At 32.5% G+C, this 115,343-nt stretch carries 114 protein-coding genes, 1 tRNA gene and 2 pseudogenes (2 of these 117 cut by a window edge); 47 read left to right on the top strand and 70 right to left on the bottom strand.

The window, feature by feature from the left end; genetic code table 11:
- From glgB to ABDW27_RS01220, 4 genes are all read left to right on the top strand, one after another.
- Positions 1 to 1,464, top strand: the 3' portion of a protein-coding gene (gene glgB / locus ABDW27_RS01235; protein ID WP_343694242.1) for a 1,4-alpha-glucan branching protein GlgB. The gene continues 441 nt to the left of window position 1, outside the view; only the last 1,464 of its 1,905 coding nucleotides appear in the window; its start codon lies off the left edge, out of view; the stop codon is at positions 1,462 to 1,464.
- Between the two features lie 203 nt (positions 1,465 to 1,667).
- A complete protein-coding gene (locus ABDW27_RS01230; RefSeq protein ID WP_343694241.1) occupies positions 1,668 to 4,067 on the top strand; it encodes a glycoside hydrolase family 31 protein in 2,400 nt (799 codons plus the stop codon).
- An 86-nt stretch (positions 4,068 to 4,153) separates the two neighbouring features.
- The gene (locus ABDW27_RS01225; RefSeq protein WP_343694240.1) at positions 4,154 to 4,966 is read left to right on the top strand and encodes a M48 family metallopeptidase; all 813 of its coding nucleotides are present in this window, start codon (positions 4,154 to 4,156) and stop codon (positions 4,964 to 4,966) included.
- Between the two features lie 153 nt (positions 4,967 to 5,119).
- The gene (locus tag ABDW27_RS01220; RefSeq protein WP_343694239.1) at positions 5,120 to 6,445 is read left to right on the top strand and encodes an MFS transporter; all 1,326 of its coding nucleotides are present in this window, start codon (positions 5,120 to 5,122) and stop codon (positions 6,443 to 6,445) included.
- A 96-nt stretch (positions 6,446 to 6,541) separates the two neighbouring features.
- On the opposite strand, the gene ABDW27_RS01215 is transcribed toward ABDW27_RS01220, so the two are convergent.
- Genes ABDW27_RS01215 through ABDW27_RS01200 form a run of 4 tightly spaced genes read right to left on the bottom strand, consistent with a single transcriptional unit; the run spans position 6,542 to position 9,434 of the window.
- Complete coding sequence (locus ABDW27_RS01215; RefSeq protein ID WP_343694238.1) at positions 6,542 to 7,276, bottom strand: head GIN domain-containing protein; 735 nt, start codon at positions 7,274 to 7,276, stop codon at positions 6,542 to 6,544.
- 19 nt (positions 7,277 to 7,295) lie between these two features.
- Entirely contained in the window at positions 7,296 to 8,354 is a 1,059-nt protein-coding gene (locus tag ABDW27_RS01210; RefSeq protein WP_343694237.1) for a hypothetical protein, read from the bottom strand.
- On the bottom strand, positions 8,338 to 8,883 hold the full coding sequence (locus ABDW27_RS01205) for an anti-sigma factor (protein ID WP_343694236.1): 546 nt from the start codon (positions 8,881 to 8,883) through the stop codon (positions 8,338 to 8,340). Before ABDW27_RS01205 ends, ABDW27_RS01210 begins: the two co-directional genes overlap by 17 nt.
- Positions 8,880 to 9,434, bottom strand: a complete 555-nt coding sequence (locus ABDW27_RS01200) for an RNA polymerase sigma factor (protein WP_343694235.1) — start codon at positions 9,432 to 9,434, stop codon at positions 8,880 to 8,882. Before ABDW27_RS01200 ends, ABDW27_RS01205 begins: the two co-directional genes overlap by 4 nt.
- A gap of 264 nt (positions 9,435 to 9,698) precedes the next feature.
- Here ABDW27_RS01200 and lon point away from each other — a divergent pair, with 264 nt between their 5' ends.
- The 7 genes from lon (at position 9,699) to rpsA (ending at position 19,004) form a co-directional block, all read left to right on the top strand.
- Positions 9,699 to 12,152, top strand: a complete 2,454-nt coding sequence (gene lon / locus ABDW27_RS01195) for an endopeptidase La (protein ID WP_343694234.1) — start codon at positions 9,699 to 9,701, stop codon at positions 12,150 to 12,152.
- 185 nt (positions 12,153 to 12,337) lie between these two features.
- Positions 12,338 to 13,357, top strand: coding sequence for a type IX secretion system protein PorQ (gene porQ / locus ABDW27_RS01190; RefSeq protein ID WP_343694233.1), 1,020 nt, complete (start codon positions 12,338 to 12,340; stop codon positions 13,355 to 13,357).
- Positions 13,358 to 13,362: 5 nt separating this feature from the next.
- Positions 13,363 to 13,962 carry a murein L,D-transpeptidase catalytic domain-containing protein gene (locus tag ABDW27_RS01185; RefSeq protein ID WP_343694232.1) on the top strand — a complete coding sequence of 200 codons (600 nt, stop codon included), beginning with the start codon at positions 13,363 to 13,365 and terminating at the stop codon, positions 13,960 to 13,962.
- A gap of 80 nt (positions 13,963 to 14,042) precedes the next feature.
- Positions 14,043 to 14,642, top strand: a complete 600-nt coding sequence (locus tag ABDW27_RS01180; protein WP_343694231.1) for a murein L,D-transpeptidase catalytic domain-containing protein — start codon at positions 14,043 to 14,045, stop codon at positions 14,640 to 14,642.
- 34 nt (positions 14,643 to 14,676) lie between these two features.
- A complete protein-coding gene (cmk, locus tag ABDW27_RS01175; RefSeq protein WP_343694230.1) occupies positions 14,677 to 15,369 on the top strand; it encodes a (d)CMP kinase in 693 nt (230 codons plus the stop codon).
- Positions 15,370 to 15,438: 69 nt separating this feature from the next.
- Positions 15,439 to 16,815, top strand: a complete 1,377-nt coding sequence (locus tag ABDW27_RS01170; RefSeq protein ID WP_343694229.1) for a nucleoside permease — start codon at positions 15,439 to 15,441, stop codon at positions 16,813 to 16,815.
- Between the two features lie 413 nt (positions 16,816 to 17,228).
- Positions 17,229 to 19,004, top strand: coding sequence for a 30S ribosomal protein S1 (rpsA, locus tag ABDW27_RS01165; RefSeq protein ID WP_073417435.1), 1,776 nt, complete (start codon positions 17,229 to 17,231; stop codon positions 19,002 to 19,004).
- 125 nt (positions 19,005 to 19,129) lie between these two features.
- Here the strand turns inward: rpsA and ABDW27_RS01160 are convergent, their stop codons facing one another.
- Positions 19,130 to 19,651 (bottom strand): biopolymer transporter ExbD, encoded by a 522-nt coding sequence (locus tag ABDW27_RS01160; protein WP_343694228.1) that lies wholly within the window; start codon positions 19,649 to 19,651, stop codon positions 19,130 to 19,132.
- Positions 19,652 to 19,662: 11 nt separating this feature from the next.
- Positions 19,663 to 20,184 (bottom strand): biopolymer transporter ExbD, encoded by a 522-nt coding sequence (locus tag ABDW27_RS01155; protein WP_343694227.1) that lies wholly within the window; start codon positions 20,182 to 20,184, stop codon positions 19,663 to 19,665.
- 208 nt (positions 20,185 to 20,392) lie between these two features.
- On the opposite strand from ABDW27_RS01155, the gene ABDW27_RS01150 reads away from it, so the two are divergent.
- Entirely contained in the window at positions 20,393 to 20,938 is a 546-nt protein-coding gene (locus tag ABDW27_RS01150) for a fasciclin domain-containing protein (protein ID WP_343694226.1), read from the top strand.
- Positions 20,939 to 21,362: 424 nt separating this feature from the next.
- Here ABDW27_RS01150 and ABDW27_RS01145 read toward each other — a convergent pair whose 3' ends face one another.
- The 7 genes from ABDW27_RS01145 to ABDW27_RS01115 form a co-directional block, all read right to left on the bottom strand.
- The gene (locus tag ABDW27_RS01145) at positions 21,363 to 22,205 is read right to left on the bottom strand and encodes an EamA family transporter (protein ID WP_343694225.1); all 843 of its coding nucleotides are present in this window, start codon (positions 22,203 to 22,205) and stop codon (positions 21,363 to 21,365) included.
- A gap of 70 nt (positions 22,206 to 22,275) precedes the next feature.
- A complete protein-coding gene (locus ABDW27_RS01140) occupies positions 22,276 to 22,416 on the bottom strand; it encodes an SsrA-binding protein (protein ID WP_343694224.1) in 141 nt (46 codons plus the stop codon).
- A 159-nt stretch (positions 22,417 to 22,575) separates the two neighbouring features.
- Complete coding sequence (locus ABDW27_RS01135; protein ID WP_343694223.1) at positions 22,576 to 24,402, bottom strand: M56 family metallopeptidase; 1,827 nt, start codon at positions 24,400 to 24,402, stop codon at positions 22,576 to 22,578.
- Positions 24,403 to 24,421: 19 nt separating this feature from the next.
- Positions 24,422 to 24,790: a BlaI/MecI/CopY family transcriptional regulator gene (locus ABDW27_RS01130; RefSeq protein ID WP_343694222.1), complete on the bottom strand. Its 369-nt coding sequence runs from the start codon at positions 24,788 to 24,790 to the stop codon at positions 24,422 to 24,424.
- A gap of 25 nt (positions 24,791 to 24,815) precedes the next feature.
- Complete coding sequence (locus ABDW27_RS01125) at positions 24,816 to 26,471, bottom strand: M56 family metallopeptidase (RefSeq protein ID WP_343694221.1); 1,656 nt, start codon at positions 26,469 to 26,471, stop codon at positions 24,816 to 24,818.
- Positions 26,472 to 26,498: 27 nt separating this feature from the next.
- Positions 26,499 to 26,870 (bottom strand): BlaI/MecI/CopY family transcriptional regulator, encoded by a 372-nt coding sequence (locus ABDW27_RS01120; protein ID WP_343694220.1) that lies wholly within the window; start codon positions 26,868 to 26,870, stop codon positions 26,499 to 26,501.
- Between the two features lie 165 nt (positions 26,871 to 27,035).
- Positions 27,036 to 28,253 carry an MFS transporter gene (locus ABDW27_RS01115; protein ID WP_343694219.1) on the bottom strand — a complete coding sequence of 406 codons (1,218 nt, stop codon included), beginning with the start codon at positions 28,251 to 28,253 and terminating at the stop codon, positions 27,036 to 27,038.
- 97 nt (positions 28,254 to 28,350) lie between these two features.
- Here ABDW27_RS01115 and ABDW27_RS01110 point away from each other — a divergent pair, with 97 nt between their 5' ends.
- The 7 genes from ABDW27_RS01110 (at position 28,351) to ABDW27_RS01080 (ending at position 33,314) form a co-directional block, all read left to right on the top strand.
- On the top strand, positions 28,351 to 28,950 hold the full coding sequence (locus tag ABDW27_RS01110) for a DUF1684 domain-containing protein (RefSeq protein WP_343694218.1): 600 nt from the start codon (positions 28,351 to 28,353) through the stop codon (positions 28,948 to 28,950).
- Positions 28,950 to 29,606: a TatD family hydrolase gene (locus tag ABDW27_RS01105; RefSeq protein ID WP_343694217.1), complete on the top strand. Its 657-nt coding sequence runs from the start codon at positions 28,950 to 28,952 to the stop codon at positions 29,604 to 29,606. The genes ABDW27_RS01110 and ABDW27_RS01105 overlap by 1 nt, the downstream gene beginning before the upstream one ends.
- 158 nt (positions 29,607 to 29,764) lie before the next feature.
- On the top strand, positions 29,765 to 30,481 hold the full coding sequence (locus ABDW27_RS01100) for a tRNA threonylcarbamoyladenosine dehydratase (protein ID WP_343694216.1): 717 nt from the start codon (positions 29,765 to 29,767) through the stop codon (positions 30,479 to 30,481).
- Between the two features lie 182 nt (positions 30,482 to 30,663).
- Entirely contained in the window at positions 30,664 to 31,326 is a 663-nt protein-coding gene (locus ABDW27_RS01095; RefSeq protein WP_343694215.1) for an HAD family hydrolase, read from the top strand.
- 70 nt (positions 31,327 to 31,396) lie between these two features.
- Positions 31,397 to 32,239 carry a DUF2911 domain-containing protein gene (locus tag ABDW27_RS01090; protein ID WP_343694214.1) on the top strand — a complete coding sequence of 281 codons (843 nt, stop codon included), beginning with the start codon at positions 31,397 to 31,399 and terminating at the stop codon, positions 32,237 to 32,239.
- Between the two features lie 134 nt (positions 32,240 to 32,373).
- Positions 32,374 to 32,901 carry a TetR/AcrR family transcriptional regulator gene (locus ABDW27_RS01085; RefSeq protein WP_343694213.1) on the top strand — a complete coding sequence of 176 codons (528 nt, stop codon included), beginning with the start codon at positions 32,374 to 32,376 and terminating at the stop codon, positions 32,899 to 32,901.
- Positions 32,901 to 33,314 carry a nuclear transport factor 2 family protein gene (locus ABDW27_RS01080; RefSeq protein ID WP_343694212.1) on the top strand — a complete coding sequence of 138 codons (414 nt, stop codon included), beginning with the start codon at positions 32,901 to 32,903 and terminating at the stop codon, positions 33,312 to 33,314. The genes ABDW27_RS01085 and ABDW27_RS01080 overlap by 1 nt, the downstream gene beginning before the upstream one ends.
- A 4-nt stretch (positions 33,315 to 33,318) precedes the next feature.
- On the opposite strand, the gene ABDW27_RS01075 is transcribed toward ABDW27_RS01080, so the two are convergent.
- The 13 genes from ABDW27_RS01075 to ABDW27_RS01015 all read right to left on the bottom strand — a co-directional run bounded on the left by ABDW27_RS01075 (position 33,319) and on the right by ABDW27_RS01015 (position 48,293).
- Positions 33,319 to 33,948, bottom strand: coding sequence for an MCP four helix bundle domain-containing protein (locus ABDW27_RS01075; RefSeq protein ID WP_343694211.1), 630 nt, complete (start codon positions 33,946 to 33,948; stop codon positions 33,319 to 33,321).
- A 134-nt stretch (positions 33,949 to 34,082) separates the two neighbouring features.
- Complete coding sequence (locus ABDW27_RS01070) at positions 34,083 to 34,337, bottom strand: hypothetical protein (RefSeq protein WP_343694210.1); 255 nt, start codon at positions 34,335 to 34,337, stop codon at positions 34,083 to 34,085.
- Positions 34,338 to 34,573: 236 nt separating this feature from the next.
- Positions 34,574 to 36,304, bottom strand: coding sequence for a sodium:solute symporter (locus ABDW27_RS01065; RefSeq protein WP_343694209.1), 1,731 nt, complete (start codon positions 36,302 to 36,304; stop codon positions 34,574 to 34,576).
- A 122-nt stretch (positions 36,305 to 36,426) separates the two neighbouring features.
- A complete protein-coding gene (locus tag ABDW27_RS01060; RefSeq protein WP_343694208.1) occupies positions 36,427 to 38,958 on the bottom strand; it encodes a PIG-L family deacetylase in 2,532 nt (843 codons plus the stop codon).
- A 190-nt stretch (positions 38,959 to 39,148) separates the two neighbouring features.
- A complete protein-coding gene (locus ABDW27_RS01055) occupies positions 39,149 to 40,768 on the bottom strand; it encodes a hypothetical protein (RefSeq protein ID WP_343694207.1) in 1,620 nt (539 codons plus the stop codon).
- 209 nt (positions 40,769 to 40,977) lie between these two features.
- Entirely contained in the window at positions 40,978 to 41,487 is a 510-nt protein-coding gene (locus ABDW27_RS01050; protein ID WP_343694206.1) for a hypothetical protein, read from the bottom strand.
- Positions 41,488 to 41,676: 189 nt separating this feature from the next.
- A complete protein-coding gene (locus ABDW27_RS01045; RefSeq protein WP_343694205.1) occupies positions 41,677 to 43,509 on the bottom strand; it encodes a hypothetical protein in 1,833 nt (610 codons plus the stop codon).
- 86 nt (positions 43,510 to 43,595) lie between these two features.
- Entirely contained in the window at positions 43,596 to 44,699 is a 1,104-nt protein-coding gene (locus tag ABDW27_RS01040; protein ID WP_343694204.1) for an AI-2E family transporter, read from the bottom strand.
- Positions 44,700 to 44,813: 114 nt separating this feature from the next.
- Positions 44,814 to 45,344: a mechanosensitive ion channel domain-containing protein gene (locus tag ABDW27_RS01035; protein WP_343694203.1), complete on the bottom strand. Its 531-nt coding sequence runs from the start codon at positions 45,342 to 45,344 to the stop codon at positions 44,814 to 44,816.
- A gap of 10 nt (positions 45,345 to 45,354) precedes the next feature.
- Positions 45,355 to 45,939 (bottom strand): Maf-like protein, encoded by a 585-nt coding sequence (locus ABDW27_RS01030; RefSeq protein WP_343694202.1) that lies wholly within the window; start codon positions 45,937 to 45,939, stop codon positions 45,355 to 45,357.
- Complete coding sequence (locus tag ABDW27_RS01025) at positions 45,932 to 46,867, bottom strand: geranylgeranylglycerol-phosphate geranylgeranyltransferase (RefSeq protein WP_343694201.1); 936 nt, start codon at positions 46,865 to 46,867, stop codon at positions 45,932 to 45,934. Before ABDW27_RS01025 ends, ABDW27_RS01030 begins: the two co-directional genes overlap by 8 nt.
- Positions 46,868 to 47,020: 153 nt before the next feature.
- Positions 47,021 to 47,548 carry an HAD-IIIA family hydrolase gene (locus tag ABDW27_RS01020; protein ID WP_343694200.1) on the bottom strand — a complete coding sequence of 176 codons (528 nt, stop codon included), beginning with the start codon at positions 47,546 to 47,548 and terminating at the stop codon, positions 47,021 to 47,023.
- On the bottom strand, positions 47,532 to 48,293 hold the full coding sequence (locus ABDW27_RS01015) for a Rossmann-like and DUF2520 domain-containing protein (protein WP_343694199.1): 762 nt from the start codon (positions 48,291 to 48,293) through the stop codon (positions 47,532 to 47,534). The genes ABDW27_RS01020 and ABDW27_RS01015 overlap by 17 nt, the downstream gene beginning before the upstream one ends.
- A 284-nt stretch (positions 48,294 to 48,577) precedes the next feature.
- On the opposite strand from ABDW27_RS01015, the gene ccsA reads away from it, so the two are divergent.
- Entirely contained in the window at positions 48,578 to 51,865 is a 3,288-nt protein-coding gene (gene ccsA, locus ABDW27_RS01010) for a cytochrome c biogenesis protein CcsA (protein WP_343694198.1), read from the top strand.
- Positions 51,866 to 51,931: 66 nt separating this feature from the next.
- Here the strand turns inward: ccsA and ABDW27_RS01005 are convergent, their stop codons facing one another.
- The 4 genes from ABDW27_RS01005 to ABDW27_RS00990 form a co-directional block, all read right to left on the bottom strand.
- Positions 51,932 to 52,663: a DUF3667 domain-containing protein gene (locus ABDW27_RS01005; protein WP_343694197.1), complete on the bottom strand. Its 732-nt coding sequence runs from the start codon at positions 52,661 to 52,663 to the stop codon at positions 51,932 to 51,934.
- A gap of 9 nt (positions 52,664 to 52,672) precedes the next feature.
- Entirely contained in the window at positions 52,673 to 53,056 is a 384-nt protein-coding gene (locus ABDW27_RS01000; protein WP_343694196.1) for a DoxX family protein, read from the bottom strand.
- Between the two features lie 86 nt (positions 53,057 to 53,142).
- Positions 53,143 to 53,931: an anti-sigma factor gene (locus ABDW27_RS00995; RefSeq protein WP_343694195.1), complete on the bottom strand. Its 789-nt coding sequence runs from the start codon at positions 53,929 to 53,931 to the stop codon at positions 53,143 to 53,145.
- Positions 53,931 to 54,461, bottom strand: a complete 531-nt coding sequence (locus ABDW27_RS00990; RefSeq protein ID WP_343694194.1) for a sigma-70 family RNA polymerase sigma factor — start codon at positions 54,459 to 54,461, stop codon at positions 53,931 to 53,933. The genes ABDW27_RS00995 and ABDW27_RS00990 overlap by 1 nt, the downstream gene beginning before the upstream one ends.
- 277 nt (positions 54,462 to 54,738) lie before the next feature.
- Between ABDW27_RS00990 and ABDW27_RS00985 the strand changes: the two genes are divergently transcribed.
- Both ABDW27_RS00985 and ABDW27_RS00980 read left to right on the top strand, forming a co-directional pair.
- Positions 54,739 to 54,864, top strand: a complete 126-nt coding sequence (locus ABDW27_RS00985; protein WP_343694193.1) for a hypothetical protein — start codon at positions 54,739 to 54,741, stop codon at positions 54,862 to 54,864.
- Positions 54,865 to 55,227: 363 nt separating this feature from the next.
- The gene (locus tag ABDW27_RS00980) at positions 55,228 to 55,815 is read left to right on the top strand and encodes a glutathione peroxidase (RefSeq protein WP_343694192.1); all 588 of its coding nucleotides are present in this window, start codon (positions 55,228 to 55,230) and stop codon (positions 55,813 to 55,815) included.
- A gap of 144 nt (positions 55,816 to 55,959) precedes the next feature.
- Here the strand turns inward: ABDW27_RS00980 and ABDW27_RS00975 are convergent, their stop codons facing one another.
- Both ABDW27_RS00975 and ABDW27_RS00970 read right to left on the bottom strand, forming a co-directional pair.
- Positions 55,960 to 56,457 carry an N-acetyltransferase family protein gene (locus tag ABDW27_RS00975; RefSeq protein ID WP_343694191.1) on the bottom strand — a complete coding sequence of 166 codons (498 nt, stop codon included), beginning with the start codon at positions 56,455 to 56,457 and terminating at the stop codon, positions 55,960 to 55,962.
- Positions 56,458 to 56,479: 22 nt separating this feature from the next.
- Positions 56,480 to 57,658, bottom strand: a complete 1,179-nt coding sequence (locus ABDW27_RS00970) for a thioredoxin family protein (RefSeq protein ID WP_343694190.1) — start codon at positions 57,656 to 57,658, stop codon at positions 56,480 to 56,482.
- Positions 57,659 to 57,835: 177 nt separating this feature from the next.
- Between ABDW27_RS00970 and menD the strand changes: the two genes are divergently transcribed.
- The 8 genes from menD (at position 57,836) to ABDW27_RS00930 (ending at position 66,932) form a co-directional block, all read left to right on the top strand.
- Entirely contained in the window at positions 57,836 to 59,500 is a 1,665-nt protein-coding gene (gene menD, locus ABDW27_RS00965) for a 2-succinyl-5-enolpyruvyl-6-hydroxy-3-cyclohexene-1-carboxylic-acid synthase (protein WP_343694189.1), read from the top strand.
- A gap of 92 nt (positions 59,501 to 59,592) precedes the next feature.
- Positions 59,593 to 59,934 carry a DUF2853 family protein gene (locus ABDW27_RS00960; RefSeq protein WP_343694188.1) on the top strand — a complete coding sequence of 114 codons (342 nt, stop codon included), beginning with the start codon at positions 59,593 to 59,595 and terminating at the stop codon, positions 59,932 to 59,934.
- A 144-nt stretch (positions 59,935 to 60,078) separates the two neighbouring features.
- Positions 60,079 to 60,933, top strand: coding sequence for a S1-like domain-containing RNA-binding protein (locus ABDW27_RS00955; RefSeq protein WP_343694187.1), 855 nt, complete (start codon positions 60,079 to 60,081; stop codon positions 60,931 to 60,933).
- Positions 60,934 to 61,726: 793 nt separating this feature from the next.
- Positions 61,727 to 62,560: a 1,4-dihydroxy-2-naphthoyl-CoA synthase gene (locus ABDW27_RS00950; RefSeq protein ID WP_012024845.1), complete on the top strand. Its 834-nt coding sequence runs from the start codon at positions 61,727 to 61,729 to the stop codon at positions 62,558 to 62,560.
- A 163-nt stretch (positions 62,561 to 62,723) separates the two neighbouring features.
- Positions 62,724 to 63,686 carry a 1,4-dihydroxy-2-naphthoate octaprenyltransferase gene (gene menA, locus ABDW27_RS00945; protein WP_343694186.1) on the top strand — a complete coding sequence of 321 codons (963 nt, stop codon included), beginning with the start codon at positions 62,724 to 62,726 and terminating at the stop codon, positions 63,684 to 63,686.
- A gap of 28 nt (positions 63,687 to 63,714) precedes the next feature.
- Complete coding sequence (locus ABDW27_RS00940) at positions 63,715 to 64,392, top strand: metal-dependent hydrolase (RefSeq protein ID WP_343694185.1); 678 nt, start codon at positions 63,715 to 63,717, stop codon at positions 64,390 to 64,392.
- A gap of 171 nt (positions 64,393 to 64,563) precedes the next feature.
- Entirely contained in the window at positions 64,564 to 65,766 is a 1,203-nt protein-coding gene (locus ABDW27_RS00935; RefSeq protein ID WP_343694184.1) for a hypothetical protein, read from the top strand.
- 101 nt (positions 65,767 to 65,867) lie between these two features.
- Complete coding sequence (locus tag ABDW27_RS00930) at positions 65,868 to 66,932, top strand: o-succinylbenzoate synthase (RefSeq protein ID WP_343694183.1); 1,065 nt, start codon at positions 65,868 to 65,870, stop codon at positions 66,930 to 66,932.
- A gap of 159 nt (positions 66,933 to 67,091) precedes the next feature.
- Here the strand turns inward: ABDW27_RS00930 and ABDW27_RS00925 are convergent, their stop codons facing one another.
- Positions 67,092 to 67,646: a hypothetical protein gene (locus ABDW27_RS00925; protein ID WP_343694182.1), complete on the bottom strand. Its 555-nt coding sequence runs from the start codon at positions 67,644 to 67,646 to the stop codon at positions 67,092 to 67,094.
- Between the two features lie 17 nt (positions 67,647 to 67,663).
- A complete protein-coding gene (locus ABDW27_RS00920) occupies positions 67,664 to 68,566 on the bottom strand; it encodes an OmpA family protein (protein WP_343694181.1) in 903 nt (300 codons plus the stop codon).
- A 197-nt stretch (positions 68,567 to 68,763) separates the two neighbouring features.
- Here ABDW27_RS00920 and ABDW27_RS00915 point away from each other — a divergent pair, with 197 nt between their 5' ends.
- Positions 68,764 to 69,237, top strand: coding sequence for a CYTH domain-containing protein (locus ABDW27_RS00915; RefSeq protein WP_343694180.1), 474 nt, complete (start codon positions 68,764 to 68,766; stop codon positions 69,235 to 69,237).
- 2 nt (positions 69,238 to 69,239) lie between these two features.
- Positions 69,240 to 70,208, top strand: a complete 969-nt coding sequence (locus ABDW27_RS00910; protein WP_343695264.1) for a YpdA family putative bacillithiol disulfide reductase — start codon at positions 69,240 to 69,242, stop codon at positions 70,206 to 70,208.
- A 78-nt stretch (positions 70,209 to 70,286) separates the two neighbouring features.
- Here the strand turns inward: ABDW27_RS00910 and ABDW27_RS00905 are convergent, their stop codons facing one another.
- The gene (locus ABDW27_RS00905; protein ID WP_343694179.1) at positions 70,287 to 71,855 is read right to left on the bottom strand and encodes a YdiU family protein; all 1,569 of its coding nucleotides are present in this window, start codon (positions 71,853 to 71,855) and stop codon (positions 70,287 to 70,289) included.
- A gap of 129 nt (positions 71,856 to 71,984) precedes the next feature.
- Entirely contained in the window at positions 71,985 to 72,518 is a 534-nt protein-coding gene (gene msrA, locus ABDW27_RS00900) for a peptide-methionine (S)-S-oxide reductase MsrA (protein WP_343694178.1), read from the bottom strand.
- Positions 72,519 to 72,689: 171 nt separating this feature from the next.
- Between msrA and ABDW27_RS00895 the strand changes: the two genes are divergently transcribed.
- Entirely contained in the window at positions 72,690 to 74,177 is a 1,488-nt protein-coding gene (locus tag ABDW27_RS00895) for an aminotransferase class V-fold PLP-dependent enzyme (protein WP_343695263.1), read from the top strand.
- Between the two features lie 330 nt (positions 74,178 to 74,507).
- Here the strand turns inward: ABDW27_RS00895 and ABDW27_RS00890 are convergent, their stop codons facing one another.
- The 5 genes from ABDW27_RS00890 to ABDW27_RS00870 are packed head-to-tail and all read right to left on the bottom strand — an operon-like array spanning position 74,508 to position 77,401.
- Entirely contained in the window at positions 74,508 to 74,978 is a 471-nt protein-coding gene (locus ABDW27_RS00890; protein ID WP_343694177.1) for a nuclear transport factor 2 family protein, read from the bottom strand.
- A gap of 51 nt (positions 74,979 to 75,029) precedes the next feature.
- Positions 75,030 to 75,542, bottom strand: a complete 513-nt coding sequence (locus ABDW27_RS00885) for a hypothetical protein (protein WP_343694176.1) — start codon at positions 75,540 to 75,542, stop codon at positions 75,030 to 75,032.
- A 22-nt stretch (positions 75,543 to 75,564) separates the two neighbouring features.
- Positions 75,565 to 76,041, bottom strand: coding sequence for a hypothetical protein (locus tag ABDW27_RS00880; RefSeq protein WP_343695262.1), 477 nt, complete (start codon positions 76,039 to 76,041; stop codon positions 75,565 to 75,567).
- Positions 76,042 to 76,047: 6 nt separating this feature from the next.
- The gene (locus ABDW27_RS00875) at positions 76,048 to 76,725 is read right to left on the bottom strand and encodes a peptidoglycan DD-metalloendopeptidase family protein (protein WP_343694175.1); all 678 of its coding nucleotides are present in this window, start codon (positions 76,723 to 76,725) and stop codon (positions 76,048 to 76,050) included.
- Between the two features lie 10 nt (positions 76,726 to 76,735).
- The gene (locus ABDW27_RS00870) at positions 76,736 to 77,401 is read right to left on the bottom strand and encodes a fused MFS/spermidine synthase (RefSeq protein WP_343694174.1); all 666 of its coding nucleotides are present in this window, start codon (positions 77,399 to 77,401) and stop codon (positions 76,736 to 76,738) included.
- A 66-nt stretch (positions 77,402 to 77,467) separates the two neighbouring features.
- On the opposite strand from ABDW27_RS00870, the gene ABDW27_RS00865 reads away from it, so the two are divergent.
- Entirely contained in the window at positions 77,468 to 78,019 is a 552-nt protein-coding gene (locus ABDW27_RS00865; RefSeq protein WP_343694173.1) for a 1-acyl-sn-glycerol-3-phosphate acyltransferase, read from the top strand.
- An 83-nt stretch (positions 78,020 to 78,102) separates the two neighbouring features.
- Here the strand turns inward: ABDW27_RS00865 and ABDW27_RS00860 are convergent, their stop codons facing one another.
- On the bottom strand, positions 78,103 to 78,555 hold the full coding sequence (locus ABDW27_RS00860) for a helix-turn-helix transcriptional regulator (RefSeq protein ID WP_343694172.1): 453 nt from the start codon (positions 78,553 to 78,555) through the stop codon (positions 78,103 to 78,105).
- Positions 78,556 to 78,867: 312 nt separating this feature from the next.
- Between ABDW27_RS00860 and ABDW27_RS00855 the strand changes: the two genes are divergently transcribed.
- The 4 genes and pseudogenes from ABDW27_RS00855 to ABDW27_RS00840 all read left to right on the top strand — a co-directional run bounded on the left by ABDW27_RS00855 (position 78,868) and on the right by ABDW27_RS00840 (position 83,804).
- Positions 78,868 to 80,022 (top strand): M14 metallopeptidase family protein, encoded by a 1,155-nt coding sequence (locus ABDW27_RS00855; RefSeq protein WP_343694171.1) that lies wholly within the window; start codon positions 78,868 to 78,870, stop codon positions 80,020 to 80,022.
- A gap of 77 nt (positions 80,023 to 80,099) precedes the next feature.
- Positions 80,100 to 80,579, top strand: a complete 480-nt coding sequence (locus ABDW27_RS00850; protein ID WP_008468989.1) for a winged helix-turn-helix transcriptional regulator — start codon at positions 80,100 to 80,102, stop codon at positions 80,577 to 80,579.
- Positions 80,580 to 80,672: 93 nt separating this feature from the next.
- A pseudogene (locus ABDW27_RS00845) lies at positions 80,673 to 83,257 on the top strand (phosphoenolpyruvate carboxylase).
- A 31-nt stretch (positions 83,258 to 83,288) separates the two neighbouring features.
- Entirely contained in the window at positions 83,289 to 83,804 is a 516-nt protein-coding gene (locus ABDW27_RS00840; protein WP_343694170.1) for a DinB family protein, read from the top strand.
- A gap of 143 nt (positions 83,805 to 83,947) precedes the next feature.
- Here ABDW27_RS00840 and recQ read toward each other — a convergent pair.
- From recQ to aroB, 5 genes and pseudogenes are all read right to left on the bottom strand, one after another.
- A pseudogene (gene recQ, locus ABDW27_RS00835) lies at positions 83,948 to 86,253 on the bottom strand (DNA helicase RecQ).
- Positions 86,254 to 86,394: 141 nt separating this feature from the next.
- Positions 86,395 to 86,805: a DNA primase gene (locus ABDW27_RS00830; protein WP_343694169.1), complete on the bottom strand. Its 411-nt coding sequence runs from the start codon at positions 86,803 to 86,805 to the stop codon at positions 86,395 to 86,397.
- Between the two features lie 9 nt (positions 86,806 to 86,814).
- Positions 86,815 to 87,783 carry a deoxyhypusine synthase family protein gene (locus ABDW27_RS00825; RefSeq protein ID WP_343694168.1) on the bottom strand — a complete coding sequence of 323 codons (969 nt, stop codon included), beginning with the start codon at positions 87,781 to 87,783 and terminating at the stop codon, positions 86,815 to 86,817.
- Positions 87,784 to 87,891: 108 nt separating this feature from the next.
- Positions 87,892 to 89,295, bottom strand: a complete 1,404-nt coding sequence (locus tag ABDW27_RS00820; RefSeq protein ID WP_343694167.1) for an arginine decarboxylase — start codon at positions 89,293 to 89,295, stop codon at positions 87,892 to 87,894.
- Positions 89,296 to 89,594: 299 nt separating this feature from the next.
- Entirely contained in the window at positions 89,595 to 90,662 is a 1,068-nt protein-coding gene (gene aroB, locus ABDW27_RS00815) for a 3-dehydroquinate synthase (RefSeq protein WP_343694166.1), read from the bottom strand.
- Between the two features lie 280 nt (positions 90,663 to 90,942).
- Between aroB and ABDW27_RS00810 the strand changes: the two genes are divergently transcribed.
- On the top strand, positions 90,943 to 92,112 hold the full coding sequence (locus ABDW27_RS00810) for a proline dehydrogenase family protein (RefSeq protein WP_343694165.1): 1,170 nt from the start codon (positions 90,943 to 90,945) through the stop codon (positions 92,110 to 92,112).
- Between the two features lie 263 nt (positions 92,113 to 92,375).
- Here the strand turns inward: ABDW27_RS00810 and ABDW27_RS00805 are convergent, their stop codons facing one another.
- Positions 92,376 to 94,160, bottom strand: coding sequence for an ABC transporter transmembrane domain-containing protein (locus tag ABDW27_RS00805; RefSeq protein ID WP_343694164.1), 1,785 nt, complete (start codon positions 94,158 to 94,160; stop codon positions 92,376 to 92,378).
- Positions 94,161 to 94,416: 256 nt separating this feature from the next.
- Here ABDW27_RS00805 and ABDW27_RS00800 point away from each other — a divergent pair.
- Positions 94,417 to 94,491, top strand: a tRNA-Val gene (locus ABDW27_RS00800).
- Here the strand turns inward: ABDW27_RS00800 and ABDW27_RS00795 are convergent.
- The 3 genes from ABDW27_RS00795 to mobA form a co-directional block, all read right to left on the bottom strand.
- Entirely contained in the window at positions 94,482 to 96,005 is a 1,524-nt protein-coding gene (locus ABDW27_RS00795) for a recombinase family protein (RefSeq protein WP_179002097.1), read from the bottom strand. The genes ABDW27_RS00800 and ABDW27_RS00795 overlap by 10 nt on opposite strands.
- Positions 95,989 to 96,144 carry a hypothetical protein gene (locus ABDW27_RS00790; RefSeq protein ID WP_179002095.1) on the bottom strand — a complete coding sequence of 52 codons (156 nt, stop codon included), beginning with the start codon at positions 96,142 to 96,144 and terminating at the stop codon, positions 95,989 to 95,991. The genes ABDW27_RS00795 and ABDW27_RS00790 overlap by 17 nt, the downstream gene beginning before the upstream one ends.
- Before the next feature lie 152 nt (positions 96,145 to 96,296).
- Positions 96,297 to 96,728 carry a conjugal transfer protein MobA gene (gene mobA, locus ABDW27_RS00785; protein WP_343694163.1) on the bottom strand — a complete coding sequence of 144 codons (432 nt, stop codon included), beginning with the start codon at positions 96,726 to 96,728 and terminating at the stop codon, positions 96,297 to 96,299.
- A 213-nt stretch (positions 96,729 to 96,941) separates the two neighbouring features.
- On the opposite strand from mobA, the gene ABDW27_RS00780 reads away from it, so the two are divergent.
- Complete coding sequence (locus tag ABDW27_RS00780) at positions 96,942 to 97,631, top strand: nucleotidyl transferase AbiEii/AbiGii toxin family protein (RefSeq protein ID WP_179002091.1); 690 nt, start codon at positions 96,942 to 96,944, stop codon at positions 97,629 to 97,631.
- Positions 97,632 to 97,677: 46 nt separating this feature from the next.
- Positions 97,678 to 97,989, top strand: coding sequence for a hypothetical protein (locus ABDW27_RS00775; protein ID WP_179002089.1), 312 nt, complete (start codon positions 97,678 to 97,680; stop codon positions 97,987 to 97,989).
- 1,382 nt (positions 97,990 to 99,371) lie between these two features.
- Here the strand turns inward: ABDW27_RS00775 and merA are convergent.
- From merA to ABDW27_RS00725, 10 genes are all read right to left on the bottom strand, one after another.
- Positions 99,372 to 101,111, bottom strand: coding sequence for a mercury(II) reductase (gene merA, locus ABDW27_RS00770; protein WP_343694162.1), 1,740 nt, complete (start codon positions 101,109 to 101,111; stop codon positions 99,372 to 99,374).
- A gap of 79 nt (positions 101,112 to 101,190) precedes the next feature.
- Positions 101,191 to 101,898 carry a hypothetical protein gene (locus ABDW27_RS00765; protein WP_343694161.1) on the bottom strand — a complete coding sequence of 236 codons (708 nt, stop codon included), beginning with the start codon at positions 101,896 to 101,898 and terminating at the stop codon, positions 101,191 to 101,193.
- 196 nt (positions 101,899 to 102,094) lie between these two features.
- Entirely contained in the window at positions 102,095 to 102,889 is a 795-nt protein-coding gene (locus ABDW27_RS00760; protein ID WP_343694160.1) for a hypothetical protein, read from the bottom strand.
- Between the two features lie 121 nt (positions 102,890 to 103,010).
- Complete coding sequence (locus tag ABDW27_RS00755; RefSeq protein WP_179002083.1) at positions 103,011 to 103,364, bottom strand: heavy-metal-associated domain-containing protein; 354 nt, start codon at positions 103,362 to 103,364, stop codon at positions 103,011 to 103,013.
- An 86-nt stretch (positions 103,365 to 103,450) separates the two neighbouring features.
- A complete protein-coding gene (locus ABDW27_RS00750; protein ID WP_179002081.1) occupies positions 103,451 to 103,612 on the bottom strand; it encodes a hypothetical protein in 162 nt (53 codons plus the stop codon).
- An 80-nt stretch (positions 103,613 to 103,692) separates the two neighbouring features.
- Positions 103,693 to 104,304, bottom strand: a complete 612-nt coding sequence (merTP, locus tag ABDW27_RS00745) for a mercuric transport protein MerTP (RefSeq protein WP_343694159.1) — start codon at positions 104,302 to 104,304, stop codon at positions 103,693 to 103,695.
- Complete coding sequence (locus tag ABDW27_RS00740; RefSeq protein WP_179002076.1) at positions 104,301 to 104,681, bottom strand: metalloregulator ArsR/SmtB family transcription factor; 381 nt, start codon at positions 104,679 to 104,681, stop codon at positions 104,301 to 104,303. Before ABDW27_RS00740 ends, merTP begins: the two co-directional genes overlap by 4 nt.
- Positions 104,682 to 105,052: 371 nt before the next feature.
- Positions 105,053 to 105,235: a transposase domain-containing protein gene (locus ABDW27_RS00735; RefSeq protein WP_218651378.1), complete on the bottom strand. Its 183-nt coding sequence runs from the start codon at positions 105,233 to 105,235 to the stop codon at positions 105,053 to 105,055.
- 529 nt (positions 105,236 to 105,764) lie between these two features.
- Positions 105,765 to 106,535, bottom strand: a complete 771-nt coding sequence (locus tag ABDW27_RS00730) for an SDR family oxidoreductase (protein ID WP_343694158.1) — start codon at positions 106,533 to 106,535, stop codon at positions 105,765 to 105,767.
- A 33-nt stretch (positions 106,536 to 106,568) separates the two neighbouring features.
- Entirely contained in the window at positions 106,569 to 107,324 is a 756-nt protein-coding gene (locus tag ABDW27_RS00725) for a glucose 1-dehydrogenase (protein ID WP_343694157.1), read from the bottom strand.
- A 108-nt stretch (positions 107,325 to 107,432) separates the two neighbouring features.
- Here ABDW27_RS00725 and ABDW27_RS00720 point away from each other — a divergent pair, with 108 nt between their 5' ends.
- From ABDW27_RS00720 to ABDW27_RS00700, 5 genes are all read left to right on the top strand, one after another.
- Positions 107,433 to 107,786, top strand: a complete 354-nt coding sequence (locus ABDW27_RS00720) for a helix-turn-helix domain-containing protein (protein WP_343694156.1) — start codon at positions 107,433 to 107,435, stop codon at positions 107,784 to 107,786.
- Positions 107,787 to 107,942: 156 nt separating this feature from the next.
- Positions 107,943 to 109,151, top strand: a complete 1,209-nt coding sequence (locus tag ABDW27_RS00715) for a PQQ-binding-like beta-propeller repeat protein (RefSeq protein ID WP_343694155.1) — start codon at positions 107,943 to 107,945, stop codon at positions 109,149 to 109,151.
- Between the two features lie 71 nt (positions 109,152 to 109,222).
- Complete coding sequence (locus tag ABDW27_RS00710; protein ID WP_343694154.1) at positions 109,223 to 109,756, top strand: Crp/Fnr family transcriptional regulator; 534 nt, start codon at positions 109,223 to 109,225, stop codon at positions 109,754 to 109,756.
- A gap of 75 nt (positions 109,757 to 109,831) precedes the next feature.
- The gene (locus tag ABDW27_RS00705) at positions 109,832 to 110,296 is read left to right on the top strand and encodes an HXXEE domain-containing protein (protein WP_343694153.1); all 465 of its coding nucleotides are present in this window, start codon (positions 109,832 to 109,834) and stop codon (positions 110,294 to 110,296) included.
- Between the two features lie 81 nt (positions 110,297 to 110,377).
- Positions 110,378 to 110,773, top strand: coding sequence for a VOC family protein (locus ABDW27_RS00700; RefSeq protein WP_343694152.1), 396 nt, complete (start codon positions 110,378 to 110,380; stop codon positions 110,771 to 110,773).
- A gap of 8 nt (positions 110,774 to 110,781) precedes the next feature.
- Here the strand turns inward: ABDW27_RS00700 and ABDW27_RS00695 are convergent, their stop codons facing one another.
- From ABDW27_RS00695 to ABDW27_RS00655, 9 genes are all read right to left on the bottom strand, one after another.
- Positions 110,782 to 111,282, bottom strand: coding sequence for a hypothetical protein (locus tag ABDW27_RS00695; RefSeq protein WP_343694151.1), 501 nt, complete (start codon positions 111,280 to 111,282; stop codon positions 110,782 to 110,784).
- Positions 111,283 to 111,285: 3 nt separating this feature from the next.
- Entirely contained in the window at positions 111,286 to 111,645 is a 360-nt protein-coding gene (locus ABDW27_RS00690; protein WP_343694150.1) for a nuclear transport factor 2 family protein, read from the bottom strand.
- 23 nt (positions 111,646 to 111,668) lie between these two features.
- Entirely contained in the window at positions 111,669 to 111,938 is a 270-nt protein-coding gene (locus ABDW27_RS00685; protein ID WP_343694149.1) for a hypothetical protein, read from the bottom strand.
- A gap of 198 nt (positions 111,939 to 112,136) precedes the next feature.
- A complete protein-coding gene (locus tag ABDW27_RS00680; protein ID WP_343694148.1) occupies positions 112,137 to 112,397 on the bottom strand; it encodes a hypothetical protein in 261 nt (86 codons plus the stop codon).
- Positions 112,398 to 112,415: 18 nt separating this feature from the next.
- The gene (locus ABDW27_RS00675) at positions 112,416 to 112,919 is read right to left on the bottom strand and encodes a hypothetical protein (RefSeq protein ID WP_343694147.1); all 504 of its coding nucleotides are present in this window, start codon (positions 112,917 to 112,919) and stop codon (positions 112,416 to 112,418) included.
- Positions 112,920 to 113,027: 108 nt separating this feature from the next.
- Complete coding sequence (locus ABDW27_RS00670; RefSeq protein ID WP_343694146.1) at positions 113,028 to 113,966, bottom strand: hypothetical protein; 939 nt, start codon at positions 113,964 to 113,966, stop codon at positions 113,028 to 113,030.
- 88 nt (positions 113,967 to 114,054) lie between these two features.
- Positions 114,055 to 114,597, bottom strand: a complete 543-nt coding sequence (locus ABDW27_RS00665; protein ID WP_343694145.1) for a helix-turn-helix domain-containing protein — start codon at positions 114,595 to 114,597, stop codon at positions 114,055 to 114,057.
- 36 nt (positions 114,598 to 114,633) lie between these two features.
- Positions 114,634 to 115,047, bottom strand: coding sequence for a VOC family protein (locus ABDW27_RS00660; RefSeq protein WP_343694144.1), 414 nt, complete (start codon positions 115,045 to 115,047; stop codon positions 114,634 to 114,636).
- A gap of 75 nt (positions 115,048 to 115,122) precedes the next feature.
- Positions 115,123 to 115,343, bottom strand: the final stretch of a protein-coding gene (locus ABDW27_RS00655) for an NAD(P)/FAD-dependent oxidoreductase (protein WP_343694143.1). It continues 910 nt past the right edge of the window; only the last 221 of its 1,131 coding nucleotides appear in the window; its start codon lies off the right edge, out of view — the gene reads right to left on this strand; the stop codon is at positions 115,123 to 115,125.

Below are 115,343 nucleotides of genomic sequence, written 5' to 3'. Positions count from 1 at the left end.
AGATTAGATAAACCTTATTCTGTTTACGAAGTGCATCTGGGTTCATGGAAAAGAGCCGATCATAATCGTTTTTTGACGTATCTTGAATTAGCCGATGATTTAGTAAAATACGTTAAGGAAACGGGGTTTACTCACGTTGAATTTATGCCGGTTATGGAATATCCTTATGATCCTTCATGGGGTTATCAACTGACAGGATATTTTGCTCCGACTTCTCGTTTTGGAAAACCTCAGGATTTCATGGTTTTGGTCGACAAGCTTCATCAGGAAGGAATAGGTGTTATTTTAGACTGGGTTCCGTCGCATTTTCCGGATGATGCTCATGGATTAGGATTTTTTGACGGTTCTCATTTATACGAACATCCGGATAGAAGAAAAGGCTATCATCCGGATTGGAAAAGTTTGGTTTTTAATTATGGAAGAAATGAAGTTCGTGCTTTTTTAATCAGTAATGCGGTTTTCTGGCTGCAGAATTATCATGTTGACGGATTAAGAGTTGATGCTGTAGCTTCGATGCTTTATCTGGATTATTCAAGAAAAGACGGTGAATGGGAAGCCAATATTTTTGGTGGAAGAGAAAACCTGGACAGTATCAGTTTTCTTAAAGAATTTAATGAAGTAATTTATTCTAATTTTGATGGAGTTCAGACTATTGCTGAAGAAAGTACTTCGTTTCCGATGGTTTCAAGACCTACTTCTTTTGGTGGTTTAGGATTTGGTATGAAATGGATGATGGGCTGGATGCATGATACTTTAAAGTATTTTGAAAAAGAAACAGTTTATAGAAAATATCATCAAAATGAATTGACTTTTTCGATGACGTATGCATTTACCGAAAATTTCATGCTTCCGTTTTCTCATGACGAAGTGGTTTATGGAAAAAAATCACTTATTTATAAAATGCCGGGAGACGAGTGGCAGCGATTTGCTAATTTGAGATTATTATACGGCTATATGTTTACGCATCCCGGAACAAAATTATTGTTTATGGGTGCTGAATTTGGTCAGACAAATGAGTGGAATTTTGAGCAAAGTCTGGACTGGCATTTGTTGCAGTATGATTTTCATTCAGGAATAAAAAGGTTAATTACAGATTTGAATTCTTTATATAAATCATATCCGGCGCTTTACGAAAAACAATTTTCAGGCGAAGGATTTGAATGGATTAATTATTCAGATCATCAAAATGCCGTGATGTCTTACATTCGTAAAGGAAATAATTCAGACGAAAATGTCATTGTAGTCTGCAATTTTACGCAAGTTGTTAGAGAAAATTACAGAATTGGAATTTCTAAAAAGGGAAAATTAAAAGAGATTTTTAACACAGATGCGGGTATATATGGAGGAAGTAATGTTGGAAATTCTAATATCATAGAAACAGAGTCTGTAAAGTACGACGGAAGAGATTTTTCTGTTGAACTAATTCTTCCCCCTTTAGGTGTAACCGTATATTCTTTCGTTTAGAAAAAATCTTACATTTATTTTTTAAACTACTATTTTGTCATTTTACGGTTCATAAATTATCGATTTATTGATTTTTTGAGCCGTAATTTAAAAGTCAATCAGAAAAAACGTTTTCGTGAATAAACCTTTTATTCATAGGGCTTTATGAACTTTTTTTGTATGTTTGAAATAGAGATTTTTGTTAAAATTAATTCATTGGCGATATGATTACAAATACATCACTAGAATACAAAGGCGATTTATATCCGTCAAAAATTGTCTCTTATGAGCATGAAGGCGATACTGTTTTCTTCAATACAGATAATAAAGTAATTTTAAAAGTTACAATCCTTAGGGACAGTTTAATTCGATTTCGCTTTACAACAAAAGGTTATTTCAGCAATGACTTTTCATACGCAATTGATAAAACACAGCTTCACGGGTACAATTTTCTTGAAGTTACCGAAGAAGAAAAATATTTCCAGATCAGGACCAGTAAAGTAAAATGCAAAATTCAAAAAGCAGATCTTCGACTTGCTATTTATGATTTAAATGATTTTCTGATTTTAGAAGACGAACTTGGTTTCCACTGGGAAGAAAGTTATGAATATGGCGGAAATATCGTAAAAATGAGTAAATCTTCTAAAGATGGAGAATGTTTTTACGGTCTTGGAGACAAAGCAACTCAAATGAATTTAAAAGGCAAAAGAGTAGAAAATTTTGCCACAGATCAATATGCTTATCAAAAAGAGCAAGATCCTCTTTATAAAGTAGTGCCGTTTTATATTGGCTTACACAACAAACAATCTTACGGTATTTTCTTTGATAATACTTTTAGAACTTTTTTTGATTTTTGTCAGGAAAGAAGAAACGTAACCAGTTTTTGGGCAGAAGGAGGAGAAATGAATTATTATTTCATCTATGGGCCTCAAATGCAGGACGTTGTTACAACCTATACGGATTTGACAGGAAAACCAGAATTGCCGCCGCTTTGGGTTTTGGGTTACCATCAATGTAAATGGAGTTATTATCCGGAAAGTAAAGTAAAAGAAATCACGTCAAAATTTAGAGAACTTCAAATTCCATGCGATGCCATTTATCTGGATATCGATTATATGGAAGGATTTCGATGTTTTACGTGGAGTAAAGAATATTTTCCCGACCCAAAAAGAATGGTTGCTGAATTAGCAGAAGATGGTTTTAAAACCGTTGTTATTATTGATCCGGGAATTAAAATCGACAAAGATTACTGGGTTTACAAAGAAGCTTTAGAAAAAGATTATTTCTGTAAAAGAGCCGACGGACCTTATATGAAAGGAAAAGTATGGCCGGGCGAATGTAATTTCCCGGATTATACAAATCCTGCTGTAAGAGAATGGTGGGCTGGTTTATTTAAAGAATTAGTTGCAGATATTGGTGTAAAAGGAGTTTGGAATGATATGAACGAACCAGCTGTAATGGAAGTTCCAAATAAAACTTTCCCAATGGATGTTCGCCATTTTTATGACGGAAACCCTTGCAGCCACAGAAAAGCCCATAATATTTACGGAACTCAAATGGCAAGAGCAACTTATCATGGAGTTAAAAAATTCGCGTATCCAAAACGTCCGTTTGTAATTACCAGATCTGCCTATTCAGGTGCGCAGCGTTATACATCGTCTTGGACAGGCGATAACGTAGCAACATGGGAACATTTATGGATTGCTAATATTCAGGTACAGAGAATGTCAATTTCAGGAATGGGATTTACAGGTTCTGATATTGGAGGATTTGCCGAACAGCCTACAGGAGAATTATACGCACGATGGATTCAGTTAGGTGTTTTTCATCCATTCTGCAGAACGCATTCTTCCGGAGATCATGGAAATCAGGAACCTTGGGCTTTTGATGAAGAAGTAATTAATATTACCAGAAAATTTGTCAGTCTTCGTTATCAATTATTGCCTTATTTATATACAATGTTCTGGCAGTATATTGAAGAAGGAGTTCCGATGCTGAAACCATTGGTTTATTTCGATCAGGATGATACGCAGACGCATTATCGTAATGATGAATTTATCTTCGGAAACCAAATTTTAGTTTGCCCGATACTTGAACCTAATGCTGTAGGTAGACGTATGTATATACCTAGAGGTGAGTGGTATAATTACTGGACAAATGAACTTTTTATTGGAGGAAGAGAAATTTGGGTAGATACTAAATTTGACGAAATTCCGGTTTTTGTAAAAGCAGGTGCCATTATTCCGAAATATCCTGTTCAGCAATATGTGGGAGAATTAGAATTTGATGAATTAACACTAGATGTTTATTACAAACACGGTAAAGAAAAATCACAAGTTTATGAAGATGCGCAGGATGGTTACGATTATAAAAAAGGGCGCTACAGTTTCTTGTCTTTGAGAACCATCGGAAAAGATAAAGAATTAATTATTCAGCTTCATAAAGAAGGAAAATATGATACACCGTACAGTAAATATAAAATTAATTTGATTGGACTTCCGTTTAAGGTTACTGAGATTGAAATCGACAATGAAAAAATAAATTTTGATACAGTAAGTTTTGAATCCAATAAATTTTTAATCGTTGATAAAGAGTTTAATGAACTTCATATTATTGGCGAATAAGTAAAATTCTGATAGCGTTTGAAATAATTATGTAAGATTTTAAGTAAATTTAATTGTAATTTTGTTAGTGTTAAATTATTTAGATCATGAAAAAACATTTAATTTCAGGCCTTTTTACAGTTGTTTTAGTGTGCAGCTGTGCGACAAATCCAATCACTGGAAAACAGAATTTGAACTTTGTTTCAAATAGCGAATTATTCCCTTCATCATTTCAACAATATAGTCAGTTTATATCTGAAAATAAAGTAATAACCGGAACAGCAGATGCAAAACTTATTGAAAATGTTGGATATAAAATTAAGACAGCAGCTGAGAAATATTTAAATTATTTAGGTCAGACTCAATATTTAAAAGATTATCGCTGGGAATATAAGCTGGTTGATAATAAAGAAGTAAATGCCTGGTGTCTTCCCGGAGGAAAAATTGTGGTATACTCGGGTATTTTGCCTGTAACACAAAATGAATCTGGTTTGGCAACTGTAATGGGACACGAAGTTTCGCACGCGTTGGCCAATCACGGAGCACAGAGAATGTCTGCGGCGCAATTACAACAGATTGGAGGAGCAGCCTTAGGAGCCGCAACAAGTGGAAAATCTGAAGCAACACAACAAATTTTTGCACAAGCATACGGAATTGGTTCAGAAGTAGGAGTAATGCTTCCGTTTAGCAGAAGCAATGAAAGTGAAGCTGATAAAATAGGTTTAACTCTTATGGCCATTGCAGGTTATAATGTAGATGATGCCGTTGCTTTCTGGACCAGAATGTCGGCAAAATCAGGCGGATCTTCAACACCGGAGTTTATGAGTACACACCCATCTGATGCAACGAGAATTGCTAATATAAAAGCTTTAATTCCAGAAGCTAAAGCAATTGCCCTAAAAGTAGGAACTATCAAATAAAGACATTTAAAGATATTAAAAAAAGCTATTCTGTTGAATAGCTTTTTTTATGTTCGCCATTCTTTATAATTTATTAATGAACGATTTAGATAATTTATATTTGATTATCATAAAAAATAGATAAATTCGTAGCGCATTAACAAAACCATTTCTATGAAAAACCTACAAAAAGGAGACAAGAAATTATTAAATGCCTGGGCATTTTATGATTGGGCAAATTCAGTTTATACACTTACAATTGCATCTGCAGTATTTCCAATTTTTTATGACGCGCTTTTCCCAAAAGACAATCATTATATTGATGTTTTTGGTCTTCATTTAAAAAATTCGGCTTTAATTAGTTTTACTACAGCTGCAGCATTTTTAGTAGTTTCTTTTATTTCTCCTTTATTATCAGGAATTGCAGATTATGTGGGAAATAAAAAATCTTTCATGAAGTTTTTCTGTTACATGGGAGCATTGTCTTGTATGGGATTGTATTGGTTTGATCTCAGAAATATTTATGTTGGATTAGCTTTTTACTTTCTTGGGTTATTAGGATATTGGGGAAGTTTAGTTTTTTATAATTCATATCTTCCGGACATTGCTTTTGAAGATCAGCAGGATAGAATAAGCGCAAAAGGATATTCAATGGGATATATTGGAAGTGTTCTTTTGTTGATTATTAATTTAGCCATGATTATGAAACCTAAATTATTCGGAATTTCAGGAACTAATGGCGAAGCAGCGATGAAAGCGATGCGCTATTCTTTTGTGATGGTAGGCGTATGGTGGATTTTATTCAGCCAGTATACCTATTATTATCTGCCTAAAGGAAGTTCAGAAAAGAGTCAGAAATTAACAAAAGGAATTGTTTTTAATGGTTTTAAAGAGCTTAAGAAAGTTTGGGGATTGTTAAATGAAAATATTCCTTTGAGAAGATATTTAGGTGGATTTTTTGTCTCCAGTATGGCTGTTCAAACAGTTATGTTGGTTGCTACTTATTTTGGAGCACAGGAAATTCAATGGAGTTCAGAAGAAGAAAGTACTATTGGTTTAATCATTTGCATTCTATTAATTCAAATAGTAGCTGTTGTCGGTGCAGTTCTAACTTCCCGCGCTTCAGCAAAATGGGGAAATGTTCCCACTTTAATTTTTATTAATGGTATTTGGGCGGTATTTTGTGCTATGGCTTATTTTATGACATTACCGATTCATTTTTATATAATGGCAACAATTGTTGGGTTTGTAATGGGCGGAATTCAGGCTTTATCACGTTCGACGTATTCTAAATTATTGCCGGAAACAGAAGATACAGCATCATTCTTTAGTTTTTATGATGTTGCCGAGAAAATAGGAATTGTAATCGGGATGTGTGTGTACGGAATTATCGATCAAATTACCGGAAGTCCGCGTGCGGCAATTGTAATTTTGGCGATTTTCTTCGTTACTTCTATTTTCTTATTAAGAAGAGTTCATAAAAAAGACGTTTCAAATTAATCGAAACGTCTTTTGATATCAATATCACGAATTTCAGAATTATTATTTGATTGATGATTGTTGTTGAAGTTCGTGATATTTCTTTTTACAAATCAATTAACCCTTTGTAATATTTCCTGAACCAGCCACTTTTACATCGCGTTTTTCAGGATTTCCTAGATACTTAATATTCCCTGAGCCAGCTACTCTTGCCGTAATACTTTCATTTGAAGTTACTTTTGTGTTTCCTGAACCAGAGACATTAGCCGTAACAATTTTAGATTTTAAGTTTGAAGCATCAATATCACCAGAACCAGAAAGTTTAGTTGTAAAATTATCAGCTGTACCTTTTAAATTAATATTTCCTGAACCGCTTACGCTTAATTCTAAATTATTGACATCAACAGGCAGGTTAAAATCACCGGAACCAGATAGTTTTATAGCAAAATTATCGCTCTTAATAACATCTTTCGACTTAATATCTCCAGAACCAGCCAGGCTTACTTCAGATATTTTTTCAAACGGAACCACAATTTCAATTGATTTTCCACTTGTGGGGCGAATGTTAGTATATCTCTCTACATAGATTTTAAGAGCATTATCTTCAACTTCAACTTTAATATATGGCAGTAAATTTTCTTCACCTTTTATAGAAATTTTACCTTCTTTTCCGGCAACTAAATTAACATCAAAAAAGCCTGAGATTTTTATACTGTCATAATCACCAGTTGTTCTGGTATCGGTAATAACATTTCCGTTTCCTTTAATTTTATTTTTATCAGATGATTGTGCGTTCGTATTGAAACAAACTAGAGACACTGCACAAACTAATAATAGAATTGATTTTTTCATTGTCTTGATTTTTAGATTGTTAATTTTTGATTAATGATATATTTCCGTAATTAGACGTTACGTTGATTTTGTTTTGTCCTTTTTTCTTATAAAAGCCGCTGATTCGTTTCGTATTGCTTTTGGTTTCGCTGGTTGTGATATCTAAATTATTATCATGCTTGATATTGGTATATCTTCCGGAAATATCAAAATCAAAAGCATAATTGGCATCGTATCCTAAAGAAACATCAGTATAACCTGAGTTAATGCTTATGTTACCGGCTTTTTCATTAACCGTACCAACAGTTATTTTACTGTAATTGGTATCAAAATTTAAATTGCTCGATATTTCACCAATAGAAATCGTCAGATAATTTCCTGAACCTACTAACGAGTTGATTTTTTGAAATTTAAAGTTACCGTAATTACAAGCGTATTTAATGTTTTGTGCATCATTTAAGGTAACATCTGTATAACTCGCATCAAGATTAAGATTTCCCGAATCATTGATTTTTAAACCCGAATATCTTGCATCGATAGCACCGTTTTTAATATACTCGATGCTTGAATTTTGACAGTAAGCGATTTCAATTCGGTTATTTGATCCGTTTAATTTTCCTAAAGTCGTTTTTCCGTATTTGCAGTTTATATCCGTTGTCCCTTCAATATTTAAAGTTGAAATATTACCGTATTTGTTTACTAATTTAACAGAACCGTTTTTAGGAATTTTAATTACATAATTGATTTCAAAACTATTATGGCTGCCTTTACTTTTCAATGCCGAATTGCCAATAGTTGTAACCGCACTCACTAAACTTTTTAAAGCCGTAATTTCAACATCAATATTATTAAGTCTTTCGTTTACCCAGTTTTCATTTGAGCCATTTACTTTAATCGTAATATCAAGATCGATTTTGTCTTCGTCCCAGGTAGAAACCGAAATGTTTCCGTATTTATTATCAATGTCAATTCCGGCATTAGAATTTACGATATACGTTTTTTTAATGCTTTTTTGTTTCGTAATATAACTGTCGTCATTTGAAAACCCTAAAAAAGGAATCAAAAGCAAAAGGATTACTATTTTATAATGTTTTTTCATCAGATGTGTTTTTTAAGTTTTCGTTTTCTTCAATTCGCTGTAAAACCGTCTGCAAAAAAGAAATTCTCGTTTGCAGATTGCTTATCATAGCATAAATAATTTGCTTGTTTTCTCCGTTTTTCTGAACCTCTTTAATGATTTTTTCATAATCAGCATCAAAAACTTTCATCTGTTTCAATGCATCATTAATGATCTGCTCATTTTCGGGAGAATTTTTTTCTTTTAGTTTAACTAGCTCATTTTCGATCAAAATACTGAAGATAGAATCGGTGCGTTTGGTTTCTTTAGAGGCAAACTTGAGTTCTTTGGGTTTCTCGGCAATATTTTTGTAAAACAGAGATATTCCCAATAGAACCGCAATCGAGGCAGCAATGGCCCAGCCGGCAAAATTCTTTTTCTTTTTTGGCTTGTTATTTAATTTATTTAAGAAATCAATTTGATGATCGGGATTCATTTCATGAATATCCCATTGATTTTCAAATTTTTCAAATAATTGACCTAAATCGTCATTTTCATTTTCCTTTTTCATATCTCCTCTAATTTTTTTCGTAAATTTTCTTTAGCTCTGCTCAACGTAGTTCTGCAGTTTGCATAGCTAATATTTAAAATTTCACAGATTTCTTCCTGATCGTAACCTTCAATGTAAAAAAGTGTCAAAATCATTCGGTAATTGTCTTTTAAACCTGAAATTGTATCTAAAACCTGTTTCACTTTAAGTGAGTTCAAATCAATACTATCAGATAAAATGGAGTCGTTTTCTTCAATTTTAAAAAGAGATTTATTCAAATCCTCCATCTGAAAAGCATTGTTTTTTTTATAGAAATCAATACTATAATTAATAATGATTCTTTTAAGCCACGCACCAAACGCAACTTCCTGTTTATAATCGTTAATCTTTGTAAAAGCTTTCAAAAAACCTTCCTGCATGACGTCTTGTGCAAAATGCTCGTCTTTTACAATTCTGTAAGCTACATTATACATAGCTTTACAATAGCGATTGTAAACTTCGAATTGTGCTTTTTGATTGTTGTTTTTACAAAGCGCGATTAATTCTTCGATATTTTGATTATTTATACTCAAGTAATGGCTGCTAGTTTTTTATAATGACTATACTTTTTTTAAGATGTTACAGTTTTTATAAAATTAATTTTATTTTTTTTGGAAATAAATGAAAACTGACGTTAAAAGCTAAATTTCAAAGCTGACTATTTTGCATTTGGCATAATGATTGTCTATTTTTATGGCCTATCTTGTAAACACCACACTTATTAGAAACAATAGCTTTTAAGACAGCTTTTGCAGATAGTATTAAACTTTTAATGACAAAACGACTTATATATTATTATGTCAAATCATAAAATACTCACTATTGACAATCTGTCACTTCAGGAATTTGACTCAGAAGCAGAATTAATTCCTCTATTAACTCCGGAAGACGAAGAGGAAATGAACAATGAAGAACTTCCTGTTTCTTTGCCAATTTTACCTTTACGAAATACCGTTTTATTTCCGGGAGTTGTAATTCCAATTTCTGCAGGACGAGATAAATCAATTAAATTAATTAATGATGCCAATGCTGGCGGAAAAATCATTGGTGTAGTTTCTCAGATTAATGAAGAAGATGAAGATCCTTCAAAAGATGATATTCATAAAATTGGAACTGTAGCACGTATTTTACGTGTTTTAAAAATGCCTGACGGAAATGTAACCGTTATTTTGCAAGGAAAGAAACGATTTGAAATCGACGAAGTTGTTTCTGAAGAGCCTTATATGACGGCAACAATTAAAGAAGTTGCAGAAGAACGTCCTGAAGAAAATGACAGTGAGTTTACAGCTATTCTTGATTCTGTAAAGGAACTGGCTATACAAATTATAAAAGAAAGCCCAAATATTCCATCAGAAGCAACATTTGCTATTAAAAACATTGAAAGCCAATCGTTTTTGATCAATTTTGTTTCTTCAAACATGAATTTATCAGTAAAAGAAAAACAAGGTCTTTTATCGATAAATGGCTTAAAAGACCGTGCTCTTGAAACATTACGTTATATGAATGTTGAACTTCAAAAATTAGAATTGAAGAATGACATTCAGTCAAAAGTTCGTTTTGATTTAGATCAGCAGCAAAGAGAATATTTCCTTCACCAGCAAATGAAAACCATTCAGGAAGAATTGGGAGGCGTTTCGCAGGAAGAAGAAATGGACGAAATGGGACAGAAAGCGAAAACCAAAAAATGGGACGAAAAAACACAGAAACATTTCGAAAAAGAATTATCTAAAATGCGTCGTATGAATCCGCAGTCGCCAGATTTCGGAATTCAGCGTAATTATTTAGAGTTGTTTTTAGAATTGCCTTGGGGTGAATATTCTAAAGATAAATTCGATTTAAAACATGCTCAAAAAGTTTTAGATAAAGATCATTTTGGACTTGATGAAGTTAAGAAAAGAATGATCGAGCATTTGGCAGTTTTAAAATTGCGAAATGACATGAAATCACCAATTATCTGTTTAACAGGCCCTCCGGGGGTTGGAAAAACTTCAATCGGTCGTTCTGTAGCCGAAGCTTTAGGTCGTGAATATGTACGTATTTCGCTAGGTGGTTTACGTGATGAGGCTGAGATTCGCGGGCACAGAAAAACATATATTGGTGCAATGCCGGGAAGAATTATTCAAAGTTTGAAAAAAGCAGGAACTTCAAATCCGGTTTTTATTTTAGATGAGATTGATAAACTTTCAAACGGAAACAGCGGCGACCCATCTTCTGCCTTATTAGAGGTTTTAGATCCTGAACAAAACAATGCTTTTTATGATAACTTCCTTGAAATGGGATATGATTTATCTAAAGTAATGTTTATTGCGACTTCAAACAATATGGCGGCAATTCAGCCTGCTTTGCGTGACAGAATGGAAGTAATCAAAATGTCAGGTTATACGATTGAAGAAAAAGTAGAAATCGCAAAAAGACACCTTTTTCCAAAACAATTAGAAGCACACGGATTAACGGCTAAGGATCTGACTATTGGTAAAAAACAATTAGAAAAAATTGTTGAAGGTTATACAAGAGAATCTGGTGTACGTAACCTTGAAACTAAAATCGCCCAGGTAATTCGTAATGCCGCAAAAGCCGTTGCGATGGAAGAGGAGTACAATAAAAAGGTTACAGACGAAGATGTTGTAAAAGTTTTAGGAGTTCCGAGACTTGAGCGCGATAAATATGAAAATAACGATGTTGCCGGAGTAGTGACAGGTTTAGCCTGGACAAGTGTTGGCGGAGATATTTTATTTATAGAATCATTAATTTCTGAAGGAAAAGGAGCGTTGACGATTACCGGAAACCTTGGAAATGTAATGAAAGAATCGGCAACAATTGCTTTAGAATATATTAAAGCAAATGCTAAAAAGTTAGGTTTAGGAATTGAATTGTTCCAAAAATACAACATTCACCTGCACGTTCCGGAAGGAGCAACTCCAAAAGATGGTCCAAGCGCCGGAATTGCGATGCTGACATCTTTGGTTTCTTTATTAACTCAAAAGAAAGTAAAGAAAAGTCTTGCGATGACTGGGGAAATTACTTTACGCGGAAAAGTTTTACCTGTTGGGGGAATTAAAGAAAAAATTCTTGCCGCTAAAAGAGCCGGAATTAAAGAAATTATTCTGTGTCACGAAAATAAAAGCGATATTGATGAAATAAAAGCTGAATATTTAGAAGGACTTTCATTTCATTACGTTAAAGAAATGAGTGAAGTTTTAGCCATTGCTCTTACAGATCAAAATGCAAAAAATGCTAAAACTTTGAAGTAAACTTCAATTAAAAATTCCACTTTTTTAAAATCCAAATTCCAAATTTCAAACTATAAAGGTTTGGTATTTGGAATTTTTTTATTGGAATTTTCCATTCAATTTATTTAATCTTTAATTTTATTTTTCCTGTTATATAATTTTATCTTTGTATTTACGTTATTCCCACATAGGAACGTTCCAAAAACATGTTAAAACAGATTGTTGTATTTTTTTTACTGCTAATTTGTTCAGTTTCATCTGGACAAGTTGGAGGACGTTACACCTATCAATTTCTAAATTTAACAACATCACCGCGTCAGGCTGCGTTGGGAGGAAAAGTGATTACGATTTATGACGAAGATGTTAACCAGGCTATGTCTAATCCAGCCGTTTTAAATGAGGATATGGACAATCATTTAGCCCTGAATTATGGAAATTACTACGGAGAGGCTTCTTACGGGACGGCTTCTTATGCTTACACTTATGATCGTCATCTGCAAACATTTTACGCCGGAGTAAATTACATCAATTATGGCTCTTTTGAAGGATATGATGAGAATGGTCAGGCCACATCTGACTTTACAGGAAGTGAAGGTGCACTTTCATTAGGATATGCGTACAACGTTCCTTTTACTAATTTACATATAGGAGCAAATGCTAAATTGATTACTTCTACATTAGAAAGTTATAATTCTTTTGGTGCTGCAGTTGATTTAGGTTTTTTATATGTTATTGAGAGAGACGATATTAATTTGGCACTGGTTTTCCGTAATATAGGAACACAGTTTAAAACCTATTCAGGTATTCAGGAAAATCTGCCTTTTGAAATTACAGCCGGAATTTCGCAGGAATTAGAACATGTACCTATTCGCTGGCATCTTACTTTAGAGAATTTACAGCAATGGAAAATATCTTTTTCAAACCCTAACCGCGGAGAAACCAATATTGACGGAACGACAACTGAAGAAAAAGTTTCGTTTGTCAATAATGCACTAAGGCACGTTATTTTTGGTGTAGAACTTTTTCCAAAAAAAGCAGTCAATTTGCGTTTAGGATATAATTTTAGAAGAGGTCAGGAATTAAGCATCGAAGATCAACGCAATTTTTCCGGACTCTCTGTAGGATTTGGGTTAAAAATCAATAAGTTAAAATTCAATTATTCGTATTCCAGATATACATTGGCAGCAAATACAAGTCTTTTTGGTCTAATTTTAAATTTCCAATAATTTATATGAAATTATTCAGTTTGTTTCTGTTTATGACAGTTGGTTTATTTTCTGGCTCAAAACATTTTTATAAAGACGAATCGATAACCAGTTTAGAAATCGAAAGGATAAACAGCAGATTAGGTGATATTAGAAATATGGTTAGCCTTAATCATAATTATAATTCTAAAATTGCTTTTTTGGTTGATATGAGAGTGCCTTCGGGTAAAAATCGTTTTTTTGTTTACGATTTAGAGAAAAATGAAATTATAGATCAGGGTCTTGTGGCTCATGGTTCCGGCTCAGAAACCGGTGTAAACGGAATGTTGAAATTTAGCAATGAACCAAACTCAAACTGTACTGCACTTGGCAGATATTCTATTGGGAAAAATTATAAAGGTATTTTTGGTAAAGCCTATAGATTGGCAGGTTTAGATGCAACTAATAATAATGCTTTAAAAAGAGCGATAGTATTGCACCATTATTCTGCAGTTCCTTATGAAGAACAAGATTATTACATCAGCAGAAGTCACGGCTGCCCGATGGTTAACGAACAGTTTTTTAAACGTATAGAGAAAATAATTGATAGTTCTAAGTCGAACATTATTTTAGATATTTACTATTAATATTTAAGAATTAAAATTTTACAGCCTTTTATGGTCGTTAATAAATTGCGATTATAAAAGGATTTTTTTGTCCAATTATCATGAAAAAAGCAGTTTATATTTTACTTTTTATTTTAATAGCTTTAGCTGTTTACAAAGTTATTTGGAGAGAAGAAAAAATAAAAACTGAAACCACAACCCGAATAGATTTTCAGATTAAAAAAATAAGAAAGCTGGTTAAGAATAACCCGAAATACAATAAGGAAATTGTTTTTTTAATTGATATGAAAATACCTTCTGGAAAGAATCGCTTTTTTGTCTACGATTTAAAGAAAAATAAAATTATTGATAAAGGTATAGTGGCACATGGCTCAGGATCAGAAACCGGTATTCAGGGAAAACTTAAGTTTAGCAATGTACCCAATTCATATAGTACTTCATTAGGGAATTATTCTATAGGAAATTACTATTACGGAAGATTTGGTAAAGCTTATAAACTCTATGGTTTAGACGCAACAAATAGTAATGCCCTTGAAAGAGATATTGTCTTTCATTACTATTATAATGTACCATATAAAGAGAAAGATGGTTACATTTGCAATAGTCTTGGCTGCCCAATGGTCAATAAACAATATTTTGAAAGAATCGCTAAAATAATAGATGCATCAAAATCTAATATCCTGATGAGTATTTATTATTAAAAGTGTCAAAGAATAAAAATTAAAAAATAAAAAATTGAAAAAAATTACAATTGCAATCGACGGGTTTTCATCAACAGGAAAAAGTACTCTGGCAAAACAATTAGCAAAAGAACTGGAATATGTATATGTTGATACAGGGGCAATGTACCGTGCAGTTGCTTATTTTGCCATGCAGAATAAATTTATTTCTACAGATTCATTCGATAAAAAAGCCTTAATCGAAACATTGCCAAAAATTCAGTTAGAATTTAAATTTAATGCCGATTTAGGTTTTGCCGAAATGTATTTGAATGGAGAAAACGTTGAAAAACAAATCAGAACAATTGAGGTTTCTAATTTTGTGAGTAAAGTAGCCGAAGTTTCAGAAGTGCGGGCAAAATTAGTCGAACAACAACAGCAAATGGGAGCCAATAAAGCCATTGTTATGGATGGAAGAGATATTGGAACTGTAGTTTTTCCAAATGCTGAACTTAAAATATTTATGACTGCCAGTGCCGAAACACGTGCACAAAGACGTTTTGATGAATTACAGCAAAAAGGAGATAACGTTTCTTATGAAGAAGTTCTGAAAAATGTTGTCGAAAGAGATTACATCGATACACATCGTGAAGATTCACCTTTAATAATTGCTGAAGATGCTATTGAGATCGATAATTCTTACTTAAATAAAGAAGAGCAATTTGCTGCTGTTTTAGAATTAGTAAATGATGTTGTTAAAATAGATTAATTTTTTGTAGATATTATTTTTAATGCTAGTTTTACGACTTCATTTTTACTAAAAAGACAATTTCATTATATGGGAATTAAAAACAGGTTAATCTTTATGAGCTTTCTTCAATTTTTTGTTTGGGGAGCCTGGCTTATCACAATTGGAAATTATTGGTTTGGAACCAAAAATTGGGAAGGAACACAATTTGGTTTAGTATTTGGAACCATGGGAATTGCTTCTTTATTCATGCCTACATTAACCGGAATTATTGCCGACAGATGGGTTAACGCTGAAAAACTATATGGAATTTTGCATATTCTTTATGCAGCCGTTTTATTTGGAATTGCACACGTAACAACTCCTGATAATTTTATTTTGGTAATGCTTTTAGCCATGTGCTGTTACATGCCAACAATTGCCCTAAGTAATTCTATTTCTTATACTTCATTAAAATTAAACAATAAAAATATCGTAAAAGATTTTCCGCCAATCCGTGTTTGGGGAACGATTGGTTTTATTGTTGCTATGTGGATTACTAATTTGAGTGGAAGTAAAGCAACTGAATATCAATTTTATATTGCTGGAATTGGTGCTTTAATTTTAGGGCTTTATGCTTTTACATTGCCTAAATGTGAGCCCCAGCGCTTAATTAAAGAAAATGCTACATGGACTGAAACTTTTGGTTTAGAATCTTTTAAATTGTTTACGAACTATAAAATGGCTTTGTTTTTTGTTTTTTCTATGTTTTTAGGAGGAGCACTTCAATTGACAAATGCTTATGGTGATGTATTTTTAGATGAATTTAAACATTTTCCAAAATATGCAGATTCTTTCGTAATAAAGTATTCGACTATTATTATGTCAATTTCTCAGGTTTCTGAAACTTTGTTTATTTTGGCTATTCCATTTTTCTTAAGACGTTTCGGAATCAAACAAGTTATGCTGATTAGTATGCTGGCATGGGTTTTACGTTTCGGATTATTTGCTTTTGGAGATCCTGTAAATGGTTTATGGATGATTATTCTTTCTTGTATTGTATACGGAATGGCGTTTGATTTCTTTAATATTTCAGGTTCATTATTCGTAGAAAGTAATACTGATTCTAAAATTCGTTCTTCTGCACAAGGATTATTTATGATGATGACCAATGGAGTAGGAGCCGTTTTAGGAAGTTTAACTTCAGGCTGGGCAATTGATCGCTTCTTTACAAAATCTTTTAGTAATGCAAATGAATTAGCTGGATTTTTACAAACAGATGCAGCGAATTCTAAAATGTTAGAATTTATAAAAGGTCAAGGAAATTCAGTTTCTGCAGACGGAGTTTTTTCAAATCCGGTTTTAATGAAAGACTGGCATACTATATGGTTGTCGTTTGCGCTTTATGCTTTGGTAATTGCTGTTGCTTTTGCTGTTTTGTTTAAGCACAAACATGATCCAAAAGAGATTGAGAATTTGAATCATTAAGATTAGAAAGAATTTTTGTTGAATTTTCAAACTTTGACAAAGATAGTTTATAGTAAACCCGACAGGTTTTTTAAAACCTGTCGGGTTTCGTTCTTATGGTTCTTATGAAAACAAAACTTTCTAATCTAGCCCCGATAGAAGTGGAAATCCTTTTGTGCCGGGGTTCGGCTCAAAAGATTGCAACGAATAGCGGGACTAAACGTCTTGAAAAACCTAAAATCTTCTGCTTCTTAATAATCAACTGATAATCAATCTGGAAATATTTTGTAAATCCAAATATTTGTAGTAATTTTGCAGACCTTTTGGCAGAGAAGAGTTTCCTTTAGGTATCAACTATTTATGTAAAACAACTTCTGTATTTTCTATCGCATAGAGAAACTCGAGAAAAACAGAATACAAATTTTTTTATCAGCATGTCTGAACAAACAAAATCACAAGAAGAGTTTTTAGCAAATTTTAACTGGCACAATTTCCAAGAAGGAATCGATGCAGTAGATGAGAAAAACTTGCAAGAGTTTGAGGAACTAGTATCAAAAACTTTCATCGCTACAGATCAAGAAGAAGTAGTTGAAGGAGTTGTAGTTAGAATTACAGATAGAGACGTTATCGTTGACATCAATGCTAAATCTGAAGGTGTTATTTCTTTAAACGAATTTCGTTACAACCCAAATTTAAAAGTAGGTGACAAAGTAGAAGTATTAATCGACATCCGTGAGGATAAAACAGGTCAATTAGTATTATCTCACAGAAAAGCACGTACTATCAAATCTTGGGATAGAGTTATTGCAGCTAATGAAACTGGAGAAATCGTTAACGGTTTTGTTAAATGCAGAACTAAAGGAGGTATGATTGTTGACGTATTCGGAATCGAAGCGTTCTTACCTGGATCTCAAATTGACGTTAAGCCAATTAGAGACTACGATGTATATGTAAACAAAATGATGGAATTCAAAGTGGTAAAAATCAACCACGAATTCAAAAACGTTGTTGTATCTCACAAAGCTCTTATCGAGGCTGATATTGAAGTACAGAAAAAAGAAATCATCGGTCAATTACAAAAAGGACAAGTATTAGAAGGTGTTGTTAAAAACATTACTTCTTATGGTGTGTTCATTGACTTAGGTGGTGTTGACGGATTAATTCACATTACTGACCTTTCTTGGAGCAGAATCAACCACCCAAGTGAAGTTCTTGAATTAGACCAAAAATTAAACGTTGTAATCCTTGATTTCGATGATGAGAAAACAAGAATTCAATTAGGTTTAAAACAATTAAACGCTCATCCATGGGATGCTTTAGATGCTAACTTAACAATTGGTGATAAAGTAAAAGGTAAAGTAGTTGTAATCGCTGATTACGGTGCATTTATCGAAGTTGCTGAAGGTGTTGAAGGTTTAATCCACGTTTCTGAAATGTCATGGTCAACTCACTTACGTTCTGCTCAGGACTTCGTGAAAGTTGGAGATGTTGTTGAAGCAGTTATCTTAACTCTTGACAGAGATGATCGTAAGATGTCATTAGGTATCAAACAATTAACTCAAGATCCATGGACTGACATTACAGCTAAATACCCAGTAGGTTCTAAACATACAGGTATCGTTAGAAACTTTACAAACTTTGGTATTTTCGTAGAATTAGAAGAAGGAATTGATGGATTAATCTACATTTCTGACCTTTCTTGGACTAAGAAAATTAAACACCCATCTGAGTTTGTAAACGTTGGTGAAAAACTTGATGTTGTTGTATTAGAATTAGATGTTGAAGGACGTAAATTATCTTTAGGTCACAAACAAACTACTGCTAATCCTTGGGATCAATACGAAGATTCTTTCGCTGTAGGAACTATCCACAACGGTGAGATTTCTGAAATCGTTGACAAAGGAGCTACTGTAGAATTCGGAGATGATATCGTTGCTTTCATTCCTACTCGTCACCTTGAAAAAGAAGACGGAAAGAAATTGAAAAAAGGTGATACAGCTGATTTCAAAGTAATTGAATTCAACAAAGAATTCAAAAGAGTAGTTGCTTCTCACACTGCTATCTTCCGTGAAGAAGAAGAGAAAAACGTGAAAGCTGCTGCTGAAACTACTGCATCTGCATCTACAAACGCACCAGCTGCGACTTTAGGTGACAACAATGATGTATTAGCTGCTCTTAAAGCTAAAATGGAAAAAACTGAGAAAAAATAATTCTTAGATTTTTTATAAATAGAAAGTCCCACAGTGATGTGGGACTTTTTTTTATGTTTTTTTGTTTCAGGTTCTTCTTTGTTTCAAGTTTCAAGTTTGTGAGTTGAAGGAATTCTGAAAATTTTTTAATTTGAAGCTAATAATTTGGATTCTTCTGGTGTAAATTCAGAAACAATTGCATAAGTATCAATTTTAGCAATCGCCATTTCATCTAAAATATCAACTAAATTTTTGAAATTAGATTTTTTACTTGGTTTAATAATTACTGTAATTCCTCTTCCTGGTTTACCTAATTGAGCGGAATATTCTAACATGCTTTTGTTTCTTTTTAAGAGCTCTTGACGAATTCCGTCTTTGCCATATTGCATTTCTTTAGGCGGAACTATTGGAACCTCTAAAAGACCGGTGTAAGATACTAATTGATTATTCTCTCCTAATAAAATTGTAACTGAGCGGTTTTCTCCACAGCCTCCACGCCATCCACAGGTATGGTCATAAGGCAGGCTCAAATCCATTACTTTTGGTTTAGAAAGTTCGCCAACCAGCATAAAAAATATAATCAGCAAAAAAGAAACACTAACCATTGCAGTTAAATCAACTCTGGAACTTAACTTTTTACTTCTAACTTTTTGAGGCAGGTTTTTCATAGATTTTATATTTAATTAGAGGCTAATAATTTGGTTTCTTCTGGGGTAAACTCCGGTATGATAGCATAAGTATCGATTTTTGCGATTGCCATTTCGTCTAAAATGTCAACTAAATTTTTGAAGTTAGATTTCTTACTTGGTTTAATAATTACTGTAATTCCTCTTCCTGGTTTACCTAATTGAGCGGAATATTCTAACATGCTTTTGTTTCTTTTTAAGAGTTCTTGACGAATTCCGTCTTTGCCATATTGCATTTCTTTAGGCGGAACTATTGGAACCTCTAAAAGACCAGTGTAAGATACTAATTGATTATTCTCTCCTAATAAAATTGTAACTGAGCGGTTTTCTCCACAGCCTCCACGCCATCCACAGGTATGGTCATAAGGCAGACTCAAATCCATTGCTTTTGGTTTAGAAAGCTCGCCAACAAGCATAAAAAATATAATTAATAAAAATGAAACACTTACCATTGCGGTTAAATCAACTCTGGAGTTTAATTTTCTACTTCTAACTTTTTTAGGTAAATTTTTCATAATATTTTGTTTTATTTCTAAAAATAATAATTTTATATAATAAAATAATTATTTAGGTTGAAAATTTTTCAAATATAATTTCGTTATTAAACATGTTCTTATTCAGTAGCTTTTAAGAATCTTATAGTTCAATTTTATCATTTATTCATTGGTTAAAACCAAAATGAATAAATAAGCGTAAATGTGTTTATAATTTAAAGTATTAATTATGAGAAATAAACAATATTCAATAGTAATAATTTTGGTTTTGATGTTTGGGATTTCATCATTTGCACAACAGGCTGGAGGTGCAGCAATGTATTCGAATAAAAATATTATTGAAAATGTTGCAAATTCAAAAGATCATACAACTTTTGTTACTGCTGTAAAAGCTATAGGATTAGTAGAAACATTGCAAGGAGATGGACCATTTACTGTTTTTGCTCCTACAAATGCCGCATTTGATAAATTACCGAAAGGAACTATTGAAACGTTACTAAAGCCTGAAAATAAGAAAAAACTTCAAACGATCTTAGCCTATCATGTTGTTGCAGGAAGAATGAGTTCTGCTGATATTGAAGAAGCTATAAAAACAGGAAATGGAAAAACGGTTATAAAAACTATTAACGAAGGTACGATTATAGCATGGATGAATGGAAAAGATATATTTTTAAGTGATGAAAATGGTAATAAAGCAAAAATTACAATTGAAGATGTTAATCAGTCAAGTGGCGTGATTCATGTTGTAGATGCCGTTTTACTGCCAAAGAAATAATTCTCCAAAAATAGAATACCTATTATTTATTGGCTCCATATATTATGGAGCTTTTTTTTGTATGTTGTTTTTTAAAAAATATAAAATAGACAGAATATTGATTAAAGCAATGAAAATTAAAAAGGATTTATCGCAATTAAATCCATTTATTAGATAACATATATCAAGTATTGCTAAAAGAATTATCAATCCATATTTGATTTGTTCCTTGATTGTTAGTATTCCTTTTGTTAAAAAATAGAAAATAAGACTGCAAAGCAAGATTACAATTTGAGTAGAAAAAACAAAAAAAGATATAATTACTAATGTTCTTTCATCAACCTCACTAGAAATGAAATATAGCATCCAGACATAAATAGCAATTAAATAAAATTCCATTAATTACTTTAATATAGGACCAGAGATTGTTTTTCATTTAAATCAATTATCGTTTTGCGGTTAGAGTACTTCCTGCAGAAGCGACTACAACACATACAACTGCCAAAATTTCATAAAAACTTAAATTTTCCTGTAAAAAAATAAAAGCACAAATAGAAGCCGCAGCTGGTTCAAGGCTCATTAAAATACTAAATGTACGCGGAGGAAGCTGACCTAAAGCTTTCATTTCTAATGTAAACGGAATAGCACTTGATAAAAGAGCAAGCGCAACTCCCATTCCGAAAAGTTTTGGTGTAAGATTAATTAATCCGTTTTCAAGAAAACCGAACGGAAGCACTAAAATAGCAGCAAATAACATTCCGGTTGAAACAGCTTCACCATCATTCATTATTTTCGAAATTTTACCTCCAAAAACAATATAAGCCGCCCAAAGCGCTCCGGCTAAAAGTGCAAACAATACTCCAAGCGGATCGATGCGTTCATTTGACCAGGGTGCGATTAATAAAATTCCTATTGCGGCTAATAAAACCCACAAATAATCGACTAAACGTTTTGAACCTGCAATAGCCAATAATAACGGTCCGACAAATTCTAATGTTACAGCTAAACCTATTGGAATTCTTTCTATTGCGAAATAAAAAATCAAATTCATGGCTCCTAATGATAAACCGTACGGAATTACAATTTTCCATTGCGCCGGTGTTATCGCTCGCAAATTTGGTCTGTAAGCCAATAATAAAAGTATTGCCGAAACACCAATACGTATCGATGCTGTTCCTGCCGCTCCAATAGCTGGAAAAAGTGTTTTGGCTATAGCTGCCCCGCATTGTACACTGATAATTGCCAATAATACTGCCGGAACAGGAGGTAGGTTGATTTCTCTTTTCATAAAAAAAGTATTGCAGAAAATAAAATCAATTATTTTCTGTCCAGATAAAACAAAAAGTATTTTTAATTGATTAGTCTAAAGCTCTCATGGTTACATAAGCACGATAGCCTATAATAGCCAGTTGCCACTTTTTGGCTTTTGCAATATCTAAACCTTGTTTTGTAAAACTTGGCAGAATAAGTTTGTTTAGTTTGGCTAAAAATTTATACATGGCAGATTTGTTTTTTCAAAGATAAAAAAAAGACCTTGCGATATGCAAAGTCTTTTATTACTTTTTCGTTTTTGTGTAATTAGTCTGGTTATTACTAATTTGAAAATCTGGTATTTATTTTAATTAAAAGGCTTATAAGCTTTAAAGTTTATTAAATGGCTAGGATCTTTTACTATTTTCTTTTTCCCATTTTTTTAATTCTTTTTCGCGCTGTTTCATGTCTTTTTCAAACTGCTTCATATCTTTTTCATGTTGTTTCATGTCAAGCTGATGCTGTCTCATATCGTTTTCATATTGTCTCAGGCTTCTTTCGTATTCTTTAGAATCTCTTCCATATCTAATTTGGACATCCTGATTGAATTTATCCATATCAAAATTGAATTTATCCATAGCAATTTCGTATTTCTCCATTTGTTTTTCAAAAATGGCTTCTCTTTGAGCCATTATTGCTTCAATTTGTTTTTCATAATCTGAAAGATCTGGTTGAAAAGCTTCCATTTTTCTTTCAAATTCTTCCATGTCTTTTTCAAATTTACTCCACGCCACTTTGTCTTTTGGACTTGCGGGAGCTACAGGAGGTTTTGGCATTCTAGACATATCAATAGCGGGCATTGGAGGCATTGGTCCTGTTGGAAAAACAGGCGCAACCGGTGCAACTGGAGCAGTAGGAGGAACCGGTGATGCATGATCTTCAACATTTACATCAGAATTATTAAAGTCTCTAACTACAACGTCGCGTTTTTGAATTAATGGACGCGCTATTTGATCATCAGTAATTACACTTACGCTTTTTTCACCGTCTTCGTCATTATCGATTACAATGCTGCAGTCTTTTAAAGCTTTAGTGCTGTTCATTTCAATAACCTGAACTTTGCCATTTTCTTTTGCAACTTTAAGTTTGATTCCTATAATTTCATTTGCGCTGTTTCTTTTTACATTAGAAACTTCAAGATCAACATTGTGTTCTGCTTTTAGTTTTGCACTTAAGTCTTTTAATTCCTGATCTGTAGTCGATTTTGTAATTTTAAAAACTTCTTCGTTTATATTTTTAGAAACTAAACCTGCTTTTTCATTTTTTTCGTTAAGTTCTTTTTTCTCCTGTGCGATTGTTTTTATCTGAAATAATAATACAAATGCTCCTAATGCCGGAATTACGGCGTAGTATTTCCAGTAATTCCATTTTTTTGATTGATTTTTGTTTAACATAACAATTCGTTTTTTGATTAATGATTGATAAAAATGATTGGTGATGGCAACACAAGTTTCATGCGTTGTTATTTTTAAAAGCGTGTATTGATACGCTTTTTTGTCTGATATTTTTTTAGAAGCTACATTATCAGCAATGAATTCTAAATTTTGCAAAATTGCCTTTTTATAAAGCCACATTACAGGGTTGAACCAGAACAGAATACAGAAAATTCTCGAAATTATAACATCAATTGTGTGATACTGATCGCTGTGTACTTTTTCATGTTCCAGAATACTTTCTAATTCTGATTTCGTGTACATTGATGAGTTGTAAACGATATAATCAAAATAAGAGAAAGGTGCAATGTTATCATTAACATCTACAAATTTAAAATCTTCCTGCTGTTTGATTTTCTGACCTTTTAGTACTGCATTTAAACTGTAAAAATCAAGTCCGAATTTGATCATAAAAGCAGCAAAACCAAGTACATAAACACCTAAAGAAACTAAATTCCAGTTTATTTCAAAAGCCTCTTCCTGAATTGCCTGCGGAGAATAATTAGCCACATAATTATAATTTGCAGCCGGACTATAATCTGCAACTGGTGGCAGCGGATCAATCCATACGATTTTCGTATAAACGACAAAAGGTAAAATTACCGATGTTATTAACCCTGCTAATAAAAACCATCTGCTGCTGTTGAAGAAAGTTTCTTTTCGCAGTAAAAAAAAGTACGCAAAATAAAACAAAGCGATTAAACCACTAGATTTGATGATAAAAGTGAAAAGAGCTTCCATACTGATTAATTTTCTTTGTTTATTTTTTTTCTTGCGGGTTTTCGATCATAGCCAGGATTTCTCGCAGTTCGTCTGCAGAAATTTTTTCTTCTTTGGCAAAAAACGAAACTAAATTTTTATACGAACTGTTGAAATAATTATCAATAGCGGTTTTCATATATTTTTTGCTGTAGGCTTCAAGCGTTACAGTTGGGTAATACTGATGCGTGTTTCCAAAAGCATTATGCGATACAAAACCTTTTTCTTCGAGATTTCTTACTATGGTCGAAAGTGTATTATAATGCGGCTGATCTTCAGTTATTTCTGCCTGAATTTCTTTTACAAAAGCTTTTTTAAGCTTCCATAAAATCTGCATTATTTCTTCTTCTTTGTTGGTTAGTTTTTGCATTTTATCTGTATTAGATTAAACGGTTTTAATTGCGGGTTTCTATTTCGATTACACCATTAGCGCCTTTTTCACCGTATTTAGAGACAGCATTCATTCCTTTATAAACGCTCATAGATTTAATTTGCTTCGGATCAATATCTTCCAAATTAAAATCACTAGGCATTTCTTTCCCGTCAACAATTATAAGATTTTCAAGCTGTTTCGCATTTGTTTTTGTAGAATTTGAAATGGAGATAGTTGAACCTTTAGTCGTTGTAATTGTTTTAGTATTAGTATTGTTATCTGTATTTATTGTTACAACAGTACTAATATTTGTGTCAGTATCATTATTAGTTTTTGTACTAGTATCAGAATTAGTGTTAACATTGGTATCGATTTTTGTGGTTAGTTTTTTACTGACTACAGTTTTTGTATCAGCTTCGGTTTTAGAATCTTTAGCATCAACTGCGTCTATAGAGCTGATTTTTTTACTAACAGCAACTTTAGGATTTGCTTCATCATCCGTTTGAATTCCCACTTTTTTATTGTCGTTTTCATCTGTTATCACAACAATTCCAAAATCTTTAATGACTTTATCTCCGCCAACCTGAATAGATTGTGTCTGCTGTTTACCGTTTTTAATATCTACTTTAATAGAAGTTAAATTGTTATCAGAATTTCTTTTTATGTCTGAAACTTCAAAATCAACATTATGAATTTTCTTTAATTTTTCTTTGGTTTCTTTTAATTCTGCATCGGTAGTGTTTTTCTTTATTTTGTAAACATCTACAGATTTAATTTTTTCTGAAACACCTTTTACAGTTTGCGCTTTTTCTTTGGCAATTACTTCAACTTGAAAAAGTAATACAAATGCTGCCAGTGCCGGAAGTATTACATAATATTTCCATGAATTTCGTTTTTTTGATTGATTTTTGTTTAACATGACTATTCGTTTTTTGATTAATGATTGATAAAAATGATTGGTGATGGCAACACAGCTTTCGTGTGTTGTTATTTTTAAAAGCGTGTATTGATACGCTTTTTTGTCTGAAAGTTTTTTGGCTGCTTCTTTGTCTGCAATAAATTCTAAATTTTGAGTAATTGCTTTTTTATAAAGCCAGATGATTGGATTGAACCAAAACAGCATACAAAAGGCTCTCGAAACCAAAACATCTATGGTATGATTTTGATCGCTGTGTACTTTTTCGTGTTCAATAATATTTTCCAATTCTGATGAAGTATACATTGATGAGTTGTATACGATATATTCAAAATAGGAGAAGGGAGCAATATTTTCGGTAGTATCAATAAATTTAAAATCGGCCTGCTGATGAATCTTTTTACCTTTTAAAACAGAATTTAGTTTGTAAAAATCCAATGCAAATTTTAGCATTAAAACTAAAAATCCGATGCAGTAAATAGTAATGACAGCGTAGATCCAGTTAAATTCAAAAGATTCTTTTTCAGTATTTTGAATGACATCTCCATTGAAGAAATTGACATTCGTTATAGGAGTAGGATCTACCCAGATTATTTTGGTATATACTACAAACGGTAATACAACCGAAGTAATTAAACCCATTAATAAAAACCATCGATTACTATTAAAGAAAGTTTCCTTTCTGAGTAAAAAATAATAAGCGCAATAAAATAGGGCAATTAAACCAGCCGATTTTAAAATGTAAACCAATAGAGCTTCCATAACTATTACTTTTATTGATTATTCTGCTTATTTATTTTTGTCGTCAGGATTTTCGATCATGGCCAGAATTTCGCGCAATTCATCTGCAGAGATTTTTTCTTCTTTAGCGAAAAACGAAACCAAATTTTTATACGAGCTGTTGAAATAATTATCAATTGCCGTTTTCATATATTTTTTGCTGTAAGCTTCAAGAGTTACAATTGGAAAATATTGATGTGTATTTCCAAAAGCATTATGGCCCACAAAACCTTTTTCTTCCAGATTTCTAACAATAGTAGAAAGGGTGTTATAATGCGGCTGATCTTCAGTTATTTCTGCCTGAATTTCTTTTACGAATGCTTTTTTAAGCTTCCATAAAATCTGCATTATTTCTTCTTCTTTGTTCGTTAACTTTTGCATGTCTTTTAATTTTAATTCAAACCTACAACTATTTTTTTAGTTACGCAACTATAAATATAGTTATTTAACTAAATTTTTCGTTTTTGGCTGAGTTTAAAGTATAGAAAATGGATTCAGAATCAAAGTTAATGATTTGAATTTAAGTAAGTTATATATGAATGTGATTTATTTCTTTTTCTCCAGATGCAAAGCTTTCTTTATCCAAATACAGGACAGTGTTGCCAGAAATCCGATAGAAGCCATAAAGAACCAGTTTTTTTGATAACCAAAATGGTCAACAATTCCCAAGCCCAGCATGGTACTAAAAATATGAGCCAAACTAAAGCTCATTGTATACAAAGCCATATAACGACCTTCCTGACCTCGAGGTGCACGGCTTAATGCAAATGCGTTAGAAAAAGGAAAAGTGAGGATTTCTCCAATTGAAATACAAATCATACTGATAACCAGTATTCCTGCCCAAATATTAATTAATAATAAAACGAAGCTGAAAGCCATTACAAATGAACCAATGATGATAATTTGGATTTTTGGAAAACCTTTTCTCTCCATAAAACCAACAGTTGGCATTTCAAAAGCAAAAATCAAAAGTCCGTTTAAAGTCATCAAAAGCCCGGTTTGAAACTCATTTAAACCATATTGTTTATGATGATATAATGGTAAAGTGGTAAAAAGCTGAAAGAAAATAATGGCTGTTATGAAACTTACAAATAAGAAAACCCAGAATATTTTATCATGATATACTGATTTTACATTGGTCACACTTTCAGATTTATCTCCGTGGTCTACTTTTTTCTTCTCCTTAACCAACAAGGCAAAAATGGATATTGAAAGTATACAAGATGCTCCGTCAACCCAAAATAAACCAGAATATCCCATTCCTATAATGATTAAACCTCCAAGTGCAGGACCGGCAGCAAAACCTAAATTTACGGCAAGACGAACGAGCGTTAGGGCACGGGTTCTGTTTTCTGGTTTAGCATAAGCGCCCAATGAAACAAACATAGCCGGACGAAACATATCGGCAATAGTCATTAAAATAAACATAGCAATGCAAAGCCCCCAGAAAGAAGTAATATATTGGATAAAGAAAAGCGATACACCGCTGGTAAACAAACTGAAAACCATTATTTTATAAAACCCAATTTTATCAGAAAGTTTTCCGCCGAGCCAGGAACCCAGCATAGAACCCAAACCAAACGAAACCATAATCCAGCTTACTTGCTTTAATGAAAAATTCAAATCTTCATTCAAATATTTAGATAAAAACGGCAGTACCATTGTACCGGCGCGATTTATAAAAGTAATTAATGTAAGTATCCAAATTTCTCTAGTAAATCCTTTAAAGTTATTGAAGTATTGGTTTGCGGCAGATTTAAGCATTATAATTATTGTATTTGCCACAAAGTTAGGAAACTTTGTCACGTATAACGGTTGTTGCTTTGTTACTTTTAAACTATTTTTGCATAAAATTTCAAAGATGAAAAACTATTTAGTTCTAATTATAGTACTGGCATTTAATTTTGGTTTTAGCCAAAGTAAATTCAGTCAGAGTGCAGCTGAAAAATTCCAAAAGCAAATTAATTCAGAATACGCTGATGCTAAGACAAGTCCGTTAATGGAAGAAGATTTAAAAACATTTAAAACTTTAGATTTTTATCCAATAAGCTCAAAATATTTTGTAAACGCAAGATTTGAAAAAGCGAAAAACGAAAAAGTTTTCGAAATGAAAACTACAGGAACCAGAACTCCTCAATACATAAAATACGGAACTTTGTATTTTAGCTTAAATGGTAAAGAAATGCAATTGAATGTTTACAGAAACATTGAACTTTCGAAACAAAAAGAATACAAGGACCATTTATTTCTGCCATTTTCTGATTTAACCTGCGGGAAAGAAAGTTACATTGGCGGAAGATATATCGATTTGAAAATCCCGAAAGGAAAAACAATTGCAGTCGATTTTAATCAGGCATACAATCCATATTGTGCTTATAATCATAAATATTCATGTCCGCTTGTTCCTCTTGAAAATGATTTAAAAGTGGAAATCAAAGCAGGAGTGAAGACTTTTCATTAATGGAATTTTTTAATTTTCATACCCATCAATTTACAAATCAGTCTAATGTTTTAGAATTGGTAAATCAATATCCTCAGGAATTTGATGAAACAATTCCGTATTACTCGATTGGAATTCATCCTTGGTATATTAAGGAGAATGAAATTGATTTGGAACTGAAAATTATTGAAGAAAAACTTCATACCCAAAATTGTCTGGCCATTGGCGAATGTGGTTTAGATAAACGAATAGAAATTCCGCTGGAACAGCAAATTACAGTTTTTGAAAAGCAATTAGCTTTGGCCGAAAAATATAAAAAACCGGTTGTTATACATTGTGTGGCGGCTTTTCAGGAAGTTACAGCGATAAAAAAGAAATTAAAAATTTCTGTTCCGATGATTATTCACGGTTTTTCAAAAAACAAACAGCTTGCAGAACAATTAATTAAAGATGGATTTTATATTTCTTTTGGAAAATATCTTTTAAAAAATCCGGATTTAAAAACTGCTTTTGAGAATGTGCCAAATGATCGTTTCTTTTTAGAAACCGATACAATTGAAGAAGGTATTGAACAGGTTTATAATTTAGCAGCTGAATATAAAAAATTGAATGTAAAAGAATTACAAGATATTATTTCAAGTAATTTTAAAAGAGTGTTTGATGAAAAAAGTAATTAGTGAAAAGTAAAAAGTAAAAAGTGAAATAAGTTTGTCACCTGAGCGAAGTCGAAGGGCGCTTCAATTGGACGTTGGGCTTCGAATTCGCTCAGCCTGACAAGCAAACTTGAAACTTGAAACAAAAAATATAAAACTTAAAAAAACAAAAGATAGAATATATGGCAGAGTGGACAGAAAGAGCCGAGCTTTTATTTACAAAAGAAGGATTAGAAAACTTACGTAACGCAAATGTTTTGGTTGTAGGTTTAGGTGGTGTTGGGTCGTTTGCGGCTGAGTTTTTAGCCAGAGCAGGAGTTGGAAATATGACTATTGTTGACGGTGACGTTGTTGATATTACGAATATTAACAGACAATTACCTGCATTGCATTCTACTGTGGGACAGCCAAAAATTAAAATTGTGGGCGATCGCTTAATGGATATTAACCCTGAATTAAATTTAACCCGTGTTCAGGAGTTTTTATCGCCAGAACGTGCTTTTGAAATCGTTTCTTCTGATTTTGATTACGTTATGGACTGTATCGATAGTATTACGCCAAAATTGAATTTAATTATTGCCGCAAAACGTAAAAGAGTAAAAATAATCAGCAGCATGGGAGCAGGAGGAAAGATGCTGGCTTCTAAAGTAAAAGTGGCTGATATTTCTAAAACAATCAACTGTTATTTTTCTAAAACAATCCGCAAGAGATTAAAAGCAGTAAAAATCAATAAATTAAAAGTCGTTTTTTCATCAGAAATTCAAAATGAAAAAAGCTTAAAATTAACCGACGGTAAAAACTTCAAAAAATCGTTTTACGGTACAAACAGCTACATGCCCGGATTATTCGGTCTTCACGCTGCTGAAACCGTAATTCGTTATATACTTAAAAAAGAGTAAAAAAAGGTTCTAAGGCACTAAGTTTCTAAGGTTCTAAGTTTTTGAAAGGTAAAAATAACTTTGTCAAAGCTTTAAACTTTGACAAAGTTCGAAATAAGAAAACTCAGCATCTCAGAAGCTTAGAACCTTAGCACCTTTAAAAAACCTTTGCCACTAAGAACCTTAGCACCTTTTAAAAAAAAATGATTAAAACAGTAATTTTTGATATGGACGGCGTAATTGTCGACACAGAACCCGTTCATCGTTATGCCTATTACAAACAATTTTCTGAATTAGAAATTGAAGTTCCCGAAGAAATGTATACTTCTTTTACCGGACTTTCAACAAGAAATACTTTTCAGACTTTAAAAAGTCATTTTCCTGTTATTGAGCATGAAGTGGAAGATCTGATTCAAAGAAAAAGAAATATTTTTAATGACGCTTTTGATACCAAAGAAGATTTGTATTTATTAGATGGTGTTGAAGATTTAATTAAAGATTTGCATGCAAACGGATTTCAGATAATTTTGGCTTCATCTGCATCAAAAGTTACAATTGAACGTGTTTTTACAAGATTCAATCTGCACCAGTATTTTTCTCATATAGTAAGCGGAGAAGATTTTCCGCAGTCAAAACCCAATCCGGCTATTTTTATTCATGCGGCATCATTGTCTATTGCGCCAAAAGAAGAATGTATTATTATAGAAGACAGTACAAATGGCGTAAAAGCGGCAAAAGGAGCAGGGATTTTTTGTGTTGGTTACAATAGCGAACACTCAAATATGCAGGACTTATCAGAAGCGGATATAGTGATTAATCATTTTAATGAGCTAAACGCTGAGAAAATATCACAGTTTAAAGCTTGAATTATATAAAATTTAACATTTGTTAGCTATTTGAATTTGTAAATTTGAAAAAACAAAATTGAACTTAATAATGAAAAAACTATTTATTGCCTTAGCCATTATCTTGGCGCCTTTTGCTGCCGAAGCACAAGTTAGAACACCACAGGCCAGTCCAAAAGGATATATCAAACAAACAGTTGGTTTAACGGATGTTGAAGTCACTTATTCAAGACCAGGAGCCAGAGGAAGAGCAGTTTTTGGAAATTTAGTACCATTTGGGAAACTTTGGAGAACCGGAGCTAATGAAAATACAGTGATTAATTTTAGCGATGACGTTGTAATTGACGGTAAGACTTTGAAAAAAGGAAAATATGCAATTTATACTATTCCGAAAATTGAAAGCTGGGAAGTTATTTTTTATCTTTCAACAGACAACTGGGGATTGCCTGAAAACTGGAACGAACAATATGTGGTATTGAGAACTACAGTTAAAGAAGATGCCCTGCCAACTCCTGTAGAAACATTTACAATTGGAATTAATGGTTTGGACCAGAATTTTGGTTATTTAGAAATGGCTTGGGAAAACTCTCATGTGGCTTTAAAATTTGAAGTTCCAACTGCTAAAACGGCAATAGCAAGTATTGATAAAACATTAGCCGGACCAACCTGGAACGACTATTATGCAGCATCTCAATATTTATTTTCATCAAATGGAAATTTAGAAACTGCTAAAACATATGTTGATAAAGCTTTAGATATGAGCAGCGATAAACCATATTATGTTTCAAGATTAAAATCGTTGATTCAGGCAAAACAAGGCGACAAAAAAGGAGCTATTGAAACGGCTAAAATTTCATTAGCTGCTGCAGAAGCTGCAAATAATCAGGATTATGTTAAAATGAATAAAGACAGTATCTCTGAATGGAGCAGATAATTTCTTGAAAATTTAAATATAAAAAATACAAATTCCAAAGTTTTAAGAGCTTTGGAATTTTTTTGAATTTAATACAGACAGACTTGTCTGTATATTAAAAAAATATTTATATTTGCATAGTTAATTATTTGAACATGCAGCCAAAAGAACGAATTTTAGAAAAGACATTTGATTTATTTCACAAGCAGGGTTATAATGCTACTGGAATTAACCAGATTATTGAAGAGGCTAAAGTTGCCAAAGCCAGTTTTTATCAGCATTTTAAATCAAAAGAAGATTTGTGTGTTGCTTTTTTAGAGCAGAGACACATATTTTGGTTTAATGAATTATTAAAATTTACTTCTAAAACAGAAGATTCAAATTCTAAAGTTTTAGCATCATTTGACTTTCTGATTTTTATGAATGAAAAAGAAAATTTCAGAGGATGCAGCTTTCTAAATATACTTTCTGAAATTCCTTCAGATAATGTGAAAATACTCAGCGTGATTCAAAATCATAAAAAGGATCTGCGGGATTATTTTAGAGATATTTTGAAAGATGAACTAATATCAGACCATTTGTATCTGTTATTTGAAAGCTGTATTATCGAAAGTCAAATGTTTAAATCAAACGAGTTAATTGAAAAATCAAAAAAAATCATTCAAACTTTAATTTTAAAATAATGGAACAGAAATTACCGTTGCCGCCTTTCACATTAGAAACGGCAAAAGAAAAAATTCAATTGGCAGAAGATGCCTGGAACAGTCAGGATCCGGAAAGAGTTTCTAAAGCTTACACGATTGATAGCGAATGGAGAAACAGAGACAAGTTTGTAAACGGACGCGAGGAAATTGTTCTTTTTTTGACTGAAAAATGGAAGAAAGAGAAAAATTATAAATTAAAAAAAGAATATTGGGCACATACAGAAAATAGAATTGCTGTGCGATTTGAGTATGAATATCAGGATCTTAACGGAAACTGGTTTAGAGCTTACGGAAATGAAAACTGGGAATTTGATGCTAATGGTTTAATGCAAAAACGATTTGCCAGTATAAATGACCTTGCAATTAAAGAAGAGGATAGAAAATTAAAATAAGAGTTTAATTCATACTCGGATGTTCAGGGATTTTAATTTTTCGCTTTATCTTTTTTACAATCAAAAGATAAAAAGTAATTCCGCCTAAAATAATCAGTAAGGCAATTTGCAGTTGTCCTAAAGTATTGTTTTTGTTATACATGGCGTTTGCATTTGCTAATTTAGCCTTTCCTTCCGTAATTTGAATTTGCGATAGAGATTCTAACGTTTTTAAGGCTTGAGCACTCGAGTATGCAATTTTGTTCCAGTTCTTGTTTTCAACTTGTTTGTTAATTTCTTTGCAAGAAGCTAGAAATGAATCAAAATGCTGTTTTTCTTTATTGGTTAAAACCGTTTTCGCATACAAATCATCAATATTATGAATGATGTCGAGCGTATGTGCGATTTCATTTTTCTTCATATTATCGCTTAAGCCTAATTTTTCGGCTTCGGCTTTTATAAAATGAAGTTGTTTAGAATATTGAAAAATATAATGCGCAACGACTAAACGATCTTTGTAAATCGCATTGATATTTTCGTTTACATTTTTAGAATTTTGAAGTGTATTGAAATTTCCAAGTAAAATTATAAGCATCACAATCAGCAAAACCATTGCTGCTTTTGTTTTATTGCTGTACTTTTTTAGATATTTCATAATACTCTATTTAAGAAGTAGCTTTCTCAAAGATAGAGATTTGTTTAGATTTTGAATTAATTTAGTAGTGAAAAAAATTAAGTTGATAATCTTTGTCAAAGTTTTAAACTTTGACAAAGATGTTCGGAGATGTTTTAGTTTTTAGATGCAGATTGATTAATTAGCGAAAGCGTTCGATTGTTTACAATTTCTGCAGCATCTATCAAATATTTTGGATTCAAGCAGTCACCAAAACTTATATAAACGATATGATTATCATCTTCAAGATTTTCATTTTTTACCTGAGCATTTAAATTACTGTCCATTCCCATAGTTAGATAAACAGGTGTTCCTTCTTGGTATAGTCTGGTTGCAATCTCAATTAATCTTTTTTCAGTAGCAATTTTCATTTCTGGATCTTTAATGTATAAAAGAAACATGCACTCATACAATCTACAAAAATTATCTTCTTTGAGGTCAAAATATTTTTGAAAAGTCTCGGTTCCTTGATTCAAATTTTCAAAACACTTTGTATATAGTTGATCAGAAATAGAATGATTTTCAATTATTTCAGCATCATCATTATTTTGACTTTCTGCTTGAAAGCAAATTAAAAATAACATTATAAGAAATAATTTCTGAAACATTAATCTTCTAAAATTAAATCGTTATTCTCTTTTTTATTTCCTCTAAAAAACAAAAACTGAAAAATCAACGCCAAGGCAATAGTTAAAATCGCTCCAATAAAATTAAGCCATAAATAACCCAGCTTTTCTTGTTTGTAAACCATAAAATAATAAATATTTATAATTATAAACTGAGTAATAACAGCACTGATAAACATAGGTTTGGCCTGAACGCGTTTTATATAAAAACCAACAAGGAAAATCCCCAAAACGGTTCCGTAGAAAATTGATCCAATAATATTTACAAGCTGAATTAAATTTTCAAACAAAGTTCCAACGCAGGCAAAAAGTATTGCTATAACGCCCCAGAATAAGGTGAAAAATTTAGTCGCATGCAGATAATGTTTCTCCGATTTATCGGTTTTAATATTTCTTTTATAAATATCGATTGCCGTTGTCGAAGCCAAAGCATTTAATCCCGAAGCCGTTGATGACATTGCTGCTGAAAGAATTACAGCCAATAGTAAACCAATTAAACCTTTTGGCAGATAATGAAGAATAAAATGAAAAAACACATAATCTTTATCGTTCGTTTCGCTATTGCTGTCGGCTCTTGAAATAATATCTTTAGCACGCTCACGAAGATCTTTTTCTTTGTTCGATAAATTAACTAATTCCTTACGGAGAATCGGGTTGTCGTAATCCTGGTTTAACTGATCGATATACAGTAAGTTGATTACTTTTTTGTCCTCTGAAAGTTTGTCCAGTTTTTTTTCTAAAACGTGGTATTCTTCTTTATAAGCTGATCTTTCAATTACAGTTTTATTGTTCGGATTAAAGTTTAACGGAACTGGATTGAACTGAAAAAACACAAAAACCATAACTCCGGTCAGCAGAATAAAAAACTGCATCGGCACTTTTAAAAGTCCGTTCATGATTAATCCCATTTGGCTTTCCGTAACAGATTTTCCTGATAAATAGCGTCCTACCTGAGACTGATCTGTACCAAAATAGGCTAGGGCCAGAAAAAATCCTCCGGTAATTCCGCTCCAAAAAGTATATTTTTCTTCCGGATCAAATGAAAAATCTACGATATTCATTTTATCATTGGCACCCGCAATATGGAGCGCGCTGGTAAAAGTCATATCATTTGGCAAATAATGTAAAATCAGAAAAAATGTAATAAACATTCCCGACATGATGACAAACATTTGTTGTTTTTGGGTTACGTTTACCGCTTTTGTTCCTCCGGAAAAGGTGTAAATAATTACCATTACACCAATTATAATATTCATTCCCGTTAAATTCCAGCCTAATAATGCAGATAAAATTATGGCAGGAGCGTAAATAGTAAGTCCCGTTCCTAAACCTCTTTGAATTAAAAATAAAATCGCTGCCAGCGAACGTGTCTGTACATCAAAACGTTTTTCCAGAAATTCGTATGCCGTAAAAACTTTATATTTATGATATAACGGAATAAATGTCAAACAGATAACAATCATGGCAATCGGAAGTCCAAAATAAAACTGAACGAATCCCATTCCGTCATGATACGCCTGTCCGGGTGTAGACAAAAAAGTAATGGCACTGGCCTGAGTTGCCATTACAGAAAGTCCAACTGTATACCAAGGTGTTTCGTTGTTTCCTAAAATGAAATCTTCAACATTTTTACTGCCTCGGGTTTTCCATGAACCATATCCAACAATAAATAAAAGTGTAACAATAAGTACGATCCAGTCAAATAGCTGCATAGGTTATGAATAAAATTGCATGATTAAGAAAAAAATCACAATGTAAATTGCGTTAGCAACCAAAACATAGGTGTAGCTTTTTTTCCATTTTTTTATTTTTTTAGCTTCCATAATGCTGAAATTTATTGCTTAATATCTTGTTTAGGAGCTTCAATTGGCTGTTTTAGCGAAATAATGTTCGAAAGAAGTCTGTAAGCACCGGCAACACCTTCTGGTAATTCTCTAAAAAAACTTAACCCTGTATAGATATAATATCCTTTTCCATAAGGAGCAACTAATAATGCTCCTTTTTTAGCCGATTCTCCTTTGTCATGCGACGAAATAATAGGAGTGAAGGCTGGATCATATTCATCCGGATAATATAATCCCTGTTCTTGTGTCCAGCCTTCAAAATCTTTAGCTGTGATTTTATTTGGCGTGTTTAAAACTGGATGATTTGGCGCTAAAAACGTAATTTTTGCATTTTCTTCAGTAACACGATCGTTAGATAATTTTAACGGATAAGGAGCCATTTTATCGGTTACTAATTTTCCGTTTGTATTATATTGTACAATCATATTTTTACCGCTTTTTACAAAATTGAAAAGTATGTTTTGTTTGTTTGCCAAAGCGTTTACAGTATTGTAAGCACGAATTCCGGTAATAACAGTTGAAAAAGAATCCAGTTTTTCTGGCGTAATTTCTTCTGGTTTCAAAATAGAAACTTTGTATCCCATTTGGGTTAAACTTTCCGGAACTTCGTCGCCTGCACCCATAATATAAGCAATGGCGTCGCCCGAAGTTTTTAAATCAATTCTGATACATTTTGATTCGGCCGGTTTTAAAACCATTTGTTTGGTTATATGGCTGAAATCAATAATTGTCTCGTCTCTGTCAAAACGTTTATTATCAACAACTGCAATACTTTTTGCAACCACTTCTTCAGGATTTACCGGAGGTGTAACTTCAAAATAAAATACTTGTTCTGTTCCTTTTTTGTCTAAGGCAAACGGAATTTGTTTTGGAGAAACATTCCAGCTTTTTGGTAAATCTAATTGCAGATTTCCTTTTACATCGTCTTTTCCGGCACGAACTTTTACCGGAATCATTTTGCTTTTGGTATCTCTAAAAACCAGAACTTTTTCCAGAATTGAAGTTGTAACTTCCGGAACAATATCAAGGAAATTATACATTTCGCCTTTTACACCGTCGTTATATTTGTAAACTACAGTACGCTCAAACGGAATTTCAACTCCTTTAATCTTTACATTAAAAATAACTTTTACTTCTCTGATAATATCAGGAATACCAATATTCTGCTGATTAGAAACAGTATACATTCCAACTGTAGCTTTTTCTTTTAACCAATACGGCTGTGTATATTCAATATTGGCTGGAAGCTGCAGCTGTAAATTGATTTTTTGATCGTTATTATCTTTTAAAATACTGTTTTGAGCTGTGGTTTTATTATCTGGTAATGTCGTTACGCTGGTTAACTGCATTTCGATATCACATCTGTTGATGGCTTCTAAAGTTAAATTAATTCGGCTTCCCGGAGTTGCTTCCTGTTCGCTGGCAACGGCTTCAAGATATAAACCTGAGCAAGAAGCGATGATATTTTTTACGGCAGCAGTTTTTATTGTTTTCCAATGTGTATCGTCTAAAGCTTCGATCATGGTATACGCTTTTATCAGATCCGGAATACTTGCTGACGGATTGCTGAAATTGTATTTTTCGATAATAGATGAAATTAAATCCCCAATAGGTTTTCCGTTTTTAACACGGTTCCAGCTTGTATCTATTCCGTCGAATAAATTATCGCGATCAGCAGGAGTATCACCATTAATTAACTCCAGATATTCTGTTTCTAAACCGCGAACACCCGTGCTTCCAAATCCTTGCGATTGATGACGGCTGCGGCTTAAAGCGGCAATTTCCTGATTTGATTTTCCTGTTCCGGTATAATATACTCCGGTTTCCAGTTTTGTGAATTTTGATTTATTAGCGGCGTCGAATTTTTCCTGGCTTCCGTAAAACCACCATGATGGATTAAAAAACTGACGTTTTACCTGCCACGGCGAAACGTATTTTAATTGTTCTGGATAAACTTTTGGATCGTTTGTTAATTTAAAACTTTCTACACTTAACATGGCAGAAGAGGTATGATGCCCGTGCGTAGTTCCCGGCGAACGATGATCGAATCTGTTTATGATAATATCCGGCTGAAAATTTCTAATTGTCCAGACCACATCTGCTAATACTTTGTCTTTGTCCCAAATTTGAAGTGTTTCGTCAGGATTTTTAGAAAAACCAAAATCGTTTGCTCTTGAAAAAAACTGTTCTCCACCATCAATTTTTCGGGCTTCAATTAATTCCTGAGTTCTGATAACGCCAAGAAGTTCACGCAATTGCGGACCGATTAAATTTTGCCCGCCATCGCCGCGAGTTAAAGATAAATAACCCGTTCTGGCATTCATTTGATTTGCCAAATAGGATATCATGCGGGTATTTTCATCGTCTGGATGTGCAGCAACATACATTACAGAACCTAAAAAGTTAAGTTTTTTGATTTGATTATAGATTTCGACTGAACTTGGTTTTTGCGGTTGTTGTGCAAATGAAACTTGAAAACCTATAAGAAATAGAAAAAGAAATGAAACCTTTATTTTACGCATGGTTGAGTTAGTTGTTTTTTGAAATTGTTCCAAAAATACTAATTATTTTATGGAAGATTATTTAAATGAAATGTTAACGCACAATAATTGTACCTAATTTTTTAAGAATAAAGCAAAAAAAAGCTGCCAGATTTAATCTGACAGCTTCTGTATTAAATTGTTAAAAAGCCGCTTTTGCGCTTATTATATTTTATTTTAGTTTGTTTTCGGTGTCTTTGTAAGTTCCGGTAATGGTAACATTCGTTCCTTTGGTAACTTTTCCATAGATAGTTATTGAAGAATCGTTTCCGATAAAATTAATCTTAGCACCACTGTTTAATCTCAAATCGCCCCAAATCACTACAGAACCTTCTACTTGTAGAACAGCTTTATCATTTATGATAAGTTCTGTTGGATTAGCCTGCTGGTATTTACCCTGAGATAAACTTCCTCTCATATTAAAAGTACCGCCGCTGTTTAAAGTTAAATTGCTAAGAATCGCAATAGACCCGCAATGTGTTAAAACAGCACCAGAATTTACGATTGCCGAATTAATGGCTGTTGCTCCCTGATATGATTTTATTTCGTTTGAATTTAAAATTAAATCCCGACCTTGATTGTAGATTCCGTAAGATGAACAGCTTGCAAATGTAGTATTTGGTTTTTCCATCTTAATGATTTTTAAACCGCCTGTTCCGCTGGCCACATAAATATAATCACCGCTTGATTTTACGTAGTTTGATGAACCAGCAATTCCAACAGATCCAAGTAAGCTTAACTGTGATCCTGTTTGGTAAACATTAAGTCCAAGAGCTCCATTGGCAAGAAACGCATAACCATCGTTAACAGAAACGGCATTGGTTACATTATCTTCTCCTGCTGTTGGTATAGAAATAGTTTGCAATTTAGATCCGCTGTTGATGTCGTAAACTCCCAGACCGTTTGCACCTTCAGAAACTAAAAGTTTAGTTCCGTCAACATCCATTGTTCTTTTTGCTCCGCTTACATCTGCAGATGTAGAAAAGCTTTTTTGTAAAGCCAGCGTCGAAGCATTGTAAATGTTGATTCCTTTTGTTCCGCTTAAAGTAACAATTTTATCAGATGTTAAAGCTATCGAGCGTAAATCAGCCATTGCAGCTTTGTTTTCAACAGCTCTGCTAGAACTGTTTAACTTGAATAAACTACCGTTGTCTCCGGTTACAGCAAAATAAGATGAAGAATTTGCAGCAACATCTGTTGTAACACGGCTTTCTAAAGGATTAGTTTTATATGTTGTAGTTAATAATCCTGAGCTTAACTGCATATTAATTACAATAGCCGGATTAGTAAGTGAAGCATCTTTATCGATATCTTTTGCTCCTCCAATGATTAAATTTCCGTTAGAGTAGGCAAGAGAAGCAATATCAGTATTTGCTATTAAAGCAGAAGTAACTAATTTGGGTTTATAAGGATCAGAAATGTCAATTACATCAATTGCACCAGAATAAATTTCGCCTCTCATGATATAAGAAACATAAGCGTAGTTTCCGTTTACAGCAACATGACTCGCTTGTAATGTTCTTCCGTTGCTGTCTACAGGAGGTTTAACCTCTGCAATTTGTACCAAAGGAAATGTAGTTGTGGCATTTGTACTGGCGAATTTCCCTGTTATAATACTGTTTTCTACCACAATTACACCCGAGTTGGTATAATCAAGCCTTTGGTTTAGGGCTGCTGCATCATTATTAATAGTAATGCTTGTGGTAGATTGATTGTCATTATTGTCGTTATCATCACAACTTACAAAAAATGCCAATGCTAAAAATGAAAATAAATAAATACTCTTTTTCATAAATTTCCTTTTTGGGTTTTTAATTTTCGCGGCAAATATAAATCATAATCTTATTAAACAAACGTTAATTTTGCGGAATAATCTGTTTTACAGCTATTTATGTGTTTAATATGATTTTTTAACAATTATGTTTATTAAATTTAATCATAAAAAAAAGAGTATCAAAATTATTGATACTCTCTTGTATTGAAATATTGCGAATTTAACAATTATCTTCTTCCATGACCTCCGTGGTGGTGATCATCGTCGTGATCGTGGTGATCATGTCTATCGTGGTGTTTATCATAATGCTTGTCATAATGTTTGTAATCTCTACGCTCTCTGTAACCATAAACCGGTCTTGGTTTGTAAGGTCTTTGCGGCGCACCATGATATCCTTTATAATATTTTACTCTATGACGGTCGAAATATACATAAGGAGTTCTTCCGTGGTAATCTGTTAAAACTACTTTGTATCCTCCGTATAAATCATAGTTTCTGTATTGTCTTGGTAAATAAGTTGTTCTAACCCATCTTCCTCCTCCAAAATATATAAACTGAGAAGCACGTACATCATAGTAAGCTTCAATATCCGGAAGATAATAATACTCCATTTCTGCGTATCCTGCAGGTCCCCAAGCTGGAGGTGTTCCTATATTAACGTTAACTGATACCTGAGCTTGTGTGGCGTTTGCAACCAATAGAAATAATCCGGCGATTGCTATTTTAATTGTTTTCATTTTTTTTAGACTTTAATGTTAATCTTACTTAGGGATTTTCATATACCGTGCCAAAAATAAAAAAACAATTGTATTTCATCGGATAAAAATAGTATTTAAACGATAAAAAATTCGTGTGAAATAGCTAAAATGCTGGTTTTAAGATGTTTTTATGAAATAAAAAAATGATAAAAAAAAAGATATTTTTTTTTATCGGTAATCAACAATTTTTGGTTTAGCAAGTTCAAAACTCTGCAGACCATAATCTGTGGTTTCAAAAGTATTTGTTTTAAAAACATTATCGCCTTGCAGCGGAATACTTGGATAATAAGAAAGTGAAAGCTGAAATGAACTGAAAACCAAGTAGTCATTACTAATTAATAACCCTAAAGTTATTTTTGAATAGGGTTTACTATCGAACATCGCATTCTTTGGACTACCCAAAAAAGCTATTGTATAATTAAAAAACGGATTTAAACGAAATCCCCATAAAGCATAAGGCGAATAAGTCTGCGTTTGCAATGACAAAACTGTTTTACTCGTTCCGTAAAGCGCGCTGTTGAAACCTGCCAGACCGTTTTGTTCATTTATACTCAGTTGATCGCCAATAATATCTTCGCGATTAGCACCAATAACGACTCTTGGGTTTACGAACTGTCTTAGTTTCCAGGTGCCGAGATTAAATAGTTTGGTAAAATAATTCGATTCAAATAAATAAGCTGTCTGGTAGGTTTTAGAATCATGAAAATACGTTCCAATTTCAAAATCCATACTCAAAAAACCAAATCGGTAATAATTTCCAAAAGAAAATTGAGCGCCTGCATAAGGCCTCCAAAGCTGGTTTTTATATTGATAACCAAAAGTAACGCCGTAAATTCGGCCAGTAGGAACGTCTTCTGTCTGACCATTTCTAAAAATATAATTGTCTTTGATAAATTTTCTTCGGTTAAGACCAACTCCCATTAAAAGCAGTTTCTCATCAGAATAAAAATTGGTCGGATCATACAATGAATCAGGAGATTCAGTATAATTGACATTTAAAAAACGTGCTGATGTTATTAAATTGGTAATGACTTCGTTTTCATCTTCAAAAACCTTTGTAGCTTTACCTGCCCAAAAATCCTGAAAATTATTTTTAAAAGGCTGAAAGGCATAGCTTTGGTCTGGTGACTGCAGAGTATCTCTTCGAAAATTTTGTCCAACAAAAACACCGCCTCCCCATTTGGTTAGAGGTGAGTAGAAATCTCTTTCAATATCAATACTTTTCGTATAATTATTGTCAAGATCCATGTTGTAGTGCAGCGTGGTGCTGATGTAAGTGTTTTTTATATTGGGTACCGTGTAGGTAATGTCATTACCGTTTGATCCGTCATCAAATCGATTGGTAAAACGATATTCGAGCTGCTGGCCTGTTCCAAAAAAATCTTTTTCTTTAAATCCAATTCCAACTCTGCTGCTAGAAATTGAGAACCTCGGAATTGTACTCCAGGAATCTAAAACTCTAATGGTAACATCAACAGAATCTGATGCCGGACTTGCTAATTCATTTGTAATTCGAACAGCTGTAACGTAACGCTGTGCACGAATTAAACGTTCTGATTCCTGTACTTTATAAGGATCGTAAGGCGTATTTCTTCTAAATAAAAGTAAATTATAGATGGCAATTTTTTTTGTTTTCAGATGCAGTCTGTTACCGGTACGTTCTCCCCAGTTTCTTGGCCCTGCAGTTGTATCAGTAATAGAATATCCAAACGGATCGAGCGTAACAATATTAATTTTGCGAATAATTTTCCCTTCAAAACTTTCGCTGTCACTTGGCTCAATTATCTGATCCTTTTTTTTGGGTTTTTTAGATCTGAAAAGTAATTTGTGCAGGGTTTGGGTAAACTTATTTTTCTTAGAATAATTTCTAATCTTAGTATAAATTTCGGTACTGTCTTTTTTCTGCGGATTCTCTTTCTTTGTATTATCTGTCTGAGCGCAAATGCTTTGAAAACAAAAGCATAAGGAAATAAAAATAGTTATTTTTTTATTGAGTAACATTCAGATAGTTTTAGACTTTTTGAGAGTAGATTATTACATGAATTTAAGATAAATAAAGCGAATATTATCTAAATCGGATGATTATTTTATTCTTCGGTTTTTGTTTTTCTAACGCGTCTCCAGGCAAATTTTCGCGGAATATGATTTCCCATTAAATACCCCCACGGCTCGAGAGATTCAATTCTGTCAAAAATTATTTTTAGAATTGCTAAAAGCGGAATTGCTAAAAACATTCCCGATATTCCGGCCGCTGCGCCGCCAACAATAATTCCCATAATCGAAACAAAAGCATTTATTTCAACTTTTGAATTGATAATCAATGGCACAAGAAGGTTATTATCTATCAGCTGAACAATTACGTTTACTATTAAAATTCCGGTAATAACAGAAATTTCTCCAGATCCTGTAAGCGAGGCCAGAACTGTAATAACACCAGCAATCAGAATTCCTATATAAGGCACTAAATTCAAGATACCGGTTATTAAACCTAATAAAATGAAATATTTAATACCGATAATCCAAAGTCCTAAACTGGTTAATACCGAAACCACTATCATTTCTATAATTAAACTTACAATGTAATTGTTTATTGAAACCTTTATCTGCGAAAGGATATCTTTTAAAACAGAATGGTTTTCTTTGCTGATTAATTTGGCTAAAAACAATTTAAAATGTTCTTTATATATCAAAAATAAAAACGTGTAAATGACAATTATAGTACTATCTAAAACGAGATCACTTATCGAAATTATAGCAGAACCCAGTGTAGCATTTCCGTTTTTTACAGAATCTTTTGTAACGGTGTCAAGATATTTTTTTTGTTCTCCGATGCTAATCTGGAAATTTTCTTTGATAAACTTATGTATTTCAATTAAAAATGAATTGGCATTTTTCTTTATCGTGTCAAAATCATCAGCCATATTGGTAACCTGAAACGATATAAAAACAAGAATTCCGCCTATAAATGCCAGAAAAATCAAGACACAAACAATGGCCGCGAGATGTCTGGGAAACTTAAACGTGGTATTTAAAAATGTAAAAACAGGAAGTAGTAATACGGCAAACAAAAAAGCAAGTAAAACAGGTGTAATTATATCTTTTGCAATACAAAAAATATAAGCAAATGAAATTAAAGTTATTAAAATACACGCTAGTTTTGCATAAAAAGGCAATTTAATTGGCTGGGTCATTTTGAATGAAATTTTATAGAAATATGTATAATTTGGTTAAGCAAATATTATAATTTATTCAAATTATAACGTTTTAGCTTTTTAATTATACTTTATAAAATTCCCATTCAAAAATTAGTCAAAAAATTCCTTCTCTTCGTAATGAGACGGCATAATAGAAATCCCTTTCTGTAAAAGTAAATTGTTTGGAAAAATAATTTTTTCGCCTTCTCTGGTTCTAAGGCTTACATGAAAAGTATTAATGTCTTCGATTTCGGCTTCTATTGGAAAATCTTTATCGTGAATTTTGATGGTATCACCAATTCTAAACGGAAATGAAAAGAATAAAATCATTCCGGAAGTTATATTGCTTAAAATTGACCATTGTGCAAACATTGCCACACCAATTACGGTTGCAATTGATGAAACGGTTATAAATATATCCTTAGTATCAACGCCCCAGATTACAATAAGGCTTATTGCTACTAAAATATTCATTAAAATATGAATGTATTTAATAACCAGATTAGTACGATGTTCTAATAAATGGCTTGTAGCGGCAAAACGTCGAATTAATTTGGCAACAATCATTCGTAATGCAATTAATACAAGTAAAAGAATTATCGTCGCAAATATTTCCTGAGTATATTCCTTAAAAGAAAACATAAATTATTTTTTATACTAATGTACTCAAATATTCATAAACTTTGGCTGTAGGAAGCCCCATTACATTTGTATAAGAGCCTTCTACTTTTGTAACAGCCATAAAACCAAACCATTCCTGATTGCCATAAGCTCCGGCTTTGTCGTAAGGTTTATAGTTTTCGATATAATACAAAATTGCTTCATCTGATAAATCTTTGAAAGTAACTTTTGTAATATCATGAAAAAGGGTAGAAGCAGCATTGGTTTGAAAACATACTGAGGTAATAACTTCATGCGTAGTACCCGACATTGATTTAATCATTTCAAAAGCTTCCTGAGCATTTTTTGGTTTGCCCAAAGCTTTATTCTGATGCCATACTATGGTGTCGCTGGTAACCAGGATTTCATTTTCTTGTAATTCATCTTTAAAAGCATCTGCCTTTAACTGCGCCAGAAAATCGGTAATTTCGACCGCTTTGAGTTCAGGCGGATAAATCTCTTCGACATCTTTTAAGCGAATTTCAAAATCAAGATCTAAATCTTTAAAAAACTGCTGTCTTCTTGGTGATCCTGAAGCCAGAATTAGTTTGTATTTTTTGAGTTTATCTTTAAGCATGATTTTGCAGATATTGATGGTTGAGACTAATTACTAGAATGGATAAAATTCCGAATAATAAAATCAATTTTAAAACCGTACTTAAATGATGAAAATCCTTTTGACTTTTTGCACTAAATATTTTTACAATAAAGTATAATAAAGGTGCTAAAACAAAAGCAAAAGAATAAAGCGTTACAATCAAAAGATTATTTTCAAAAAAGTATTTTTTTATATAAAGCAATGATAAAATAAACGGAATTATAGCAACAGCCAAGGCGATTTTTGCAGCACGGCTTTTTCCAATTGCAATTGGTAAAGTATTCATTCCCTGGTTGTAATCACCATCCATGTCTTCAATATCTTTAATTATTTCACGAAGGAAATTAATCATGAAGGCAAACAGGGCATAATCTGTCAGAATAGAAAAATAACTGGCCATTTGAGCCTGATTTTCTGGTGTTGTAGCCGGAAATATATCAAAAACACCAATTATTAGAACGCTTACAGAAAGTAAAGCGGCAACCACAAAATTGCCTAAAAGCATAATCGATTTTAAGGTGGTAGAATAAAAATACAACAGCGAAGCAATCAATATAAAAAGTGATGCAAATGTGGGCCTCATAATAATATTTGAAAGCACAAATCCGATAGCAACTCCGGTTACGTTTAGTCCTATATATATGTTATAGGCCGCAGTTTCTGAAATTCCTTTGCCAACTACGACATCCTGCGGTTTGTTGATCGTATCTGTCGCAACATCATAAATATTGTTGATTACATAACCCGCCGCAGCAATTAAAACGGTACTTAAAACTAAAAGGCCATATTGCCAGTCGGCTAATGCTAAAGGAATATCTTGTTGTTTTAAAAAAGCATAACGAAATAAAACCTGCATAAATGCAAGCATCAGCAAATTTTTATATCGAATTAGTTTTAGGTATTTCATTTTTTTAAGGTTCTAAGTGGCTGAGATACTAAGGTTCTGAGGTTTTTCTTTTTGAATCTTTGTCAAAGTTTAAAACTTTGACAAAAATCGTATTAGTGATTTATGAAGATTTAGAAAATAATGTAAAATCTAAATTCAAAGATCTAAAATTTTTTAATCGTGTTGTCCGTTAAAATATTCCATCCATTTTCCCTGCACTTTCATGACTTGTTCGATAACGTCTCTTGCGGCGCCTCTTCCGCCTTTTACGTGCGAAATATAACGGCAGATGTTTTTAATTTCAGGAACTGCATCTTGTGGCGAAGCAGGTAAACCAACTAATTTCATTACGTGAAAATCCGGGATATCATCTCCCATATATAAAACCTGCTCTGGTTTGATATTATTAGCTTCTGTATATTCTTTAAAAGTTTTTACTTTATCAGGAGTTCCTAAATGAATATCGGTTATGCCTAAATTTTTAAGCCTTACGCGAACTCCTTCGTTGCTTCCGCCAGAAATAATGCAGACATGATAACCGCTTTCTACAGCTGCTTTCATCGCATAACCGTCACGAATGTTCATCGTACGAAGAATTTCTCCTTCTGTGGTTACAAAAACCGAACTGTCTGTAAGTACGCCATCAACATCAAAAATAAATGTTGTAATGTCGTTCATCATTTCTTTATAACTTTTTGCCATTATGCTGTATAGATTGTGTTAGTATTTTATAAATGTTTTTTTGATTTTCATTGGTAATAAAATCCAAATGAGCATTTGTTGTAACCGAGTCATGGCGTTTTGCGGGGCCGGTCTGTGCATCAATTGGAGCTAATGTTTTTATTTTTTCGGCAGTTTCCTGAATCAAAGGTTTTAATACTTCAAACGGAACCTGATGTTCTTCGCAGATTTCCTGTCCAATTTTATATAAATGATTGGTAAAATTATTCACAAAAACCGCTGCTACATGCAATGCTTTTCTTTGCTCAGAACTTATGGCAAAAACAGCATTCGAAATACTTTTTGCTGCAGTTTCTAAAATAGCAAAATCGTCTTGATTTTCAGCTTCTAAACAAATCGGAATTATAGAAAAATCAACGGCTTTGTTTTTAGAAAATGTCTGCAGAGGATAAAATACACCTTTGCGGTTTTTTGAATTTAAAACATCGATCGAAGTTGTGCCGGAAGTATGTACAACTAATTGATTTTCAAAAGGCAGTTTTTCTGAAACTTCAGCGATAGCATTATCAGAAACCGAAATAATATATAAATCCGTTTTTTTTAATGCCGAAAATTCGGTTACGATTTTCTCTGAATCAAGAAGAGGAATCAAAGCTTCTTTTTTTCTCGAAAATGCCTGTACAATTTCAACAAGAGGGCTTGCTGAAAAGGCTTTTATTAAATGCTGCGCGACATTTCCGGAACCAATTATCGTTATTCGAATCATAATCGCAAAATTAACATTATTTTTTCTAAAGGAAATAAAGATTAGGGAAGTTTGGCCGCAGATTTCACAGATTAAACAGATTTTTATTTTGCCTGTCTTAGAAAAATAAACATGCTTAAAATTATAAAGTGTTCAAAATCAAATTAAAAAATCCGTGTAATCTGTGAAATCTGTGGCCCAAAACTCAATCCGATTATTTGGTTTTTATTAACAAATAACATTTACCTCAAATCAACATTTTTAAGTATTTTTGTGCCACTTTTATACAATGTAATTCCTAAGAAATGGATAAAAAAATATTCTCTTTTTTGTTTTCTACACGATTAATGGCCGTTCTTTTTTTAACATTCGCAATTGCAATGGGTGTTGGAACTTTTATCGAAAGTAAATACAATACCGATACAGCCAGAATTTTGATTTATAATACCTGGTGGTTTGAAGCCATAATGTTCATATTCATGATTAATTTCTTCGGAAACATTAAACGTTATCAATTACTTAAAAAAGAAAAATGGGCTACTTTTTTACTTCACATAGCCTTTGTTTTTATCATTTTAGGAGCTTTTATTACCCGTTATATCAGTTATGAAGGTATGATGCCAATACGTGAAGGAGCGGCAGAAAATCAGATTTTTTCAGATAAAACATTCATAACCGTTTTTGTTGACGGAGAATATAAAGGTGAAATGAAACGCAGGGTTTTTGAAAAAAGCCTTTTGCTTTCACCAGTAACCAACAATGATTTTTCAATTTCAGGAAAATTTGATGAAACTCCGTTTGAAGTTTCGTATTCAAATTATATCATGGGTGCCAAAGAAGTTGTTAAACCGGATCCAAACGGAACTTTATATCTAAAATTAGTTGAAGCCGGTGCAGGCGGACGTGAAGAACATTATCTGAAAGAAGGTGAAGTTCAAAACATTCACAACGTATTATTTGCTTTAAATAAACCTACAGAAGGTGCAATTAACATCAATACTAAAGGAGAAAAGTATACTATTCAAACTCCATTTGAAGGAGAATTTATGCGAATGGCAGATCAGTTAAAAGGAAAAGTTACCAAAGATAACGTTCAGCCTTTAATGATGCGTTCTTTATACAGTATTGGCGATATCAGAATCGTTTTCCCTGATCCAGCTATGAAAGGAAAAGTGGCATACGAATCTAACAATGATTACAAAGCAAAATCGCATACAGATGCTTTAATAGTAAAAGTAAAAGCTGAAGGTCAGGAAAAAGAAGTAATGGTTATGGGCTCTAAAGGAAATGTTGGAGAACCAAAAACAGTTAAAATTGGTAATATCGAATATTCTATTTTCTTTGGAAGTAAAGCTTATATTCTGCCTTTCAAAGTTAAGTTAAACGACTTTATTGCAACTAAATATCCGGGAACTGAAAAAAGTTATTCAGCATTTGAAAGCAAAGTAACCGTTTTAGATTCTGCAGAAACTTTTGACGCTGATATTTATATGAACCACGTTTTAGATCATAAAGGATACCGTTTCTTCCAATCTTCATTTGATCCTGATGAAAAAGGAACTGTTTTATCAGTAAATCATGATTTCTGGGGAACTTCGATTACCTATTTAGGATATTTTATGTTATTCTTTGGTTTAATGGCTATTATGTTTACAAAACATTCACGCTTTGGAGATTTGAAACGTAAACTAGACGCTGTAAATAAGAAAAAAGAAAAACTAATTACCATTTTGGTTTTAATGATTAGTTTAAGCGGTTTTGCACAACAAAATCCTCACATTCACTCGCACGATCACGATCATAATCATACCGCAGATCCAAACGATCATGCCAATCACGTAACCGCTCCGCCAAGTAAAAAGCAATTAGATTCGTTATTGAATATTTACAAAGCTCCAGAAGCGCATGCGGCTAAATTTGGACGTTTGATTATTCAGGATGCAGGAGGAAGGATGAAACCTATTAATACGTTTTCATCTGAATTGCTTAGAAAAGTAAGTCATGACGATACGTATAACGGAATGAATTCTGATCAGGTATTTTTGTCTATGACACAATATGCTCAGGTTTGGATTCAGGTTCCTATTATTTATATTAAGTCAGGAAACGACAGTATTCGTAAAATCATTGGTATCGAAAAAGAAGCAAAATTTGCTCCGTTTGTAAATTTCTTTGATGAAAGCGGAAACTATAAACTTTCTCCTTATTTAGATGCTGCTTACAAAGCCGGAAATCCAAATCAGTTTGAAAAAGATTTTATCGAAACTGATAAAAAAGTAAACTTAATGGAATCTGCTTTAAGCGGAAGTATTTTAAAGATTTTCCCAATTCCAAACGATCCAAACCATAAATGGGTTTCATACTTAGAACGTAATAATAATGGTTTTAAAGGAATGGATTCTACATATGTAAAACAAATTCTGCCATTGTATTTTAGCGCTTTAAACAACGGTTCTATTTCTAAAAACTGGGATACAGCAGATCAGTTGGTGGAAAGTATCAATGGTTTCCAGAAAAAGTTTGGAGAAAAAGTACGTCCGAGTGAGCAAAAAATTGATGCAGAGATTGCTTACAACAAATACGATGTTTTCAAAAAACTACCATATTGGTATATTACAGCATCTATTTTAATGTTGATTTTTACGATTCTGAATATCTTTTTTGAGAAAAAATGGATTCGTATTACCGTTAATTTTTTTCATATTATTGTAGGTCTTTTATTTGCTCTGCATACATTAGGTTTAATTGCACGCTGGTATATTTCTGGCCATGCACCGTGGAGTAATGCTTACGAATCGATTGTTTATGTGGCATGGGCAACTATGTTCTTTGGTTTGGCTTTTGATTTAAAATTAAAAATGCCTACTCTTTCAACGCCAAGAGTAATTTCTACTTTATATGGTTTATTCTATTTAAGAGCAGAAAGTCAATCAAAATTAACTGTTGCATCTTGTGCATTTGTAACGGCTATGATTTTAATGGCGGCTTACATGAACTGGATCGATCCGGAAATTGCAAACTTACAGCCGGTTCTTAATTCTTATTGGTTAATGATTCACGTTGCTGTAATTGTAGCAAGTTACGGTCCGTTTGCATTAGGAATGATTTTAGGTTTTGTTGCTTTGATTTTGATTTTCTTCACAAATGAAAGAAATAAAGCAAAAATGGCTTTAAACGTAAAAGAAATTACTTATATCAACGAAATGGCGTTAACAATTGGTTTAATCATGCTTACAATTGGTAATTTCCTTGGAGGACAATGGGCAAATGAAAGCTGGGGACGTTACTGGGGCTGGGATCCAAAAGAAACATGGGCTTTAATTTCGATTATGGTTTACGCATTTGTAATTCACGCTCGTTTTGTACCGGCTTTACGCGGAAAATGGTTCTTTAATTTAATGAGTATGTTTGCATTTATTTCTATTTTGTTTACCTATTATGGAGTAAATTTCCACTTGGTAGGTTTACACTCTTATGCAAGCGGAGAGGCTCACTCATTAAACTGGATATATTACTGTATGATAACGATCGCTGCAATAGGAGGAATCACTTATCCTAGTTACAGAAAATTCTATAAAACGAAGAAAAAATAAATTCTTAAATTTAAAAAAGGTTCAATTATTAGTTGAACCTTTTTTATTTGAATAATTGATGATTTACTAAAATTTAGTTATGATTAAAACTATTATTACAGCAATTGTGTAGAAAATAATTAAGAATATAAGATGACTCAAAATCGACAAGTATAACGCTTTAATTCTCGAAATCCTGTCAAAGAACTGAATATTTGTCCATAAAATCAAAAGAACATCAATCACATATAAAATTTTGACAAATGAAGTAATTTCGGGTTTTCCGTTAAAATAATATAAAAGAGGAAACGTAAGCAGGTGAGCAAATAATCGTTGTGAAGCCTTAAAAGTATTGAGAACAAAAAACTCAACAAAATTATAACCTTGTTTTCTAAAACAAATAAAAGTTCCAATAGTATATATAGGAATAGTTGCAATTGTAATCCATGAAAAATGGGTAGACATCCATTCATTAAATTCATAATAATTAATCCCGCTGACATCACTGTTATAAGGATATAAATTGATATGAAAATAATGATACATAAAACCGTAAAAAGTAGCCAAAACAACAACCAGCGAAAGCGGTTTAAAATGTCTTACACGTTTCCCTTCTATAAATTCGCGAACAGAATCTCCGGGTCTGGTAAATAATTGTTTTAGAGAATATAATATTCCTTTGTCAAAATGCAATAATCCGTGCTGAATATCGTGCCATAAAAAATGGGCGTTAATTTTATGTGTTTCTGCACTCTGTCCGCAATTGTTACAATAATGTCCTTTATAAATCTGATGGCAGTTTTTACAAGTTATTTCCATAATTAAAAATCATTTAGAATTTAACTTAAAACCATTAGGATACATTATGGCTAACAGCACACAAATCAGTAAAAAGTTATATTCGACACCGTTTCTGCCTCCGCCTACAACAAACCATCCTTCCTGAAAGTGAACCAGAACAATTCCCATTATCAAAATAAAAATGGTAACAAATCCAGCTGGTTTTACATATTTGTTAAGCAGTAAAAGTATTGCTGCAATTATATGAGAAAGTTTAATAGACCACGCCAGAAAAACACCAAAAGGAGCAAAGCCAATTTGATTAAGGTACAAATTTCCAAAATCATTAATACCATTATTGAACATTCCAAAAACAGAATGTGTGAGAAGAATTATTGCAGTTGCAATTCTTAAAAGTAAAGTTCCGTACATAATTTTCAGTTATTAATTCCCTAAATAGAAAAAGCGCATATTAAAAGTACTTAATATGCGCTTTATATTTATCAAATTTTTTGTTTTTAAACTTTCCCTAAAGTATACAATTGATCCATTGTAGGTGTTAGACTTCCGCCGGCTGGCTCTAAAGTAATTCCAAAAGCTTCTGCAGAATCTGTCTGGCTGACTGCGAAGATTTTTTGCTTATTTCCTTCAAAATTATCCAGTAAACCAATACTTGTTGGTGTTAAAACCGGACTTAGTTTTAAAGACCAAACCTGATATACTTTTCCTTTTGGCGGAGCTGGTAAACCAGCAGCATCAATATAAGTTGTTTTTGTCTGCTGATTCCAGTAAACTTTTGCAAAAGAAGTAGGAGAAACTGCCTGACCGCCAAGTGTTACGCCAGTATTTTTAATATCTCTTACAATACTTAAATTTTTCTCAGTTTGTTTATTCTGCTGATCTAAGAAAGCGTATTCTCTTTCTACTTTATTTTTCTCATTTCCAACTTTAGAAATAACTTGTTTTGATTTTGTCAATTCTAAAGTTTGGTATCCAAAACCTAACAACAGTAATACTGCCGCTGCCCAGCCCACATATTGAGTCCAGTTTGATGCAGGTTTTAACTCAACAACCTTACCATGTTTAAGTTCTAAACGAGCTTTAATTTTTTCAAAATTCTCAACAGAGTGGAAAGGAGCAAAACTTGATGATAAAGCTACAATAGCTCTTTCGATCGAAATAATCTCGTCGTCTACTTCTTTGTTGTTTTTAGCCAGTTCGGCTATTTCCAGATTTTCCTTTTCCGTTAGCAGGCCATAAACGTAAAGTTCCAGAATTCCTGATTCAATATATTCTTGTGCTTCCATTATATTTTTAAATAATTTCTTAAATCGTTAATACAGTTTCTGTTTTGAGTTTTGATAGTTCCCAGTGGCAGTGCCAATTCTTCTGAAGCTTCTTGCTGGGTATATCCTTTGAAAAATAACAAATCAATAATCTCTATACATTTAGGTTTCAACTTCTTAACGAATTCCTGAATACCAATTGTATCAATTCGATTGATCAATTTATTACTGTCATCTAACAGATTTACGAAATTATCTGAAGAAAGGTTTTTTTGGCTGTTATTAAAATTTTTGGATCTAAGCTTATCTATTGAGGTATTTCTTGCAATATTCAGGATCCAGGTATAAAATCGGCCTTTACTTTCGTTATAAGAATCGACGTTTTTCCAGATTTTTATAAAAACTTCCTGTAAAACATCTTCAGCTTCTTCACGATTTTTGATAAGTACACTAATGACTGAAAATAAACTTTTGGAGTACATATCGTACAAATGGGTAAAAGCTCTTTCGTCTTTTTTATAAATTAAAACTAACAATTCTTCTTGACTCATAGATTTGGATTTAAAGCTTAAACAAAAATTTATTTCATATAATTTGATAACATGTGATAAAGATAAATCATTTTTTTGTGAAAAATAATATTTTTTTTTGTAGTCTTAACCTTAGTAAAACAAGGGTTTCTCAGAATATTTAGAAAAAAAGTGCAATTTTTTTTACTTTTTTTAAATCCAAAAACAAACCCGTTACGTATATAACATTATAAAAGAAAAATAAGAATTCGATGACAGGAAAAATCTATTTCGAATTAATTTATTAAAAATGAGATTTATGATAAAAGCAGAGAATATCAAAATATTAATTGTGGGTTTAACATCGATTTTATCCCTGATTAATTTTACTAAAAGTGATTTTAGAAAAGAAATTATAAATAATCTGGTTGAAGCTAAATTTTAAGTGAGATAAAAATACTGAATAGTTGATGTCCTTGGACTTCCAACTGAAAATTATAAAATAAAAGACGAAATAATCATGCACTTTTAATCCAACTGAAATTTTCCATTCATAAACGCCATAGATAAATTGAATTAGTATGATTACTATATAAAATAATTTTCATGACAACCGGGGCATCAACTATAATTTTAAAAATATAAAAGAGAAACAATTAATTCATGGTTTGATTTGTTTGTATGGGGGGAAGCCCGGCGTCTGATTAACGCTGGGCTTCATTTTTATTTAACTTATTATTAATAAAAATAATAGAGCTAAAAATATCCATCGCCAGAGATTTTAATTAATTTTATAAAAAATTATACAATGAAAAAAATACTATTTATAGCTTGCAGTGCCTTATTTTTTTTAAGCACGCAAACTGAGGCTCAAACAAGCACAAATAAATTATCTAAATCAGATAAAGCTATGGCAAAAGAAACAATTTATCAGTTTAAGGTTGAAGATTTATCAGGAGACACTTTTGATTTTGCATCTTTAAAAGGTAAAAAAATCATTGTTGTTAATACGGCATCAAAATGCGGATTAACTCCTCAATACAAAGATCTTGAAGCAATTTACAAAGAGTATAAAGACAAAGGTTTGGTAATTGTAGGTTTCCCGGCTAATAATTTTGCATCTCAGGAGCCTGGAACAAACAAAGAAATTGAAACTTTCTGCCAGCAGAATTACGGGGTAACTTTCCCGATGATGAACAAAGTTTCGGTAAAAGGAAGCGATATGTGCGACGTTTATAAATTTTTAACTCAAAAATCTAAAAACGGTTTACAGGATTCTGAAGTTGAATGGAATTTTCAAAAATATCTAATCAACGAAAAAGGAGAATTGGTAAAAGTTATTAAACCTAGAACCTTAGTAACAGATCCAGAAGTTATTAAATGGATTAAGAGCTAGTAAAAAAAACGGAGATTTGAAATTTTTCAAATCTCCGTTTTTTTTTGGTTCTAAGGTTCTAAGGTTCTAAGGTTCTAAGGAGCAAAGGGACAGAGGTTTTTATATACTTTGCAACCTTTGCGTATGTCTTTGAGAACTTTGCGGTTAAACTAAAATCAACTGCATAAAAACCAAATCCAGCCAATGATCAAATTTATATCCAACCTCGCGAATGGTTCCCGTTACTACAAAACCAAATTTTTCATGAAAAGCAATGCTTCCGGCATTATCTGCATCGATGGCGCCAATCATAACGTGAAATCCTTGTTCTTTTGCCAAGCGGATTAATTCAGTCAATAATTTTGATCCAATACCTTTTCCTATAATATTATCCACTACATATACTGAATGTTCTACAGTATATTGATAACCAATTTTTTCACGAAACTGTCCGTAGCTTCCAAAACCAACTACTTCACCATCTAAATCTGCGACAACTACAGGTAAGTTTTTAGCCTTTTTATCTTCAAACCATTTTGTTTGTACTTCAAGAGTTTGAATATCATAACTGTAATTAGCAGTAGTATGAAGAATAGAATGATTTACAATTTCCAGAATTTTTTCTAAATCATTTACTGTGGCCGGTCTTAGTTTTACGTTCATGGTTTTTATTATAGTATTTTGTTTATTTAGAAGAATTGAGTTCTGCGAGCAAAGTATCAACATCTTTGGTGTTCCAGCCCAATTCCTTACCAATTTCTTTGGCATATTTGGCATATTTTACTGCCAGTTTTTTATCTTTTATTTTATTGTAAAGCCTTGCTGCGAGTAAGTTTCCATCATAAGAATCATTTAATTCTAAAGAATGTTTTACCCATGAAATTGCTTTTTTAAGACTTTCAGGATCATCAATATGTTTTAGATACGTTTGTCCAATATCTTTTAAAAAACTGGCATCGTTCCAAACCAGTTTCTCCGTATCATCAAGTGTTACTTTTTTATAAAAATTCCATTTTTCAGTTCGCTCAGCAAGCGTTAAATCAAATTTAAAAACAAGAGAATCCGTTTTTTGCAGTCTGATAGATTTAGCGACTTCTCTTTGTTTATAATAGTTTACCGTATCGAGATTATCAACAAGCGGACGAAGAAGTTCATTTACAATACTTTCAACCTTGCGATCAACGCGATTTTGAGAAGCTACGGCAGCAAATTCTTTTTGATGTTTTAAAACATATTGAAATTCGCGCGAATTAATATCCGTAACTCCATTTGCTATAACACGCCAATTTGTTTCGCTTACCAATTGAGAATCAGATTGTGTTTGAAGATAAATATGAGTAGGAACAGACAATTCAGTTCTGTCTTTTCCTTTTTTTAGCGTATTGAGATAAGCAAAAAACTTGGTTGAATTACTCGGATCAGCCAAAAACTCTTTTTCTAAATAAGGAAGCTGAAAATTTGGATTTAATGCGTAATTTGCTTCTGCCAGAAATTCTGGAGTTTTCATTTCACCTTTTAAAGCATATAATACCGTTTCATTAGAATCTAAAAACAAAAAAGCGGGCAGGGAAGTAGTTTTAAATTTATTTTTAAGCGCCATTCCTTCCTCTTTTTCAATATTTTTCCATACACAGATATAATTCTTGTTCAAAAAGTCCATAACCTTTGGGTCGCTGAAAACTTCTTTTTTCATTAAATTACAATGCGGACACCAATCGGCATACAGCATAACAAAAACTGGTTTGTTTTGTGTTTTAGCATTTTCCAGAGCTGTTTTATAGGTAATTCCGTCAACACTAAACTGATTTTGCGATTGTACAGCCTGAAGTGAAATGAAGAGAAAAAATAAAGATAAGAAACGCATAAAGGGTTTATTTTATTAAAAAAAAATCTGTTTTACAAATATATTCCCTTTTTCTAAAAACAGTCATAATATCTTCCTAATATATAAGTTAAATCAAGCACGAAGTTTGTAACTTTGTATTAGTAAAAGAAAATTTTGAGAGAAAGATTTTCTTTAAAATTTATACACTAATTTAGAATGATTTACCCCAAAATAGCGCTTGCACAAAGCATTATCGAGATTTGTTCAGCAAAAGGAATTCAAAATATTATTATATCTCCAGGCTCGCGAAATGCACCTTTGACGATTGGTTTCGCACAAAATCCAAATTTTAAATGTTATAGTATTGCCGATGAGCGCTGTGCCGCTTTTTTTGCACTGGGAATTGCCCAGCAAACAAAAAAGCCTACTGCAGTTGTTTGTACCTCAGGATCTGCACTACTTAATTATTATCCGGCTGTAGCCGAAGCATTTTACAGTCAGATTCCGTTAATTGTAATATCAGCCGATCGTCCGCAGAGTAAAATTGATATTGGCGACGGACAAACGATTCGTCAGGAAAATGTTTTTTCTAACCATTCTGTTTATAATGCCAATTTAACCGAAGAAGCTTCTGCAGAAAATGATTTGCAAATAAACAAAGCCATAGAAACAGCCATTCTGCAAAAAGGTCCGGTACATATCAATGCGCCGTTTGAAGAACCTTTGTATGAAACTGTTTCAGAGCTTTCGGTAGAACCAAAAATTACGAATATTGAAGAGGTAATTCCAACTAAAATTATCGAAAACAGTGAAGAATTTGTTTCAATCTGGAATTCATCCAAACGAAAATTAATTTTGATTGGAGGAATAAATGATGTTAATTCTGTTGACGATGCTATTCTTGAAAATTTTGCGAAAGATCCTTCGATTGTTGTTCTTACCGAAACAACTTCAAATTTGCATCATCCAAGCTTTATCAATAGTATAGATTCTTTAATAACGCCTTTTGATGACTCTGATTTTAAAGATTTAGAACCAGAAGTTTTAATCACCTTTGGAGGTATGATTGTGTCTAAACGCATTAAAGCTTTTTTACGAAAATATAAACCTGTACATCATTGGCATATAGATACTTTACGTGCTTATGATACATTCAATGCTTTAAGTAAACATTTTGTAATGGAACCGAATGATTTCTTTAAAGATCTGCTTCCAAAAACACAATATGCGACAAGCGATTATTTTTCAAAAATTGATACTATTTATTCTTTAAGAAAGACTAGAAAACAAGAATATCTGAAAAAAATACCCTTTTCTGATTTTAAAGTCTTTGAAAAAATAATTGAATCGCTTCCCAAAAACAGCCAATTGCAAATAAGCAATAGTTCTGCAATTCGTTATGCTCAGTTAATAGATATTGATTCTTCAATTGAAGTTTTTTGTAACAGAGGAACAAGCGGAATTGACGGCAGTACTTCAACTGCAATAGGTGCTGCAGTAGGCAGTGGTAAACAAAATATTTTTATAACAGGCGATATTAGTTTCTTATACGATAGCAATGCACTGTGGAATTCATATATTCCTAAAGATTTCAAAATAATTATAATTAACAACGGCGGCGGAGGAATTTTTAGAATTTTGCCTGGACATGAAGAAAAGCCTGTATTTAATACTTATTTTGAAACTTCGCATCAACTAACAGCAGAACATCTTGCCAAAATGTATAACTGCTCTTACTTTAAGGCTGAAGATTTAGCGTCATTAAAAACCGGATTAGATTCTATGTACGGCATTGATAATGAACCTGTAATATTAGAAGTATTTACGCCGACAAAAGAAAATGATGCGATATTAAAGCAATATTTTAAGGAATTGAAATAATTTTTGTAAGTTAAATATTGTTAAAATTTAGTTTTGATTCATTTTAATTTTTAGATTTGGATACATAAAAAGTAACCAATATTAAAATTATTATGAGCAAAAGAGAAGAATTAATTAAGAAGTATGCTGCTGACTTAAAAGAAAAATGTGGAGTAACTCCAAATATGGATTTATTGACAAAAGTTACAATTGGCTGCGGGCCAGCAATATATAATGACGATGCATCAGTTGTAGCAGGTACTCAGGAATCAGAACTAGAAACAGTAAAAAAGAACTTTTTAGTAAAAAAATTAGGTTTACCAGACAGTCCTGAATTATTTGGAGCAATACATGCAGTATTAGAAAAATACGGAAAATCTAACAAACATAAATACAGAGCTGTTGTATACTATTTATTGACAGTACACTTTAAAAAAGAAAGTGTTTATAAATAAGAAAACTAAAAAGAGCGTCATATAATATGACGCTTTTTGCTTTTATAGCTTCAATCTAAAACATTTTTAGGTTTACCATTTTCAAAGTTCGTACATTTGCAGCTTAAAAGCTTAAACGCTTTTCAAATTAGAATCTTAAGAGAAATGCTTGAAATAGGAAAATACAATACACTTACCATATTACGTGATACCAAAGTGGGGTTATTTTTAGGAAATCCTGAAAGTGATCCTGAAGGAACTCACGATGTTTTATTACCAAATAAATATGTTCCAAACGAATTTGAGATAGGCGAAGAGCTTATTGTTTTTGTTTATTTGGATCATGAACAACGCCCGGTGGCCACTACACTAGAACCTTACATCTTTTTAAATGAATTTGCCCTTTTAAGAGTAAATTATATCAATCAGGTTGGTGCTTTTATGGATTGGGGAATGGAAAAAGATATTTTAGTTCCGTTTAAAGAGCAGGCACGCCCTATGGAAAAAGGCAAACGCTATTTGGTATACTTGTATTTAGATCAAAAAACAAATCGTTTGGTTGCGTCAAGTAAAACCAATCAGTTTTTAAATAACGATCATTTAACCGTTGAAAAAGGAGAAGAAGTTGATTTGATCGTTTCTCACATTACAGAACTTGGAATTAATGTTATTATAAATCAACAGCATAAAGGACTTTTATATAAAGATGAAGTATATGATGATTCTATAAGGACAGGAGATAAATTAAAAGGGTATATTAAAACCATACGTCCGGATAATAAAATCGATGTTGCTTTGCAAATACAAGGTTACCAAAGCATTGAACCGAATGCTGAGAAAATTTTAGCCGAATTAAGAGCCAATCGCGGTTTTTTACGTTTAAATGATAATTCGCATCCTGAAGACATTAAAACAGTTTTAAAAATGAGTAAAAAAACATTTAAAAAAGCTGTAGGTGCTTTGTACAAAGAGAAACTCATTGAAATTAAAGAAGATGGAATTTATCTAATAAAAGATTAAAATCAAATTTCAATATTTTAAATTCCAAATTCCAATACATAACACACTGCATTGGAATTTGGAATTTTTATTTTTTGGAATTTCAAAATATTTATAACAAGAAAGGCTGCTCATTACAAGCAGCCTTTCCCTTTTTATTCTAGTTTTAAAAAAAATTGTAATTAAAAAAAAACAGAAATAAAATAATTCGGATTCATCTTAAAAGTAATGGCTTTACGAATTTTAGAGATTACTTTCGTGATGGTATGTCTTTTAAATAATTAACGCGTTTATCTCAAAAAGCAAAAATTCAATTTCACGGCTAATCCATTTGGTTTAATAAATAATTTTTAGAAAGTTTTAGTTAGCATTTTTTCCTCTTTTCGTAATCAATCTGATACTAATTACAAAACAATTCTAGCGTTTAACCTTAGGTGCTACTATCTCTTCTTTGAAATTCTGACAAACGAATAAATCATTTGCTCATTCTTAACAGGTTTACTATTTAAAACCATAAAAAAATGAGCGACAAATTTTTTAAATTTTCTCAAAAAAATCATTTTTTAGGTTAATAAATCAGTGAAAGAAAATCAATCTTATATCAATAAAATAACTTGTATCTTATTGATTTCTAGGGTGTAAAATTACTTATTATTTTTCTAAACTAATGTTAAAAAGTGTTATTTTTTGTACAAGAACAGTAATTGTTAACATTGAATGAAAAAATAGACCGGACTTAAACAAAAATCAGTAGGTGAAAATGTAAAAAATGCTTTATTTTTACATTATAATTTTTAAAATAAAACAAACAGAAATGGATTGGATTACAGCCAGAGAATTTGAAGATATAACTTATAAAAAATGTAATGGAGTTGCGAGAATAGCCTTTAACAGACCAAATGTTAGAAATGCTTTCAGACCTAAAACAACTTCAGAATTATACCAGGCTTTTTATGATGCACAGGAAGATACTTCAATAGGAGTAGTTTTGCTTTCGGCAGAAGGGCCATCTACAAAAGACGGTGTTTACTCATTTTGCAGCGGAGGTGATCAAAATGCCCGCGGACATCAGGGATATGTTGGTGATGACGGACAGCATAGATTGAATATTCTTGAAGTTCAAAGATTAATTCGTTTTATGCCAAAAGTGGTTATCGCTGTAGTTCCTGGCTGGGCAGTAGGCGGCGGACACAGTTTACATGTTGTTTGCGATATGACTCTGGCAAGTAAAGAACATGCTATTTTTAAACAAACAGATGCTGATGTTACTAGTTTTGACGGAGGTTATGGATCTGCTTATCTTGCTAAAATGGTAGGTCAGAAAAAAGCACGTGAGATTTTCTTTTTAGGAAGAAATTATTCTGCTCAGGAAGCTTTTGAAATGGGAATGGTAAATGCTGTAATTCCACATGATGAACTTGAAGCAACTGCATACGAATGGGCACAGGAAATACTTCAAAAATCTCCAACTTCTATTAAAATGCTAAAATTTGCCATGAACTTAACGGATGACGGAATGGTTGGTCAGCAGGTTTTTGCCGGAGAAGCTACTCGTTTAGCATATATGACAGAAGAAGCTAAAGAAGGAAGAAATGCCTTTTTAGAAAAAAGAAAACCAAATTTTGGTGAAAATAAATGGTTGCCGTAAATGTTTAGATTTTAGATTGCAGATTTTAGATTTTTTAATCTAAAACGGACATCTAGATTCTAGATTTAAAAAAAAAATATTTATTTAGATTGCAGATTTTAGGTTTTTAAAAATAAAAGAATTCAAGAATCTAAATCTAAACTCTAAACTCTAAAATTAAAATATGAAACACTGGATTGAAGCCGCGAGACTGCGCACATTGCCTTTATCAGTTTCGGGAATTATAGTTGGAAGTATTTATGCGCTTTCAAGCCCTACAGAAACAATCAATACACCAACTGAGGTTTTTAGCTGGAAAATTTTTGGTTTTGCACTTCTGACAACACTTGGTTTACAGGTGTTATCAAATTTTGCAAATGATTACGGCGATGGAGTAAAAGGTACCGATAATGCTGACAGAGTTGGGCCGCAGCGCGCTATTCAAAGTGGGGTTATTACACCTCAGGCAATGAAAAAAGCCATAATCATAACATCGGTTTTAACTTTATTATCAGCCATAATCCTTATTTATTTTGCTTTTGGAAAAGACAATTTCGCTTATTCTATTTTTTTCCTGCTATTAGGAATTGCAGCGATTATTTCCGCAATTCGTTATACAGTAGGTAATTCAGCTTACGGATATAAAGGATTTGGAGATTTGTTTGTTTTTATTTTTTTCGGACTTGTAAGTACATTAGGTGTAAACTTTTTGTATTCAAAAGAAGTAGATCCGCTTTTAATTCTTCCGGCAGTTTCAATTGGTTTATTGAGCGTTGGGGTTTTAAACTTAAACAACATGCGCGATGAAGAATCAGACAAAAAATCCGGAAAAAACACGATTGTAGTTAAAATAGGCGGAGCAAAAGCTAAAATTTATCATTTTGCATTAATCATTACAGCTATGTTATTAGTTGTGATTTTTGCTCTTTTAAGCGATTATCGTTTCGATCAATATTTGTTTTTATTGGCTTATATTCCTTTAACTAAACATTTAATTACCGTTTATAAAAATCAAAACCCTAAGCTTTTAGATCCGGAATTAAAAAAACTGGCGCTTAGCACATTTTTGCTTTCTATATTATTAACTGTCTGCATGATTTCATTAATTGCTGACATATTTGTAAATCTTTTTCTTGGAGGAAGATAATTTAGGTTGAACTTAAAAATTTGAAAAAATGAAAATAACATTTTACGGACACGCCTCTCTGGCAATTGAAGTTGGAGGAAAACATATTATTGTTGACCCTTTTATTTCAGGAAACCCACAGGCAGCGGCTATCGATATAAATTCTTTAAAAGCAGATTATATTTTACTTACACATGCGCATACAGATCACGTTTTAGACGTTGAGACCATTGCAAAAAATACCAATGCAGTTATTGTTTCTAATGCTGAAATTACAAGTTATTACGCAAAAAAAGGATTCAATGCGCACCCAATGAACCATGGCGGGAGCTGGAAATTTGATTTCGGAAAAGTAAAATATGTAAACGCAATACATTCAAGCTCTTTCCCTGACGGAAGTTATGGAGGAAATCCCGGTGGTTTTGTAATCGAAGGAGAACACAAAAACATCTACATTGCCGGAGATACAGCTCTTACAATGGATATGAAACTGATTCCGTTAAGAACTAAATTAGATTTAGCTATTCTGCCAATTGGAAATAACTTTACAATGGATGTTGAAGATGCTATCATTGCCTCTGATTTTGTGGAATGTGATAAAATTTTAGGCTATCATTTTGATACTTTTGGTTATATCGAAATTAACCACGAAGAATCAATTCGTAAATTCTTTGATAAAGGAAAAGATTTAATGCTTTTAGGAATCGGAGAATCTATAGAATTATAAAAAACGATCATTTTACGGCTTTCTGGTAACTCATCAGGAAGCCGTAAAAATATTATTTCTATACAGAGGTAAAATATAATACCGATTTTTGGCACAATATATGTCAGAATTAATAAAAAGAAATCATTCAAATTTGATTAATCTGTGACCAAAAAAATATCAAAGAAAAACATGAATTTCAAAAGAATATTTTTAGTTCTATTAATTACTTCTTCATGCAGTATTTTTGCCCAAAAAGACGGTTATTGGGATAAAGAACGTGCTACAACAAAAGAAATTTTAGTTTCTGCCGGTAATCGTATCGTTGTAAAAACTGAAGATATGCCTGTTGGAACAACCGAAATTGTCTACAGAATTACACTTCTCGACAAAAATCAGCAAATGGCAAACAGTTTGGTTTCACTACTGAAATCAATTCCGGATCCTTACGGAATAGGGCAGGGATCGGCTGGAGCTGTTTTTTTAATGTCTAAAATTTCAGGTGATGATCAGTGTACGTATTCGCTTTTTACTTCAAATGAAAATGCAAAAAAATATGTTGCTGATGGTAAAATAGACGCTGCTTGTTACTCTCAGTCAGAGCCGGTTAGTAAAGATGCTAAAAGAATTTCATTAGATAAAAATTCGTGTTTAAAAGAAAACACAACCAATATTTGGTTTGGTTTTGAAAGTAAAAATTGGTTTTTAAGTCAAAAAGTAGTTTTAGAAGTCGTGCCGTGGGTTGACGTAAAACTAAACCGAGGCTGGAATCAGGATAACAAGAACGAAATTATAAGTCTTTGTAAAACATCGACAATGGCTCAAAAAATGGCCAATTCTGATGATTTCTGCGTTTGTATTTTGGATAAGATAATGAAAGAATACCGTTATGCGGAATTTCAAAAATTATTAGCCGTAGAAAAAACAAAAGTGTATAAAGATTTTGGTAACGCTTGTTACAAAGATGCCGATATTTCTAAAAATATTTATAATGATTTAAGAAATCAGGCGTCGTCATTAATTAAACAGCAAAAATACAACGAAGCAATCCAAAAACTAACAACTATTGTTAACGACGGAAAAGCTTCTGCATTAGACTACAGCTCTTTAGGCTATTGTTACATTTTGACAAAACAATATGCGAAAGCATTAAAATTTTTGCAGGACGGAGAAAAACTGGATGATACTGAATTGCTTATAAAATTAAATCTGGCCCACGTTTATTTAGTCAGCAATAATTACAGTGATGCAAAAGCAATTTACAAAAAATATCAGGATCAGAACGTGACCAATAATGTAAGCTGGAAAGATAAAACAAAAGCTGATTTCGCTCTTTTTGAAAAAGCCGGATTACCATCAAAAGACTTCGAAAAAATCTTAAAATTTTTTAATTAAGGTACTAAGATACTGAGCCTCTAAGGTTCTAAGGTTTTAAAGCTTAGAATATCAGCATCTTAGTATCTCAGTACCTTAGAACCTTAGCACCTTTAAAAAAAATGAACGCTTCCTACCATAAATATATGCTCGAGTTTAAACGTCCGTCAGGAACGTCACGTGGCATTATGACCGAAAAAGAAACCTGGTTTATTGTTCTGGAAGAAAACGGTAAAAGAGGAATAGGGGAATGCGGTATTCTTCGTGGTTTAAGCGCAGATGATCGCGACGATTACGAAGAAAAACTAAAATGGACTTGCGAAAATATTCATTTAGGAGAATCTGTACTTTGGCAGGAGTTACTTGAATTTCCGTCCATTCAGTTTGGAATTGAAATGGCTTTTTTGTCATTAAAAAGTGAAAATCCATATGTGTTATTTCCTTCAGAATTTACCAATAATTCTAAATCGATCGAAATAAACGGTTTAGTCTGGATGGGAGAACCTGCTTTTATGAAACAGCAGATTGAAGAAAAATTAGCAGATGGTTTTAGTTGTATAAAACTTAAAATTGGCGCTATCGATTTTCAAAAAGAGCTTGATTTATTAGCCTTTATAAGAAGCCATTTTTCTGCTGAAGAAATAGAAATACGTGTTGATGCAAACGGTGCTTTTTCTGTAACTGAAGCTTTAGATAAACTGAATCAATTAAATAAATTTCAGCTGCATAGCATTGAACAGCCTATTAAAAGTGGTAACCCTAAAGCAATGGCAGAATTGTGTAAAATAACACCATTTCCGATAGCATTAGATGAAGAACTTATTGGCATTTTTTCATTTGAAAATAAAGAAAAACTTCTACAAGAAATACAGCCTCAATACATCATTTTGAAACCAAGTTTTATTGGAGGTTTTAAAGGAACACAAGAGTGGATTACCTTGGCTGAAAAATACAATATTGGCTGGTGGATTACATCGGCATTAGAAAGCAATATTGGTCTTAATGCCATCGCGCAATGGACATTTACTTTAAACTCAAAAATGCCTCAGGGATTAGGAACCGGAGCTCTTTATACCAATAATTTTGATTGTCCGCTGAAAGTTTCTCAAGGAAAACTTTGGTATACATCAGAAAGTTGGAGTGAGGATATTTTTTGGAAGGTTCAAAGAGACAAAGGTGCAGAGTGACAAAGGTTTTTTCTTGAGGTTCTGAGTTACTAAGACACTAAGTTTCTAAGATTTTGATTTATAGAAATACAAAGATTCTAAAAGAGCCAAAGGCTCACAGCAACAAAGGTAAAAAGCTTTGTTTCTTTGTTTCTTTGTCTCTTTGAACCTTCCAAAAAATTACTCTTTTCCGCCAAGAAGATTTTCCTGCAAGTCTTTTAAATCCTGCCATTTACCTTCGTAAGCCAGTAAAGCTTGCTTAGCCCACGTACTCGGATTGTGAATCGCATAGTTTTCTCCTCCGGCGTCCAGAATTGATTGCAATTTTTCTGTAGAAGATTCAGAAAGATCATACCAGGTTTTGATTCCAGCTTCATTAAACAAAGCTTCTATTTTAGGACCAATTCCTTCCACAATTTTCAAATCATCTTGTTTTATTTTTTTCCCTAAAACATTTTCAGCCAAAGCACTATCAAAAGCTATTTTAGGAACTTCGGCTATAAAAGATTTTGGTACAGAAGCCGAAACCTTGGCATGAGCCGCAGCTAAATCTGCCTCAAGAGAAGAAATTTTGGTATTCAAACTTTTCGTATTCGCTTTACAGGCATCTAAATCAGCCTGAAGAGTTGTTGAAAGTGAATCATCTTCTTTTGAATTTAATTTTCCTAGCAGGTAACCCAAAATTCCGCAGATTATACCCACTATAATCGGTATTAAAATATATGGTAAATTCATAATCAGTATGTTTTTAATTATTTGATAGTGATAACAGTTCTTCTGTTACTGGCCTTTCCGTCAACGGTAGAATTATCACCCACAGGTTCATCCGGGCCTTGAGACTCCGTTGCAATTCGTGACGCTTCGATGCCGTTTTTAATTAAGTAATTCTTAGAAAATTCAGCTCGTTTTTGAGCCAGGGCAATATTTAAATCCCTGTTTCCAACATTATCGCTGTGTCCAACAATTACCACAGAAGCATCTTTTACGTTTTTTAAATATTCAATGATATCAGCCACTTTTTGATGTTCATTATTGTTTAAATTAAAACTCGACTTATTTGTATTGAAATAAAGAATTAATGGGTCAGCGTTAATTTTTTCTTTTAATGCAGTCCAGTTGTCAGATTTTGTTTCAACACTTTCAAATTTATATTCAACAGGACCAATCAACGTATCGGCAATTGTTTTCCAGCTATTCAGAATTTCTCCTTTGGTATTTAACTGAGAAGAAGCCAAGCCTTTAGAAATGAAATAATTCCTGACATTATCAGCCCGTGCTAAGCCAAGATTTTCAAACTTAGTAGTATTAGTTTCGTCAGAGGTTGCGTAGCCTGTTATAGTTATTTTTTGGGATGAATTAGAAACTAAAAAGGCTTTTAACTTTTTAATACCAATAATAATTGAGTCGCTAATAGGCTGAATTAAAAGAGAATTATTCTTCAAAAATTTAAAATTATCATTTACCTGATATTTAAATCCGGAACCATTCAGCATAAAAGGGACATAATTATCGTTCTTAACCAACACAGGCTTTTTTTTTACAGAATCAGCCTCCGTTTGAGTCAAACCGCAGTTGCAGCACAATTTTATGTACAAAAAAGTACCTAAAATTATAGTGAGGGCAATGCCTAAAATGTAAAGTGCTTTTTTTGACATAAGTAAGAAAATTAAGGTTATATCAAATTTAGCGAAAATAAAACATGCAAAGCGTTAATAATCAGCTAATTTGGTTGCATTTTATACCGCTTAAAATGCAAACGAAAACCAATAAAAAAGGACTAGTTTTTAGAAAACCGGATTTCATGACTGAATTAATTTGAGTAACTTGCAGTAAAATAAAATTTAGACTTAAAATGCTCGAAATAGAAAGAAAGTTTCTTGTAAAATCAGACGATTTTAAAGAACAGGCATTTGCAAAAAATAAAATTGCACAAGGTTATTTGAGCTCAATTCCTGAACGGACTGTCCGTGTAAGAATTAAAGGAGAAAAAGCTTTTTTGACCATTAAAGGAATTGGAAATCAAGGTGGATTATCGCGTTTTGAATGGGAAAATCAAATTCCGCTTGATGAGGCTCTTGAATTGCTTAAATTATGCGAAACAGGCAAAATTGAAAAAACACGCTATGAAATTAAATCCGGGAATCATATTTATGAAGTGGATGAATTTTATGGAGAAAACGAAGGATTAATAATGGCTGAAATTGAACTGCAGTCTGAAACAGAAAGTTTTGAAAAACCAGAATGGCTTGGAGAAGAAGTAACCAATGATGAAAGATATTACAATGCCTATTTGAGTAAAAATCCTTTTAAAAATTGGGAAAAATAATTATGACTGATCAATATGATTTAATTATTGTAGGCGGCGGACCAATCGGGCTTGCTTGTGCGATAGAAGCTCAAAAGAAAAATTTAAAATATTTAATCATAGAAAAAGGAGCGATTGTAAACAGTATTTTCAATTATCCTTTGTATATGACTTTTTTCTCGACTGCAGAAAGATTAGAAATTGGAGATATTCCGTTTAATTGTTTAGCTCCAAAACCCGGTCGTCAGGAAGCTTTAGAATATTATAGAAATATTCATCGTTATTTTAATTTTAATATCAATTTATTCGAAAAAGTAACTGGAATTATAAAAACACAAACTTCTGTTTTTGAAGTTGCAACGGATAAAAATTCATACAAAGCCAAAAATGTAGTTATTGCAACGGGATTTTATGATATTCCAATTTTGATAAATGTAAAAGGTGAAGAATTGCCAAAAGTTCGTCATTATTATAAAGAAGCTCATGAATATGCTTTTAGAAATATTTTAGTTGTTGGAGCAAATAATTCTTCAGTCGATGCCGCACTGGAATGCTGGAGAAAAGGTGCCAATGTTACCATGGTAATTCGTAAAAGCGAAATCAATAGCAGAGTAAAATATTGGGTTAAACCTGATGTAGAAAACAGAATTGCCGAAGGAAGTATAAAAGCGTATTTTGAATCTAATATCACTGAAATAAGAGAAAATGAAGTTGAAATTGAAACTCCTGACGGAAAAATTACAATCGAAAATGATTTTGTTTTAGCCTTAACGGGTTATAAACCAGATCTGAACTTTCTTGAAAATAGTGGTATTCAGCTTTCAAAAGATGAATTGAAAATTCCGGTCTATAATCCTGAAACCATGGAAACTAATGTTGAAGGTTTATTTTTGGCTGGTGTTGTCTGCGGAGGAATGCAGACGCATAAATGGTTTATTGAAAACTCAAGAATTCACGCTAATATGATTGTGGATTATATTACTTCGAAATAGTTTTTTTCGCCACGAATTCACTAATTAATATTTTGCCAGTTATAAAAAACAAAATTCGTGAATTCGTGGCTGAAAAAATTAAGAGCTGCAAGAAAGCATTGAGCAGCCAACTTTGGTTCGTGCCCAGTCTGGTCGTTTTGCAAACCATTTTTCATATTCTGGCTGCTCGTCATAAGGTTTTTGCAAAAGAGTATACAACTCATTGATAAGTGAATAATCTTCTTTATCTGCAGCATCAATAGCTAATTGTGCCATGTAATTTCGCAGTACATATTTAGGATTGACTGAATTCATTTTTTGAGCACGATCTTCATCAAACAAATCTTCATTTTTTAATCTTTTTAAATAATCAGCAAACCATTTTTTCCAGGTTTCCAGAATTTCTCCTGAAACATCATCTTTCTTATAAAATGAAAATTCAATCTTTTCAATTGCTTTTTCAACAGAATCAGACTTTTTAACGGAACTTAAATTTCTAAAAAAAATCGTCATATCTGTTTCTGTCAATTGCAAGTTGGTTTCTAAATCATCGATTAAATTATTATCAGTTTCTCTTGAAGTAAATATTCCTAATTTGCTTAAAAACATTTCTTTATAATCTTTAATAAAATCATCCATGAATGATTCTAAGATTTTTTCTAATTGTTCAGTTTCATTAATTAAAGGATAAATCGCATTTGCCAATTGGTATAAATTCCATTGTGCAACCTGCGGCTGATTTCCAAATCGGTATCTTCTGTTTTGACTGTCTGTCGTATTTGGTGTCCAGTTTGGATCGTAATTTTCAAGCCATCCGTATGGTCCGTAATCAATCGTAATTCCGTGAATCGACATATTATCCGTATTCATCACACCATGAACAAAACCAACTCTTTGCCAGTGCAAAATCATTTCACGAGTAGTATCTGCCACCTTTTTAAAGAACTGAATGTATTGTTCTTTTGGTTCTCCGGTAATTTTCGGGAAATAATGTTTGATGGTATATTCAACAAACTGTTTTAAATTTTTAAGCTCATTTCGGGCAGTCAGCATTTCAAAACTTCCAAAACGAATAAAAGATGGAGCCACACGACAAACAATAGCACCTTTTTCATAAGCCGGATTTCCATTGTATAAAATATCACGCAAAACCTGATCTCCCGAAAGAATCAAAGAAAGTGATCGGGTAGTGGGAACGCCCAAATTATACATAGCTTCGGCACATAAATATTCTCTTATTGAAGAGCGTAAAACGGCTAAACCATCAGCGGTTCTCGAATAAGGAGTTTTTCCTGCTCCTTTTAACTGAAGTGTAAAAAACTGATTGTTATGTTCAACTTCGGTTAAATTAATAGCGCGGCCGTCGCCCAATTGTCCGGCCCAGTTTCCAAACTGATGTCCTGCATAACACATGGCGTACGGCTGTGTTTCAGGAAGAATTTCTTTTCCTGAAAAAACATTTAAAAATTCCTCTGACTGAATTTCATTTTTTGAGATTCCAATTAACCCGGCAACTTCTTCGGATGCATGAATTAGTTGAGGATTTGAAGGTTTTGTTGGATTTACATACGAAAATGAAGTGTTTTTTACCTGACGGATTTCATTCGTTAAATCAGGATCTGCAGGTAATTCGGCAGTAAATCGATTATTTATTTTTAAATTTTTCATTTGAGTTTTTATATTGGGCCACAGATTTCACAGATTAAAAGGATTTCTCTCTTTTAAATTGTAAATAAAAGATTAATACATAATTTAAATAATCCGTTTAATCTGTGAAATCTGTGGCCAATAAAAATATTAGCCAATTAATTTATCAGCATACATTTTTTTTAGCTTGTTAACTTTTGGGTCAATTACGAACTGGCAGTATCCTGCTTCCTGATTATCGTTGTAATAATTTTGATGATAATCTTCGGCTTCGTAAAATACCTCAAAAGGTTTTAACTGAGTTACAATTGGATCTGCATAAACAGGCTGAACTTCTGTAAAAACCTGCTCCGCAATTTCTTTTTGCGCTTCGTCATGATATAAAATAATAGAACGGTATTGTGTTCCGCTGTCACCGCCCTGACGGTTTAATGTTGTTGGATCATGACTGGTCATGAAAATAGTTAACAAATCATGATATGAAATTATGTCAGAATCAAATGTAACCTGAACAACTTCTGCATGACCTGTACGTCCTGTACATACCTCGCGATATGCCGGATTTTTTATAAAACCATCTGAATAACCAGATTTTATTGTTTCAACACCTTTTAAACGCTGAATTACAGCTTCTACACACCAAAAACATCCACCACCAAAAGTGGCTGTTGCTAAATTTCCCATAAATGAAATTGTTTTAAGTTTACATGCCCTATTAATCCGATAGAATATTGTAATAATTTATCTAAAAAACACTCTTTAAACTAAATTTTATTCAGCAATTAAAGTTTATAATTGATAAATTCTCAATTCTATAAAAAAGCAATATATTTGCAGTCAAACATAGGCACAGTAATGAATACCAAAAATAATACCATCAGTCTTGAAACTTATTTTCAGGATTTTAGGCAGCATATTGTTGGCATAAATCAGGAATTTATGTCACCTTTTGGCAAAAAAAATATCGTTTATACCGATTGGACTGCCAGCGGAAGACTCTACAGACCAATTGAAGAGAAACTTTTGAACCAATTTGGACCTTTTGTTGCCAATACTCATACCGAAACTACTGTGTCCGGAACTGCCATGACAAAAGCGTATCATCATGCCAGAAACATTATTAAGCATCATACAAATGCCAATCAGGATGATGTTTTGATTACAGATGGTACCGGAATGACGGGTGTTATCAACAAATTTCAGCGTATTTTAGGTTTAAAAATCCCGGAAAATCTGAAAAATTTTACTACAGTTCCGGCAGAGAAAAAACCAATTGTTTTTATTTCTCACATGGAACATCATTCTAACCAAACATCATGGCTGGAAACGATTGCTGATGTTGAAATTATTCCGTCTTGCGAAAAAGGTCTTTTTTGTTTAGATAATTTAGAATTGCTTTTACAGAAATACAGCGACAGAACTATAAAAATTGCTTCTATTACTTCATGTTCCAATGTTACGGGTATAAAAACTCCTTTTCATGAAGCTGCAAAATTAATGCATCAATATAACGGAGTTTGTTTTGTAGATTTTGCCTGTTCTGGCCCTTATGTTGAAATTGATATGCATCCAGCTGATTCTGAAGCATATTTGGATGCAATTTTCTTTTCTCCTCATAAATTCTTAGGAGGTCCGGGAACTTCAGGAGTTTTGATTTTCAACAAAAAATTATATAATAATATGATTCCTGACTGTCCGGGTGGAGGAACAGTAAGCTGGACAAATCCTTGGGGAGAACATAAATATATTGATAATATTGAAGATCGAGAAGATGGCGGAACTCCAGGGTTTCTTCAGGTTATTAAAACCGCTTTAGCAATTGAGCTAAAGGAAGAAATGGGAATTAAAAACATTCTCGAGCGCGAACATGAAATTGTTGATTTTGTTTTCAATCAGTTAGAACCTGTTGAAAATATCAAAATTCTGGCTGGTCAGCATAAAAACCGTTTAGGTGTAATTTCTTTTTTTATTGAAGATCTGCATTTTAATTTAGGTGTAAAATTACTGAATGACCGTTTTGGAGTTCAAACCCGAGGTGGATGCAGCTGCGCGGGAACTTACGGACATTATTTACTTCACGTAGATCAGGAAACTTCAAATAAACTGGTAAATGAAATTACGATTGGTGATTTGATTAAAAAACCGGGATGGATTAGAATGTCGATTCACCCAACTACTACTGATGAAGAAATTGCTTTTGTTTGCGACAGTATTAAAGAATTGGCTAAAAACCATAAAACCTGGGCTTTAGATTATTCGTATAATAAAAATACTAATGAATTTGTGCATAAAAACGCCACTTCATTTGAAGATGAATTGGTAACGAGTTGGTTTAAGTCTTAGTATTTTTTTTACGCAAAGTTCGCAAAGTTTTTTTTCGCAAAGTGCGCAAAAGTTTCTAGTTTAAAAGCTAGCTTTTTGAGGTCGCAAAGCTGGTTTTTATATTACATACAGTAAACCCGACAGGTTTTTAAAACCTGTCGGGTTTGTTATTTTTATGAGAATGAGTTGTTTGTTTTAAAAGAAGTTTTTTTTAAAGCTTCTTTTATAATTGATATTCTCAAACCAAACTTTGAGATCTTAAAAAAAACTTTTATAAATCAAAAAACCTTCGTTTACTTTGCGAAAATCCTTAGCGAACTTTGCATTAAAAAACAACCAGCATTTCTACCTTTATTTTGATTCCTGAAATTTTTTAAGAGAAAGTAAGGCTTGTTCCTGAATTTTTTTATGGAAAAATCCTGTCCAGCCCAGTAAATAACCAGTAGCACCAAAAGCTTGTTTTGACCATTTCCAAACATCAAAGTTATCTGTATGTTTGATGATTAATCCGTCCTGAAAAACAAATTCTGCGGAAATTCTATTGATTACTTTACGATTCGTTTTTGTAAAATTATACGCAGCAACCCATTTGGCAGATCCGGTAAATTCATCTGCTTTTACATCAAAAAATTCAATTTTAAGATTTCCATTGCTTCTTGACAAAAGCATTTCCCACATTTTAGAAACTTGTTCTTCTTTTAATAAACCAAATGCAGGATCAATAAAATGTATTTTTGGGTGATAACATTCGGCCATTGTTTTTGCGTCAGAGTTGGCGAAAGCAGTATAGAACTTTGTAATTAAAGCTTCGTTAGGAGTCATAAATTTGTTATTAGATTATAAATATAAGGTTTATTTTATAAAATCTTTTATTTATAAAACACTAATTTCTTTTGCAGTATCGTAACTTTTCTTAGAATTGTCGTAAGCAGTTGAAAAATAATTCTTTTTATTGTAAGTAGTAAAATAGCCTGTTTGGCTGCCAAAAGTATTTGGACCGCCATTTATAATAAAGCGAACAGCGTAAATATCTGTTTTTTTCAGTTTGGCAAATTCGGCAGGAGTAAAATAATAATATGCGGTAGTTTTTCCGTCAGCAGATTCTTTTACGTTTTTGTCAACGCAGGCAATAACATCGGCGTTAGCCAAATCTACATAAAGTCCGCCCGCAATTCTGGCCTGATCATTTGCCGTTGCAATGGTAATTTTTAAAATGCCGCCTTTATCTGTTTTTGCAATCTGAATATTGGTTTCTCCTGTAAATGCATATTTCTCGCAAATGAAAGTATAATTCTGAGTGGCCGGAAATGGCTTAGAACCTTTAACACTCATTGTTTCCTGAGCATTTGTAAAAGTTGAAATAAACAGTAAAAAAAACAGTGGCATTTTTAATTTCATATAGTTGACTTTATTGTTCGGCTATTTTTGCATCAAATTTCTCATCCCAATCCATTGATTTAATGGCAGATATTAAATTTTCTTCGTTTACAAAAATGCGAAGTTCTTTATTGGCTACTTTTTTACTGTATAAAGCGTGATAGCGATAAATGACTTCATGTTTGGTTTTATAAACTCCATCTAATTTTAAATCAATAAAACTTCCATAATATTGCCTAAATCTTGTACAGGTTTTAGTCAATCGTTCCTCAGTTGTGTTTTCTCTGACAGACTGAGTAACTTCGGTTTCATTAAAAGGTTTAAACTTTGATGTATTACAGGTTTCAAGTACTCTTTTGCCTAGTTCGTAAGCTTTTCTCTGCTGTTCAGAATTAACGTCGGAACTTAAAACTTTTTTAATTTTTAAATCTTCTGTATCTCGACTAACTGTTTTCGATTTACATCCAATTAATAACAACAAACATATAATCAATCCCGCTTTCTTCATAATCATTTAAGTTATTTTTAATAATAAGTTCGGGTCGGGACAGTTTTCTATATAAAAATTTAAGTCATTTGTGTTGCAAACACCGGGATAATCGCCCCATTTGTCCTGCATATTTTTTATAATCTGAAAGTGAACATGAGGAGCATAATCTCCATTAACAGCCGAATTTCCTAAAGATGCAATTTGTTCGCCTTTCTTAAAAAATGTCCCAACAGTAAGGTTTTCTATACTTTCTAACGATAAATGTCCGTATAAAGTATAAAATTTTTCATTTTCTACTTCATGTTCCAAAATTATAGTAGGTCCATAATCTCCTAAACCTTCATTATTTTGAAAACTGTGAATTTTTCCGTCAAGCGGAGCCAAAACAGGAGTTCCAACTTTTGTCCAAAGATCAAGTCCAATGTGAATATTTCGCTCTGCAATAGAATCATTTTTAAAAATGGTACTTCTTTTATATATAGTTCTTCCTTCGATATAACCGCCGTACGCAACTTCGGCATTGTTATTTTTAAGGTATGTTGAAATAAAAAGTTCAAAATCTTCTGGAGTTTCAGGTTTGCTTTCGACCAATTCGGTATTGGTTACAGATAAATCTAAAGGAAGGTATTTTGAAAAATCAATAGAGGCATCAATAATTTTAGTAGGAGGTAAGGCTTTTAATATAGATACAAGGGATTTCATAAAATAAAATTTAGGCTACTTTTTCGATTATTATTAATTCATTGTGCACTTCAATACGCGGAAGCATTTTTGAAGTAAACAATTTTGGATTTATTTCGGCTATGTATTTTCTGTTTCGAACATTATGCGCTTCGTCTAGAATCATGGTATTGAATAGAACAAACCCCTGATCTTTTAAAAGAAAACAAACCCGTTCGCTAAAAAACTTTTCAAACAAAAAGTTTGGCATATTGGTATCTTCAAAAATATCAATAATTATTAAATCATAACGGTCTTTTGTTTTCAAAACAAATTCAAAAGCGTCGTCGATAATAATATCAAGTTGTTGTATTTGGTTTAGGTTAAAGTATTGATTCGCAATTTGAATCATTTCGGGATCGATTTCAACTCCGGTAATTTTACCTTTATATTCAATTTCATCAACTAAGGTCTTGATGACACTTCCTCCGGCTACTCCCAAAACTAAAATATGATCCATTTCTAAAACTTTATCATATCCAATGTTTCTAAGGCCGTACCTTAATATTCGCTGCAGACTTCCGTATGAATAATTAGTGTTTTCAGAATCTAAAACCAATTCTCCGTTTGCCCAGGTTACTTCTATAACTTTACTTCTGGCTGATTTTTTTTTGAAGATTTTAATTGGATAAAGATAGCTGAACAGTTTTTTGATCATTTTGTAATGCTTTTACTCAAAAATACCATTTTAAATCTTTTATTTTGCAAGAAACATCAAATTTTAATGAAGAAAATATTATACAAATTCATCTTTTTTAAGCTAATGGGCTGGAAAATAGTAGGGATAGAGAACGCTGAAGTGAAAAAATGTATACTTATGGTGATGCCGCACACGAGTAATCATGATTTTTATATTGGATTATTGACCCGCGGAATATCTGGTTTACAGATGAATTGGGTTGGTAAAAAAGAATTATTCCGATTTCCGTTTGGGTATTATTTTAGAAATGTGGGGGGCGAACCAATCGATCGTACTGGCGGATTAAACAAGGTAGATTCTATTGCTTCCATTTTTGAAAGAAAAGAAGTTTTCCGCTTAGCTGTAGCTCCAGAAGGAACAAGAAAAGGAGTAAAAGAAATTAAAACGGGTTTTTATTATATAGCGCTCAAGGCAAATGTGCCAATTGTTCCGGTAGCATTTGATTGGGGAAAGAAAGAAGTAAATCTTGGAAAACCATTTTACCCAACAGGAAATTATGAGGCTGACTGGGAAATTTTAAAACAACATTATAAAGGTGTTTTAGGAAAAATTCCTGAAAACGGAATTCAAGTCTAAAAATTCGATATTTTTTCCGATTCGTGAGAATCGCTTAAATGAAAAATAATTTTAAAAATTTTCAAATACGCGAAATTTTCGAGCTATGGTACATAAGCCTTAAAAGTTCCGTTTTTATAGAAAATTACAATTTTCTCGATTTCATCATTTTCAAAACTTAAATTAGCATTTTTATTTTCTTTTAAATTCCGTGAAGTGGTTTTTTCATCTTGATGAATGAGTTGAGAGAACAAATTATTTTCAGAAATATTTTCATTTGATGAAGTAGAGGAGTCGTTATTTTGAAAATCAGAAATAGTTTCGTTATCTGATTTAGGAAAGTTTCCTTTTCCGTTTAAAATCCAATACAAATCTACTTCCGGAAAAACGTCCATAATTTTCATGATAAAATCTAAACTAGGTTTATTTCGTCCAGAGAGCAGGTGAGACATACTGGAACGTTGCACTCCAATTTTGTCTGCAAATGAAGAAGCATTCAATCCATAATAATCCAGAATTATTTCTAATCTTTTTACAAAATCGTCTATGTTTACCATTGTAAATTATAATTCAAATTAGACATGTTTACAAATGTAATCAAAAAGTATTAATGAAACAATATAATTAAAGTTGGATTCTATATAACATATAATAATCTGATATTAAAACTTTATATAATTATATTTAAGTCATTGAAAATAAATAAAATAAGTAATAATATATAAAGTAATTACAGATGTTAACTCAAATTTAGATAAAATGTCTAGTTACATTGAAAAACCTGTTTACAAATCTCAATTTATACTAAAACTTAAAGTTTACAATTGTAAAAATAAAGATGTTTACTTTTGTAAACTAATCAAAACACAATGAATTTAGAAGAATTATTTAACCAGCACAAAGAGCAGTCAATTGAAGGCCGTTATCTAACTTTAGATCATATTAAACCGTTATTAGATAAGTTAAATACTGACAATCAAGTTAAAATTATTAGCGAATCAGTTTTAGGTGAACCTATATATAGTTACCAAATAGGAACCGGAAAAACGCGCATTTATTTATGGTCGCAAATGCACGGAAATGAAAGCACCACTACAAAAGCGCTTTTTGACTTTATAAACGTATTAAACAGCCAATCAGATTTTGCTAAAGAAATGCTTGATGCATTTACCTTTTATATGATTCCGATTTTAAATCCTGACGGAGCACGACTTTATACTCGCGAAAATGCTAATAAAATTGACTTAAACCGCGATTCTCAAAACCTTACTCAGCCAGAAAGTAATGTATTAAGAGCCGTTTTTGAAGATTTTAAACCTGATTTTTGTTTTAATCTTCACGATCAGCGTACAATTTTTGGCGCAGGCGACACAGGAAAGCCTGCAACGGTTTCATTTTTAGCCCCTTCTTATAATGAAGAAAGAGATGTAAACGAAAACAGACAAAAAGCCATAAATCTTATTGCCGGAATTAACGATGTTTTACAAAATTATATTCCCGGACAAGTAGGCAGATTTGACGATTCATTCAATATAAACTGTATAGGGGATACTTTTCAGTTTTTGGGCGTTCCTACTATATTATTCGAGGCGGGTCATTATCCTAATGATTACGATAGAGAAACGACCCGAAAATACATATTTTTCTCACTAATTTCGAGCTTTCAGCTCATAAACGAAAACGATTTAGTTATTAATAGAATTTCCGATTATTTGAATATTTCACAAAATAAAGTGGTTTTTTATGATTTTATGTGGAAAAATATCAAAATAAATTATGATGGTATCGAAATTATTACGAATTTTGTCGCTCAATACAAAGAAGAATTGATTGAAAATAAGATTCATTTTAATGCTTATATAGTAGAAGCGGGCGAATTGGAAAATTATTTTGGTCATTATGAATACGACGGAAATGGTGCTGTTTATTCTGATGATTATTCTAATATTCCGAAAATGAACCAAAAAGCAGACTTTTATTTAAATAAAAACATTAAATTTGTTAACGGCTTGATAAAAAGTTAATTTTTATGTGAATTTGTTATTTTTTATATATATTTTTATACTTTGTAATAGCAATTAGTAATATTAATTAAAGAATTATGAGTAAATTTCGTTTAGATGAAGTAGATCACCAGATTTTAGATATGTTAATAGACAATACGAGAGTACCGTTTACTGACATTGCAAAAAAACTATTGATTTCTGCTGGTACAGTACACGTTAGAGTAAAAAAGATGGAGGATGCCGGTATCATCATGGGGTCTTCATTAGCCTTAGATTACGATAAATTAGGTTATTCATTTATTGCTTATGTAGGGGTATTTCTTAATAATACATCTCAAACTAAATTTGTATTAGAGCGTATCAATCAAATTCCATTCGTAACAGTTGCATCTGTAACGACAGGAAAATTCAACATCTTTTGCAAAATCAGAGCAAAAGATACAAAACATGCAAAAGAAGTTATTTTCATGATTGATGATATCGATGGTGTTTACAGAACTGAAACAATGATTTCATTAGAAGAAAGTATTAACGATAAGAAGCGTTTGATGCATACTATTTTCAAAAATATGTAAGAACTTTTCTTGAATGCTATATAAAAATATACCTCAAGTTTATTCTTGGGGTTTTTTTATGACTAATTAACCAACCAACTATAACAGAATTTTATGTACACGTTGCCAAAAATAGAACGTTTTAATCGAGATGTTCTTTCAAAATACCACATTTACAACAGTGTTTTCATAACATTGCCTTTTGATTCTATTGACAATACTGGTGTTTTACTGCCTTTATTTACAGAAACTTGCGAAACGGGATTTAAAAAACAGGAAACTCCAAAAGAAATTTTCGATTTCTTTTCGAATAAGTTTCTAAACAATGCTTCAGAAACTGAGAAAATCGATTTAATGTTTCGATTTATTCAATATATAGAACGTCAGATTGTATTGTTTGATGCTATTGAAGATGCTGCATTTCCGGAAGTTAACAATATGGAAGGGCGAGGATCTCTTCGTGATATTAAAGAGAAATCTGACGCCAAAGAAAAAGATGACGAATTAATTGGATTTCTTGAGAATTTCAATGTTCGTACCGTTTTAACGGCTCACCCAACACAGTTTTATCCTGGACCGGTTTTAGGAATTATCAACGATTTGACAGAAGCAATTCGTCAAAACGATTTGTTACAAATCAAGCAATTACTAGCTCAGTTAGGAAAAACGCCTTTTATTCAGCATGAAAAACCAAATCCTTACGACGAAGCGGTAAGTTTGATTTGGTATCTTGAAAATGTATTTTATGCTACAGCGGGAGAAATTGTACATTATCTTCAAAAAAATCTTCATGACGGAAATCCAATTCAGAATCAATTAATAAAATTAGGATTCTGGCCGGGAGGTGACCGCGACGGAAATCCATTTGTTACAACAGAGATTACTCTTAAAGTTGCAGATCGTTTAAGAACTTCAATTTTAAAGTGTTATTATGTTGAAATGAGAAATTTAAAACGAAAGCTAACTTTCTCAGGTGTAGATACTTTAGTTGCTGATCTTGAACAAAAACTTTACCGTTCGGTATTTTATTCTAAAGGTGAAATTTTTATCACTTTAAAAGAATTACTAGATCAGTTGAATACAATTCGAACTATAATTATCGAGAAGCATCAATCTCTATATTTAGACGAGTTAGAAGCACTTTTAGTGAAAATTAATTTATTCGGATTCCATTTTGCCACTTTAGATATTCGTCAAAACAGCAAGATTCATAATGCGGTATTTAAAGATGTAGTGAATTACTATTTGAATTCTGGTTCTGATATTTTTCCTAAAAATTATTATGAATTGACAGAAGATCAAAAAATTGATGTTTTATCAAAAGTAAAAGGAAATTTAAATCCTGCCGATTTTGAAAATGAAATTACACGTTCTACTTTAGAATCTGTTCAGGCTATTAAAACCATTCAGCAAAATAATGGAGAAGAAGGAGCAAATCGTTACATTATTAGTAACAACGAAAGCGCTCTCAATGTGATGGAAACCTTTGCCATGATTCGTTTGAACAATTGGGAAAATCCTACGGTTGATATTATTCCTCTTTTTGAATCAGTTGATGATTTACAAAATGCTCATCAAATTATGGAGCAGTTATATACTAATCCTGAATATTCTAAGCATTTAAAATCAAGAGGAAATGAGCAGACTATTATGCTTGGTTTCTCTGATGGCACAAAAGATGGCGGTTATTTAATGGCAAACTGGAGTATTTATCAGGCAAAAATTTCATTAACTGAAATTTCAAGGCAATACGGAATTAAAGCTATTTTCTTTGATGGCCGTGGCGGACCTCCTGCTCGTGGCGGTGGGAAAACACATAAATTCTATGCTTCTTTAGGTCCAAAAATTGAAAATCAGGAAATTCAGATAACTGTTCAGGGACAAACAATTAGTTCAAATTTTGGAACTCTGGATTCTTGCCGTTACAATATTGAAAACTTATTGAGTGCCGGAATTACGAATCAGGTTTTTAGTAAAGATAAAAATGAATTATCTGCAGAAGAAACTCAAATTTTGACTCAATTAGCTAATTTAGGTTATGATAAATATTTAAGTTTTAAGAACCACCCGAAATTTATTCCGTATTTAGAAAAAATGAGTACGTTGAAATACTACTCTAAAACTAACATTGGAAGCCGTCCTTCAAAAAGAAGCAAATCTGAATCTTTGGATTTTGCTGATTTAAGAGCTATTCCGTTTGTGGGTTCATGGAGTCAGTTAAAACAAAACGTACCAGGATTTTTGGAGTTGGAACTGCTTTAAAACATTTTGAAGAAAGAGGTCAATGGGACAGAGTTCAGGATTTATATCACAATTCATTATTTTTCAAAACTTTGTTAGAAAATAGTATGATGTCATTAGCAAAATCATTTTTGCCATTGACAGCTTATATGAGAAAAGATCCTGAGTTTGGTGAATTTTGGCAGATTATCTATGATGAATTCTCTGAAACAAAACGTCTTTTATTGAAAATTGCCGGACACAAAACTTTAATGGAAAATTATCCTGATGGTATAGCTTCTATTCAGATAAGAGAGCGTATTGTATTGCCATTGTTGACAATACAGCAATATGCTTTATTAAAAATTAATGAGCTAAACAAAGAAAATTCAACAAACGAAGATCTTATTAAAGTATACGAAAAAATCGTAACAAGATCTCTTTTTGGAAATACTAACGCAAGTAGAAATTCAGCTTAATCTCAAATTTGTAAACTTTAAAATTATAAAAATGATTGCAAGTCAGTTATTAGAAAATGAGTATTCGGGACATTTTGGAACTTATATCAAACAAGCCGGAGATGGAAAATTGATCGAAGAATTGGAAATTTCTCTTCATGAATTTATCCGATTTGTTCAAAATATCCCGATGGATAAATTTGATTATCGTTATGCAGAAGGGAAATGGACGATAAAAGATATCATACAGCACATAATGGATTCTGAACGAATATTTACTTATCGTGCTTTGAGATTTTCAAGAAATGACCAAACCCCACTGCCTAGTTTTGAAGAAAATGATTATGCAATAAATACAGATGCCGGAAGTAGAAGTATTCAGGATTTACTAACTGAATTTTCTGCACTAAGACATTCAACTTTATTGTTTTACAAAAGTTTATCTGAAGACCAGCTTAAAAGAATTGGAACTGCTTCAGGAAATCAAATTTCTGTTAGAGCTTTGGGTTTTGTTATGATCGGGCATCAAAAACATCATCAGAAAGTTTTTGAAGAAAGATATTTGTAAACTATAAACAACGATAAAATCTTTGTCAAAGTTTAAAACTTTGACAAAGATCTTTATAATGAATAAACCCGACAGGTTTTAAAAACCTGTCGGGTTTATTATTCTAATAAAATATCAAATTTTAAAATAAAAGAATTTATATGTTATTTCAATTCCAGTTTTTTTAAACGTGAAGTAATTGCTCCAGTATTTCGTCCTAATAGATTAGCTATTTCTTCAACTTTTTTGCCTTCCTTAAAAAGATTTATAAGTTTTTGATCTTCTGCTGCATCCCATTTTTTATAAGCTTCTGTATGAGTAAGCCGTATTTCATCAACTGAATACGATTTACTTTTAATTTGCCTATTTTGATTTCTTTCAATATAGGCCAGTCCAAACCTGATTTTGTCATAAGACATTTTCTCTTCAAAGTAATCAAAATAAGGTTTTAAGGCCGTTGGTTTTTCCAATTCAATTTGTGCTTTCTCAATTTCTGTAATTTCATTTTCTGAAACAAATTGACTTAAATCCAGATCATGACCATCGACATATAATTTTGCTAAATGAGAAACAATGGTAGTTTCGTTTAAATTTCGTTTTCCTGCAATTTCAGTAACCGAATTTCCAGCTTGAAATAATTCCAGAGTTTTCTCATAAGTACTTTCCTTTTTTCTCTTTTTACAACAGACTTATTTCTTTGAAATTCAATAATTGCGTTAATAAAATCATTACCATATTTTTCAAGTTTAGCTTTTCCAACTCCATCAACAGCAAGAAATTCTTCATCGCTCATTGGTCTTAAAATTTCCATCTGACGTAATGCGGCATCACTAAAAATCACATAAGCCGGAACTTCTTCTTCCTGCGCAATTTCATGACGCAATTTTCTAAGTGTTTCAAAAAGAGAGTTTTTAGCAACTTTTGCTTTCTCTTGTTTTATTTCATTTTTATCAATTACTTTCTTAACAACAGTCGTTAGTTTTACTTTTTCTCCTTCAAACAGAACTTTTTTTGCAAAAGGAGTCAATAAGATTTTATTATGCTGGTGAAAAGCAATTTCACAATATCCTAAATTAATTAATTGAATAAGATATTGATTCCAGTCGTACCATGAAATATCGGCACCAATTCCGTACGTTTTTAGCGTTTGATAATTTTTTTCGTAAATATATGCGTTTTTTGAACCTCTTAAAAAATCAACAATAACTGCCAAAGGTTCTGATTCCTGTAAACGGGTGATGGCCGAAAGAGCTTTCTGAGCTAGAATTGTTCCATCAAAAAAAGTAGGTGGATTTTTGCAGATATCACAATTGCCACAATTTTCTGTAACCAATTCACCAAAATATGAAAGAAGAATTTTTCGCCTGCAGCTTACTGCATCCGCATATTGTTTCATTCTTTCTAATTTTGCCAGCTGTACATCAGAATTTAATCCTTCCGATGCAAATTTTTGAAGCTGAATTACATCAGCATAACTTTCAAATAAAACTGTTTCAGCAGGAAGACCATCACGTCCGGCACGCCCAATTTCCTGATAATAACCTTCAATATTTTTTGGAAGATTATAATGTATAACCCAGCGTACGTTTGATTTGTCAATTCCCATTCCAAATGCAATAGTGGCACAGACAACCTGACAATCATCATTGATAAACTCATCCTGTGTTTTAGCTCTTTTATCATTATCTAAACCAGCGTGATATGCTTTTGCAGAAATTCCGTTTTTCATTAATTTCTCCGCCAGTTCTTCAGTTGTTTTTCTGCTAAGGCAATAAATAATTCCTGATTCGTTAGGTTTATTTTCAACGAAATCAATTATTTGTTTTACACGATCCAGAGCAGGACGAACTTCAAGACTTAGATTTTTGCGATCAAATGAAGCAACAAAAGTTTTAGGATTTTTTAAATTTAACTGTTTTGTTATGTCAACACGCGTTGCTTTGTCTGCCGTTGCAGTTAAGGCAAGCACAGGAGTAGAAGGGAAGCGGTTTTTTAAATAGCCTAAATTAGTATAAGCAGGTCTAAAATCGTGTCCCCAGGAAGAAATACAATGTGCTTCATCAATAGCAATTAAACTGATTTTTAGTTCATTAAAAATATTATCTAAATAAGACAAACTTTCAGGAGCAATATAGACAAGCTTAAAAGTATTTGATTTTAAATTATCAATATAAAACTGCTGTTCTTCTGACGATTGACTGCTGTTTATGTAGCAGGCAGAAATTCCGTTAGTTTTTAAACTGTCTACCTGATCTTTCATTAGAGCAATCAATGGCGAAATAACAATCGTTATTCCCGGAAGTATAAGAGCTGGCAATTGAAAGCATATTGATTTTCCTCCACCGGTTGGCATAATTGCCAAGGTATCCTGACCTGATAATACAGTATTTATTATAGTTTCCTGATTTGGTCTAAATTTTTCAAACCCAAAATTTTCTTTTAGTTTGGCGTGTAGTAATTCTGAATTCATGAGGCGAATATTTATATTTTAAAGCTGGAATAAAACATAAATATAGTATTTTTCTTATAAAATAAAATTATTTTTTTGATTTCACTCATAAAAAAAGGAACCCTGAAAGAGTTCCTTTTTTTTTATAATTTAAACGATTAATTAATCTTCGTCGTCTTCATCATCTTCATCGTCTCCAATATCGTCTCTGTCATCATCGTCGTCATCACCGTCACCACCATCAGAATCTGGTTTGTCTTGATTATCGTCATCATCGTCATCGTCAGCTGCTTCATCATCAAGATCAAGACCTTTTACTGGTTCGATTGTGTCAACGTCAAGATCAATATCGTCGTCGTCTTCGTAATTTTCAATTCTGTCAGCAAGCTTAGTACTAATTTTTACTAAATAAATAGTGTCTTCTGTACGAACTTCAACAGCTTCTACTAATTCGTTTTTAGCGTTTCTAAAACGGATTACATCCGAATCATCATAACCATCAGGAAATTTTTCAACCAAAAGGTTTAAAATTTCATTGGTCAATTTGGCGTAGTCTACTATAATTCTTTTCATAAAAATATACTATAAATCTAATAAATATGCGAATATTAACGGAGCCACAATTGTAGCATCCGACTCAATAATAAATTTAGGCGTTTTGATATCTAGTTTACCCCAGGTAATTTTCTCATTTGGAACTGCTCCTGAATAAGAACCATAACTAGTTGTTGAATCTGAAATTTGGCAGAAATAGCTCCAGAATGGAACATCGTGCATTTCCATATCCTGATAAAGCATAGGAACAACACAAATAGGGAAGTCTCCTGCGATACCACCACCAATTTGGAAGAATCCAATTCCATTTTGGCTGTTTTTTGTATACCAGTCAGCAAGGAAAGTCATGTATTCTATACCTGATTTCATTGTTGATGCTTTTAACTCACCTTTAATAACATAAGAAGCAAAAATATTACCCATTGTACTATCTTCCCATCCAGGAACAATAATTGGTAAATTTTTCTCAGCTGCTGCATACATCCAGCTGTCTTTTAAGTCGATTTCGTAGTATTCTTCAAGAACTCCTGATAATAACATTTTGTACATGAATTCATGTGGGAAATAACGTTCCCCATTATCATCGGCATCTTTCCAGATTTTATAAATGTGTTTTTGTAAACGTCTAAAAGCTTCGTGTTCAGGGATACAAGTATCTGTAACACGATTTAGTCCTCTTTCAAGTAAAGCCCATTCGTCTTCTGGTGTCAAATCACGGTAATTAGGAACTCTTTCGTAGTGAGAGTGAGCCACTAAATTCATGATGTCTTCTTCTAGATTGGCTCCAGTACATGAAATGATTTGTACTTTATCTTGTCTAATTACTTCAGCAAAAATTTTACCTATTTCAGCTGTACTCATAGCTCCAGCCATACTTACCAACATTTTAGCTCCATTTGCTAATTGTTGTTCATATTCTTTAGCGGCATCTACCAGTGAAGCAGAATTAAAATGTAAATAATGTTTTTGAATAAACTGACTGATTGGTCCTTTCATTTTGTTTTTTGTTTTTTTGTTTTTTTTGAATTAAAAGTTTTTAACCTTTTTACTGTATATGCAAATTAATAATTTTATAGGAATAAACTTCGTAATTTGCGCTTTTTTTTATATTTTTTTCTTGTAGCCTAAAATTTTCAATACATCATCAGAAGTCTGTTGTTCAGAGAAAACTTCTGTTGCCAGAATTCCATTTTCATCGCGATCTATTAAAATATGTTTTGGCTGCGGAATCAAACAGTGATGTAAACCTCCATAGCCTCCAATAGTTTCCTGATAGGCTCCGGTATTGAAGAAACCAATATACAATGGCTTTTCTTTATTGTATTTTGGCAGGTAAATAGCGTTCATGTTTTGCTCTGAGTTGTAATAATCATCACTATCACAAGTTAAACCTCCTAACAAAACCCGCTCGTATGTATCGTTCCAGCGGTTAATTGCCAGCATGATAAAACGTTTGTTTATTGCCCATGTATCAGGCAGAGTTGTAATGAACGAAGAATCGATCATATTCCATTTTTCTCTGTCATTTTGTTGTTTTTGATACAAAATCTGATAGATAGCGCCACCACTTTCACCTACTGTAAATGAACCAAATTCAGTAAAAATATTAGGAACGTCAACTTCAGCCTCTTCGCAGGCAATTTTAATCTGATTAATGATCTCATCAATCATATATTGATAGTCATATTCAAAAGCAAGCGAGTTTTTAATTGGGAAACCGCCTCCAATATTCAAACCATCCAGAGTAGGGCATTCCTTTTTAAGGGCAATGTATACTTTAATACATTTTACAAGCTCGTTCCAATAATATGAAGTATCGTTGATTCCGGTATTAATGAAAAAGTGAAGCATTTTAAGCTCTAATTTATCATTCTCCTGAATTTGTTTTTTATAAAACGAAACAATGTTTTTGTAACCAATTCCTAATCTTGAAGTATAAAACTCAAATTTAGGTTCTTCCTCAGCAGCAATACGAATTCCAATTTTAAATTTTCCTTTTATTTCTGCCTGAAGTAAATCAAGTTCTTCATAATTGTCAATAATCGGAATAGTATTTTTATGTCCGTTATTAATCAATCTGCCTATATTAGTAATGTATTCATCTCTCTTGAAACCATTACAAATTACATAAGTACTTTTGTTGATTTTACCATTTTCAAGAAGATTCTCAACAATATTAACATCAAATGCTGATGATGTTTCTATATGAATGTTATTCTTAAAGGCCTCGTTCATAATATATTCAAAATGAGAACTTTTTGTGCAATAACAATAGTAATATTTTGCGTCATATTTATTCTTTTCCATTGCTTTTCTGAACCATGACTTTGCCTTGTTGATGTTTTCAGAAATTTGAGGTAAATAAGTAAACTTCAAAGGTGTTCCGTATTGTTCTACCAATTTCATTAAATCGATATTGTGAAACAATAAGTTGTCTTTATTTAGTTTGAATTCCTCTTGCGGAAAGTAATATGTTTGATTAATTAGGTCAGAATATTTTGTATTCATTTATATTTCAATATTTTAAGTTCTCATTTATTAAATTTAGTGATTTTATGCTAAATTTAAAATTCAAACTCTAATATTGGCAAATATAATTTGCAGTTTTTCGTGTTCTGCCTTAGAGCATTGGAAAACATCAAAACAAAACGGGCTTTTACTATTATAAAAACGGTTCAACATTCTTAATAAAGAACTGCTGAGACGGTTTCTGTAAGAGCTGAATTGTCTTTGTTTATTGTTTGTTTTCATCGTGGCAAATGTAAAAAATAATATATACCAAAAGCAATGCTTTTGATTAAAAAAAATTAAGATTGATAATCCTGAAACGCTTCCAGAATCAATTTATTTTCAACCGATTGGTTAATTTTTATTTTTCCGATTCCTTCAATTAAAGCAAATTGAATCAAACCATATTCATTTTTTTTGTCATGAACCAGTAATTCTAGGATAGGATCAATGTCTTTTTCTTCAAAAATTACCTGATCATAAATTGACTGAATAGCAGTTTTAATTTCTATATATTCTTCTTTTGAAATTAAATTTTTATGAAGTGAAATATAACTTTCCAAAATCATTCCAACAGCAATTGCTTCACCATGAAGTAAAGTAGTTTTTTCTTCGCTTTCTAAAAAGTAACTTTCAATTGCGTGACCTAAAGTATGTCCGAAATTTAATGCTTTACGGATATTTTTTTCGGTTGGATCCTGAATTACAATTTCATTTTTAATTTCTACAGAACGGTAAATTAAAGTATCAAGTCCGTTGTAATCGATAGATGTAATATCAAGGAATTCTCTCCAGTATGGAGCGTCGTAGATTAAACCGTGTTTAAGCATTTCTGCCAGTCCTGAACGCATTTCGCTTTGCGGTAAAGTTTCAAGGTATTGTGTATCGATTAAAACCATTTGAGGAACATTGATAACTCCAATTTGGTTTTTAAGATTCCCTAAATCAACACCTGTTTTTCCACCAACAGAAGCATCAACCATAGATAACAAAGTAGTTGGAATATTAATAAAATCAACACCTCTTTTAAAGGTTGAAGCTACAAATCCACCAAGATCAGTAACAACACCTCCACCTAAATTAATAATAAGAGATTTTCTATCGGCACCAAGTTCCGTTAAAACATGCCAGATTTGTATACAAGTCTCAATATTTTTGTTAGCTTCTCCGGCTTCAAACTCAATAATTTCAATGTTTAAATCAGTTTCAATAATTGGCAGAAGCTTTGGCAGACAATATTCATTTGTCTCAGTATCAACAATTATAAAAATATTTGAATACTTATTTTCTCTTAAATATTTATTTAAAGCTTCGTATGCATTTTGGTTAAAATGCACGAAATAATTATTTGCTTGGATAGACTGCATAATTCCGAGGTTAATTAAAACCGCAAAATAAGGCATTTTTAGCTTAATAATATTCAAACATTTTGTCTAATTTGTTTTAAAATGAATTATTCTAAATTAAATATTCCTTTTATAAAGTGTTCATTAAATAATTTTGAATTTAGTCCTAAATAAAGTAGTAAAACTTTACTTCATAATTTATTTTTTTTTACAGCTTCATATTGATAATTTCAAAAAATATCACACGATTTCGTAAACTATATTCAAAACAGTGTCTATCTTTGCACAAAAACTAAACTTAATGGAAAAAATATTCGATAACACTCAGGTAGCTTTTTCGCTAAAGAGTGATACTGAACTAGACAGAGCTTACTTTCTTTTTAAAATGATTGATAGTGAGCCTTTAGTACGTATTGGAACTGCTGTTACTAATTTTGCAATCAAAGCACATCTTCCTGTAGAAGGATTGATTCGCGCGACTGTTTTTGATCATTTTTGCGGGGGAGTAAACGAAAATGACTGTTTAACTGTAGTAGATAAAATGTTTACCAAAGGTGTTTCATCTGTATTAGATTATTCAGTTGAAGGAAAAGAAGAGGAAGCGCAATTTGATGCTGCCTTAGAAATGACTTTAAAAACTATTGAATTTGCAAAAGAACGCCTGGCAATTCCGTTTGCAGTATTTAAACCAACTGGTTTAGGACGTTTTGAATTGTATGAAAAATTAGGTGAGAAACAAACTTTAAGCCCAGCAGAACAAGAAGAATGGAATAGAGTAGTGGCTCGTTTTGATCAGGTTTGCAGTGAAGCTTATAAAAAAGATGTTGCTTTATTGATTGATGGTGAAGAAAGCTGGATGCAGGATGCTGCTGATGATTTGGTAACCGATATGATGCGTAAATACAACAAAGAAAAAGCAATCATTTTCAATACTTTACAAATGTACCGCTGGGATCGTTTAGATTATTTAAAAGGTCTGCACGAAATTGCTAAAAAAGAAGGTTTCTTTATCGGGATGAAATTGGTTCGCGGCGCTTACATGGAAAAGGAAAATAAACGTGCTGAAGAAAAAGGATACGTTTCTCCAATTTGTGTTTCTAAACAAGCTACAGATGATAATTATGATGCCGCTGTTCATTATATGTTAGAACATTTAGAGACTATGGCCATTTTTGCAGGTACTCACAACGAATTAAGTTCTTATAAATTAATGGAAATGATGGCTCAAAAAGGAATTGCCAAAAACGATAAAAGAATCTGGTTCGGGCAATTATACGGAATGAGCGACAACATTAGCTATAACCTTGCTGAAAACGGATATAATGTTGCAAAATATCTTCCTTTTGGTCCCGTAAAAGATGTTATGCCGTACTTGATTCGCCGTGCTGAAGAAAATACTTCTGTTGCAGGACAAACAAGCCGTGAATTATCTATGATTAAAACAGAGCGTAAACGTAGAAAAGGGAAATAATTTTTTAATTTCTATCCCAGTTTACATATATATAAAGCTTCAATTAAAAATTGGAGCTTTTTTTGTTCATTATAAACTGGACTGAAGTCCAGCCCTATAATATGTATCGAGCCTCTGGCTCTTTTTTCGTTCCGAAGGAACAAATTATATTGTAGAGCTGGACTTCAGTCCAGTTTAAATAGATTTTGATTTACAAAAAAAGTCCATTTGCAAAGCATTGGACTTTTTTATTGGAATTTGAAATTTATAAAATTGAGATTTATTTAAGAATTACTAAACTGTAGATTGCTTAAGTTTTTATAAATACCATTTTCTAAGTTTATTAATTCCTGATGTGTTCCTTCTTCTGAAATTTTTCCGTTATCGAGAACTAAAATTTTATCAGCATTTCTAATTGTCGAAAGTCGGTGAGCGATAATAATACTGGTTCTTCCTTCCATTAATACTTCTAAAGCTTCCTGAACCAGTTTTTCGCTTTCGCTGTCTAAAGATGAAGTAGCCTCGTCTAATATCAAAATACTTGGATTTTTAAGCAAAGCTCTAGCAATTGCAATACGCTGGCGTTGCCCACCCGAAAGTTTAACACCACGTTCTCCAACCAAAGTTTCAAATTTCTCAGGAAAACCATCTACAAAATTAAAAGCATTGGCTTGTTTCGCAGCGGCAATAATTTCTTCATCAGTAGCATCAGGTTTTCCGTAAGCTATATTTTCTCTAATTGTTCCTCCAAAAAGAATAACATCCTGAGGTACAATACTCATATTTCCACGAAGATCTTCTAAGTCGTAATCGTAAATGTTTTTTCCGTCAACCGTAATTTCTCCGGAAGTAATGTCATAAAAGCGCAGTAAAAGCGATGAAATAGTAGACTTTCCAGCACCGCTTGGTCCTACAATGGCTATTTTTTGACCAAATTCGGCTTGAAAATTTACATCTTTTAAAACCTGAATTTCCTGACGGGTTGGGTAACTGAAAGCTACATTGCTAAAAGTCACATTTCCTTTAATTTTCTCTTGATTTTTGTTTGAATTTGAATTGATCTTTTCCGGACTTTCGTCTAATAATTCAAAAACACGTTCAGTTGCTCCAATGGCTTTCTGAATTTGTGCATATAATTCGGCAATTCCTCCAAAAGAAGCACCAACAAAAGTAGAATATAATACAAACGAAATTAACTGCCCAACACTCATTTCGCCGGAAATACTTAAACGTACTCCAAACCAAACTACAGCTACAATGGCTCCAAATAAACAGAAAATAATAAATGAAGCAAAATAACCACGATACTGACCGCCTTTAATTGCCAGTTTTACAACCTCGTTAATCTTTCCTTTATAACGTGCAATTTCGTACCATTCATTTGCAAAAGCTTTTACAATGCTGATTCCCTGCATCGTTTCTTCAACAATTACCTGGCTTTCTGCAACCTGATCCTGAACTTTTTTTGAATATTTTCTAATAAATCTTCCAAAAACAACCGCAGCGATCGCAACCAGCGGAACTACTGACAGCATTAATAAAGTTAATTTAAAACTTTCTGTAGCCAATAAAATTACGCCTCCAACAATTAGTATAAACTGACGTAAAAATTCGGCAATTGTTGTAGTTAATGTATCCTGAATCTGTGTAATATCGGCGCTGATACGACTATTTAATTCTCCAACTCTTTTTTGAGAGAAAAAAGTCATTGGCAATTTAACCAAATTGGTATACAAAGCCAAACGTAAATTTGCCAATGTATTTTCGGTAAAGTTTACGAATAATGATAATCTGAAAAATGAGAAAAATGATTGTAAAAACAGAATCGCAATTAAGCCTAAAGCAATTGTATTAGCTTCGCTGAAATCTTTATTTTTTACACAGTCAACAAGCATTCCCATTAATTTAGGGAAGGCAAGGGCAGTGGCTCCGGTTAACAGCAGGAAAATTAATCCAATAAAGAATTTCCATTTGTGATGGCCTGCGTATGTAAATATTGTTTTTGCTTTATTAAGTGAAGTAGCCGTTATTTTTGATTTTGGTAAATCATTTTCTTTAAATCGTGCCATTTATAATATAATATTTAAGGTATGCAAATGTATGACAATACAGAGTAATATTAAGATTTAACGGCCGAGATTTCGATTTTTAACTAAATTATAAGAAAAAGAGATTTTTTCTGAATCTTTTAAAAAGCTGAGAAATAAGTTAGTAAATAAAAAGACTAAAAAATATTTCATTTTTTTTCTAAATATGCTTGCAAATACAAAATCTAGCTGTATATTTGCACTCGCAATCACGAAATGATAGCAGCCTAGTAAAATAGGGCGATTAGCTCAGCTGGTTCAGAGCACCTCGTTTACACCGAGGGGGTCGGGGGTTCGAACCCCTCATCGCCCACTGTGAGGGATAACATTTCTGTTATCCCTCTTTTTTTGATATATAAGATATCCTTTTTCCTCCATTTTACTGGCATTATGAGAAAATATCTCCATCATTGTAGGTGTTCGATATATACCCTCTTGGTAGTATAAGTTGCCATCGAACACCATGTTTACAAATTGACGTTTTTGCAAAACATCTAATTTTGTATATACATGCCTGATATCACTCATTAAATCCAAGTTATTATCTAGAACTTCAAAAGCTTTACCTTGGTTTGTACTGAATCTTTCTATTGATGCAGTAAGTGTTAAGATATGATCACTATAGGTAGAATACCATCTTTCGTAAGTGTCTTTATTTATTTCATCTTTAAACCATTTTTCTTCTACCTTATTTAATCTGTGCTGTACTTCGTCAAGTTCGTGCCTTTTGTCTGCAACTTTTTTCTTGTTTGCTTTTACTTCCTGTTCAATTGAAGCATAAGATCCAGCTCTTATTTCCTTAATTTTCCCTTCAGGAACACTCATGAGGTTGCAGGCATTTAAAAACTGCTCATGTGCTTTTACAGCACTTATGTTGTTATGTTTCGAATGCTTACATTTATAATAGTAAAAATATTTTCCAGATTTACCACGAGAGGGTGCGCCTGTCAGAGGAGTTCCGCAGTGGCATTTTACAACGCCTCTCAGCGGTATTTCCTCGTCTACAGTTACTTTTACCTTATCAACCTTTTTCATTTTGGATTGTACCATTGTCCATGTTGTCTTATCAACTATCGGTTCATGAATAGCTGGAAAAAGGCCTCCCGGCAGATCCTTGAAAGGTTCAACTCTGACAAGTCCTGCATAAACAGGATTTGCCAGCACGCGGTCAATAGCCATGTTGCCTTTTCTGTCAAATCCAGCTCCGTACGCAATTTCCTTGATTTTATATAATGGCACATCACGTAGGAACATATCATAAATATTTCTTACCACTTTGGCTTCTATTTCATTTACTTCAAGATGTCGCTGTTTTCCTTCTCCAATCTTGCTGTAGCCAAAAGGTTTTTCTCTGGTAAGGAAGCGGCCTTCTTTAGCACGGGCAGTGTAAAGCCCGCCACGCACTTTTATACTTCTGTTGATATTATCCTCTTCAGCAAGTAACAATTGTAACCCTGCCCTGAAAAAGCTTCCCGGCGTGTCATAATCAAAAACAATCCCTTCAGTCACGCTGATAATCTGAATACTATATTTTTTTTGGAACTGCTTTACCATATTCATCGCTTCTCCAGCGTCCCTGCTGAAACGGTCAAGCTGATCTACAAGGAGATAATCTACAGATTTATAATGTTTCGCAATAAATGTCTGCAGTTTTATAAAATCCGGACGATCAAAAGTCTTGGCACTTTTCCCTCTGTCGATAAAGGTATCTACCAATTGTATATTATTATACTGCAGGTATTGATCAGTATATAATTCCTGTCTTTCAATAGAGCCGTTACTTTGTCCCAACTGGCTAAACCTTAAATATCTAATCGCCCTCTTCATATAATTCTTTTAATGTTAATGACACCATAATTTCAATCATGAAATTTACGAATTTTTGTTCTTTTTCTCTTTCTAAATCTTCATAATTTTTTGATATAATATCATCATTTTCAAACTGTTCACCCTCTAAATTTTCCATATCAAATATTATTAAACTTAATTAAGACACCGCATTTCTCACAGCATCAAAACGAATTTAAAATACAATGATGTATTTCCTCTTTTTTTTTCTTTTTATAGAACAATGTGACTGCATTTGGCTTAGTTAAAAGTTTAAAACACTGGAAATATTTATTTTTTAAGATGCTTTAATTCAAATTCCTCTGTGAGCTGTATTATCTTTTTAGATAAAACAGCTAATTCGATTGTCTGCTTTTCCAGTTTGTACAAATATGCCGAAGCTTTCTTTTCGGAAAATTTTTGATATAGAATCTTGACAACCTGATTGTAATTTACCCCGACAGCCCTAAACTGGCTGTAAAAAGAGGTCAGGCGCATATAATAATCTATTGTAGCTTTATCGATATTTACTGTTTTTATCCCTTTTTGAAAAACGCACGCCGTAATAAAGTGCGCCATTACATGCATTCCTGAAGTCTCAAAAAGAGTCAGGAATCGTGCATTTTCTTCCTCAGTAAGACTGATGGAATAGCGGTGAACGGCGGGATCAATTTTAGGAGGTCTGCCTCCTTTATGTGGGTTCTTTTTTTCTTCATTTTCCATGACTTCAATTACTTAAATACCAATATATCTTATAATCAGCACTTACACTCCAATTAGAAAGTACTTGGAAGTGTTTGGAAGTATTTGGCTTATTTGCTCCTAACACAGTCTTAAACTATTAGGATTGGGCATGCACGGTCAAGTAGAGCCATCAGAAGACACATTAAAAGAGCAGGCCTTTTTCAGAATTAATTTTCTGAAAAACATGAAATTATGCTCTACAAAGAAACAGTTACCCAGGAGATGTGGGAACTTCTCCAAAGACTTATGAAAGATGAAAAATTGAAAGAACATGTGCTGGTCGGAGGTACGGCGCTAGCCTTACGATTAGGACACCGCTTATCGGTAGATATAGATCTTTTTACAACAAAAGATTTTGATTCGAAGATGATGCTCAAATATCTGCATGATACTTACGGTGTAAATCAAAACGAAAGCAAGGTCTTCCCTAACACAGTTCTTACCTACATCGATAATATAAAAGTCGATATTGTTACACACAATTACCCTCTTCTAAATTCAGTAGAAACAACTGAAGGAGTCCGCATGATTTCCAATGAAGACATTGGAGCAATGAAACTCCATGCAATTCATCAGAGCGGTGACAGATACAAGGATTTTGTCGATATGTACTTTATGCTTGAACAAGAGCCCTTAAAGTTCTATCTTCAAGCCTATCAGAGAAAATATGATAAAGACCCGTATTGGGCTTCAATAGGTCTTAATACATATGACAAGATTACCACCTTTGAAGGCGTAGATGTGCTGAAAGAAAAAGAGCAGAACTGGAAAAACATCCAAAAACGGCTGGAGCTGGCAGTAAAAAATCCTCTATATAAATTTAAATCAGAGACCCAAGATTTACCAATTAACCCCAATAAAAATAGAGGTTTTCGCAGGTAATTCAGCAAAAAATGCTTATATTTGATACTAACCTTATTAAAAAATAATGAAGCCATCAGCTAAACATATACCTAATCTTCACCCTAAATTCTTCTGGGATTTTAGATTCGACAGTATTGACTGGGACGGGGGATATAAAATGGTAATTGCCCGTATTGTTGAGCGCGGGGGTCAGGATCAAATTGACGAGATCGTCCGCTTTTATGGTCGTGAAAAAGTAATTAAGGCTGTCCGTGAAGAGATTTACTTTCTGCCCAACTATGCAATTGAAGATGCCCTTAAATTCTTTCCCGAACTCAAAAAGGAAGAAATGTACTGCTACCTCAACCGCAAGGATAAACCCTACCACTGGATTTAATCCTACCTCTTAAATTTATTAAACACGAGATTCTTTTTACTTTATATTTTTCCAAAGAAATAATAAAAAGAAAACGAAGGTAGGATGGGAATTGCTTAGCTAACCAAAAGACTACGGCATAATGTCTTGCTCGTACCTCGCAATCCACCCTTACGGGACTTATTCCGTTTCCTTTTGGCCTGCTAACAATCCATCCTGTAAAATTGCTTTCTTTTTCTTTTTTCCGGTTTTTCTGTTTTCTTTTGGAATAATATATTTTTCTGGGTGTTTGTACAGGTTTAATTATACCTGTGCAATTGCGCTTAAAAATTTACTTTTATATAGTAATGCATAGTTATATAACTATAGGTTTGCATACATAAAAGCATAAAAGTATACAAACATGCAAACTTGAATACATGCAAACGTAAAAGCATACAAGCATGAATGCGTACAGACCTGAATGCGTGAATGCATGAATACGTAAGTACATAAATACATAGATACTATTCCGGAAATCTACAATACCACTGAAAAACACCTATTTAATCTCCATCTCATCTGCAAAAGGATTTTTTTAGGTATAAAGGACATTCGCGGGCAGCCTTCATGGCTGCCGAAATTTATTCCAACTATTAATTATCAAAGCGGATTCCGATAATCCTTCTCTTAAGAGCGTTTTCAATAACATTATTTCTACCAATCCAAAAAAAGGCTTAAATCCATTCCTAAAAAGTTGTCGCGGGACAACGGCAAGTTGTGTTTTGAGCTGCTTGAAATACTTTCCGCAGCTCAAAACCACTTGCCCTTACGCAGGGGGCTAAAAAAAACTCCGAAGTCGTTTTTAATTAGTTTTCCATAATTCTTAGCATTTAGTTTTCTTCTCTAGAAGGTCTCCTTACTTCGTGTGAAGTTGTAAAATAAATACACCTTCTAATTAATCTGGAGGATGCATTTATAAAAAGAAGTAAAGTATTTTAATTATCAAAAATCACTTTTCCTCTACTGTTTGTTGCTTACCATTTTTAAGATAATAAACAAACCATTGTCCAACGCGCTCCGTAAGGTCATTTTGATTTTTTCTTTGGTCTAAATTATGCCCTTCTCGTGGATAAATCAGCAAAATATGTGTTTTACCCAATCGGGAAAGTACCATATAGAATTTCATACTTTGCAGGGAATGGATATGTCTGTCATCTTCACCTGTCCAATTCAGTAAAGGGGTATTTATATTTACAGCCTGCAATACAGGTGCTTGAAAAATCCATTTTATCCAACATCCGAAAAGCCCTAAACTTTCAAAGCAAAATGTATTTGTGCAGTTGACAAGTCATACATTCTTGCAAGTTTTGGTTCAGCGCTGGCTTGTACAACTTGCAAGAGTGTATAACTATGGGTGGGAGTTAACTCGCACAACAACTCAACTTTGAAACGTCTTTACCAAATGTAATAGCAGCTAATTTTATTCCTTCACCCAATGTCAAATAGGGGTAAAAACTCTCTGCAAGGTCTCTTACAGTAATACCGTATTTAATTGCCATACTCAATTGTTGAATAATTTCTCCGCCTTCGGGTGCTACTATTCTTGCTCCGATTAGTTTGTCGGTCTCGGTGTTGCGAATAAGCTTTATAAAACCTCTTGTGTCATTTGCTGCAATGGCTCTCGGCACGTCTTTCAATTCTATTTTAGAAACTTCAAACGGAATATTTTGCAGTTCAGCTTGTGCTTCGTCCAAGCCTGCACCTGCTACTTGCGGGTCAGTAAATACTACCCAAGGTAAAGAAGAGTAATCTGCTTTATTTTCACTTCCTGAAAAAGCATTTTCTACGGCAATTTTTCCTTCAAAAGCGGCTGTGTAAACAAATGCGGGTGTGTTGGTAACATCGCCCACAGCATAAATGTTAGTTAAATTTGTTTCCATTTTTTCATTTACTGCAATGTGTCCGCTTTTAGTTAATTGCAATCCGATATTTTGTAAGCCTAATTTTTGTGTATTAGGTTTTGTACCTGATGCAACAACAATTTTCCCCTTTTCTGTGATTTGCTTGAAAGAACCGTCTGGACATTTACAATGAATAATTGTCTCGCTTCCTTTTTTCTCAAATTTAACAGCACGGAAATTTGGAAGAATTTCAATACCTTCTTTTCGCATTTGTGCTTCCAATGCTTCGCTGATGTCTGGGGTTTGTGTTCGCAATACTCTGTCTGTAAATTCTATGATACGAACCTTTACCCCCAAACGGTTGTAAGCCGTAGCAATTTCCAATCCGATATATCCTGCCCCCATAATGGTAATGCTTTCGGGTTTTTCTTCTAAATCAAAAAGCGAGACATTGGTCAGGTAGCCAATTTCATTCAATCCTTCAATGTTTGGGATATTGGTAGTCGCACCAGTGGCAATGATGAATTTCAAAGCTGTATATTCTGTTTTACTATCCACAACAATTGTTTTGTTGTCTTTAAACTCTGCCCAACCTGTTACCATTTTCAGGTTTTCAAAATCGCTTACCACATCCATATATTTTTTTTCTTGAAGTGTGGCAACCAATTTTTTCTTGTCTTTGATAACCTGTGCAAAATCAATATCAACTCCTTTGGGTTTAATACCTGTAAAGTTGGAATGTGTGGAGTGATAAGCAGTTTCTCCAGCACGGATTAAATTTTTAGATGGTACACAACCTACATTTACGCAAGTTCCTCCGAAATCTAATCCGCCGTTTACCATCAAGGTTGATAGTCCTAAACTTTCGGCTTTGATAGCTGCTGAAAATGCAGCCGAACCACCACCAATAATGATTAAATCAAAATGGCTGCTATTTTGTAAAGAACTATCTTTTTGTGTAGCGCAACAATCCTCTTTTTTGATTTCGCTTTTTACTTTGTAGTTTTTTGTTTCGTTGATTGTATTTACAATTTCTTCTTTACTTGTTTTTGAAGGATCAAACGAACATTCGCAACTGCCACTTTGATAACTTACTTTGGCTTCTGTTACACCTTCATTTTTTAAAAGCATTTTTTCAATGCCTGTTGCACAATGGTCGCAGGTCATGCCCGAAATTTCAAGTAATAGTTTTTCTTCAGTAACAGCTTTGCCATTTTTATGTTCGGCTCCGTTACCTATTATATTTTTTATGAAATTCATTTTTAATTAAATTTTACTTAGATTATTTTTTTGAACAGCATCCTTTCTTTTCACAGTTTTTATCGGATGAATTTCCCTTTTAACAACAGCTTTTCGACTTGCTTTTATCTTTTTCTGTTGGTCTTAAACCCATGCCAATCGCTTCTTTCAATGCCGTCATTTCTGATTCGTTCAGGTATTTTTGCTCTATGGAAAGCAAATCTCCCTCTATCTGCTTTTCAATATCATTTTCCACTTTCTGCTCGTTATTGTTAATGGCTGAACCATAATTTTTGGTGAAACGATTTTTAAATGCCTGGATAAATTCCGTTTTAAGGTTTTCAGCTTTTTCTTTGCTTAACGGGGTTTTGGCATTTACACGGCTAATCAGGCGATCTGCAATAATGCCGGCTTCTTCCATACTGAGTTTGTCAACATCGGTATTTCGATACCAGTTTTGTTTATTGGCAAAATCAGCCATCAATGTTTTTTCTTCCTCACCGGAAACGGCAGTTACATTCAATTTATTTTCCGTGAAAACCGCATTTGCAACAGATGTGCGCAAGTCTGGTGTCGTATTTTCTTTCCATACTAATGCAATCACTGTACCTGTTCGGTTCAGCCAGGCTTCAGTCACTACGTCGCTTTTATTTTCCAAACTAAGCAGCACAGGTTTGGCTTTGCTGCCACAACCAATTTGAGGTGCTGCGGCACATACCAAAGGAGCTTTATAAAAGCTGATGTTACTTTTAGTATTCGGGGCTTCTTTTGCTGAGAGAAGGGCACCTGCTACAATTAACTTTTTCATTTTTTATTAGTTTTATTATTTTTATTATTTTTAGAAAATGGTTTTAACATTATCAACGCTACCAACAGCGCACCACAACAAATAAGATGAAGCCACATAAGTTTTTACAGGATTGACTATTTGATTTTACGCCTTTGTATTGGGCTTAATAACTTCAATGGCTTTAATCAGTTCTTCGGGTTTGGTTTTGGCGGCATCATACTTTACTATGGCAACTCTTTTCACAGTTTTTATCGGATGAATTTTCCTTTGAACAACAGCTTTTCGACTTGCTTTTATCTTTTTCTGTTGGTCTTAAACCCATGCCAATCGCTTCTTTCAATGCCGTCATTTCTGATTCGTTCAGGTATTTTTGCCCGATAGAAAGCAAATCTCCCTCTATCTGCTTTTTATTATCATTTGCCACTTTCTGCTCATTATTGTTAATGGCTGAACCATAATTTTTGGTGAAACGATTTTTCAATGCCTGGATAAATTCCGTTTTAAGGTTTTCAGCTTTTTCTTTGCTTAACGGGGTTTTGGCATTTACACGGCTAATCAGGCGATCTGCAATAATGTCGGCTTCTTCCATACTGAGTTTGTCAACATCGGTATTTCGATACCAGTTTTGTTTATTAGCAAAATCAGCCACCAATGTTTTTTTTTCCTCACCGGAAACGGCAGTTACATTCAATTTATTTTCTGTGAACACCGCATTTGCAACAGATGTGCGCAAGTCTGGTGTCGTATTTTCTTTCCATACTACTGCAATCACTGTACCTGTTCGGTTCAGCCAGGCTTCAGCCACTATGTCGTTTTTATTTTCCAAACTAAGCAACACAGGTTTGGCTTTGCTACCACAACCAATTTGAGGTGCTGCGGCACATGCCAAAGTAGCTTTATAAAAGCTGATGTTACTTTCAGTATTCTGGACTTCTTTATTGCCAGAAACGAAAGAGTAAATGACGGTTGTCACTAAGAGAAGGGTACCTGCTAGAATTATTTTTTTCATTTTTTATTAGTTTTATTATTTTTATAAAATGGTTTTAACATTATCAACGCTACCAACAGCACACCACAACAAATAAGATGAAGCCACATAAATTTTTACAGGCTTTATTGACTATTTGAGTTTACGCCTTTGTATTGGGCTTAATAACTTCAGCTTTGTATCCTGCTTTCTCAATGGCTTTAATCAGTTCTTCTGGTTTGGTTTTGGCGGAATCATACTTTACTATGGCAACATCACCCGGATACTCAACTGATTGTTCTATAACACCATTTACATTTTTCAGGGCTTTTGATATATGGTTTGCGCATCCGGCACAAGTCATTCCTGTGATTTTTAGTTTAACAGTAACACCATTTTTCTGATCACTGTTTTCAGTAATTGTTTTTTTGTTGGAAGAAGCAGCACAACATTGTGCATCTGCTTGAAAGGATAATAAGGTAAATCCAAAGATTGCGATTAAAATTTTTTTGTTCATTATGTTTTTTTTAAGGTTAATGATTATCAGCTTGAGTTTTAAAACTTATTTTTCTCGAAAATTTTATGACTGGTTTTTCTTTTGGTTTAAGAAAATCTTTGATTGTTTTTTCGCAATAGCTTATAGGTTTGCAAATAAGTTTTTTCAATCAATTCTTTCGGAGGATTTTGTAATTCACAATTTCCAATCTCAATACAACAATCCATTTTATCAGGATTGAACACTTCCTCATTTTTGTTTGCTTTCATAATAATCGCTTTTAAATAATTAAAAGTTATTTGCAAACGTTTGGTCAACAAGCGTGTCCAACTTTTCAGCGTAAAGGATTTTACTTGTTAATTTCCCCTGAAACTTTGTAACCAGTTCCATTTATTGCTTTTGTGATTGTAGATTTGTCCGTTTTAGAATTGTCGAATTTTACATTGGTAGTTCCATCATTGCTGTTAGCAGAGACACTTACAATTCCAGGCAATTCGTTTACTGCGTGTTTTATGTGTTCTTCGCAACTCGCACAAGTCATTCCACTTACATTAAATTTTACTTCTTGGATGTTGTCAGAAGAAATTACAACTACTTCTTTGTCTGCTTTCGGATAGAAAATATGCCCGTAATAAGGGAAAGCCATCATCAGAAAGGCAAATACGGTTACAATCCCTAAAAACTTTTTGGTTTGCATAAAAGACGGTTTCTCATCTTCTTCACAATCACATTCTACATCTGATTTCTTTGGCTTCAATTTCTGATACCAAGCAAAACCCAATACTAAAACGGTAATGCCAAGTAAATATGGTCTTGCAGGTTCTAACCATGAAAAGGATGACACAATTCCTCCTGCACCTGATATAAGGGCTAAAACTGGTGTAATGCAACAAAGTGATGCTGCAATAGCTGTAAAAACACTTGCTCCTGCAAGTTTTCCTGATTCTGATTTTTTATTCATACGAGTTCTTTTTTTGATTTATTGTTAATAATGATTTTGAAAAAAGGTTGAAGCAATTTTAGATGTTCTGCTTTAAGAGAATAGAAAATAATTTGTCCTGAACGTCTCGCTTCGATTACTCCTCCATCCTTCAATTTTCTTAAATGTTGAGAAATAGCAGGTATACTCATACTTAAAATGTCGGCAAGGTCACAAGGGCAAAGTTCGTTTTCCTCTTCAAGCAGGAACATAATTTTAAGTCTTACTTCATTGCCGGCCAAAGCCAACAAGCTGCTTAATCGATCAAAGGATTGAGCATTTGATTGCAGTTTTTCTCTGCATTGTGTAATTTGAGTTTGGTCGGCAAATACCCTAATACACGATTGGTTGTTTTCCATAATTTTCCAGTTTAAGATTTAAAAACTGGTCAAATGTACAAACAGTTTTCTTATTTAAGCAAATGCTTAAGTATACTTTAACACTTTTAGTATTCTCTGAAATATGTTGCTTTTGGAAATTTAACAATATAAGGGATCTCAAAATTTAGTGCTTAATCAATCTAAAAAAGTAGGGTAGAGAGCATACAAATTTTGTCCAACTTTTTCTTGCAAGTTCATTGGAAGTAAAAATCAATGTGAAATTTGAATTAAATAAACTCTTCTTTCTCCTTAGTTGTAAAAACATTCAAAGCGACCCCAAAAGGGTCACTTTTTTATGCTCATTATTTTTAGGTATTATGGGATTTGTCGTATCCGTCCCACCAATTACATCAATCCACTAAATTCTGATTGGAGTATTGAGGAAGAAGATAATGCAGTTTTGATGATTTGGTATCGTTAGTGTTATTTAGAACATGATGAAGCCATTGAGATGGATTGATGTTGTTTTTCTTGCAAGTGGCAAAAAAAGAATAATACATTGCAATATTCTTTGCTGCTTCGTGTGATCCCACGAAGAGGTAATTTTTCCGTCCGAGATTATGCAAAGCTTTGCATAATCTCGGAAAGATGAAACTAGAAAAGAAAGGACATTTAAAGGTTTTTTAGTAATTATTTCTCTCATACTGCCATGGATACCATTGATATTAATGGGAACTATAATGTGAGAATAAATCTACCGACAGTTTGATTGAATAATTTTTAAGTAATGTAGAAACTACAATACTTATGCCTGCTTCAAGTTATCAAAAAATGTCAAAATAGGAATCAAATGTTCGATTGTGCTCCCTGACAGCCCACAAAATTCCAAAAACTCCAAAGTCATTAGATTTTGGAGTTTTTTATTTTATACACTATTGATGAATTTTATTGTTTACATCTATTTAGCCAAAACAAGAATAAATTTTATATTGGATATACTTCTAATTTAGAAGAAAGACTTATTCATCATAACCAAAAAACAAAAAAACTCCTTAATTTCTTAAGGAGTTTTTTTTGAAGTTTTTTTAAAACGTTTATTTTATATAAATGCTTTATTTAAAATTATTTCATCAAACTAATATTGGTTAAACCACCATCAGATAAAATTTCTGTACCCACTATAAAAGCAGAATCATCCGATGCTAAAAATACTGCAGCTTTTCCAATATCAGACGGAAGTCCTTGTCTGCCAACAGGTGTAATGTCTATCCAAAGTTGTTTTACCTGCTGTAAATGTTCTTCGGGTACAAGTTTTCCAAAAACCGGCGTATCTATAGAACCGGGAGAAAGTGTATTAACGCGTATTTTTCGCGAAAGCAAATCTAATGACAAACCTTTGGCTAAAGATATAATGGCCGCTTTTGCCGCAGAATAAATCGCCATTCCCGGCGCTGCTCGATGTGCTGCACTTGATCCAATAAGAATTACTGAAGCTCCATCATTTAAATACGGAAGCGCTTTTTTTACCGTAAAATAGGCGCTTTTCAAATTCAAATCCATATAGCGATCATATCCTTCTTCGGTAACATTGCTTATGTCTGCCAAAGGTAAACCATCAACAACACCTCCGGCATTTACAACCAGAACGTCTATGTTTCCAAATTTATCGGAAGTTTTTTTGAAGATATTTTCTAAATCGTCGTGGTTCGTTACATCACCCGTAATACCAATAAAATTAGATTCTAAAGCATTAACAGCATCATTTAATGTTGTTTTATTTCTTCCAGTAATAGCTCCGGAAGCACCTTCATTTTTAAAAGCCTCAGCAATACCAAATCCGATACCGCTGTTGCCTCCAGTAATTACGGCAATTTTATTTTTTAATTTACTCATTTTTTTAATCCTAAATTTGTTAGTTAAATGAAATTATATTCCGTAGATACCACCCGATACAGTTATTTTCTCTCCATTTATCCAGGCTCCATCTTCTGAAGCTAGAAAAACTGCTACTTTAGCAATATCTTCGGGTTGTCCGGTACGTCCGAGCGGTGTAGTTTCAACTAATTTTGCTTCAAATTCGCTTCCGATAAACCCTGCACTGTGCGAACCTTCTGTTTCTACAACTCCAGGCAAAATGGAATTGATTCGAATATTTCTTCCACTGAATTCTTTAGAAAGTGCAATTGTAATAGCATCAAGAGCCGCTTTTGTAGATGAATATACAGATCCTGTTGGAAGCGGTGTATTACTAGCTCCGGAACTAATATTGATAATGTTTCCGCCTTTTTTATCAAACAATTTTAAAGCTTCCTGAATTGACAATAAGGATCCTAAAACATTGATATTGAATTGAGAATGGAATGACTCTTCTGTAAGTTCTTCAATTGGTGAATATTGATAAATTCCAGCATTGTTTACCAAAACATCTAATGTTCCGTATGCGTTCTTTGTTTCTTCAAAAAGTCTGATTACATCTGATTTTTTTGAGACATCTCCTTGTACGGCAATTGCAGTTCCGCCATTATCTGTTATGGCTTTTACAACTTTATCGGCATCTTCTTTACTTGATGCATAATTTACAACTACTTTAGCGCCTTCTACAGCAAAATATTTAGCAATAGAAGCACCAATTCCTTTTGAAGCTCCTGTAACTATTGCCACTTTATTATTTAATTTATTCATTTTTGTATTCTTTTAAAATGTTAGAGCAGCAAATTTATAGCAGTTTTATTTATTTTAGTAACTTTGTAACCAAAAGTAACAGTAACCTTGAAGTAACAAAGTAACCCTATGGAATGTACTCCTCTTGAAAAAGAACAACACAGAAAAAAGATGATGGCCGTACAGGATTCAATGGACGTATTGAGCGGAAAATGGAAAATTTCTATTCTGTCATCTATTTGCTATTATAACCAAAGAAGATTTTCTGATATTTTGAATGATGTAATTGGTATTTCTAACAAAATGCTGAGCAAAGAATTAAAAGAATTAGAGATTAATAAACTCATTACAAGATCTGTTGTTGATACGCAGCCTGTAACTGTTAATTATACGCTTACGGATCACGGCAAAACTTTACAAACTATTATCAATAATTTGACGGAATGGGGGATAGAGCACCGCAAAAAAATAATTGAAGGATAATTTTTTGTTGACTTTTATGTTTTAAGGATATAAAAAATTACTTTTTATTGATTTAAATTGTTATTTCTAATATCAAATAAACCTTTATCTTTATTACCGACTTATACATTGCGATTAGCAACGATAAATCCATTCATTTAAACCCAAATCTTAAAAATGAAAACAAAATTATTAACTCTTTTATTTGCATTTAGTGTTATAAATATGCTTGCGCAAACACCAGTTGTACCAAAAGCTGTTATTGCCAATACTAATAATAAAGCATTGCCACCAAGCGAAATCGTTACAAACAAAGCCCTTTCGTCGCTTAAAAAGCCTTCTTTAGATGAAGCGTCCATTTTAATTTATGATTATGATGGCGCTCTTTTTTCTTATGATTTAGAGTCTGAACAAATTGGCTGGACCGTAAAAGCGGCCGATGCCAGTGCTGAAATGTGTGCCAATAAAGTAACGTTAAATGATGGAGTTGTATACGTTCCGTTTATAAATGGTGAAATTTTTGCAGTTGATAACTTAACTGGTGAGTTTTTTTGGAAATCAAGATTAGGAAATATTAAAGATCAGATTGTTTTAAAAGATCAGGTTCCCGCAGTAAGTAATGGTAAATTATTTATTACGGCTCAAAATCAGGATCAAAGCAGTAATATTTATGCTCTTAATACAAAAGACGGCAGTTTAGCATGGAATTATAAACTGGATTCTGCTGCTAATGATAATCAGGTTCTTTTTTTTAATAATAAAGTTTTTGTTTCCAGTGCATCAAATTTGTACTGTCTGGATGCAAATACAGGAAAAGTTCTTGCTCAAAAAACCTTTGAACAACCTATACAGGGAAAACCTGTTGCAGATGGTGAAAATGTTTTTATAGCAAACGACAAAGATTTACTATTTGCCTTAACACCAGATAAATTGGATATTCTTTGGCAGTTTAAACTAGATGAAAACCAATACAATATCAAGGAACGTATTTTCTGCAAGGACAAAAAAGTATATTTTGGAGCACAAGGAACAAATACTTCTTCTTTATATGCTTTAGATTCAAAAACAGGAACTCAGCTTTGGAAAAGAGATTTTAGCGGAGATAATATCGAATACATTACCGAAGCTGATGACAATATTTGGGGATATACCCGTAAAGCAAAACTTTTTCAAATTGATATAAATAATGGTGAAATTGCAATGGAAATAAAGCTAACCACGCAGCCTATTTCGAATATTGAATTTCCTGTTGATGATACTATTTTCTATTACTGCGATGCCGGTTTGATTAAATTTGATTTAAGCACTAAAGATGAAGATTTGTACTATATGAGAACCTCTATTAAAGATAATGTCTATACGGCATATCTAAAAATAATCAGATAAAAAGAAGCTGTTTCGATATTGAAACAGCTTTTTTTGTTTCAACCTAATTAACTTTTAAATTAATCAGAGAAATGCAGGCAAAACATTCCGAAACGATAGAAAACATAAAAAAGATATTTACTCGACATGAATTTCCTGCAAAAACTATTCTTGTAAATGAAGGATTTGTTGCTGAGAATATTTTTTACATCGAAAATGGCGCCGCAAGAGTATGGTTTGATCACGATGGAAAAGAAATTACGGTTCAATTTCTTTTTGAGGGCGATTTTATCGCTTCTATAGAAAGTATTATTTCTGGAGAAAAAAGCTGGTATTCAATTGAAACATTAGAACCTGTAACTGTTTACAGCGTTTCTACCGAAAGTTTTAAACAGAAAATGGAACAACTTCCGCATGTACGAGAATTCTATTACCTATATATACAGCAGTCGTTATTGTCTTATCAACAGCGTATGGTTTCACAAATTAAAAACACACCTGAGGAACGCTATAAAGAATTACTAAAAGAATTTCCTGAAATTATCAAACGTATTCCGCAACATTATATAGCATCTTATTTAGGAATCACTTCTGTATCGTTAAGCAGAATTCGAAACAGGAGATAATTAATTAACAATTGTTATCGTCGCAGGCTTTATTGATGTTGCAACTTTGCATCAAAATAATAAAGACAATAAATAATGATAACATTTTCAACACTCGCAATTTTACTAGGTACCGCTGCTATGCTGCATGTAACTGAAGAATTTTTATTTCCGGGAGGTTTTGCCGATTGGTACGCAAGACTGGTTCCGCCAAAGAAAACAAAGAAAAATAATGGAGGTTTTCTAGTTTGGATAAATACTTTTATGATGTGCGCTATTGCTTTTTCTATTCATTTTGGTGACACAAAATTAGGACATTCAATTTGGTATGATGTAGTATCAATTCTAATGGCAAATGCCTGTTTTCATATCTGGGGAGTTTTCAAACTAAAAGCTTATTCTCCAGGTGTAGTTACCGGAGTACTTTTTTATATTCCACTTTTTATAATTGGCAGTATTCAATTAGTCGGAACAGGGATACTTCCTTGGTATAGAGCACTATTTTCTATTTCATTAGGAATTGGTTTTCATATATTTTCGATAATAAGACAAGGGAAATAGTTGTTTTAGTCATCAAAAGTTAAGAAAGTATTTCTAACCGAAAATTATTCCTTAACTTTATTTAATTCAAAATTTAAAATTATGAAAACAAGAATGATATGGGGAAATCTGGTTACAAATGATATACAAAAAACAATTCAGTTTTATACAGAATTAGGTTTCAAACAAAACGGAAAAGAAACCGATGAATTGGTAAGCATCATTTTTGCAGAAAATCATTTTATAATCAACTTTTTTACGCCCAAAAGATTTGAATGGGCATTAAAAGGAAATGTGGTTAATACTAAAGCTGAAAATGAAATCATATTTTCATTATCTGCAGACAGCAGGGAAGAAGTAGACCTTTGGCTTGAAAAAGTTAAAAAAGCCGGCGGAACTATTTTTTCTGAACCTGAAAATTTTGAAAAAGGCTATACTTTTGGTTTTGCTGATCCTGACGGACATAAATTCAATTTCTTGTATTGGCCTGGAATGTAGTTTTTAATCTAGTCAATTTGTTTTATTCTATATTTTCGTCCAATTATATCAAACTTTTTAGTAATGTTCCAAAACGAAAATCCACTATTTCCAGTCGGTATTTTCCAATAAATAATATCTTCATTAGTTTTTACCAAGCCAAATTCAGCAATATATCCATTCGTTTTAACTTCTTTATTCTTCTTCATTTCTCCATCAACTAATATGTATTTATAACCTAAATGTTCTTTAAAATCTGAATATTTTAATACCTGAATTGTATTGTTTTCAATATTTATAAAGCGCTTGGTTGTACAAACAATAAGTACTTCATTAATCTTTTTTAAGACTAAAACTGGTAATTCATCAGAATCCAAAAAGGGATTAATTATTTCTTGTTCTTCTAATGGAATTTTATCGAATATTGTAAATTCTTCATTTCCATTAAAATCAGAAATTCTCATATATTTTAAAAACCAATTCATAATTTGGCTTTTTATCTGTTCATTCGTCTTTTCAAATGTCTGCATATTTTAATTCTCAACCAATTCAATATCCATAGTTTTTATCAAACCATCTTCAAAAGTATAAACATGTTTTACTAATCCGTCAAAAATTAAACCGCCTTGTAAATCTTTTACATTTTGGTGTACTTTAACTTCAAGGCTTCCGTTTTCTCTTTTATCAAAACCAACCGGATCAACTTTCGGATTTATTTCTGTCCATTGTCTTGTCCAGTATTGATGAATTTCATCATGTCCAACAATATAGCCTCCTTCCCAGGCTTTAGACCATTGTACATCTGGCTGCATTGTAGATAATGCTTTATCGATATTTCGTTCGTTAAAAGCTGAATAGGCTTTATAAATTAAATCTTCAAATTGATTGGCCATTTTTAGAAATTTAAAATTGATTTTTATTGAAAATTAGTAGTAGTTTTTAGTATTGTAACCGCTATAATAGAGGCTATAACCACAAGTATAATGTAACTGCTTGTTTTGGTTTTATTATCGACACTCTTATTTTTTATAATTTTTATGAAAGATGCACTTAAAACGAAAGTTACAATTATACCGCAAATTCCAACAAGAATTTTATTCATCGAAATATAAACGGTTGCCATACAAAGCAGATTAAGAATCGTAATTGGCAGTGCATATTGTTCCTGAAATGAAGTTTTCTTCAATTCAGTAATAGGTTTGATTTTGTTAAATAGCACTTCTAAGTCCTGAGAGTTTTCTATTTGGGCAGGAATTATAATTACATCCGTTGATTTTTTTCCTTTTATGGTATAACTTCCTTTTTTTTCTTTGATTATCGATTGAATATCTTCAAATTGAATATTTACAGTAGAAGTATTTGCTTGTTCTCTCGTAACATTGTTTTATAAAAACACTAATTTATAGGTTTCGAATATATTTTTTTGTCTTCTAAAACCGGTCCTAAGCCCAAATAAAAGAGCTATTATCAAAATTGGTAGTGAAAATGGCAAAGACATATAGAGATCTTCTTTATTTCCTGAATTAAAATAAACTATTGCGAATCCAAAAGAAAGCGCTAATAAAGAAAAAGAGATAGATTTAATAATTAATTGTTTTTTTATCTCATCAAAGCCGTTTTCTCTGATTTTGAATGTTTCATTCATGTATTGGGTATTTTTAATTTATTGATTGTATATTCTGTTTAATTCGTTTTTCCAGGCTTTAATCTCATCAACTTCAAACATCAATCTACGATTTTCTTCATTTTTTAAGGTAAATTCACCACCTTTATTTTTAAAAGATGGATAAGAATTCAAAGAATGAAGTTCTGATTTATTCCATTCAAATTCCTGATCTGAATGACTTTTAAACAATAATCTTTGGTCAGTTAAACACAATTTTCTCGAAACTATATCATTATCAATCAAATGATTTGCCGGCGACTGAATTATAAGTGTTTCAGAATTGTTTGTGTTTATTACAATCTTTTCTAAAACTTTTACTGGTTTTGTAAATCTTGAATACATTGCTCCGTTTATTATCATAGCGCAAAGTGCTATCGGAATTGAATATGATAAAAGGGTATTGAATGGTAAAACAAAATATCCCATTAAAAAGCAAAATAAGAAAGCATAAACTCCATAAAGCGCTCCGTTACCAAAAACTTTAAGTATTGTTTTTAACATAAAAATGTAAAGTTTAACATTGTAATTTAAGAGTAATATTAAACAATAAATCCAAAATAAGAAAAACATATTCAGATTTTTTAAAACCAAATATGCTTTTCAAATATTTTATTCTACACTAAACTTTTCATTTTTACAATCAATACTCAATTTATGGTTTATAAAGAGCTTATTACCAATCATTCCCTGCATTCCGGAGCGTTTCATTAAAAAAATCTGCATTTTAGAAATTCCTTCTATATACGTAACTTCAGTAATTGGCAGTTTAGCGTTTCCGAATTGCATTTCTTCATTGGCTGGAGCCGAAATAACAGTCAAAATATTGCCCCATGAATTTCCTATTTCTTTTTTTATTTTCCCTTTTGGCATTTTGTATTTTAACCATTCTTCTTTATTTACAATTAGTTCATAACCACTTGTTCCTGAATCGTAAAGCAGTTTTAAATCCTGATTACCAATTTTGGCAGGAAATAGAAGTTTTCGTTTTTTAAACTGAAAATCAAAAGCGTTTTTCAAGAGTTTATTTTCTTCGAATGAACAAAAATTGTTTACAAAATCAAGCGTTACGGTTCTTTTTTCTAAAAGATCAGTTCCAATGGTGCCAACAATATTAATTGTATTTGAGTTTTCAAAATCAGCATTTTTGCCATAAGCCAACAATTGAAAATTTCTTGAAGAAATATCTAATTCCTGAATTTTGAAACCTAAAGAAACATCCTTTTTATTCTGCTTAAATAGCTTTTGTTTTGGAAATTTCTCTTGTATAGATTTCAATGAATTTTGATAGAAAACCGTTATTGGCGAACCAAAATCCAGTTGCATATAAAATACATTTTCAATTCCGTTAATATGAACGGGCAGAAGGAGTGCCGAGTGCGGATTTTCATTATCAGAAATCCATTTTATGGGAATGTTTTCTGCATTTCCCGAAACCTGAAGGTAATTTTCCGGCGGGCTGAATTTTTTATCAAAATAAAAATAGCCTCCAATTAGCAATGAGGCAACAACGACTATTAAAGTCAAAACAATTTTCTTAATTATTTTCATCACAATTTTTTTGTGCAATATTGCAGATTGTAATTCGGATAACTTTAAAAAACGATATGACTTTTATACGTCAATTATGCGACATCGATTATAAAATACTGTATTTCAGTTTTATAGAAAGTTCTGATTTTTGAGCTAAATCTGAACTGTTTTTAAAAACAATATAAAGATTCATCATTTTCATTATTACTAAAACAACAATGAACAGTGGAAATTGAATAGAAAATGTTTTTTGAATAAACGGACTTATTATAAGTAAAATCCCCAATATAAAAGTGTAAATAATCTGAATTGTGAGAATAGATTTCCCTAATTCTTTTGCTTTTAGTTCTTTGGATTTATAGGTTAAAATAGAAGGGAAAATAATATTGCCAAACGGAATAATCATCGAGGATAAAACTGAAAAATTAATCAGTTTGGCACGTTTTATTTCGGAATCAATTTGTGAATTAGGAAGCAGATCTTCAGGGTCAACTTCAAATGCTTTTGCTAATGTTTTAAGCGTAAAACCTTTCGGAATATTTCCGGCTTCAATTCTTTGTATCGTTCGCAATGAAAGCCCTGATTTTTCGGCAAGTTCAGTTTGAGTAAGATGTTTTTCTTCTCTCAATATTTGAACTTTTGTTTTCATTTTTTCTGTCCTGGTTATTTTGGTAAATATAGCTGTTTAATAAACAGGCTCCCAAAGTTCAATTTTATTACCTTCTGTATCCATAATATGCACAAACTTACCATAATCGTAGGTTTCAATATCATCAAGAACAATAACTCCGTTGGCTTTTAATTTTTCTAAAAGTCCTTCGATATTCTGAACACGATAGTTAATCATAAACTCTTTTTTTGAAGGCTCAAAATATTTATCACCTTTCTTAAAAGGACACCATTGAGTCGATTCGATCTGATCCGGTTTATCGAGATTTCTGGATTCAAAACTGGCAGAACCCCAATCGTTGATTTCTAATCCTAAATTTTTGGCATACCAGTCTTTGGTTTCCTTTGGATTTTCTAAGAAAAAGAAAATTCCGCCAATACCGGTTACTTTTGGTGTTGAATCATCTGGTTGATTTTGTGAGTTTTCCATACTTTGATTTTTTTAATAAATTGGTTGGTTTTGTAATACTAAGATAGAATTATTTTACTCACAAATGCGAACTATTTAATTAACAAATCTTAAAAAAGAAAAATCACTTTTGTGCATTTCAATTTCATTCGCCCTGGTTTCATTCTGCGCTTCCTGAGCATAAACAAACATTCTTTCTTCATAATTTTGAATCGCATGTTCAATAGTTTTAAAATTTCCGTCTAAGAGATTTTCAGATAGAATCAGAGCATCCAGAAGTCCAATATTAGCGCCTTGTCCGGCAAATGGCGGCATTA

This window comes from Flavobacterium sp. (assembly GCF_039595935.1).
Classification (GTDB): domain Bacteria; phylum Bacteroidota; class Bacteroidia; order Flavobacteriales; family Flavobacteriaceae; genus Flavobacterium.
This window is presented reverse-complemented; position numbering and strand designations above follow the sequence as displayed.

Excerpts from the sequence above, each read along its gene's own strand:
- ABDW27_RS00865 (WP_343694173.1), top strand. The coding sequence starts at position 77,468 with ATGAAGAAAATATTATACAAATTCATCTTTTTTAAGCTAATGGGCTGG.
- ABDW27_RS01220 (WP_343694239.1), top strand. The coding sequence starts at position 5,120 with ATGAAAAACCTACAAAAAGGAGACAAGAAATTATTAAATGCCTGGGCA.
- ABDW27_RS01225 (WP_343694240.1), top strand. The coding sequence starts at position 4,154 with ATGAAAAAACATTTAATTTCAGGCCTTTTTACAGTTGTTTTAGTGTGC.
- ABDW27_RS01110 (WP_343694218.1), top strand. The coding sequence starts at position 28,351 with ATGAAAAACTATTTAGTTCTAATTATAGTACTGGCATTTAATTTTGGT.
- merA (WP_343694162.1), bottom strand. The coding sequence starts at position 101,111 with ATGAATTTCATAAAAAATATAATAGGTAACGGAGCCGAACATAAAAAT.
- ABDW27_RS00850 (WP_008468989.1), top strand. The coding sequence starts at position 80,100 with ATGAGTAAATTTCGTTTAGATGAAGTAGATCACCAGATTTTAGATATG.
- ABDW27_RS00975 (WP_343694191.1), bottom strand. The coding sequence starts at position 56,457 with ATGAACGTAAAACTAAGACCGGCCACAGTAAATGATTTAGAAAAAATT.
- ABDW27_RS00680 (WP_343694148.1), bottom strand. The coding sequence starts at position 112,397 with ATGAATGAAACATTCAAAATCAGAGAAAACGGCTTTGATGAGATAAAA.
- ABDW27_RS01005 (WP_343694197.1), bottom strand. The coding sequence starts at position 52,663 with ATGGAAATAACTTGTAAAAACTGCCATCAGATTTATAAAGGACATTAT.
- ABDW27_RS00755 (WP_179002083.1), bottom strand. The coding sequence starts at position 103,364 with ATGAACAAAAAAATTTTAATCGCAATCTTTGGATTTACCTTATTATCC.
- ABDW27_RS00915 (WP_343694180.1), top strand. The coding sequence starts at position 68,764 with ATGCTCGAAATAGAAAGAAAGTTTCTTGTAAAATCAGACGATTTTAAA.
- ABDW27_RS00880 (WP_343695262.1), bottom strand. The coding sequence starts at position 76,041 with ATGAAGAAAGCGGGATTGATTATATGTTTGTTGTTATTAATTGGATGT.
- ABDW27_RS00775 (WP_179002089.1), top strand. The coding sequence starts at position 97,678 with ATGAAGCCATCAGCTAAACATATACCTAATCTTCACCCTAAATTCTTC.
- ABDW27_RS00765 (WP_343694161.1), bottom strand. The coding sequence starts at position 101,898 with ATGAAAAAGTTAATTGTAGCAGGTGCCCTTCTCTCAGCAAAAGAAGCC.
- ABDW27_RS01205 (WP_343694236.1), bottom strand. The coding sequence starts at position 8,883 with ATGAAAAAGGAAAATGAAAATGACGATTTAGGTCAATTATTTGAAAAA.
- ABDW27_RS00925 (WP_343694182.1), bottom strand. The coding sequence starts at position 67,646 with ATGAATTTACCATATATTTTAATACCGATTATAGTGGGTATAATCTGC.
- ABDW27_RS00740 (WP_179002076.1), bottom strand. The coding sequence starts at position 104,681 with ATGGAAAACAACCAATCGTGTATTAGGGTATTTGCCGACCAAACTCAA.
- ABDW27_RS01115 (WP_343694219.1), bottom strand. The coding sequence starts at position 28,253 with ATGCTTAAATCTGCCGCAAACCAATACTTCAATAACTTTAAAGGATTT.
- ABDW27_RS00905 (WP_343694179.1), bottom strand. The coding sequence starts at position 71,855 with ATGAAAAATTTAAAAATAAATAATCGATTTACTGCCGAATTACCTGCA.
- ABDW27_RS00820 (WP_343694167.1), bottom strand. The coding sequence starts at position 89,295 with ATGAATACAAAATATTCTGACCTAATTAATCAAACATATTACTTTCCG.
- ABDW27_RS00990 (WP_343694194.1), bottom strand. The coding sequence starts at position 54,461 with ATGAGTCAAGAAGAATTGTTAGTTTTAATTTATAAAAAAGACGAAAGA.
- ABDW27_RS01000 (WP_343694196.1), bottom strand. The coding sequence starts at position 53,056 with ATGTACGGAACTTTACTTTTAAGAATTGCAACTGCAATAATTCTTCTC.
- ABDW27_RS00750 (WP_179002081.1), bottom strand. The coding sequence starts at position 103,612 with ATGAAAGCAAACAAAAATGAGGAAGTGTTCAATCCTGATAAAATGGAT.
- menA (WP_343694186.1), top strand. The coding sequence starts at position 62,724 with ATGAAACACTGGATTGAAGCCGCGAGACTGCGCACATTGCCTTTATCA.
- porQ (WP_343694233.1), top strand. The coding sequence starts at position 12,338 with ATGTTAAAACAGATTGTTGTATTTTTTTTACTGCTAATTTGTTCAGTT.
- ABDW27_RS00950 (WP_012024845.1), top strand. The coding sequence starts at position 61,727 with ATGGATTGGATTACAGCCAGAGAATTTGAAGATATAACTTATAAAAAA.
- ABDW27_RS01085 (WP_343694213.1), top strand. The coding sequence starts at position 32,374 with ATGCAGCCAAAAGAACGAATTTTAGAAAAGACATTTGATTTATTTCAC.
- ABDW27_RS01160 (WP_343694228.1), bottom strand. The coding sequence starts at position 19,651 with ATGAAAAACCTGCCTCAAAAAGTTAGAAGTAAAAAGTTAAGTTCCAGA.
- ABDW27_RS00930 (WP_343694183.1), top strand. The coding sequence starts at position 65,868 with ATGAACGCTTCCTACCATAAATATATGCTCGAGTTTAAACGTCCGTCA.
- mobA (WP_343694163.1), bottom strand. The coding sequence starts at position 96,728 with ATGGAAAATGAAGAAAAAAAGAACCCACATAAAGGAGGCAGACCTCCT.
- ABDW27_RS01135 (WP_343694223.1), bottom strand. The coding sequence starts at position 24,402 with ATGGAAGCTCTTTTCACTTTTATCATCAAATCTAGTGGTTTAATCGCT.
- ABDW27_RS01130 (WP_343694222.1), bottom strand. The coding sequence starts at position 24,790 with ATGCAAAAACTAACCAACAAAGAAGAAGAAATAATGCAGATTTTATGG.
- ABDW27_RS00895 (WP_343695263.1), top strand. The coding sequence starts at position 72,690 with ATGAATACCAAAAATAATACCATCAGTCTTGAAACTTATTTTCAGGAT.
- ABDW27_RS00870 (WP_343694174.1), bottom strand. The coding sequence starts at position 77,401 with ATGATCAAAAAACTGTTCAGCTATCTTTATCCAATTAAAATCTTCAAA.
- ABDW27_RS00955 (WP_343694187.1), top strand. The coding sequence starts at position 60,079 with ATGCTTGAAATAGGAAAATACAATACACTTACCATATTACGTGATACC.
- lon (WP_343694234.1), top strand. The coding sequence starts at position 9,699 with ATGTCAAATCATAAAATACTCACTATTGACAATCTGTCACTTCAGGAA.
- ABDW27_RS01125 (WP_343694221.1), bottom strand. The coding sequence starts at position 26,471 with ATGGAAGCTCTATTGGTTTACATTTTAAAATCGGCTGGTTTAATTGCC.
- ABDW27_RS00760 (WP_343694160.1), bottom strand. The coding sequence starts at position 102,889 with ATGAAAAAAATAATTCTAGCAGGTACCCTTCTCTTAGTGACAACCGTC.
- ABDW27_RS00670 (WP_343694146.1), bottom strand. The coding sequence starts at position 113,966 with ATGAAAATAATTAAGAAAATTGTTTTGACTTTAATAGTCGTTGTTGCC.
- ABDW27_RS01215 (WP_343694238.1), bottom strand. The coding sequence starts at position 7,276 with ATGAAAAAATCAATTCTATTATTAGTTTGTGCAGTGTCTCTAGTTTGT.
- ABDW27_RS00920 (WP_343694181.1), bottom strand. The coding sequence starts at position 68,566 with ATGTCAAAAAAAGCACTTTACATTTTAGGCATTGCCCTCACTATAATT.
- ABDW27_RS01065 (WP_343694209.1), bottom strand. The coding sequence starts at position 36,304 with ATGCAGCTATTTGACTGGATCGTACTTATTGTTACACTTTTATTTATT.
- ABDW27_RS01090 (WP_343694214.1), top strand. The coding sequence starts at position 31,397 with ATGAAAAAACTATTTATTGCCTTAGCCATTATCTTGGCGCCTTTTGCT.
- ABDW27_RS00875 (WP_343694175.1), bottom strand. The coding sequence starts at position 76,725 with ATGAAATCCCTTGTATCTATATTAAAAGCCTTACCTCCTACTAAAATT.
- ABDW27_RS00810 (WP_343694165.1), top strand. The coding sequence starts at position 90,943 with ATGGAAAAAATATTCGATAACACTCAGGTAGCTTTTTCGCTAAAGAGT.
- ABDW27_RS00720 (WP_343694156.1), top strand. The coding sequence starts at position 107,433 with ATGGAATGTACTCCTCTTGAAAAAGAACAACACAGAAAAAAGATGATG.
- ABDW27_RS00695 (WP_343694151.1), bottom strand. The coding sequence starts at position 111,282 with ATGCAGACATTTGAAAAGACGAATGAACAGATAAAAAGCCAAATTATG.
- ABDW27_RS01100 (WP_343694216.1), top strand. The coding sequence starts at position 29,765 with ATGGCAGAGTGGACAGAAAGAGCCGAGCTTTTATTTACAAAAGAAGGA.
- ABDW27_RS01095 (WP_343694215.1), top strand. The coding sequence starts at position 30,664 with ATGATTAAAACAGTAATTTTTGATATGGACGGCGTAATTGTCGACACA.
- ABDW27_RS01035 (WP_343694203.1), bottom strand. The coding sequence starts at position 45,344 with ATGTTTTCTTTTAAGGAATATACTCAGGAAATATTTGCGACGATAATT.
- ABDW27_RS01020 (WP_343694200.1), bottom strand. The coding sequence starts at position 47,548 with ATGGCAAAAAGTTATAAAGAAATGATGAACGACATTACAACATTTATT.
- ABDW27_RS00885 (WP_343694176.1), bottom strand. The coding sequence starts at position 75,542 with ATGCCACTGTTTTTTTTACTGTTTATTTCAACTTTTACAAATGCTCAG.
- ABDW27_RS01015 (WP_343694199.1), bottom strand. The coding sequence starts at position 48,293 with ATGATTCGAATAACGATAATTGGTTCCGGAAATGTCGCGCAGCATTTA.
- ABDW27_RS00715 (WP_343694155.1), top strand. The coding sequence starts at position 107,943 with ATGAAAACAAAATTATTAACTCTTTTATTTGCATTTAGTGTTATAAAT.
- ABDW27_RS01230 (WP_343694241.1), top strand. The coding sequence starts at position 1,668 with ATGATTACAAATACATCACTAGAATACAAAGGCGATTTATATCCGTCA.
- ABDW27_RS01060 (WP_343694208.1), bottom strand. The coding sequence starts at position 38,958 with ATGCGTAAAATAAAGGTTTCATTTCTTTTTCTATTTCTTATAGGTTTT.
- ABDW27_RS00805 (WP_343694164.1), bottom strand. The coding sequence starts at position 94,160 with ATGGCACGATTTAAAGAAAATGATTTACCAAAATCAAAAATAACGGCT.
- ABDW27_RS00780 (WP_179002091.1), top strand. The coding sequence starts at position 96,942 with ATGCTCTACAAAGAAACAGTTACCCAGGAGATGTGGGAACTTCTCCAA.
- ABDW27_RS01025 (WP_343694201.1), bottom strand. The coding sequence starts at position 46,867 with ATGAAATACCTAAAACTAATTCGATATAAAAATTTGCTGATGCTTGCA.
- ABDW27_RS01055 (WP_343694207.1), bottom strand. The coding sequence starts at position 40,768 with ATGAAAAAGAGTATTTATTTATTTTCATTTTTAGCATTGGCATTTTTT.
- ABDW27_RS00890 (WP_343694177.1), bottom strand. The coding sequence starts at position 74,978 with ATGACTCCTAACGAAGCTTTAATTACAAAGTTCTATACTGCTTTCGCC.
- ABDW27_RS01050 (WP_343694206.1), bottom strand. The coding sequence starts at position 41,487 with ATGAAAACAATTAAAATAGCAATCGCCGGATTATTTCTATTGGTTGCA.
- ABDW27_RS00790 (WP_179002095.1), bottom strand. The coding sequence starts at position 96,144 with ATGGAAAATTTAGAGGGTGAACAGTTTGAAAATGATGATATTATATCA.
- msrA (WP_343694178.1), bottom strand. The coding sequence starts at position 72,518 with ATGGGAAATTTAGCAACAGCCACTTTTGGTGGTGGATGTTTTTGGTGT.
- ABDW27_RS01030 (WP_343694202.1), bottom strand. The coding sequence starts at position 45,939 with ATGCTTAAAGATAAACTCAAAAAATACAAACTAATTCTGGCTTCAGGA.
- ABDW27_RS00700 (WP_343694152.1), top strand. The coding sequence starts at position 110,378 with ATGAAAACAAGAATGATATGGGGAAATCTGGTTACAAATGATATACAA.
- ABDW27_RS00660 (WP_343694144.1), bottom strand. The coding sequence starts at position 115,047 with ATGGAAAACTCACAAAATCAACCAGATGATTCAACACCAAAAGTAACC.
- ABDW27_RS01120 (WP_343694220.1), bottom strand. The coding sequence starts at position 26,870 with ATGCAAAAGTTAACGAACAAAGAAGAAGAAATAATGCAGATTTTATGG.
- ABDW27_RS00675 (WP_343694147.1), bottom strand. The coding sequence starts at position 112,919 with ATGTTAAAAACAATACTTAAAGTTTTTGGTAACGGAGCGCTTTATGGA.
- ABDW27_RS01075 (WP_343694211.1), bottom strand. The coding sequence starts at position 33,948 with ATGAAATATCTAAAAAAGTACAGCAATAAAACAAAAGCAGCAATGGTT.
- ABDW27_RS00910 (WP_343695264.1), top strand. The coding sequence starts at position 69,240 with ATGACTGATCAATATGATTTAATTATTGTAGGCGGCGGACCAATCGGG.
- ABDW27_RS00860 (WP_343694172.1), bottom strand. The coding sequence starts at position 78,555 with ATGGTAAACATAGACGATTTTGTAAAAAGATTAGAAATAATTCTGGAT.
- ABDW27_RS01145 (WP_343694225.1), bottom strand. The coding sequence starts at position 22,205 with ATGAAAAGAGAAATCAACCTACCTCCTGTTCCGGCAGTATTATTGGCA.
- ABDW27_RS01040 (WP_343694204.1), bottom strand. The coding sequence starts at position 44,699 with ATGACCCAGCCAATTAAATTGCCTTTTTATGCAAAACTAGCGTGTATT.
- ABDW27_RS01150 (WP_343694226.1), top strand. The coding sequence starts at position 20,393 with ATGAGAAATAAACAATATTCAATAGTAATAATTTTGGTTTTGATGTTT.
- ABDW27_RS00940 (WP_343694185.1), top strand. The coding sequence starts at position 63,715 with ATGAAAATAACATTTTACGGACACGCCTCTCTGGCAATTGAAGTTGGA.
- ABDW27_RS00705 (WP_343694153.1), top strand. The coding sequence starts at position 109,832 with ATGATAACATTTTCAACACTCGCAATTTTACTAGGTACCGCTGCTATG.
- ABDW27_RS00840 (WP_343694170.1), top strand. The coding sequence starts at position 83,289 with ATGATTGCAAGTCAGTTATTAGAAAATGAGTATTCGGGACATTTTGGA.
- ABDW27_RS01155 (WP_343694227.1), bottom strand. The coding sequence starts at position 20,184 with ATGAAAAATTTACCTAAAAAAGTTAGAAGTAGAAAATTAAACTCCAGA.
- ABDW27_RS00710 (WP_343694154.1), top strand. The coding sequence starts at position 109,223 with ATGCAGGCAAAACATTCCGAAACGATAGAAAACATAAAAAAGATATTT.
- ABDW27_RS00725 (WP_343694157.1), bottom strand. The coding sequence starts at position 107,324 with ATGAATAAATTAAATAATAAAGTGGCAATAGTTACAGGAGCTTCAAAA.
- ABDW27_RS00980 (WP_343694192.1), top strand. The coding sequence starts at position 55,228 with ATGAAAAAAATACTATTTATAGCTTGCAGTGCCTTATTTTTTTTAAGC.
- ABDW27_RS00960 (WP_343694188.1), top strand. The coding sequence starts at position 59,593 with ATGAGCAAAAGAGAAGAATTAATTAAGAAGTATGCTGCTGACTTAAAA.
- ccsA (WP_343694198.1), top strand. The coding sequence starts at position 48,578 with ATGGATAAAAAAATATTCTCTTTTTTGTTTTCTACACGATTAATGGCC.
- rpsA (WP_073417435.1), top strand. The coding sequence starts at position 17,229 with ATGTCTGAACAAACAAAATCACAAGAAGAGTTTTTAGCAAATTTTAAC.
- ABDW27_RS01045 (WP_343694205.1), bottom strand. The coding sequence starts at position 43,509 with ATGTTACTCAATAAAAAAATAACTATTTTTATTTCCTTATGCTTTTGT.
- menD (WP_343694189.1), top strand. The coding sequence starts at position 57,836 with ATGATTTACCCCAAAATAGCGCTTGCACAAAGCATTATCGAGATTTGT.
- ABDW27_RS00970 (WP_343694190.1), bottom strand. The coding sequence starts at position 57,658 with ATGCGTTTCTTATCTTTATTTTTTCTCTTCATTTCACTTCAGGCTGTA.
- ABDW27_RS01210 (WP_343694237.1), bottom strand. The coding sequence starts at position 8,354 with ATGAAAAAACATTATAAAATAGTAATCCTTTTGCTTTTGATTCCTTTT.
- ABDW27_RS00995 (WP_343694195.1), bottom strand. The coding sequence starts at position 53,931 with ATGGAAGCACAAGAATATATTGAATCAGGAATTCTGGAACTTTACGTT.
- ABDW27_RS01185 (WP_343694232.1), top strand. The coding sequence starts at position 13,363 with ATGAAATTATTCAGTTTGTTTCTGTTTATGACAGTTGGTTTATTTTCT.
- ABDW27_RS00730 (WP_343694158.1), bottom strand. The coding sequence starts at position 106,535 with ATGAGTAAATTAAAAAATAAAATTGCCGTAATTACTGGAGGCAACAGC.
- ABDW27_RS00825 (WP_343694168.1), bottom strand. The coding sequence starts at position 87,783 with ATGAAAGGACCAATCAGTCAGTTTATTCAAAAACATTATTTACATTTT.
- ABDW27_RS00665 (WP_343694145.1), bottom strand. The coding sequence starts at position 114,597 with ATGAAAACAAAAGTTCAAATATTGAGAGAAGAAAAACATCTTACTCAA.
- ABDW27_RS01180 (WP_343694231.1), top strand. The coding sequence starts at position 14,043 with ATGAAAAAAGCAGTTTATATTTTACTTTTTATTTTAATAGCTTTAGCT.
- ABDW27_RS01170 (WP_343694229.1), top strand. The coding sequence starts at position 15,439 with ATGGGAATTAAAAACAGGTTAATCTTTATGAGCTTTCTTCAATTTTTT.
- aroB (WP_343694166.1), bottom strand. The coding sequence starts at position 90,662 with ATGCAGTCTATCCAAGCAAATAATTATTTCGTGCATTTTAACCAAAAT.
- ABDW27_RS00985 (WP_343694193.1), top strand. The coding sequence starts at position 54,739 with ATGATAAAAGCAGAGAATATCAAAATATTAATTGTGGGTTTAACATCG.
- ABDW27_RS00830 (WP_343694169.1), bottom strand. The coding sequence starts at position 86,805 with ATGAAAAGAATTATAGTAGACTACGCCAAATTGACCAATGAAATTTTA.
- ABDW27_RS01140 (WP_343694224.1), bottom strand. The coding sequence starts at position 22,416 with ATGTATAAATTTTTAGCCAAACTAAACAAACTTATTCTGCCAAGTTTT.
- ABDW27_RS00690 (WP_343694150.1), bottom strand. The coding sequence starts at position 111,645 with ATGGCCAATCAATTTGAAGATTTAATTTATAAAGCCTATTCAGCTTTT.
- ABDW27_RS01105 (WP_343694217.1), top strand. The coding sequence starts at position 28,950 with ATGGAATTTTTTAATTTTCATACCCATCAATTTACAAATCAGTCTAAT.
- ABDW27_RS00855 (WP_343694171.1), top strand. The coding sequence starts at position 78,868 with ATGAATTTAGAAGAATTATTTAACCAGCACAAAGAGCAGTCAATTGAA.
- ABDW27_RS01070 (WP_343694210.1), bottom strand. The coding sequence starts at position 34,337 with ATGAAAATTGCTACTGAAAAAAGATTAATTGAGATTGCAACCAGACTA.
- merTP (WP_343694159.1), bottom strand. The coding sequence starts at position 104,304 with ATGAATAAAAAATCAGAATCAGGAAAACTTGCAGGAGCAAGTGTTTTT.
- ABDW27_RS00795 (WP_179002097.1), bottom strand. The coding sequence starts at position 96,005 with ATGAAGAGGGCGATTAGATATTTAAGGTTTAGCCAGTTGGGACAAAGT.
- ABDW27_RS00935 (WP_343694184.1), top strand. The coding sequence starts at position 64,564 with ATGAATTTCAAAAGAATATTTTTAGTTCTATTAATTACTTCTTCATGC.
- ABDW27_RS01080 (WP_343694212.1), top strand. The coding sequence starts at position 32,901 with ATGGAACAGAAATTACCGTTGCCGCCTTTCACATTAGAAACGGCAAAA.